Below are 115,343 nucleotides of genomic sequence, written 5' to 3'. Positions count from 1 at the left end.
CCGGCTGCTGTCGGCGCTCCGGTCATGGATGGCGGAGGACTGGGCGCTCGCACGGACCGTGTTCGTGACCAACGAGCAGTTCGAGCGGCAGGTCCGCCTGCTCGATGCCGCCGGGCTTCGCGTGCGGTTCGAACTGCGCGAGCCGGCCAAGGCCGGCACCTACCTCGTGTACGGATAGCGCGGCCCCGTCGGACGCTGGTGACCGAATCCCCCGGCTCTCAGACAGGCTGGGCAGCGCGGACCCGGAGGTCCCGTGCCAGGTGGTCGCGCTGCTCGATGACGATGCGACGGAGCGCCGCCGGCGCGTCCTCGTTCCGCGCAAGCCACGCATCGACCAGGTCGAGCGCGTCGCCCTCCGGGAAGAGTCCTCGGACGAGCCGCGCCGCGATCTCGATGCTGCGCTCGCTCCACACACCGCGGATGCGCTGGAAGTACTCCCCGTCGAACGCTGCGATCAGGTCGCGCCGACCGCCCGCGCGCACACCGGCGATGGTCGCACTGAGATGGTCGTTGGTGAGCGTCGTGTCGTCCCAGGATCGATGCCACGCCGCCGCGCGCACGTCTGCGTCCGGCCGGGCCGCGAGCACCGTCAGATGCGCGGTCCGCCCCTTCGCAGTCGGGTCGCGGCGCAGCTCGTCATCAGCGTCGGCGACGGTCGCGTGCCCGGTGGCCGCCAGCGCCGTCAGCCACGCCCAGCGGAGTTCGGGGTCGAGCTGCAGACCGTCCGGCGCCGCCACCGTGCCCGCGAGCATCCCGCGAAGCTCCTCCGCCCTGGTGCCGTCGTACAGCGCCGCGGCACCCAGCGCGCGAGCCCACGCGAGCTGCGCGTCGCTGCCCGCGGACGCCGCCGTGAGCTGCTGCCAGGTCGTCTCCAGCCACGCCGCCCGCTCCTGCGGTCGGCGCTCCGCCGTGACGTAGTGGCCGATCGCGAACGATGCATTCGCGAGCGCATCCGCGCGCAGCGCGGAGTTCGTCTCCGCGCCGGCATGGCGACGGACGATGCCGAGATAGCGTGCGGCGGGAAGTTCTCCGTCGCGCGTGGCGTTCCACAGCGCCGACCACACGAGACCGCGCGCGAGGGTGTCGTCGATCGTCGAGAGCGCCGCCTCGACGGCGTCGAGCGACGCGGCATCGAGTCGCACCTTCGCATAGGTGAGGTCGCCGTCGTTGGGCAGCACGAGGTCGGCCGCTCCGATCTCGCCCAATGGGGTGCGCTCGGCCAGGACGTCCGCGTCCACGGTGCGCGTGCGCACCAGCCGTCCGTCGCGCACCTCGAACAGCCCGACCCGCAGCCGGTGCGGGCGCGCATCGGACTGGACGAGCACCGCGCTCTCGCCGTCGCGCTCGACCTCGATCGTCGACATGCCGGTGGTCTCCAGCCACGCGCGCGACCACGCGTGGACGTCGCGCCCTGAGGCGGCCCCGAGGTGGCGGAGCAGGTCGTCGAGCGTGGTGTTGCCGAATGCGTGGGCGGCGAAGTACTGCCGCGCACCCTCGAAGAACTCCTTTTCGCCGACGAACGCCACCAGCTGCTTGAGCACCGAGGCACCCTTGGCGTAGGTGATGCCGTCGAAGTTCAGCTTCGCCGCCTCGAGGTCGGCGATATCGGCGACGATGGGATGCGTCGTGGGCAGCTGGTCCTGCGAATACGCCCACGCCTTCCGTCGCGCGGCGAAGGTCACCCACGCGTCCGGGAACCGCGTGACCGCGGCCGTGGCGTGCGCGCCCATGTAGTCGGCGAACGACTCTTTCAGCCACAGGTCGTTCCACCAGCGCATCGTGACGAGGTCGCCGAACCACATGTGCGCCATCTCGTGCAGGATCGTGTTGGCGCGCCCCTCGTGCTGTGCGACCGTCGCCGCGCCGCGGAAGACGTACGCCTCGGTGAAGGTCACGAGACCCGGGTTCTCCATCGCGCCGATGTTGTACTCGGGCACGAAGATCTGGTCGTACTTGCCCCACGGGTACGGGTAGCGGAAGGCGTCGGCGAAAAAGTCGAGACCCTGCCCGGTGATCTCGAGGATCTCGTCGGCGTCGAGGTGCTCGGCGAGCGACGCCCGGCAGTGGACGCCCAGCGGCAGGACCTGCTGGCCACGGCGCCACTCCCCCTCGACCCGGTGGTACGGGCCTGCAGCCACCGAGGTGATGTAGGTCGAGATGGGCAGCGTCTCGGCGAACACGACGCGCTGCGCGCCGCCCTCGGTGGTTCGCTCGGCGACCGCCTGGTTCGACAGCACCGCCCAGCCTGCCGGCGCCGTGACGACGAAGGTGTAGCGGGCCTTCATGTCGGGCTGCTCGAAGCACGCCATCACCCGGCGCGCGTCGGCGGGTTCGTAGTGCGTGTAGAGGTACGTCTGACCGTCGACCGGGTCGACGAAGCGGTGCATCCCCTCACCGGAGCGGCTGTACGCGGCACGCGCCGCAATGCGCACGCTGTGCCGCCCGCGCAGTCCCCCGATCCGGATGCGGGCGCCGTCCCATTCGACGGGATGCGGGATGCCGTCGACGTCGACTGCCTCGACGGCTTCGCCGATGAAGTCGACCCACGTCTCGACGCCGGTGTCCGCGGAGCCCGGAGCAGCGGCATCCGTCTCGATCTGGAGCGTGCTGACCGTGGTGAATCCGGTCTCGCCCTCGTGCGGCGCCGTCGTGAGGTCGAGCTCGACGCGTGCGGTGTGGACGGTGAGGGAGACGGACCGCGCGGCGGTCTCCTCCCTGCTCAGGTTGGCGCTGCTCATCCGTCCATGCTTCCACGACCGGCACGGACCGGCGGACGAGCCGAGGGGTCAGCGGCGCTGCTGGTCGCGGGCGAGCGTCGGGATCGTCGGGATCTCGGTGGTCTGCGCGCCCCGGGCGACCGGGATGCGGGTGCCCAGCACCTGTGCCACGACATCGTGCGCGATCTTCGACGGCGTGATCCCGGCATCCTCGAGGATCTGCTCACGGCTCGCGTGGTCGATGAATGCGTCGGGCAGGCCGAGCTCGTCTACGGCCGTGTCGACGCCGGCCTCGCGGAGCACCTGGCGCACGCGCGTCCCGATGCCGCCGACGCGGATGCCGTCCTCGATCGTGATGACGAGACGGTGGGATGCCGCGAGCTTCACGATCGACGGCTGTACGGGCACCACCCACCGTGGGTCGACGACCGTCGCACCGATGCCCTGGTCGCGGAGGCGTCCGGCCACGTCGACGGCGATGTGCGCCATGGGGCCGATGCCGACGATGAGCACATCCTCGGCATCCGAGCGCACCAGCACGTCGACGCCGTCGTCCAGCCGCTCGATCGCGGGAAGCTCGGGGCTGACACCGCCCTTGGGGAACCGGATGACCGTCGGCGCGTCGTCCACGGCGACGGCCTCCTGCAGTTCCTCGCGCAAGCGCTCGGCGTCGCGGGGCACGGCGATGCGGATGTGGGGCACGAGCTGGAGCATCGCGAGGTCCCAGATGCCGTGGTGACTGGGTCCGTCCGGTCCGGTGACGCCGGCGCGATCGAGCACGAACGTGACGCCCGCGCGATGAAGCGCGACATCCATCAGCACCTGGTCGAACGCGCGGTTCATGAACGTCGCGTAGATGGCCACCACGGGGTGAAGTCCGCCGAACGCGAGTCCCGCGGCGGACGCGACGGCGTGCTGCTCGGCGATGCCGACGTCGTAGACCCGATCGGGGAACCGCTGCGCGAACGGCAGCAGGCCCGTGGGACGCAGCATCGCCGCCGTCATCGCGATGATGTCGTCGCGCCGCTCCCCGACGGAGACGAGCTCCTCGGCGAAGACGTCGGTCCACGCCGGCGCGCCGCCGGAGCTGGCCACGGTCTTGCCGGTGAGCGGGTCGATCTTGCCCACGGCATGGAACGCATCCGCCTGGTCGTCGAGAGCCGGCTGATAGCCCCGGCCCTTCTCGGTGATGGCGTGCACGATGACCGGCGCGCCGTAGCTCTTGGCGAGCTCCAGCGTCTCGATGAGCGACGGCAGGTCGTGGCCGTCCACCGGCCCGAGGTACTTGATGTCGAGGTTCGAGTAGAGCGCGGCGTTGTTGGTGAAGCGCGAGAGGAAGCCGTGCGTGCCGCCTCGCACGCCCCGGTACACCGCCCGCCCAGCGGGACCGAGCTTGCGGAACAGCGTGTCGGAGCCACGGTGGAGGTTGCGGTACGCCTCGGCTGTGCGCACGCGGTTGAGGTAGCGCGCCATGCCGCCGATGGTCGGGGCGTACGACCGCCCGTTGTCGTTCACCACGATCACGAGGTTCCGGTCGTTGTCGTCGGAGATGTTGTTGAGCGCCTCCCACGTCATGCCGCCCGTGAGCGAGCCGTCGCCTACCACGGCGACGACGTGCCGGTCCTTGCGGCCGGTGCGGGTCAGAGCGCGCGAGACGCCGTCGGCCCAGCTCAGCGAGCTCGAGGCGTGCGACGACTCGACGACGTCGTGGGGGCTCTCGGACCGCTGCGGGTATCCGGCGAGGCCGCCCCGCGACCGCAGGTTGGTGAAGTCCTGCCGCCCCGTGAGCAGCTTGTGGACGTACGCCTGATGCCCCGTGTCGAAGATGAACGGGTCGGCGGGCGAGTCGAAGACCCGGTGCAGGGCGATCGTGAGCTCGACGACACCGAGATTCGGCCCGAGGTGACCGCCCGTGCGGGAGACGTTCTCGATGAGGAACCCACGCACCTCGTCGGCGAGCTCCTGCAGCTGGGCGGTGCTCAGCGCGTCGAGATCGCGGGGTCCGGCAATGGACGACAGCAGCGACATCCCGGCTCCTTTCCGGCCCCAGGAGGGCCCTGCAAGTCTACCTGGGACATGAAGAGGGACCGGATGCCGCGGCATCCGGTCCCCCGTGAATCACCTGTCAGACCAGCGAGCGCAGCACGTACTGCAGGATGCCGCCGTTGCGGTAGTAGTCGGCCTCGCCGGGTGTGTCGATGCGCACGACCGCGTCGAACTCGACCGTCTGCTTGCCGGCCGGCGAGAACTCGCTCGGCTCGGCGGTGACGTGCACCGTCTTCGGGGTGACGCCCTCATTGAGCTGCTCGAGACCCGAGATCGAGACGATCTCGGTGCCGTCGAGGCCGAGCGACTTCCAGCTCTCGCCCGCCGGAAACTGCAGCGGGACGACACCCATGCCGATGAGGTTCGAGCGGTGGATGCGCTCGAAGCTCTCGGTGATGACGGCCTTGACGCCCAGCAGGCTGGTGCCCTTGGCCGCCCAGTCGCGCGACGAGCCCGAGCCGTACTCCTTGCCGCCGAAGATGACGAGCGGCGTGCTCGCGGCCTGGTAGTTCTGGCTGGCGTCGTAGATGAACGCCTGCGGTCCGTCCGGCTGCGTGAAGTCGCGGGTGAAGCCGCCCTCGACCTCGGCGCCGCCGTTGACCTCGCGCACCAGCTGGTTCTTCAGGCGGATGTTCGCGAACGTGCCGCGGATCATCACCTCGTGGTTGCCACGGCGCGAGCCGTACGAGTTGAAGTCCTTGCGGTCGATGCCGTGCTCCGCCAGGTAACGGCCGGCAGGGCTGTCGACCTTGATGTTGCCGGCGGGGCTGATGTGGTCGGTCGTGACCGAGTCCAGCAGCGTCGCGAGCACCCGCGCGCCCGAGATGTCGGTGACCGGGGTCAGCTCCATCGTCATGCCGTCGAAGTACGGGGGCCGGCGCACGTACGTGGAGGCCTCGTTCCACTCGAACACGTCGCCCGTGGGGGTGGGGAGGGTCTTCCAGCGCTCGTCGCCCTCGAAGACGCTCGCGTACTGGTGGGTGAACATCTCCTTGTTGATCGACGAGTCGATCGTCGCCTGGACCTCCGCGGCATCCGGCCAGATGTCCTTGAGGAAGACGTCGTTCCCCTCGGTGTCCTTGCCCAGCGGGTCGGTCTCGAAGTCGAAGTTCATCGACCCCGCGAGCGAGTACGCGATGACGAGCGGCGGGCTCGCCAGGTAGTTCATCTTCACGTCGGGGTTGATGCGCCCCTCGAAGTTGCGGTTGCCGGAGAGCACGGCCGTGACGGCGAGGTCGTGCTCGTTGACGGCGGCGGACACGTCTTCGATGAGCGGACCGGAGTTGCCGATGCAGGTGGTGCAGCCGTAGCCGACGGTGTAGAACCCGAGATCCTCGAGATCCTGCGTGAGTCCGGCCTTCTCGTAGTAGTCGGTGACGACCTTCGAGCCGGGTGCCAGCGTGGTCTTCACCCAGGGCTTCGCCTTGAGGCCCTTGCGCACGGCGTTGCGTGCGAGGAGTCCGGCGGCGAGCATCACCGAGGGGTTCGACGTGTTGGTGCACGACGTGATGGCCGCGATCGTCACCGCGCCGTTGTCGATCACGTACGGGTCGCCGTCAGCGGGCGTGATCGTGACGGGCTTGGATGCCGCGGCCGGACCGCCGCTGGCGATGTGCACGGTGCGCGTCAGCTGCTCCTCCTCGCCGGGGACGGCGCCGGGGTCGGAAGCGGGGAACGAGTGCTTCGACTCGAGGTCCACGATGGACGTGGACTCGGTTGCGTCGGCGTAGTTGACGATGTCCTTCTCGAACTGCGCCTTCGCGCCGGACAGCGGAATGCGGTCCTGGGGCCGCTTCGGACCGGCGATGGACGGCACCACGGTCGACAGGTCCAGCTCCATGTACTCGCTGAAGACCGGCTCGACGGCCGGGTCGTGCCAGAGGTGCTGCTCCTTGGCGTACGCCTCGACGAGCGCGAGCGTCTCCTCGCTGCGACCCGTCAGGCGCAGGTAGTCGACGGTGACGTCGTCGATGGGGAAGATGGCAGCGGTCGAGCCGAACTCCGGGCTCATGTTGCCGATGGTGGCGCGGTTGGCCAGCGGCACCGACGCGACGCCCTCACCGTAGAACTCGACGAACTTTCCGACCACGCCGTGCTGGCGGAGCATGTCGGTGATCGTGAGCACGACGTCGGTCGCCGTCACGCCGGTGGGAATGGAGCCGGTCAGCCTGAAGCCGACCACGCGGGGAATCAGCATGGAGACCGGCTGCCCGAGCATCGCGGCCTCCGCCTCGATGCCGCCGACGCCCCAGCCGAGGACGCCGAGGCCGTTGACCATGGTGGTGTGCGAGTCGGTTCCGACGCAGGTGTCGGGATACGCGCGCAGCACGCCGTCGACCGTGCGGTCGTAGATCACCTTGGCGAGGTGCTCGATGTTCACCTGGTGGACGATGCCGGTGCCGGGGGGCACGACCTTGAAGTCGTCAAAGGCCGTCTGGCCCCAGCGAAGGAACTGATACCGCTCGCCGTTGCGCTCGTACTCGATCTCGACGTTGCGCTCGAGGGCGTTCTCGGTGCCGAAGAGATCGGCGATGACGGAGTGGTCGATGACCATCTCGGCGGGCGAGAGCGGGTTGATCTTGGTCGGGTCGCCGCCCAGCGCCTCCATTGCCTCGCGCATGGTCGCGAGGTCGACGATGCAGGGCACACCCGTGAAGTCCTGCATCACGACGCGGGCCGGCGTGAACTGGATCTCGGTGTCGGGCTCGGCCGCGGCATCCCACGATCCGAGCGCCTCGATCTGAGCCTTCGTCACGTTCGCGCCGTCTTCGGTGCGCAGGAGGTTCTCGAGCAGCACCTTGAGGCTGAACGGGAGCTTGTCGTAGCCCGCGACCTTGTCGATGCGGTAGATCTCGTAGTCGGTGCTGCCGACCGTCAGGGTGCTCTTGGCACCGAAGCTGTCAACCGTGGACACGTCTGTCTCCTTCGTCGGCGGCGGGAGCGGGCCGGAGCCCGGCACTCCCCATCTTCCCCCGCCCCGGGGCCCTCGGCTAGTGAGGATGGCCTAATCCGCGGCGGCGTCGATTTATCTTGATGTCAAGATAAATGTATCACTTCGCGGCGACGTCTCCACGCGACTCACCGCGCGGGTAGAGCGCGCGCACGGCGAGCCAGGTGACCGCGACGAGCGGCGCGAAGAGCGGCAGTCCCATGACCAGCTTCAGCGTTCCCAGTGCCGTGACGTTGTCGGCGAAGTACAGCGGCAGCTGCACGAGCAGGCGCGCGGCGAAGAGCGAGGCCCACGCGATCGCGAGCCAGAAGAACACGCGGCGCTTGCGCTTGTCGGCGCGCCAGGCGGTCCCCTCCCCCATCAGGAATCCGACGGCGAGCCCGATGAGCGACCAACCCACCAGGGCCGAGATGAGGAAGGCGCTGCCGTACAGCGCGTTCGTGATGAAACCCGGGATGAAGTTGTTGGATGCCTCGCCCGTGAACGCGGCGAACGCCGCCGCGACACCTGCCGCGACGAGGCCGCCGATCGCCGCCGTCACCGGCTGACGGGCGATGAGTCGCACCGCCGTGAAGATCGCCGCGATGCCCACGGACAGCCCGAGCGACAGCCACAGGTCTCCGTCGCCCGTCGCGGGGTCGATCGTGAGCGTGTACACGACGATGAAGACGAGGCCCGGCAGGACGGACTCGAGCACACCGCGCCAGCCGCCCATCGCGGACCATACGACGTGCCCGGTCGAGGCCCGCTCGGTCGGGTCGAGACCGGCACGGCGCGCGGCACCGCCGAGGGCCGCTCCGAGAAGCTCTGAAGCGGATGCCTCGGCCGGCGGCGGCGTCAGGTCGGGGCCGCGCTGCTCGTCGCCGGGCGAGGCCTGTGGCGAGTCGGTCACGCGGTTCCCGGGGTGGCAGGCATGCGCAGCGGGATGAGGTCGCGGGGCGGCATGGGTGAGCCGCCGCGCACGACGACGATCGAGCGGAAGAGATCCTCGACGGCGGCCGCGGCCTCGACGTCGGACGTCGCCGCCCCGCCGATCACGCCGCGGAGGAACCAGCGGGGTCCGTCCACGCCGACGAATCGTGCGAGCCGCTTCCCCGACGCGCCCTCGGGACCGGCGGCGACGGGCACTTCGGCCAGGAGCTCGGGGCCCAGAGGTCCTTCGCGCTCCTCGACCCGCCCACCCTGCTGGCGGATCTGGGCGCGGATCTGCTCGCGGGTCTCGGCCCAGAGGCCCACGGTCCGCGGCGCGGCGAAGGGCTGGACCTGAAGAGTGGAGCCCGCATAGTCGAGTCCGACGGCGACGATGCGCTTGGTCTGCTCCTCGACCTCGAGGCGCAGGTTGAGACCCTCACGCGGGAGGATCTTGATGCCGCCGAGGTCGATGTACGGGCGGACCGGGTTCGCCTCGGACTCGTCGAACGGCCCCGCCGAGGCCCGGTCGTCGGGCGCGTCCTTGCGCGGCGCGTCTGCGGGAGTGGGGTCGGTCATGCGAGGACTCCGTCCTTCTTGTCTTGATCGCGGGGAGCCCCCCGCGTGGACTCGCCTGCGCTCGCCGGCGGCACGGCCGCCCCCCCGCCGTAACCCGTAGAGCCGAAGCCGCCTTCGCCTCGGACGCTCTCGGGTAGAGCCTCCACGGGGATGAAACGGGCACGGGGCACCGGCATCACGATGAGCTGGGCGATGCGGTCGCCGACCGAGATGTCGTGAGCGTGCTCTGAATCGGTGTTCAGCAGGATGACCTTGATCTCGCCCCGATAGCCGGCGTCGACGGTGCCGGGGGCGTTGACGACGGTGATCCCGTGCTTGGCGGCGAGGCCGCTGCGCGGGACGACGAACGCGACGTGCCCCTCGGGCAGCGCGATCCGCACCCCGGTGCCCACCATCGCACGGCGGCCGGGCTCGAGCCGCACGGCCTCGGCGGCGATGAGATCGGCGCCCGCGTCGCCCGGGTGCGAGTACACCGGGACGTCGGAGGCGATAATGGGGACATCCACCGTTTCAGTCACCCAATGAGGGTAATGCAGAAGACAGCGCACGACGTCGGGGCCGCCGACTATCGCGAACGGCTCGGTCCGTCCTTGTGGGTGCTGGTCAGCGCCGCAGTCGCCGGGCCGATGGCAGCCCTGGTGTTCGCCCCGATCGACACCACCGTCGCCCTCGTGATCGGCGCGATCGTCGGGGTCGCCGTCGTCGCCCTGCTCATCGCTGGTGCGCCGGTCGTGCGCATCCATGACGGGGTCCTGCGCGCGGGGCGCGCGCACATCCCGGTCGATCTGCTCGGCGATCCGGTGGTGTATCTCGACGAGGAGGCGCGTCACCAGCGGGGCGCGGGCCTCGACCCGCGCTCCTGGCATGTCATCCGCGGAGGGATCGACGGGCTCGTGGTGGTGCCGGTGTCGGATCCTCAGGACCCGACACCGGTCTGGGTCGTCTCGTCGCGGACGCCCGATCGGCTTGCAGCCGCCGTGCGCCGCGCTCAGCTCAAGCGGAGCACTCCGAGCAGATAGCGCCGGCCGCGGTGTCGTGATCGAGCTGCGAGCGGTGCTTGACGAGGAAGCAGTTCACGCAGGTGAACTCGTCCTCCTGCGGCGGAAGCACGACGACATCCAGCTCGAGGTCCGACAGGTCGGCGCCGGGAAGCTCGAAGCCGGACGGGTTGTCGGCATCCTCCACATCGACCGCGCCGGAGAGCTTGTCGGGAACGCGCTCCTTGAGAGCCTCGATCGACTCGCTGTCGTCCTCGGTCTTGCGGGGGGCGTCGTAATCGGTGGCCATTCGTGAACGTCTCAACTTCCGGAATATCGCGGGTGCGCTGCCCTTTCAGGCGGCGATAGTTTGCATGACCGAATCCGTTTACGCAAATGCGCGACGCGGGGTTGTCAACCATGCGTTCCCCTGAAACTCGCGCCACGCGCGAGATATTCCCGGGACCCGACATCCGCTGTGTCAGCATGGGCGGGACACGAGGATCGGAGGGGCGTTCGCATGGAACAGCTCAAGGTCATCGGAACCGAGGACGACACGCTCGTCCTGGCGACCGAGTCTGGCGAGAGGTTCGCCCTCGCCGTCGACGACGTGCTGCGGATCGAGCTGCGTAAGGCACGCCGCGACCGCGACGGCGACACACAGGCCGCGCGGCCGAGTCCGCGAGAGATCCAGTCGCACATCCGCGCGGGCCTGTCGGCCGACGAGGTCGCCAGCCTTCTCGGCGCGCGCGTCGAGGACGTGGTCCGGTTCGAGGGCCCCGTGCTCGCCGAGCGCGAGCACATCGTGGGCCAGGCGCTCGCGGTCGCTGTGCTCCTGGGCGGCGACTTCGAGGCCGACGGCAACCCGACGTTCGGCTCGGCCGTCCGCGCCAAGCTGCACGAGGCGGGCGCCTCGGGCGAGCGGTGGACGAGCTGGAAAGAGCCGACGGGCTGGATCGTCAAGCTCGAGTTCACCGCGAACGAGGTCGACCACGACGCCCGGTGGGGCTTCGATCCCCGCCGCAGCACACTGTCTCCGCTCAACGCGGACGCGATCCAGCTCTCGCGGCAGGGTTCGCTTCCCGATGGCCTCATCCCCCGCCTCCGAGCCCTCGAGACGGCGACGCCGAAGGACGACACGCGCTTCGACAGCGGCGCCTTCGGCCCGCGCAAGCTGCCCGACGCCGACTTCGAATCACCGGATCTTCCCGCGCCTTCCACCCCCGCGGTGCAGCAGGCTGCGATCAAGCGCGCCGACGAGCCGGCGGTCACGTCCGCCGAGACGGCCGACCTCCTCGAGGCGCTGCGGCGCCGTCGCGGTCAGCGTGAACCGCTCCCCGGCGCCGAGGACATCAACCCGTCGCGATCGCAGTCACCGGTCGCCCTCTTCGACGCCCTCGAGCCCGGGTACGACGAGTCCCCGAGCGAGGACGAGCCCGAGGCCGCAGACTTCGACGTCGCGCCGTCCGCGGTGGCGGAGGCGGGTCGACGCAAGGGGCGCACCTCCATGCCGTCGTGGGACGAGATCGTCTTCGGCGCACGCAGCGACGACTGAAGCTACGCGAAAGCGCCCAGCCGCAGCAGCGGCACGACGCGCTCCTCCGGGGTAAACGAGCCGTGCTGCCCGATCATCCGCTGCGGCGCCTTGTCGGCGAGCCGATCGTCGTAGTACACGACGCCTGAGCGGGCGGCGATCACGACGTCGCCGATCCGCTCGAGCACCTCGGGACTCACCGGCCCCATCACACCCGACGCGATCAGCTCGTCGCGTGAGAGCACCCACGAACGCGCCGCCTCGGCCGCCCTCCAGGCATTGAGCACGTCGTCGGCACGACCGGGCTCGGCGTACAGATGCAGCATCCGCGGTTCGCCGCCGATGAGCCGCACCCCGTCGAGCAGTGCGTCGCCCTCCCGGAGGAGGATCTGGCGGTGTCGCGGAATGTCGACCATGCCGTGGTCGGCCGTCACCACGGCACCGGTGCGCGGGGCCAGCGCGCTCGCGAAGGCGCGGGCCGCAGCATCCACTTTCTCGAGCATCACCGTCCACTCGTCGGACTCCCACCCGCGTCGGTGGCCCACCCCGTCGAGCTCGGGGGCATACACGTAGACAAGGGATCCGGGATGCTGCGCCGCCAGCTGTGCGGCCGTCAGCACCCGCTCGGTGAGGTCGTCGACGCCGACGAACTCGGAGCCGGCCTGCGTCGCGGCCGTGAACCCGGTGCCGCGGTACTCGCTCTTGGTCACGACGAAGAACGGCCGGGCCAGCGACGCGGTCAGCGGCATCGCACGCTGCCATTCGAGCGGGAGTCCGTCGGTGTCCCACCCGCGCAGCTGGTTCAGGACGTCGTCGGTGCCGGGGATGCGCGCGCGGTAGCCGACGATGCCGTGCTCGCCCGGGAGCGTCCCGGTCAGCAGGCTGGTGAGCGCGGACGCCGTCGTGGACGGGAAGACCGTGCGCGCGACGTCGCGCTTCGTCCCCGCCTGGGAGAGGAAGCGGGCATGACCGGCGCGAGCCGCGAGGTTGTGGGCGCCCAGGCCGTCCAGGACGAAGACGACCGCACTCTCGGCGGGCGCGAACCAGTCGGAACGCCCGTCCAGCGCCGCGGACATCTGCGTTACGACACCGGTGAGGCTCCGGGCTCGCGGCGGGTCCGCGGGTAGGCTGATCGACATCGGGGTCAGTCTCGCACACCGGCGGACGACCCCCGCCGCTCCGCCGTCACCCGAGGCCACATCGTCATGCCTGCATCTCCCACCGACTCCGCTCCCATCGACCACGGCCGCATCGAGGACGTCGACGTCTCGACCGAGATGCAGGGCTCCTTCCTCGAGTACGCGTACTCGGTCATCTACTCCCGCGCCCTCCCCGACGCGCGCGACGGGCTCAAGCCCGTGCAGCGGCGCATCTTGTACCAAATGGCCGACATGGGGCTGCGCCCCGACCGCGGCCACGTCAAGAGCGCCCGCGTCGTAGGCGAGGTCATGGGAAAGCTGCACCCGCACGGCGACGCGCCGATCTACGACGCCCTCGTGCGGCTCGCGCAGCCGTTCTCACTGCGCGTGCCCCTCGTCGACGGCCATGGAAACTTCGGCTCGCTCGACGACGGTCCCGCAGCCCCGCGCTACACCGAGGCGCGCCTCGCTGCGCCCGCCCTGGCGCTCACCGAGAACCTCGACGAGGACGTCGTCGACTTCATCCCGAACTACGACGGCCAGTTCCAGCAGCCCGAGGTGCTCCCGGCCGCGTACCCGAACCTCCTGGTCAACGGCGCGACCGGCATCGCGGTCGGCATGGCCACGAACATGGCGCCGCACAACCTGATCGAGGTCGTCGGGGCGGCCGTCCACCTCCTCGACAACCCCGAGGCGACGGTCGAAGAGCTCATGGAGTTCGTCCCCGGACCCGACCTGCCCTCCGGCGGCATCATCGTGGGCCTCGACGGCATCAAGGACGCCTACGCAAAGGGTCGTGGGAGCTTCCGCACGCGCGCGAAGGTGTCGATCGAGTCGCTCGGCCCGCGCCGCACCGGCATCGTCGTGACCGAGCTGCCGTATCTCGTGGGTCCCGAGCGCATCATCGAGAAGATCAAGGACGCCGTCACCGCCAAGAAGCTCCAGGGCATCGCGGACGTGACCGATCTGACCGACCGTCACAACGGGCTGCGCCTCGTGATCGGCATCAAGACGGGGTTCGACCCGCAGGCCGTGCTCGAGCACCTCTACCGGCTGACGCCTCTCGAGGACTCCTTCAGCATCAACAACGTCGCGCTGGTCGACGGTCAGCCGCAGACCCTCGGGCTGCGCGACCTCCTGCGCGTCTACCTCGACCACCGCATGAGCGTGGTCACCCGGCGCAGCCGCTACCGCCTGGCGCGGCGCAAGGAGCGCCTGCACCTCGTCGAGGGCCTGCTGATCGCGATCCTGGACATCGACGAGGTCATCCAGGTCATCCGCACCTCCGACGACGGCGAGCAGGCGCGCACGCGCCTGATGGACGTGTTCGACCTCTCCGAGCCGCAGGCCGAGTACATCCTCGAGCTGCGGCTGCGCCGGCTGACCCGCTTCTCCCGCATCGAGCTCGAAGCCGAGCGAGACAAGCTCAAGACGGAAATCGCCGAGCTCGAGGAGCTCCTCGCGAGCGAGATCCTGCTGCGCGCGCAGGTGGCGCGGGAACTGGATGCCGCAGCCGAGACCTACGGCACGCCGCGCCGTACCCTCCTCCTCAACGGCGGCCCCGTGACGCCCCGCTCGCGAGCGGCAGCAGCCGCGGCCGACCTGCAGATCGCCGACGCACCCTGCCGCGTGTTCCTCTCCGCGACGGGCCGCATGGTGCGCGCCGAGGTCGCGAGCGACGCGCCCAACGGCGGGATCGTCCCCCCGTCACGCCGCGCCAAGCACGACGCCATCCGCTCGTGGGTGGACGCGACCACCCGTGGCGACGTCGGCGCCGTCACCAGCGCGGGCCGGCTCGTCCGGTTCTCGCCGGTCGACCTGCCCTCGGTGCCCGGCAACTCAGTGCAGCTGGCCGCGGGGACGCGCGCCGACCAGTACCTCGGACTCTCGACCGGCGAGCACGTCGTCGCGATCGTTCCGCTCGACGACGGGCCGCCCATCGCCCTCGGCACCCGCCACGGCATCGTGAAGCGCGTCGCGGCGACCGAGCTCGGGAACAAGCACGACATCGAGATCGTCGCGCTGCGCGACGGCGACCGGGTCGTCGGCGCCGCACCGGCGACCGACGGCGCCGAGCTCGTCTTCGTCGCCGACGACGCGCAGCTGCTGCGGTTCGACGCCTCGTCGGTGCGTCCGCAAGGGCGCGCGGCCGGCGGCATGGCGGGCATCCGGCTGAGCGACGGCGCCGAGGTCATCGCGTTCAGCGTCGTGGGTGCCTCGGCGTTCGATGCCGTCGTGGTCACCGTCGCCGGGTCGAGAGCGGCGCTGGCCGGCACGGACGCGGGCAGCGCCAAGGTCTCGGTCTTCAGCGAGTTCCCCGCGAAGGGGCGCGCGACCGGTGGAGTGCGCGCTCAGCGCCTGCTCAAGGGCGAGGACGCGCTCACGCTCGCGTGGGTCGGCTCCGAGCCGCGCGCGGTGGGGCCGGACGGCGCGACCCGCACACTGCCGGAGACGGGCGCGAAGCGGGATGCCTCGGGCACGCCGCTCGACGCCGTCATCGGCGCCGTCGGCACCGGCATCCGCTGATCTCGCCGACCTCCGCGGTCGGCGGCGTCAGCGGTTTCGGCTCGCTCCGCTCGCTCGACCTTGACCCGACTCGCATCAACGCTCGCTGCGCTCGCATTGATCCGAGTCGCGTCAAGCGTCGATGCGCTCCCGTGCGAGGCGGTCGCTCGAGTCGATGATGAACTCCTTGCGGGGTGCCACATCGTTGCCCATGAGGAGTTCGAAGACGGATGCCGCGACCTCGGCATCCTCCATGCGCACGCGCCGCAGGGTTCGGCCGGCTCGATCCATGGTGGTCGTCGCGAGCTGGTCGGCATCCATCTCGCCGAGACCCTTGTAGCGCTGCACGGGCTCCTGCCAGCGCTTGCCCGCCTTGGTCAGCTTGGTCAGCAGGGCGTGCAGCTCCTGCTCGGAGTACGTGTAGATCGTGTCGTTCGGCTTCGTGCCGGGGTTCATCACGACGACGCGGTGCAGCGGAGGGACCGCGGCGTAGACGCGTCCGTCGTCGATCAGTGGACGCATGTAGCGGAAGAACAGCGTGAGCAGCAGGGTGCGGATATGCGCGCCGTCGACATCGGCGTCGCTCATCAGGATGATCTTGCCGTAGCGAGCGGTATCGAGGTCGAACGAGCGGCCCGAGCCCGCGCCGATCACCTGGATGATCGCCGCGCACTCGGCGTTGGACAGCATGTCGCTGATCGACGCCTTCTGCACGTTGAGGATCTTGCCCCGGATCGGGAGCAGCGCCTGGTACTCGCTGTTGCGCGCGAGCTTGGCCGTGCCGAGGGCCGAGTCGCCCTCGACGATGAACAGCTCCGACGCCGCCACGTCGTTCGTGCGGCAGTCGGCGAGCTTCGCCGGCAGCGAGGAGGACTCGAGCGCGTTCTTTCGCCGCTGGGTCTCTTTGTGTGCGCGCGCCGACACGCGGGCCTTCATCTCGGCCACGACCTTATCGAGCAGCAGGGAGGTCTGCGCCTTGTCGTCGCGCTTGGACGACGCGAAGCGCGCGGTGAGCTCGCGCGAGACGACGTTCGCCACGATCTGACGCACCGCCGGCGTGCCGAGGATCTCCTTCGTCTGGCCCTCGAACTGCGGCTCGGGGATGCGCACCGTGAGGACTGCAGACAGCCCGGCGAGGATGTCGTCCTTCTCGAGCTTGTCGTTGGCGCCGAACTTCAGGCGACGGGCGTTCTGCTCGACCTGGGTGCGCAGCACCTTCATCAGGCCCTGCTCGAACCCCTGCTGGTGGGTTCCGCCCTTCGGGGTGGCGATGATGTTGACGAAGGACCGCGAGGTCGTCTCGTAGCCGGTGCCCCAGCGCACCGCGATGTCGACCTCGCACTCGCGCTGCACCTCGGTGGGCACCATCGCGCCCGTCTGCTGCAGCACGGGCACGGTCTCGGTGAACGTGCCGGTGCCGGTCAGCCGCCACGTGTCGGTGATCGGGGCGTCGGGTGCGAGGAAGTCCGCGAACTCGGAGATGCCGCCGTCGAAGCGATAGCTGGTCTCGATCGCCTCGTCGGCGCGCTCGTCGCGGATGACGATCTCGAGCCCGGGCACCAGGAACGCCGTCTGGCGCGCCCGCTGCTCGAGCTCGGTCAGGTTGAACGCGGCGTCCTTGGTGAAGATCTGCTGGTCGGCCCAGTAGCGGATGCGGGTGCCCGTGACGCCCTTCGGAGCCCGGCCGACGACGCGCAGCTCGGAGCTCTTCTCGAAGGGCGTGAAGGCCGACGACGGCGAGCCGTTGGCGAAGACTCCCGGCTCGCCGCGATGGAACGACATCGCCCAGGTCTTGCCGCCGCGGTCGACCTCGACGTCGAGCCGCTCGGACAGCGCGTTGACGACGGAGGCTCCGACACCGTGCAGACCACCGGATGCGGCGTACGACCCGCCGCCGAACTTGCCGCCGGCGTGAAGCTTGGTGAAGACGACCTCGACGCCGGAGAGGCCCGTGCGCGGCTCGATGTCGACCGGGATGCCGCGCGCACGGTCGCGCACTTCGACACTTCCGTCGGCGTGGAGGATGATCTCGATGCGCGAGCCGTGGCCGCCCAGCGCCTCGTCGACCGAGTTGTCGATGATTTCCCAGAGGCAGTGCATGAGGCCGCGCGAGTCGGTCGAGCCGATGTACATGCCCGGGCGCTTGCGGACCGCTTCGAGTCCTTCGAGCACCTGCAGATGATGGGCGGAATACTCAGCGGTCACAATCTCCAAGGGTATCCGCGGCCGCTGACGCCGGTCGCTCGACACGCTCCCGGCCGGCTGCCCGTACGCGCTCAGCGAAATGTGACCCCTTCGCGGCATCATCCGAACAAAGGCGTGGTTGTATTTCATGACCCGCACCGGAGTTCTATCACTACGAGGAGGCAATGAGATGACTACTTCCACCCCCACCGAGATGGGCGCCGTCCTCGAGTACCGCCTCACGGCGGCCGATCGCTGCGACTCCTGCGGCGCGCAGGCCTACATCGCCGCCGAGGTGAACGGCAGCGAGCTGCTGTTCTGCGCCCACCACGGCCGCAAGTACGAGGAGAAGCTCCGCTCCGTCGCCACCTCGTGGCACGACGAGACGGCGCGCCTGGCCGAGAGCAACTGACGCTCGGGCCTCACTCCCCCGTGTAGACCCTCGGCACGAGGGGCGACACGCGCACGGCGATCTCTTCGCCGATCGTCCCGATCGCCTCCGCGAGGTCGGTCGCCGAAGACTCGCCGCTGTCGCCGGGACCGTAGACGCGGACGAGGTCGCCGGGCGAGGCATCCGGCCATCCCTCCACTCGGAAGCCGGCGCCCGCCGCGAGCAGCATGCGCGGCCCATGCGGCGTGCCGACGGTGACCCGACCGCCGAGCGTCGACGGAACGCCGTCGAGGGCGCTCACGTCGATCGACACCCCGTCCGGTCGAACGTCGGTCACCCGGGCTTCGAGCGTGGCTATCGGTCGGACGCCGAGCTCGTCCTCACCGGGGCCGCCGGCCGACCGGATCCCGTAGCAGAACGCCCCCACCCGTACGAGGTCGTAGCGGAACTCCGGCCGAGCGAACGACGCGGCGCTGGCCGACAGATGCTGCAGCGACGGTGCGAGTCCCGCGTCGCGGGCGACCGTGACAGCCGCGTCGAACAGCGCGCGCGCGGCGTCGTCGTCGTCGTCGGATGCCTCGGCGATGTGGCTCCAGATGCCGACGACGTCGAGGCATCCCTCCCCCACGAGTTCGGCCGCGCGTGCGGTGAAGGCCGCCCAGTCCTCGGGCCGCACGCCGTTGCGGTGCAGTCCGGTATCGACCTTCAGGTGCACGCGCGCCGTCGCGTGAGCCGTCCGGGCCGCGGCCGCGACGTCTTCGAGCAGCTGGGCGTCGCCCACTCCGAGGTCGAGTCGCGCGGCCACCGCTGCAGCCGCCTCGTCGCGCGAGGCGGCGATCCACGAGAAGATGCGGACCTCATCGCCCAGCAGCTCTCGCACACGGCAGCCGGTGGCGACGTCGAACGCGCCGATCCAGCGCACGCCCTCCCGGCGGGCGCGCCGCACGACTGCGTCGAGACCGTGCCCGTACGCGTCGTCCTTCACGACGAGCATGAGCTCGGCCGGGCCGACCGCCTCCCGCACGCGCGCGATGTTCGCAGCGAGCCGGTCGAGGTCGACGCGCAGGACGCCGCTCATGCGACGTGCTCCCGCGTCGCACGGAGACCGACCGCGGTGACGAGCTCATCCGCCCGCAGGCCGGTCAGGGCGACCCACTCGGCGATCGAGGGCTCGCCGGCGCCGGGGTCGCCGAAGAAGACGGCCTCGTCGCCGCGGCGAACCGGAGCATCGCCGACATCCACCACGCACACGTCCATCGCGACGCGTCCGACCACGGGGTGCGACCGGCCGCCGATCGTGACCCGCGCCCGGCTGCCCAGTTCGCGCACCACGCCCTGCGCATAGCCGCCCGTCACCAGCGCCACGCGCGTGTCGGCGACCGCGCGGAAGACGTAGCCGTAGGACACCCCCTCACCGGCTCGCAGCGGCTTGACCCCGAGGACGGTGCCGCTCAGGCGCATCGCGGGCACGGCCCCGGGCGCTCCGTTCGGAAGCCCGTACAGCGTCGCGGTGTCGAGGCCGCCGCCGGCGCCGGCGGTCGCGCTCGCCGCTCCCGCGACGCCAGGGACGGGAGCAGCAGGCGCGTCGTCGACGACCAGTCGATCGACGCCGACAGCGAGCAGCTCGGCCGCGACGGCCGATGCGCCGTGGCCCCAGGCATCCGCCCGCAGATCCGCGACAGCGGAGGTGCGCTCCGCCGCCCGAGCGAGGGCCAGCGAGGCGTTGTGCGCGATGGCGGATGCCGAGACCCGGGCGACCGGGGCGCTGGACGGCTGATGGATCCACGCAGCGGCGCCATGCCCAGGGTTCGCCGAACTCACGCCTCTAGACTATCCGGGACCCCCCGCACCCCACCCCGGAGTACGCATGCCTTCTCAGGGCCTCGGCCTCGCGCCCCGCCTTCGCTATCTCGCCGCCCGCGCCCGCCGCATCGACGTCGGATCCGTGGTCGACCGCGCGAAGGAGACGGCGCAGCAGCACGGCAAGTGGACACCGGCCGTGCTCGTCGACATGCTCTGGTCGGCAGGATTCCGCCAGGTCGGATTCCAGGACTACGTCGACTACGACTTCGCGATCCTCACCCGCGCCGAGCGCGCCACGTACATGACGCACCCCGTGTCGAACGAGCTGTCGCAGAAGTACGACCACCCCGACTACCGCCACATGTTCCATGACAAGGTCGAGTTCGACCGTGTCTTCAGCGAGCACCTCCACCGCGACTGGATGGTCGTCGAGGAGGGCAACGCCGACGCCGTCCGCGCGTTCACCGAGCGCCACGGAACCATCGTCACGAAGGAGCCGGTCGGCCAGGCCGGGACGGGTGTCCACCGCTACCGCGCCGACGAGGTGAATGACTGGGATGCTTTCCACCGCGGTCTGCTCGAACGCGGTGAGGTCCTCCTGGAGGAGGTCATCCGCCAGCATCCCGATCTCGCAGCGGTCTGCCCCGGAACGGTCAACACGACGCGCGTCACCGCGTTCTTCGACGGCGAGACGACGCACATCCTCGCGATGGCGCAGAAGTTCGGGCGCGGCGCGGTGAGCGACCAGATGACGTTCGGCGGGTTCTACACGATGCTCGATGAGAACGGCCACGCGGTCGGACCCGGCTACGACTCGCACGCCCACGTGCACGAGCGGCACCCCGACAGCGGATTCGTCATCGCAGACTTCCAGCTGCCGATGATCGACGAGGTCAAGGCGTTCGTCGACCGCGTCGCCCGCGTCGTGCCGCAGGTGCAGTACGTCGGCTGGGACATCGTCGTGACGCCGGACGGTCCCGTCCTCGTGGAGGGCAACTGGGGCGCCGGTGTGTACGAGAACAAGCCCAGCGTGACCGGCATCCGCACCGGCCACAAGCCCCGCTATCGCGCCGCGATCGGGTTCTGAGTCGACTGAGCACCACGCGTGCGCAGAAGGCGCGGAACCCCGAGGGGTGCCGCGCCTTCTGCGTGGATCGGCCGGCTCAGACCGCGCGGATGATGCCGAGCGGCGTGGACTGGTGTCCTTGGCCGAGCGGGTTGTCCTGCAGGATCGCGATGAGCCGCTTCTCCTGCGCCTTGTCGACGGTCGAGCCGAGGATGTTGCCGCCGAGGTCGTTGATGTCGACGACCGCCACCTCGGGGACGCCGCCGAGCAGCGACTTCAGGTGGGCGGCGACCTCGCGCGGACGCTCGGGCCCGAGCACGACGGCCTTGTTGTACGGGGGGATCGTGCCGCTCGTGGGCCCGTCGATCGCCCGTGCCTTGTCGCCCGCGATGCGGTAGAAGTCGCCCTTGCGCCCGAACAGCTTGGTCACCGCCGAGACGGTGGCGGCGAAGAGGATCCGCAGCGTGCCGCACTCGCGGAGGGCCATCTCCATCGTCTCGGGCATGCCCAGGCCGATGCCGTAGGGCGTCCGGGTGACGTACTTCGAGAGGAAGTGGGCCAGCTTGCGGGGCTTGATGTCCTCGACGAGGTACGACCGGCCCTGCGTGATCGCGACGATCTTCTCGGTCACGAACAGCAGGTCGCCGTCACGGACGAGACCATCGGCGTACTCGCGCACGAATCCGTCGAGGTCGTCGCCCGGCATCACGACCCGCGTGCGGATCGGGATGCGGGCATACGACGAGCCCTCGACGGAGACGGTGAGCGCCTTGCCGTCGTTCGCCTCGCTCACTCGAGGTAGTCCCGCAGCGACTGCGAACGGCTCGGGTGACGGAGCTTCGCCATCGTCTTGGATTCGATCTGACGAATCCGCTCACGCGTCACGCCGAACGTGTCGCCGATCTGGTCGAGCGTCTTGGGCTGCCCGTCGCCGAGGCCGAAGCGCATGCGGATCACACCCGCCTCGCGCTCGGAGAGCGAGTCGAGAAGCGACTCGAGCTGCCGCTGCAGCATCGTGAAGCCCACTGCGTCGGCCGGCACGACCGCCTCGGTGTCCTCGATCAGGTCGCCGAACTCGCTGTCGCCGTCCTCGCCGAGCGGAGTGTGCAGCGAGATCGGCTCGCGGCCGTACTTCTGCACTTCGATGACCTTCTCAGGGGTCATGTCGAGTTCGCGGCTCAGCTCTTCCGGCGTGGGCTCACGACCGAGATCCTGCAGCATCTGGCGCTGGACGCGCGCGAGCTTGTTGATGACCTCGACCATGTGGACGGGGATGCGGATCGTGCGCGCCTGGTCGGCCATCGCACGAGTGATCGCCTGGCGGATCCACCACGTCGCGTAGGTCGAGAACTTGAAGCCCTTGGTGTAGTCGAACTTCTCGACGGCGCGGATGAGACCGAGGTCGCCCTCCTGGATCAGGTCCAGGAACTGCATGCCGCGGCCGGTGTAGCGCTTGGCCAGGGAGACGACCAGACGGAGGTTGGCGCCGAGGAGGTGCGACTTCGCACGCTGACCATCACGGGCCACCCACTGCAGGTCGAGACCGAGCTGCGAGGACTTCTCCGCCGGCGACATGTGCGACAGCTTCTCCTCGGCGAACAGGCCCGCCTCGATGCGCATCGCCAGCTCGACCTCTTCGGCAGCGTTGAGGAGCGGCACCTTGCCGATCTGCTTGAGGTAGTCCTTGACGGGGTCAGCCGTCGCGCCGGTGATCTGGGTCGAGTAGACGGGGACGTCGTCCTCGTCGCTCGAGGTGATGACGATCGCACCGGTCGGGAGGGGCTCGGTGAACGCCGGCTTGGTGCTCTCCTCGTCCTCCTCCTCTTCCTCGGTCGCAGCAGCCGTCTCGGGCTCGTCCGCGGCAGCCTTCGCGCCGCGGCGCGCCGCTGCAGGAGCCGGCGTCTCGGCGTCGACCGCCTCGTCCAGTTCGACGTCGGCCACGATCTCGACGTCGTCCAGCTCTTCGACGTCGTCTGCGAGGTCCTCGTCGGACGCGGCACCCTTCTTGGCAGCCTTCTTGGGCGCAGCCTTGGTGCTCTTCGGCGCGGCCTTGGCGCTCTTGGGCGCCGCCTTGGTCGCCGTCTTCGGCTTGGCAGCGGGCTTCTTCGACGCGGCCTTCGCGGGCGCCTTCGTCGCGGCCGCCGCCGCCGTGGTCTCGTCCGTCTCGGTGTCCTTCGCGGCCGAGCGGGCCTTGGTGTTCGTGCCTGAGGTCACGTTTCGCCTTTCACCGGGAATGTGTGCCGACGCCCCCGGTAGATTTCGGACACTAGTAAGACCCTTGTCAAGTCCTCGCTCCGCCGAGAACACCTCGGGGAACCAGTTGACAACGGGTCAGAGCATCCAGTATCGCACACTTGGGATGAGCCGCCAGCATTCGTGCCGACGCGTCGGATCGCTCTCCGTTACAACAACCGGGAGCGCGCCGACATTCCGCTTCAGACGCCGCGCTTGTCCTCATCCCCGGTGGGACGGCTGGCCAGGAATCGCTCGAGTTCGGCGGCGAGCTCATCGGCGCTGGGCAGGTCTCCGGTGTGGATCATCGGCGTGGCGAGCGTCGATCCGGCCATGTAGGCGTCGTACCGCTCCTCCAGGCCCTTGACCATCCGGGAGAGCTCGTCGCTGCCGGAGACCTGATCTTCGACCTTCGCCAGATAGTCGCGGTTCTCGTCGCGCAGCTCCTCGCCGGTGAAGACGAGGCCGGTGGCGACGGTCAAGCTGTCGAGCGCGGCCAGCGCCGCGGCCGGGTACTCGGTGTCGCCGAGGTAATGAGGGATGAGCAGCACGAACCCGGCGACCCGCACGCCGGCTTCGGCCAGGCGGTACTCCAGGAGGTGGCCGGCCGTCGCGGGCACCTGCGTGTGCGGCTGCCACACCGAGTGCGCCTCGGTGAGCTCGCCGCGGGTGCCGCTCACGGTCGTGCCGATCGGCCGGGTGTGCGGCACGGGCATGGGGATAGCGTGCACCCACGTGACCGTGGACACCGCGTAATCGTCGACGAAGGCGAGCACCGCCGCCGCGAAGGCATCCCATCCGAAGTCGGGCTCGTAGCCGGCGAGCAGCAGGAACGGCTGGCCGAGGGCGTCGTGCGCGAACGAGAGCTCCAGCCGCGGAGGCCGGTAGTCGGTGAGGTGGTCCTGATCGAAGGAGATGACCGGGCGCCGGGCCCGGTAGTCCAGCAGGACGTCGTTCGAGAAGACGGCGAGCGGCGCGGGGACCAGATCGTCGCGGAAATAGTCGACGACGCGGCTGACCGCGCTCCCCGCGTCGGTGAATCCGGTCAACGCGATCACGAGGGGCAGGCCGCGCGGCACGGGCGGCGCGGAAGCCGAACGATCGAACAGCGGACCGGACAGGGGCATGCCTCCATGCTACGAGGCGCCGTCGACGCCCGGGGTCGGGCGCTCACCCGCTCAGAGCGAACAACGCACCGGGGTTCAATGGTTCGACGTGACGGCCGTATCGAAAACCGCCGGGTTGAGTAGCGCGACGTAGGAGCACGTATCGAAACCTAGGATGGAGACCATGTCGTTTCCCGACCTCGCGTACAGCGAAGCCCCCCTCCGAGAGTCCGACGCAGACGTCCTCCTTCTCGCCCTTCCCCCACTCGACACCGAAGACTCCCCCGATCTCGGCGACTGGCCCGGCCTGCGCGACGCGCTGGCCGCGACCGGCTTCACCGGCTCGGCGGGCTCGTTCCAGCGTGTCTACGCACCCGACTCGACCGCGAAGCCGCTGGCCGTGGTGGGCACGGGCGCGAATCCGGATGCCGCGGCCCTCCGCGATGCGGTCGGCGCCGCCATCCGCACCCTGACCGGATTCGCCACGGTCGCCGTCGCGGCACCGTTCGCCGACGAGGCGCTCTGGACGGCCTCGGCCGAAGGAGCCGTCCTGGGCGGCTACCGCTTCGACGGGTACAAGTCGGAGGCCCCGAAGGCGCGGGCGTCGCGCGTGGTCGTCCACGGTTCCAGCGCGGCCGACGACGAGAGGCTCGCGGCGATCAGTGCGACGGCCGACGCCGTCGCGCTCGTCAAGGACCTCGTCTCGATCCCCGCCGAGTGGCTGGGCCCGGCCGACTTCGCCGAGCGCGCGATCGAGGCCGTCGACGGACTCGACGTCACGGTCGAGGTGCTCGACGAGGACGCCCTGCGCGAGGGCGGCTACGGCGGCATCCTGGGCGTCGGGCAGGGCTCAGATCGGCCGCCACGTCTCATCCGTCTCGAATACGCACCCGAGGGTGCGACCCGCCATGTCGCCTTGGTGGGCAAGGGCATCACGTTCGACACGGGCGGCCTCTCCCTCAAGCCGGCCGCCTCGATGGTCGGGATGAAGTACGACATGTGCGGCGCCGCGACGGCGCTCGCCGTGCTCCGCGCCGTCGCGACGATCGGCGCTCCGGTGAAGGCCACCGCCTGGCTGTGCGTCGCCGACAACATGCCGTCCGGCCGCGCGACCCGCCCGGGTGACGTGCTGCGCATGCTCGACGGCACGACGGTCGAGGTGCTGAACACCGACGCCGAAGGGCGCCTCGTCCTCGCGGACGGACTGGTCGCGGCCAGTCGCGAGCATCCCGATGTCATCGTCGACGTCGCCACCCTCACCGGCGCGATCACCATCGCCCTCGGCACGCGCCACGTCGGAGTCATGGGAGACGACGAGGCCGTTGCCGCCTATCTCGCCGCGGCCGCCGCCGAGTCCGAGCCGGCGTGGCAGCTGCCCCTGCCCGCGTACATGGTGGACGAGCTGGACTCCCCCATCGCCGACCTCCAGAACGCCAAGATCGGCGATCCCGCCGGCGGTTCGCTGTTCGCCGGGCTCTTCCTGCGCCACTTCGTCGGCCGCACCGGTGAGGAGGCCGACGCGCCGCGCATCCCGTGGGTGCACCTCGACATCGCCGGCGTCGGCATGAACAAGGGCGGCGGCTACGGCTACACCGACAAGGGGCCGACGGCAGCCACCGTCCGCAGCCTGATCCGCTTCGTCACGACAGAGGAGTCCTGATGACCGAGCACACCTTCGACCTCGTCGTCCTCGGTGGCGGCAGCGGCGGCTACGCAGCCGCCCTTCGCGCCGCCGAGCTCGGCAAGTCCGTCGCCCTCGTCGAGAAGGACAAGGTGGGCGGCACATGTCTGCACCGGGGCTGCATCCCCACGAAGGCGCTGCTCCACGCGGCGGAAGTGGCGGACACAGCACGGGATGCCTCGGCCATCGGCATCCGCGCCACCTTCGACGGGGTCGACCCGGCCGGGGTCCGCGCCTACCGCGAGGGCATCGTCGCGAAGAAGTACAAGGGACTCGAGGGGCTCGTGAAGGCCCGCGGCATCACCGTCGTCCCGGGCGAGGGCCGCCTTGAGGCGGGTCCTGCCGTCCGTGTGGGCGACGACCTGTACCGCGGCACGGACGTCGTGCTGGCGACGGGCTCGTACAGCCGCAGCCTGCCCGGTCTCGAGATCGGCGGCCGGGTGCTCACCAGCGAGCACGCGCTCGAGCTCGACGAGATCCCGGCGCGCGTCGTCATCCTCGGCGGCGGCGTGATCGGCGTCGAGTTCGCGAGCGTCTGGCGCTCCTTCGGTGTGGACGTGACGATCGTCGAGGCGCTCGACCACCTCGTGCCGAATGAGGACGTCGCACTCAGCAAGGCCCTCGAGCGCGCCTTCCGGCGCCGCGGGATCGCCTCGTCGCTCGGCGTGCGCTTCCAGGGAGTCACGCAGAAGGCCGACGGCGTCACCGTGACGCTCGAGGACGGCAAGGCGTTCGAGGCCGAGTACCTCCTGGTCGCGGTTGGGCGCGGTCCGGCCACTTCCGGACTCGGATACGAAGAGGCCGGCATCACCCTGGACCGCGGCTTCGTCGTCACCGACGAGCGGCTCCGCACCGGCGTCTCCCACGTGTGGGCCGTCGGCGACATCGTTCCCGGCCTGCAGCTCGCCCATCGCGGCTTCCAGCAGGGCATCTTCGTGGCCGAGGAGATCGCGGGGCTGTCCCCCGTCGTGATCCCCGACACGCAGATCCCCAAGGTCACCTACAGCCACCCCGAGGTCGCGTCGGTCGGACTGACGGAGGCGCAGGCCGTCGACGCCCACGGCGCAGACGGCGTCGTCGCTTACGAGTACAACCTCGCCGGCAACGGCAAGAGCGAGATCCTCGGCACCGGGGGCATCGTCAAGGTCGTCCGTGTCAAGGACGGTCCCGTGATCGGCGTGCACCTCGCCGGTGACCGCGTGGGCGAACTCATCACCGAGGGGCAGCTCGCCGTCGGCTGGGAGGCGCACCCCGAGGACATCGCTCCGTTCGTGCACGCGCATCCCACTCAGAGCGAAGCGCTCGGCGAGGCGTTCCTCGCTCTCGCGGGCAAACCGCTGCACGCGCTCTGACGCTGGGGCCCCGGCGCATCACTAAGCTAGATCCGATATCCATTCCGAAGGAGACATCGTCATGAGCACTTCCGTGGTCCTCCCCGCTCTCGGTGAGAGCGTCACAGAGGGTACGGTCACCCGCTGGCTGAAGCAGGTCGGCGACACGGTCCAGGCGGATGAGGGCCTGCTCGAGATCTCCACGGACAAGGTCGACACGGAGATCCCGTCGCCCGTCAGCGGTGTGATCGAGGAGATCCTCGTCCAGGAGGACGAGACCGTCGAGGTCGGCGCCATCCTCGCGAAGATCGGCGATGGATCCGGTGCAGCCGAGGCCGCCCCGCAGCCCGAGGCCGCCGCACCCGCCGCGGAAGAGGCGCCCGCGCAGGAGGCCGCCCCCGCGGCCGCACCGGCCGAGGCGCCCGCCGCGCCCGCCGAGGCCGCCCCTGCCGCAGAGGCCGCGCCGGCCGCAGAGCCCGCCGCCACCCCGGCGTCCGGCGGTGGCAAGGAGATCGTCCTTCCCGAGCTCGGCGAAAGCGTGACCGAGGGCACCGTCACCCGGTGGCTCAAGCAGGTCGGCGACGACGTCGCCGTCGACGAGCCCCTCCTCGAGATCTCGACCGACAAGGTGGACACCGAGATTCCCTCGCCGTTCGCCGGCAAGCTCCAGGAGATCCTCGTCCAGGAGGACGAGACGGTCGCCGTCGGATCACCTCTCGCGCGCATCGGCGACTCGGCCGGAGCCGCTCCGGCTCCCGCGGCCGAAGCGCCGGCTCCCGCATCAGAGGCGCCGGCCCCGGCGGCGGAGGCACCTGCCCCTGCCGCGCAGGCCGAGGCACCCGCCCAGGCCGAGGCTCCGGCTCAGCCGGCGGCACCCGCCGAAGCGGCGGCTCCGGCTCCCGCAGCCGCACCCGCGCCCGCCGCAGCACCGGCTCCCGCCCCTGCACCGGCCGCTGCGCCCGCTGCGGCGGCACCAGCCGCAGAGGACGACTCGGACGTGGTCTCGTATGTCACACCCCTCGTGCGTCGCCTCGCACAGCAGCAGGGTGTCGACCTCGCGAGCGTCAAGGGCACCGGAGTCGGTGGACGCATCCGCAAGGAGGACGTGCTGAAGGCCGCTGAGGCCGCTTCGGCTCCCGCGCCCGCCGCCGCCTCCGCAGCAGCTCCTGCCCCCGCGCCGCTCGAGGTCTCGCCGCTGCGCGGCACGACCCAGCCCATGTCGCGCCTGCGTAAGGTCCTCGCCGAGCGTGCGGTGGCCTCCATGCAGTCGACGGCCCAGCTGACGACCGTGGTCGAGGTCGACGTGACCAAGCTCGCGAACTTCCGCGACCAGGTGAAGGGCGACTTCCAGTCCAAGACCGGCGACAAGCTGTCGTTCCTGCCGTTCTTCGCGCTGGCCGCCGCCGAAGCGCTGCAGGCGTACCCCGTCGTCAACTCGACGGTCGACGGCACCGACATCGTGTACCCGCCGAGCGAGAACCTCTCGATCGCGGTCGACACCGAGCGCGGCCTGCTGACGCCCGTGCTGCGGGATGCCGCCTCGAAGAACCTCGCTCAGATCGCGCACGAGATCGCCGATCTCGCGGCCCGCACGCGTGACAACAAGCTCAAGCCCGACGAACTCGCCGGCGGCACGTTCACGCTCACCAACACCGGTTCGCGCGGCGCGCTCTTCGACACCCCCGTCGTCTTCCTGCCGCAGACCGCGATCCTCGGCACCGGTGTGGTCGTCAAGCGCCCAGGCGTGGTGACGGTCGACGGCAAGGATGCGATCTCGGTCCGCTCGTACGTGTACCTCGCGCTCTCGTACGACCACCGCGTGATCGACGGCGCCGACGCGGCGCGCTTCCTCGCTGCGGTGAAGACCCGCCTCGAGTCGGCGAACTTCGAGAGCCAGCTCGGCATCTGATCCACCTCGGCTATGGCTGCTGCGCGGCGTCGTGTACGTCGCGCAGCAGCCATTCGCCGTCTCTGCGCTCGATGACCACCAGCTGGGATGCCGCGCCGGCCGGCTCGGCATCCACCCGCAGCACCGCGACTCCGCCGAAGTCGTCGAGCAGCACGATGGACCGCTGATCTCCCGGTGCATCGATCGGCCCGGCGGGCCACGATGACTCCGGGTCGAGCACGACCGGCCGCAGGCACTCGAGGTCGCCCTCGCAGGCCCGTCGCCGGTCGAGCAGGTCTGCCGCGACGGCGATCAGATCGGGTGCGGCCCCGCTCGGAGTCGGCGCCGGCTTCGGTTCCGCCGACGGCGTCGCCGTCGCCTCGATCGCCGAGGCCGAAGGCGTCGCGACGGGCACCTCGGCGGTCGCTGCGTCGTCGCCGTCGGACGGCCAGAGCAGCCCGGCCCCGAGCACGACGGTCGCGGCGGCGCCCGCGATCAGCCAGGGCGCGCGCCGAGACGGCGCACGGGTGGCGGTCGCGCGACGCCACAGCCGGGTCGTCGCGCGCGAGACGAGGTCGGCGAGATCGGCGTCGACATGGCGCAGCACGCCATCCCAGGGCCGTGGCCGCTCCTCGGCGACCGCCCGGTCGACGTCGGTCAGCTCGGCGCGGGAGAGTTCGCGGGCCGAGCGCGGACCCGACGACGCCGTCGTGATCGGAAGCGGCTCGGCGATCTCGAACAGCAGCGCCTCGGCGCGTTCGAACTCCGCGGCCGAGGGGCGCTCGGCGAGGATCGCCGCCTCGGCATCGCTCCACCCGTCGGCGCGGGCCGTGGTCGCCAGGCCGGCCAGCAGCGCCGCCGAAGTCTCGCGCGCCGTCCGGGACGAGGCATCCGTCGCGAATACCGGGCGTCCTGTCTCGGTCAGCCACCAGTCGCCTGCGACCCCCGCACGATCGCGCAGCTCTGCGCAGCCGCGCAGCAGGCTCACGCCCAGCGTGACCGCCTCGCCGGGCGTCAGCCGTGGGCCGTGCGCGGCACGGCGCGCGAGAAGGTCGGCGATCCGCTCTGTGCAGACCGGCAACGCGACGTCGTGCCCGTCGCTGCGCCGGACGATGTCGAGCGGTGCCAGCACATGGTCGTGGGGCGAGGCATCCCACCCCCGCCAGTCGTCGCCGAGCACCGTCGCGTCGACGAGCACCCGGCGCTCGCCCGACGCGAGACTCACGAGCAGTCCGGGCCACGGGCCGTCGTCCGGAGCGCCGACAGGACGCACCGGCCGATACGGCGTGCGCAGGGCATCGGCGTCGCGGGTCACTTCCCCAGCGTGTCGGCGCGCGCAGGACGGCTCGCGACGGTCTACGGCCATGTGCACGATCGCCGCTCGCGAACACCTGGGGAGGAGCCGAAGTTCGCCCGGCCGGAAAGGTAGGCTGGACCCCATGGCCGCCCGCAGTACCGCTCCCGAGAAGCGCCCCGGTTTCTTCTCCCAGCTCCGCTCCCTCTACACGTTCACGCAGCAGGCGTTCCCCTGGCTCCCGTGGCTCCTCGTGGGCATCCTGCTGCTCGGCATCGCCGTCGGCGTCGGCGTCGGCTTCCTGATCCCGCCCGTCGCCATCTGGAGCGTCATCCTGTGGGGCGTCACCGGCGTCATGCTGGGCATCCTCGGTGCGCTGATGCTGATGACGCGTCTGTCGACCCACGCGATGTACAAGAAGATCGACGGGATGCCGGGAGCCGCCGGCCACGTGCTGTCGACGTCGCTCGGCCGCAAGTGGCAGGCCGCCGACATGCCGGTGGGCGTCAACCCCAAGACCCAGGAGGCCGTCTACCGCGCCGTGGGCCGCGGCGGCGTCGTCATCGTCGGCGAAGGCTCGCGCGGCCGTCTCACGCGCCTCGTGAACGACGAGCGCTCGAAGGTGCAGCGTGTGGCGTCGGGGGTGCCGGTCACGGTGCTGTACATCGGCCACGGCGAGGGCGACGTGCCGATCTCCAAGCTCGCCGCGACCATCAAGGCGCTGCCTAAGAAGGTCGACCGCGCGACGATGGCTGCGGTCATCAAGCGCATCGAGTCGGTGTCGCAGACGCTGTCGTCGTTGCCGATCCCCAAGGGCATCGACCCCACGAAGGTGCGCGCTCCGCGTCCTCGCTGATCGGGCACTAGGCCCGCAGGAGGATCGTCCCCGCGGCCTTGTCGTGGAGTCCCCGCTGATCGGCGTCCCAGATCACGGCCGGGACGACGACGACGAGCAGCAGCGTGCGCACGACCGGCCGCCAGAGCCCCGTCCAGGCGCCGTCGAGCCGGACGAGTCGCAGACCGAGGATGCGGTGGCCCGGGCTGCCCTGCAGCGTCGGGATGAAGACGATCTGGATCCCGGCGAAGATCGCGAGGATGGCGAGCGGATCCCAGCCGAAGAAGCCTGAGATCAGATAGGCGGCGCCGTAGTCGATGAAGAGCGCCCCCGCTCGGCGGCCGATCCGGGCGATCGACCCGCTTCCTTCGCGGGGCAGCCCCAGTCGTTCACCGGGATAGTCCTGGGCGCTCTGTGTCACCGGTCAAGCGTATCCAGGCCGTCGTAACATGCCGGAAACAATGGTGTCACTGCCGGGCAATGCCCCCCGGGTACCGTGCCTGACAAGCGCGCACGCGTGTGGCAGTTCCCGATGCCCTATCACTGGAGCCTTCATGTTCAAAGATTCATCCGAGGTGCTCAAGTTCATCAAGGACGAGGACGTCAAGTTCCTCGACATCCGATTCACGGATCTTCCTGGTGTGCAGCAGCACTTCAACATCCCGGCGTCGACCGTTGACGAGGAGTTCTTCACGGTCGGCCAGCTCTTCGACGGCTCGTCGATCCGCGGCTTCGCGAACATCCACGAGTCCGACATGCAGCTGATCCCGGATGTGTCGACGGCGTACCTCGACCCGTTCCGCGAGGCGAAGACGCTGATCATGATCTTCGACATCTACAACCCGCGCAACGGCGAGATCTACGGCAAGGACCCGCGCCAGGTGGCGAAGAAGGCCGAGAAGTACCTCGCCTCGACCGGCATCGCCGACACCGCCTTCTTCGCACCGGAGGCCGAGTTCTACATCTTCGACGACGTGCGGTACGAGGTGAAGCAGAATTCGAGCTTCTACTCGGTCGACTCCGAGGAGGGCGCGTGGAACACCGGTCGCGTCGAAGAGGGCGGCAACCTCGCCAACAAGACCCCCTTCAAGGGGGGCTACTTCCCCGTCTCCCCCGTCGACAAGCAGGCCGACCTGCGTGACGACATCAGCCTCAAGCTGATCGACGCCGGCCTCATCCTCGAGCGCGCGCACCACGAGGTGGGCACGGGCGGACAGGCCGAGATCAACTACCGCTTCGACACCATGGTCCACTCGGCGGACGACATCCTGAAGTTCAAGTACATCGTCAAGAACACCGCCCTCGAATGGGGCAAGGTGGCGACGTTCATGCCGAAGCCCCTCTTCGGCGACAACGGCTCGGGAATGCACACGCACCAGTCGCTGTGGAGCAACGGCGAGCCCCTGTTCTACGACGAGAAGGGCTACGGCGGCCTGTCGGACATCGCCCGCTGGTACATCGGCGGCCTCCTAGCGCACGCCGCGTCGGTGCTCGCGTTCACGAACCCGACGCTCAACAGCTACCACCGCCTTGTCAAGGGCTACGAGGCTCCGGTCAACCTGGTCTACTCGGCGGGCAACCGCTCGGCGGCGATCCGCATCCCGATCACCGGCTCCAACCCCAAGGCGAAGCGCATCGAATTCCGCGCACCCGACGCCTCGGGCAACCCGTACCTGGCCTTCGCCGCGCAGCTCATGGCCGGTCTCGACGGCATCAAGAACCGCATCGAGCCCCACGAGCCGGTCGACAAGGACCTCTACGAGCTGCCGCCCGAGGAGGCCAAGAACATCCCGCAGGTGCCGAACTCGCTGCAGGACTCGCTCGACGCCCTCGCGGCCGACCACGAGTTCCTCCTCGCGGGCGGCGTGTTCACGCCCGAGCTCATCGAGACGTGGATCGAGTACAAGCTCGAGAACGAGATCAAGCCGCTCGCGGCCCGTCCTCACCCGTTCGAGTACGAGCTGTACTTCGGCGTCTGACGCCCGGATCAGGTTCAGAGCCCTCCGAGTCCGACGCGAATGCGTGGGACTCGGAGGGCTCTTCTGTTCGCTAGGAGAGCGCGACGTAGCCGACGAGCACCGCGAGGAGCACATCCAGCACGGCGCAGAACGTCGCCAGCGCGCGGCCGACGACGCGACCGGACCGGAGGTGGATGTCGTCCCAGACGGCGTGGCCGGCAAGCGCTGCGGCGACCAGGAGACCGCCGGCGGTGGGGGCGAACCGGAGCGCGAGCAGCGCGACCACCCTGGACTTCTCATCGGCCACGCACGTCCCGCGGATCACCGCGCTCCAAACCCTCGGGCGCGTCCTGCACAGCGCGCTGGCGTGACCACCGGCCCGGCAAGTGCACCGAGCGGCTGCCCGCTCTGCGCCGGTGGCACTCCGCCGACGCTCCGCCTACGCTGAACAGGCCGCCCTCTCCACGCTCCTCGAAAGCGAACGACCGATGTCCTCCCGAACCGCCCCGACGAAGCGGCGCCCCGCCGCGCGATCGCCGAGGCGCGCGCCACGGAGCCGGCCAGGGCATCGACGGGTCGTCCGTCGCAAGGGGCGGCTGGCAAGCGTCCTGCGTGTGATCGCGATCTCGCTGGCTGTGGCGGCCGTCACCTCGATCGCCGGCATCGCGCTGGCGGGGGCCCTGGTCGCTCACGCTCTGACCGCCCCGATCGACGAACCCGAGGTCGCTCGGCCTGCGCCATTCGTCATTCCGCCCGCTCCGCTGCCGCCGGGCGTGGCCGGCTATGGGGTCGAACAGCTCGCTCACGCGTGCACGATCCTCGCCGCGGGCCGCGACCTCGCGATGGACGAGCGAGACCAGACGATCGCGGTCATGACGGCGATGGGCGAATCCTCGCTGCGCAACATCGACTACGGCGACTGGGAGACGAACCGGGAGACCAACCCGGACGGGTCGCGCACCACCTCCATCGGACTCTTCCAGCAGCAGGACGGCTGGGGCTCGCGGGAGGCGCGACTGGATCCCTACAGCGCCGCAGCGATCTTCTACCGAGCGATGGTCGCGCGCGTGCCCGACCGCGCGACGCTCGAGCCGACTCTCGTCGCCCACCGCACCCAGATCAACGCCGACCCCCGCCACTACGCCCGCTATTGGGATCGCGCGGTGCGCGTGGTGGCTGCGCTCAACGGCGCGCCGCTCGCGGACGACAGCATCGAGGGCGTCACCGTGTGCCCGGCTCAGCCGTAGAAGAGCTTCTCGAACACGCGGCGGGCGCGGCGGGTCGCGGCGAGGTAGTCCTCTTCGACCTGGGTGGCCGACCGCGGCGGGTACTCGAGGAGTCGTCCGATGCCGTCGAGCCGCTTGCGGTCGACGGGCAGGATGTCGCTCGTCTGGCCCGACAGCAATGTGTTGGCCGACCGCAGGCGGCTCGCCAGCCGCCAGGCCTCGGTGAGACGCGCCGCCGCGACGGCGGGGATGAGCCCGGCCTCGCGGGCCGCCCGGAGGGCATCCAGCGTGGAAGTGGTCCGCATACCGGAGATCTCGTGAGCGTGCTCGAGCTGCAGCAGCTGCACCAGCCATTCGACGTCGCTCAGCGAGCCCGGCCCGAGCTTGAGGTGACGGGCCGGATCGGCGCCCTGCGGCAGGCGCTCGCTCTCCACCCGGGCCTTGATCCGCTTGATCTCGCGCAGCCCCTGCGGGTCGACCTCCTGGGGGTAGCGCACCTGGTCGGCCAGCTCCATGAAGGAGCGGATGAGCTTGACGCTGCCCGCCACGCCGCGCGCCCGGAGGAGCGCCTGAGCCTCCCACGACAGCGACCAGCGCCGGTAGTACTCGGCATAAGCATCGAGCGACCGCGCGATGGGCCCGTTGCGACCTTCCGGGCGGAGGTCGGCATCCAGGTCGAGCGGCACGCGATGGTCCTCGGAGTGCCCGCGCAGCGCGGCGACGAGCTTGACCGCGAGCTCGTGGGCACGCTGGGGCTCGACGCTGTTCGCGCGGTAGACGTACATGACGTCGGCGTCGGAGCCGAAGCCCAGCTCGCGGCCGCCGAAGCGGCCCATTCCGATGACCGAGAAATCCAGGTCGTCGTCCTCGGGAGGAACGATCGTCGGCCGCACTGCGCGCAGCGTCGCCTGGATGGTGACGTCGGTGATCGTGGTGAGGGCGTCCGCGACCTCCTCGATCGTGATCGTGCCGACCACGGCGGCCATCGCCGTGCGCAGCAGCTCCCGGCGCCGCAGGGCGCGCACCGACCGCATGGCGTCCTCGACGGAGCCGTGCCGCGCCTGGATGGCGCGCGCCTCCTGCTGCAGCGCGACCCCCGACCGGGGCCGCAGCAGCTCGTCGTCGTCGAGCCAGGCCGCCGACTCGGGGATCCACTCCATGAGCTCACCGATGTAGCGCGAGCCCGACAGCACCCGCGTGAGGCTCTCGGCCGCGGCCGACGAGTCGCGCAGCATCCGCAGGAACCAGGGGGTGTCGCCCAGCCGCTCGCTCAGCCGGCGGAAGGCGAGGAGGCCGTAGTCCGGATCGACCCCGTCCGCGAACCAGCGGATCATGACGGGCATCAGGTGCCGCTGGATCGCGGCCTTGCGTCTCAGTCCGCTCGTGAGCGCGGCGATGTGGCGCAGCGCCCCGGCCGGATCGGCGAACCCGATCGCGGCCAGGCGGTCGTGCGCCTGAGCAGTGGACAGCACCCGCTCCTCGGCAGGGAGTGCGGCGACAGCCGAGAGCAGGGGCCGGTAGAAGAGACGGACATGGATGTCGCGCACCTCGCGCTTCACCGACTCCCACTGCTGCCACACCCCGTCGCCCGTGTCGGCGAGTCCCGTGGCCCGCGCGAGCACCCGCAGCTCCTCCGGCCGCGACGGCATCAGGTGGGTGCGGCGCAGGTGGCGCAGCTGCACGCGGTGCTCGAGCAGGCGGAGCACGCGGTAGTCGCGGGAGAAAGCGGATGCCTCGTTCCGGCCGATGTAGCCCTCGGCGACCAGGGCGTCCAGCGCCTCGAGCGTCCCGCGCTGGCGGATGCGATCGTCGGAGAGCCCGTGGACGAGCTGCAGCAGCTGGACGGTGAACTCGATGTCGCGGATGCCGCCGGGGCCGAGCTTGATCTGGAACGGCACCTCGGCGGCCGGGATGTGCTCGGTCACGCGCTCGCGCATCCGCTGAACGCTGTCGACGAAGTTCTCACGCGCGGCGCTCGTCCACACCTTCGGCTGCACGGCCGCGACGTACGCGTCGCCGAGCGCCACATCACCCGCGATGGGCCGCGCCTTGAGCAGCGCCTGGAACTCCCAGCTCTTCGCCCACCGCTCGTAGTACGCCAGGTGCGAGTCGAGCGTGCGGACGAGCGCACCCTGCTTGCCCTCGGGTCGCAGGTTCGCGTCCACCTCCCACAGCGGAGGCTCGACCTCGATCCCCGAGATGCCGCGCATCGTCTGCACAGCGAGGCGCGTGGCGATGTCGACGACGCGGCTCTCGCCCAGCTGCTCCCCGGCGCCGGCCTCGGCTCCGGCGACGAAGATGACATCGACGTCGCTGACGTAGTTCAGTTCACGCGCGCCCGTCTTGCCCATCCCGATGATCGCGAGCTTGGATTGCGCCACCTGGTCGCGGGGGAACAGTCCGGCGCCGGCGACCCCGCCCGAGACCCGCGTGCGGGCGACCGCGAGCGAAGCCTCCAGCGCCGCGGCCGCGGCATCCGCGAGTCGTGCCGCCACCGCGGGGACGTGGTCGACCGGGGAGTCGCTCAGCAGATCGAAGGCGGCGATGCGGGCGAGCATGCGGCGATAGCGGACGCGCAGCGCGACCCACGCGGATTCGCCGCTGTCGTGGGCGAACCCGTCCTCGGCGCCGACCGCGTCGAGGAGCGTCTCGCGCAGCTCGACCGACGACGGCAGCGTGACGCCCGCGCCCGTGAGGTGCGCCAGCTCACCGGGGTTCCGGTGGAAGAAGTCGGCGAAGCCGGTGGAGGCGCCCAGGAGCGCCCACAGCGATCGCCAGCCCTGTTCGTCTTGGTGCAGCAGCCGCACGGCGTCGGCGTCGCGGCGCGCGATGCGCGCCAGCGCGCCCAGCGCCTCGTCGGCATCCGCGGCGAGCTGCGCGCCCGCCATCATCGCGTCGCGGGGCACGCCGGTGGCGTCCTCCACCTCGCGGAGGAGTGCGTCGGCGTCGCTCAGACTCGTGAAGCCGAGGCGCGCGAGATGGGTGAGGGAGCTGGACCGTTCGCTCGCGGACATGCGCCGGGACGGGTCAGAGCATCTCGAGGTTGCTCTTGAGCTCGAACTGCGTGACCTGCGAGCGGTACTCCTGCCACTCGCGCCGCTTGTTGAGGAGCACGTAGTTGAAGACCTGCTCGCCGAGGGTCTCGGCGACGAGCTCGGACTCCTCCATGTACTCGAGCGCGTGGTCGAGGCTCGCGGGCAGCGGCGCGTACCCGAGCGCGCGCCGCTCGGCGTCGGTCAGGGACCAGACGTTGTCCTCCGCCTCGGGCGGAAGCTCGTAGCCCTCTTCGATGCCCTTGAGCCCGGCCGCCAGCATGAGCGCGTAGGCCAGGTACGGGTTGGCGGCCGAATCGAGCGCACGGTACTCGACCCGCGACGACTGTCCCTTGTTGGGCTTGTAGAGGGGCACGCGCACGAGGGCGGACCGGTTGTTGTGGCCCCAGCAGATGAAGCTCGGTGCCTCGTCGCCGCCCCACAGCCGCTTGTACGAGTTGACGAACTGGTTGGTCACCGCGGCGATCTCGTTCGCGTGGCGGAGCAGGCCGGCGATGAACTGACGCCCGACCTTCGACAGCTGGTACTGCGCGCCCTCTTCGTAGAACGCGTTGACGTCGCCCTCGAAGAGCGACATGTGGGTGTGCATCCCGCTGCCGGGCTTTCCGCCGAGCGGCTTCGGCATGAACGTCGCATAGACGCCCTGCTCGATCGCCACCTCCTTCACCACGGTGCGGAAGGTCATGATGTTGTCGGCCGTGGCGAGGGCGTCGGCGTAGCGCAGGTCGATCTCGTTCTGGCCGGGGCCGCCTTCGTGGTGGCTGAACTCGACCGAGATGCCCAGGTCTTCGAGCATGCGCACGGACCGGCGGCGGAAGTCGTGCGCCGTGCCGCCGGGCACGTTGTCGAAGTAGCCGGCGGAGTCGACCGGCACGGGCCCGTCGGCGCCGAAGGACGACGACTTCAGCAGGTAGAACTCGATCTCGGGGTGGGTGTAGAAGGTGAACCCGGCGTCGGCCGCCTTCGCGAGCGTGCGCTTGAGCACATGGCGCGGGTCGGCGACCGCGGGCTGGCCATCGGGCGTCGTGATGTCGCAGAACATGCGAGCCGTCGGGTCGATCTCGCCCCGCCACGGCAGGATCTGGAACGTCGTCGGGTCGGGGTGCGCCAGAAGATCGGACTCGTAGGACCGCGTGAGGCCTTCGATGGCGGAGCCATCGAATCCGAGGCCCTCGGTGAAGGCTCCTTCGACCTCGGCCGGGGCGATCGCCACCGACTTGAGGGTGCCGATGACGTCGGTGAACCAGAGCCGGACGAACTTCACGCCCCGCTCCTCGATCGTCCTCAGAACGAAGTCACGCTGCTTGTCCATCGCATCCTCTCCGGGTGCCCGATGCGGCCGTAGCCAGACTACTGGTCGCCGCGGGTGTCACCCGACGCCGGAGAGCCGCCCCACGCGTCGTCGCGGGCCTCCTCCTCGGCCCACGCGCGCGAGCGCCGGCGCATGACCTCTGGAGCCTGAGCGGCCTCCTCGGGGGTGTCGAAGGGGCCGGCCCGATCGACGGCCGGGGACTCGTAGCCCTTCTCGACCTCGCCCGTCTTGAGGTTGTACCAGTACTTCTCGCTGTCGCTCGTCATGGTGCGCTCCCCTCGGAGTCCGATCGGCCGCGATGGGCCTCGGCACGATCCTACTGACCGCTCACGCACACCCGCGCGCCCGGGCTGGATAGGGTGAGGGCATGGCTTCTCAGGCGACTCGCGCCGTCGGCGTGGACATCGGCGGCACCGGGATCAAGGCGGGACTGGTCGACCTCGAGGGCGGTCGGCTCATCAGCGATCGCATCAAGGTGGCGACCCCCGAGGGGGCCGAGCCGCAGGACGTGCTCGACGCGGTCACCGAGGTCCTGTCTACGCTCGGCGTCACCGGCGAGTCCATCCCCCTCGGCGTCGCGTTCCCCGCGATCGTCAAGAACGGCCGCACGCTCTCGGCGGCGAACGTCTCCGAGAAGTGGATCGGGTTCGAGGCCGAGAAGTTCTTCGAGGACGGTCTCGGGCGTGACATCCACTTCGCCAACGACGCCGACGTCGCCGGCGTCGCGGAGCTGCGCTACGGCGCGGCCAAGGACAAGCCCGGGCTGACCATCCTCACCACCCTCGGAACCGGCATCGGATCGGCGCTGCTCTACAACGGCGTGCTCGTGCCGAATTCCGAGCTCGGGCACGTGCAGCGAGCGAAGCACGGGAAGGATGCCGAGGCCTACGCCGCGTACTCCGCCATGGAGCGCGAGAGCCTGAGCTGGGAGAAGTGGGCCAAGCGGCTGCAGTGGTACTACAGCTACATCGAGTTCCTGTTCAGCCCCGACCTCTTCGTGGTGGGCGGCGGCGTCTCGAAGCACGCCGACCAGTTCCTGCACCTGCTCGACCTGAACACCCCGATCGTCCCGGCCGTTCATCGCAACAATGCGGGCATTATCGGAGCGGCTGCGCTGGCGCTCGCCTGAGCGGCTGAGCGCCTGACGAGAGGGCGAATGGGCCGGCCTGTACGCCGGGTTCTGTCCGGGGGCCGAAGCCCCGTGGACGGTCATCTCTCTCGGCGACACGTTGCCGTGCCGCTCCAGCGGCCTACCCGGGGACTCGGCGGGCCGCGTCGTCATCCCCTGTCTGGCCTTGCTCCGGGCGAGGTTTACCGTGCGGGTCGCGTCACCGCGACCCCGGTGGTCTCTTACACCACCCTTTCACCCTTACCGGGACTCGCGTCCCGGCGGTCTGCTCTCTGTGGCACTGTCTCGCGGATCACTCCGGGTGGGTGTTACCCACCGCCCTGCCCTGCGGAGCCCGGACGTTCCTCGGCGCGAAGCGGTGAACCGCTCGCGACGCGACCGTCCAGCCGACCCATTCGCGTCCTCGATTGTCGCACGTCTGCCTGGGGCGGACTCCCGACTCAGTCCTTGAGCGCCGACTCCGCGACGTGCACGTCGAGCCGGAAGTCCACGGGGAAGTCGCCGAAGAGCAGCCGTCCCGCGGCGGCTGCGGCATCCGTCACCGCCTCGGCGGCGGCATCGGCGAGCTCCGCCGGTGCATGCACGATGACCTCGTCGTGCAGGAAGAAGGCGAGATGCGGGCGGTTCGCGAACACGGGGCCCGACCGCGGTGCGGCCGCGTCATCGGCGACCGGGGGCATCGCGTGCAGGCGGGTGCGCAGATCGGCCATCCACGCGAGCGCCCACTCGGCGGCCGTGCCCTGCACCACGAAGTTGCGGGTGAAGCGTCCACGGTCGCGGGCCCAGCGCCTCGCGCGTGTCTCGTCGGCTCCGGATGCCTCGGCCTCGGTCGCCTGGGACTGCGCTGCCGCCCATGCCTCTGACGGAGGCGGCGACGTGCGTCCGAGCCAGGTGGACACGACCCCGCCGTCCTCCCCAGTGCGGGCGGCGTCGTCGACGAGTCCCATGGCGCGCGGGTAGGCACGGCGAAGGCGCGGCATGAGCCGCCCCGACTCCCCCGTCGTCGCTCCGTACATCGCCCCGAGGAGCGCGATCTTGGCCTCCTGGCGAGAGGGCACCGCGCCGCTCTCCACGATGCCGGCGTAGAGGTCGCGTCCTCGCGCCGCGGCTGCAAGGGCCGTGTCGCTCGACATCGCGGCGAGCACGCGCGGCTCGAGCTGGGCCACGTCCGCGACGACGAGCTTCCATCCCGGGTCGGCGCGCACCGCCTCGCGCAGCTGCCGGGGCAGCTGCAGCGCTCCCCCGCCCGACGACGCCCAGCGCCCGGTCACGACACCGCCCGGCACGAACACCGGCCGGAAGCGTCCGTCGGCGACCCACTCATCCAGCCACGCCCAGCCGTTGGCGGACAGCAGTCGCGAGAGCTTCTTGTACTCGAGGAGCGGAGGGATGACCGGATGCTTCTGCTCGGCCAGCTCCCACCGACTGGTCGACTCGACCAGCACACCGGCGCGGTGCAGCGACCGCAGGAGCTTCGGCTGGGAGTCGAGACTGGCGGCCGGGTCGCCGAGCGCCTCCCGGACGCGCGCCGCCGCGGCCGCGAGCTTCGCCGGCAGCCCGCCGCCGGCCGGCCGTTCGCCGAGGAGCTCCGCGAGCACGCGGTCGTGGGCCGCGGCATCCCACGGCAGCCCGGCGGCGCGCAGCTCCTCGGCGATGAGCGCCCCCGCCGACTCGGCGGCGACGAGAAGCCGGAGCCGCGACGGGTCTGCCGATCGTGCGATCGCGTCGCGCTGACGCCCGAACTCGGCGAGGACCTCGTCCAGATCGTCCGGCGGTCCCGCGCTCCGGGACGGACCCTCGAGCTCGAACAGCGCCGGCGCCGATGCGACGGCGCCGACGAAGGGCGCGGCATCCCACTCGTCCGCCTCCTGGATCGCGCCGGCCGCCGCCAGCGCCGACGTGCGCAGGATCGCGTGACACAGGCGGAGGTCGTGGCAGCGTCCGACGCGCACGCCGGAGGCGAGCAGTGCCGCGTACCACTGCGGCGCGTCGTTCCAGACCCAGCGCGGGGCGTCGGCCGCTTCGCGTTCGGCGACCCAGACGGCCAGGCCGGCCCGCGTCAGCGTGCGACGCTCGGTCTCGACGCCGTCAGCGTCCAGGAGAGCGGCCGCCACGGCGCCATCGGTCCGCCCGAGGACGATCCAGCTCGGCGGGTCAGGCTGCGGCATCCGCTCCGCCATACGAGCCCCCGTCGGAATCGACGACGACGAGAGGCGTCACAGTCCGGATTCGCCGGTGCGGACGAGGATGCACCCGCACTCGGGGCAGGTCACGACGGTGTCTTCTGGGGTCTGTCGCAGAACGTTGAGGTCGGTGCCCGACAGCACCATGTGGCAGCCCTCGCACGTTCGCGCGCGGAGGAATGCAGCGCCGGGGCTGCGCAGGGCGAGCTTCTCGTACAGGGCGATCAGATCGGCGGCAACCTCACCGGCCACAGCCGCGCGGTCGCGCGTCGCGGCGTCGAACGCCGCCGTCGCCTCGGCGACGACGCGCTTGCCCTCGGCGCTGAGCTCGGCACCCTTCGCGTTCGTCTCGGCGATCAGAGCCTCCTGCTCGGAGACAGCGGCCTCCGCCTGCTCGAGCCGCTCCATCACCTCGAGCTCGGCGTCCTCGAGGTCGCTCTTGCGCCGGGCGAGCGATGCCAGCTCGCTCTCGAGCCCCTGCGCTTCCTTCGAGTTCGAGGAGTGGGCGAGCCGCTCGGCGTCGCGCGCGCTGCGTGCGTCGACGACGGCGACATCGGACTCGATGCGCGCCAGCTCCGTGCGCAGATCGTCGCGCGCGCCGAGCCGGACCGTCAGCTCCTGCGAGAGGGTCTGGCGGTGGGCGAGCAGCTCTTGCACCTTCCCCGCCTGCGGCGGGTTCTTGCGGGCATGGTCGGCCTGACGGATGCGGGCATCGAGCTCGGCGACCTCGACGAGGCGGAGTTGGTCGGCGGGGCTGGCGTTCACGCCTCCAACCTACCCCGGGGCTCGACGTCACGATCGTGATGGTGGGCCCTGCCGGGATCGAACCGACGACATCCACGGTGTAAACGTGGCGCTCTACCAGCTGAGCTAAAGGCCCTCGCCGACCAGTTTACGGTCGTCACGCCGGATGCCTCGTGACGGAGCGCTCAGCAGACCGCTGCTGCGGGCATCCGCCACCCCCACGACTCGCTAGGCTGGAAGACGGTGCGTTGTACAGGGCCGACAAAGCCTGTCCGCTCCGGTACCGATTACCTGGCACGATCTGCCAGACGACGAAAGGTCATCTGTGACTGTCAACGATCAGGATCCGTACTCGCAGGAGCCCCTGGACAGCGATCCCGATGAGACCTCCGAGTGGCAGGAATCCCTCCAGCAGCTCGTTCAGGCCAAGGGCCACGGTCGTGGCCGCGAGATCATGCTCAGCCTGCTGCAGACCTCCCACGAGCTGCAGCTGAACGTGCCGCAGGTCCCGACCACGGACTACATCAACACCATCGCGCCCGACAACGAGCCCGAGTTCCCCGGTGACGAGGAGCTCGAGCGCCGATACCGTCGCTGGCTGCGCTGGAATGCGGCCATCACCGTGCACCGCGCGCAGCGCCCGGGCATCGGCGTCGGCGGGCACATCTCGACCTACGCGTCGTCGGCGTCGCTGTACGAAGTCGGCTTCAACCACTTCTTCCGCGGGCTCGACGACCCGACCGGCGGCGATCAGATCTTCATCCAGGGCCACGCCTCCCCCGGCATCTACGCGCGCTCCTTCCTCGAGGGCCGGCTCAGCGAGGCGCAGCTCGACGGCTTCCGCCAGGAGAAGTCGAAGGCGCCGGAGGGCATCCCGTCCTATCCGCACCCGCGGCTCATGCCGGAGTACTGGCAGTTCCCCACCGTCTCGATGGGTCTCGGACCGATCAACGCCATCTACCAGGCGATGTCGAACAAGTACCTCACCAACCGCGGCATCAAGGATCTGACGAACTCGCGCGTGTGGGCGTTCCTCGGCGACGGCGAGATGGACGAGGTCGAGAGCCGCGGCCAGCTGCAGGTCGCCGCGAACGAGGGCCTCGACAACCTCACCTTCGTCGTGAACTGCAACCTGCAGCGCCTCGACGGCCCGGTCCGCGGAAACGGCAAGATCATCCAGGAGCTCGAGAGCTTCTTCCGCGGCGCGGGCTGGAACGTCATCAAGGTCGTCTGGGGCAGCGGCTGGGACGAGCTCCTGTCGAAGGACACGGACGGCGCGCTCGTCCACCTCATGAACACCACCCCGGACGGCGACTTCCAGACGTACCGCGCCGAGGACGGCGCGTTCATCCGCGAGCACTTCTTCGGACGCGACGAGCGGACCGCGGCGCTGGTGAAGGACTGGTCCGACGAGGACATCTGGGGCAAGCTGCGCCGCGGCGGACTGGACTACCGCAAGGTCTACGCGGCCTACAAGGCGGCGACGGAGCACAAGGGCCAGCCGACCGTCATCCTCGCGAAGACGATCAAGGGCTATGGCCTGGGTCACCACTTCGAGGGCCGCAACGCGACCCACCAGATGAAGAAGATGACGCTGCAGGACCTCAAGTACTTCCGCGACTCGATGCGCATCCCGATCACCGACGAGCAGCTCGACGAGAACCCGTACCTGCCGCCGTACTACAACCCGGGCGCACAGGACGAGACCATCCAGTACATGCTGGAGCGCCGACGCGAGCTCGGCGGGTTCCTCCCCGAGCGTCGCACGCACCACGTGGGCCTGCAGCTTCCGGGCGACGAGGCGTACGCGCTTCCGAAGAAGGGCTCCGGAACGCAGGAGATCGCCACGACGATGGCGTTCGTCCGCCTGCTGAAGGATCTCCTGCGGGCGAAGGACTTCGGTCACCGCATCGTCCCGATCATCCCGGACGAGGCGCGCACCTTCGGCATGGACGCGTACTTCCCGACCGCGAAGATCTACAACCCGCACGGCCAGAACTACACGTCGGTCGACCGCGAGCTCCTCCTCGCGTACAAGGAGAGCCCGCAGGGTCAGATCGTCCACGTGGGCATCAACGAGGCGGGTGCGGTGGCTGCGTTCACCGCGGCGGGCACGTCCTACTCGACGCACGGCGAGCCGCTGATCCCGGTGTACGTCTTCTACTCGATGTTCGGGTTCCAGCGCACCGGAGACGCCCAGTGGGCCGCCGGCGACCAGATGGCCCGCGGGTTCATCATCGGCGCGACCGCGGGCCGCACCACGCTCACCGGCGAGGGCCTGCAGCACGCCGACGGCCACTCGCAGCTGCTGGCTTCGACGAACCCCGCGACCGTCTCGTACGACCCGGCCTACGGCTACGAGATCGCGCACATCGTGCGCTCGGGCATCGAGCGCATGTACGGCGGGAACCACCCCGACCCGAACGTCATGTACTACCTCACGGTCTACAACGAGCCGCTGGTCCAGCCGGCCGAGCCCGCGGACGTGGACGTCGACGGCATCGTGCGAGGCATCCACCGCATCTCCTCGCCCGAGGGAGACGGGCCTCGTGCCCAGCTCCTCGCATCGGGCGTCGGCGTGCCGTGGGCGCTCGAGGCCCAGCAGCTCCTCCGCGACGACTGGGGCGTGCAGGCCGACGTGTGGTCGGTGACCTCGTGGACGGAGCTGCGCCGCGACGGCCTGGCCGCCGACGAGCATAACTTCCTGCACCCCGACGAGGAGCCGCGCACCGCGTACATCACCGAGAAGCTGCGCGACACTCCCGGCCCGGTCGTGGCCGTGAGCGACTTCATGCACGCGGTCCAGGACCAGATCCGCCCGTGGGTGCAGCACCGCTTCGTCACGCTCGGCGCCGATGGGTTCGGCTTCTCCGACACCCGTGCCGCGGCACGTCGCTACTTCAAGATCGACGGCCCGTCGATCGTGGTGCGCACGCTCCAGGCCCTCGCGGCCGATGGTGTGGTCGACCGCGGTCTCGCCGCCCAGGCGATCGAGAAGTACCGCCTGCACGACGTGACCGCAGGCACGAGCGGGAACGCCGGCGGCGAGAGCTGACCGGCGCGATGCCCGCCCCCTCGTCGATGGACAAGACCGAGACGCTCGCCTGGCTGCGGCGCATCTCGGGCGACCTCGCGACGGCGACGATCAAGCGACTGGAGGACACGCTCCCCTGGTACGCCGACATGCCGCCGGCGCGGCGGTCGGCCGTCGGTCTCGTCGCGCAGGCGGGCATCACCTCGTTCATCTCCTGGTACGAGGATCCGACGTCCACGCCGTGGATCGCCGCGGACATCTTCGCAGCCGCGCCGCGCGAGCTGCTGCGGAGCGTGAGCCTGCAGCAGACGCTGCAGCTCATCCGCGTGACGGTCGAGATCACCGAGGAGCGGGTCGCCGGCAAGGGCAACCATCTCCGCGAAGCGATCCTGCTGTACTCGCGTGACGTGGCGTTCGCGGCGGCCGACGTCTACGCCCGCGCCGCCGAGGCGCGCGGGCTGTGGGATGCCCGTCTCGAGGCTCTGGTCGTCGACTCGATCCTCACCGGGGAAGCCGACGAGGAGCTGCCCAGCCGGATCGCCGCGCTCGGGTGGCACGGCCACGGCGAGGTGGCAGTGCTCGTCGGCACGACGCCCCCGCAGTTCGACATCGATCAGCTGCGGCGCACCGCCCGGAAGCTCGGCGTCGACGTGCTGATCGGGGTGCAGGGGTCGCGGCTGGTGCTCGTCATCGGCCGGTCCGAGTCGCCGGCACGCCAGGACGACGTGCCATCCGACCTGCCGTTCACCGAGATCGCGCGGCGGCTGGAGCCCGGGTTCGGCCCCGGATACCTCGTGCTCGGTCCGACCGTGCCCGCCCTCGTCGATGCCGGCCAGAGCGCCCGCGCGGCCCTGGCGGGGTTCGCGGTGGCCCGTGCGTGGCGGCACGCCCCACGGCCCGTCGAGGCGGACGACCTGCTTCCCGAGCGCGCGCTCGCCGGCGATCCGCTCGCCAAGCTCACGCTCGTCGACCGCATCTACCGTCCTCTCCAGTCGCACAGCGCCGACCTCGTCGCGACGCTGTGGAGCTATCTCGACAACGGCCGCTCGCTCGAGGCGACGGCCCGCGAGCTGTTCGTGCACCCGAACACCGTCCGGTACCGTCTCAAACGCGTCTCCGAGGTCATCGGATGGGATGCCACCGGTCCACGCGAGGCGCTGATCCTTCAGACGGCCCTCATCCTGGGCTCGATCGGCACCGACGCCACCCGTCGGCGCGCTCCCGCTGCACGTCGCGGCTCCGCCTGATCTGTACAGGTCTCACAAAGCCCCTCGGCTTTTTCGTGTGGAGATCGCCAGAAGGACCCGCATGATCCTTGACAGGATGGACAAGTGAGAATCGCCGTCTTCCCCGGACAGGGCTCCCAGTCCCCGGGCTTCCTGTCTCCCTGGCTCTCCGTGGACGGCACCGCCGAGCGTCTGGCCGCCTACTCGGAGTGGTCGGGCGTCGACCTCGTCGCCGCCGGCACCGAATGGGACGCCGACCGCATCCGCGACACGCAGGTCGCGCAGCCACTCATCGTCGCCGCCAGCCTCCTCTCGTGGAACGCTCTCGCGAATCGCGAGGGCGTCGCCGGTGTCGCCGGACACTCGGTCGGCGAGTTCGCCGCAGCCGCGGCCGCCGGCATCCTCTCCGAGGAGGACGCGCTGCGACTCGTCGGCATCCGCGGTCGCGCGATGGCCGAGGCGGCCGCGGCCGAGCAGACGGGCATGAGCGCGGTCATCGGAGGGGACGAGGCATCCGTCGTCAACCGGCTCGACGAGCTGGGCCTCACGCCCGCCAACTACAACGGCGGCGGCCAGCTCGTCGCGGCAGGCGCGCTCGACGCCCTCGCAGCCCTCTCGGCGAAACCGCCCGCCGGCGCGCGGGTCATCGCGCTGCAGGTGGCCGGCGCCTTCCACACGCGCTACATGGGCCCCGCCGTCGAGGCGCTGCGCACCGCAGCGGCCGAGGTCGCGGCATCCGATCCCCGCATCACGATCTGGAGCAACCGCGACGGTTCCGCCGTGGCGTCGGGCGCCGCCTTCGTCGACCTCCTCGTCGACCAGGTCGCGTCGGCGGTGCGCTGGGATCTGTGCATGACGTCTTTCGCTGCCGAGGGTGTGTCGGGCATCGTGGAGCTGTCGCCCGCGGGTACGCTCACGGGGCTCGCCAAGCGAGCCCTGCGCGGCACTCCCGCCGTCGCCGTCAAGACACCCGACGACCTCCAGGCTGCGGCCGCTCTGCTGAGCGACTCCGCCGACGCATGACCGGAGAAATTCGCATGACCCCCACACTCGTCCAGCCCACCGGGCCCGCTCACACGCGCATCTACTCGTACGGCGCCGCGCGTGGCGAGATCTCCGTCCCCAACGACGACCTCGTCGGGCCCATCGACTCGAGCGACGAGTGGATCCGCCAGCGCACCGGCATCGTGACGCGAACACGCGCGATCCCCGAGACCGACGCGATCGACCTGGCCACCGATGCCGCCCGCGAGGCGATCGAGCGCTCCGGCGTGGATGCCGCGAAGATCGACGCCGTGATCGTGGCGACGGTCAGCAACCCGAAGCAGACGCCCTCGGTGTCGGCGATCGTGGCCGACCGCGTCGGATCGAACCCCGCGGCCGCGTACGACGTGAACGCGGCCTGTGCGGGATTCGCCTACGGCGTCGCGCAGGCGGACGCCCTGATCCGCGCCGGCGCCGCCTCGTACGCGCTCGTGATCGGAACTGAGAAGCTCAGCGACGTCGTCGACCCCACCGACCGCAGCATCTCCTTCCTGCTGGGCGACGGAGCCGGCGCCGTCGTCATCGGCCCGAGCGACACTCCGGGCATCGGCCCGACGGTCTGGGGCTCCGACGGCTCGAAGGCCGACGCCGTGGGCATGAACCACACGCTGACCGAGTTCCGCGACGGCCTCGCGCCGTGGCCGACCCTCCGCCAGGAGGGCCCGACCGTCTTCCGCTGGGCCGTGTGGGAGATGGTGAAGGTCGCGCGCCAGGCTCTCGAGGCAGCCGGGATCGAGGCATCCGATCTCGCCGCCTTCGTTCCCCACCAGGCCAACATGCGCATCATCGACGAGTTCGCCAAGCAGCTCGGCCTGCCCGAGAGCGTCGTCGTGGGCCGCGACATCGAGACGACGGGCAACACCTCCGCCGCGTCGATCCCGCTGGCCACGCACCGCCTGCTCGAGGAGCACCCCGAGCTGAGCGGCGGCCTGGCCCTGCAGATCGGCTTCGGCGCCGGGCTCGTGTTCGGCGCGCAGGTCGTCGTCCTCCCCTGAGCGTCCGGCGCCCCGACCCTAGACTTGATCCGGGCCACCCGGTCCGCGACCCCGAAGAAAACAGGAGAAACCCATGGCATTCAGCAGCGACGAGGTCCTCGCCGGACTCGCCGAGCTCATCACCGACGAGACGGGCATCTCGGCCGACGAGGTCGCGCTCGAGAAGTCGTTCACCGATGACCTCGACATCGACTCCATCTCGATGATGACGATCGTCGTCAACGCCGAGGAGAAGTTCGGCGTCACGATCCCCGATGACGAGGTCAAGAACCTCAAGACCGTGGGCGACGCCGTCAGCTACATCACGTCCAACCAGGCGTAGGACCACCCCGGTGGGGGCGCGACGCCCCCACCGGCCCGACCCGCGAGGATCTTCCATCTCATGAGCACACCCCGAATCGTCGTCACCGGCATCGGCGCCTCCACCCCGCTGGGCGGAACCGCGCCCGAGAGCTGGTCGGCCCTCCTGGGCGGGGTTTCCGGCACCCACACCCTCGAGTACGACTGGGTGCAGGAATACCAGATCCCGGTGACCTTCGCCGCCGAGGCGAAGGTCCGCCCCAACACGGTTCTGGAGCGTCCGGTCGCCAACCGCCTCGATCCGTCGGCGCAGTTCGCCCTGGTCGCCGCGCAGGAGGCATGGGAGGACGCGGGCAAGCCCGAGGTCGACCCGGAGCGCTTCGGCGTCGACTTCGCCACGGGGATCGGCGGGCTGCAGACCACGCTCGCCGCGTGGGACACCCTGAAGGAGAAGGGCCCGCGTCGGGTGATGCCGATGAGCGTCCCGATGCTCATGCCCAACGCCCCCGCTGCCGCGGTCTCGATGCACCTCGGCGCCCGCGCCTATGCGCGCACCGTCGCATCCGCGTGCGCGTCGAGCACGGAGTCGCTCGTGAATGCCGTCGACGCCCTCAAGGCCGGGCACGCCGACGTCATCATCGCCGGCGGCTCGGAGGCCGTGATCCACGGGCTGACGCTCGCGGCGTTCGCGGCGATGCAGGCGCTGTCCAAGCGCAACGACTCCCCCGAGACCGCCTCGCGCCCGTACAGCGTCGACCGTGACGGATTCGTCATGGGCGAGGGCGCGGCGTGCCTGGTGCTCGAGACCGAGGAGCACGCCAAGGCACGCGGCGCCAAGATCTACGCCGAGGTCGTCGGCGGCGGCGTCACAGCCGACTCGTACCACATCACCGCTCCCGAGCCGGAGGGTCTCGGCGCCTCCCGCGCGGTGCGCCTCGCGCTCGAAGCGGCGGGCGCGAGCCCCGACGAGGTCACCCACATCAACGCACATGCGACCTCGACGCCCACGGGCGACATCGCCGAGTACAAGGCGCTGCTGAGCGTCTTCGGCGATCGCGTGCACGACATCCCGGTGTCGGCCACGAAGGCGTCGACGGGCCATCTGCTGGGCGGGACCGGCGCGCTCGAGGCGATCTTCACGATCCTCGCGCTGCGCGACCGCGTCGCTCCCCCGACCATCAACATCTCGACGCAGGATCCCGAGATCCCGCTGAAGGTGTCGGGCGAGGCGCAGCCTCTCGGTGACGGGCCGCAGCTCGCCATCAGCAACTCCTTCGGCTTCGGCGGTCACAACGCGGTGGTCGCGTTCCGCTCCGTCTGACGCCTCACGCGAAGACGCCCCCGGCTGATCGCCGGGGGCGTCTGTCGTGTCAGGCGGTGATTCGTCCTCCCGCTGCCCGGGTGTCTCCTCACCGAGCGTCGGTGGCGACGCCTCGACCGCCCGAGTCTGTCAGCCCACCTTGTGCAGCCAGACGACGGACGCGTCGTCGCTCGCGTGGCGGAAGGGCTCGAGTTCGTCGTCCCACGCGGCCCCGAGGGCCACCTGGAGCTCGCGGTGCAGCTCGACGGCGCTGCCGCCTGCCACCTCCATCGCATAGCGCACCCGGTCCTCGCCGATCACGACGTTGCCGGCACTGTCGGTCTGCGCATAGTGGATGCCGAGTCCCGGCGTGTGCAGCCAGCGGCCGCCGTCGCTGCGCGGGGTGGGGTCCTCCGTCACCTCGAAGCGCAGGTGCTCCCAGCCGCGGATCGCGGTGGCGAGTGCCGCGCCGGTTCCGGCGGCGCCCTCCCAGTAGAACTCGGCGCGACGCGCGCCGTTCAGGACGGGCTGATCGGACCAGTCGAGGCTCACGGCCCTGCCGAGAGCGCGACCGATCGCCCACTCCAGGTGGGGGCACAACGCTCGTGGCGCAGAGTGAATGTAGATCACTCCACGCGCCTGTGGTGTCGCCATGATCTCTCCGTTTCATCAGGTGCGTCTTCCCCAACGACCTGAGCACGGATGTCCGGCGGTACGTGTTCGATTGTGCTGTCGCCATTATCGCCGCCCCCGGGCGGAATCACAAGGATGTGATTCGGCCGTGTCGCGGCATCCGCTCGACGACGAAGGCCCCGGCTCGGGAGCCGGGGCCTTCGCGAGGAGGATCAGCGGGTCACGCCTCGCTCATGACGTTGACCGCGGTCTGCCCCTTGGCGGCGTAGTACGCGGCGCGCGCGGCATCCCTGCGGGCCTGCTCGGCGTAGCCGGCCTCAAGGACGTCCTGAGGCACCTCGACGCTCTCGGCCTTGTTCACGCCGTTGTACTTCTCGATGTACGCGTCGAGCTCCGGGCCCGAGGTCCACGACGTGATGAGACAGTAGCGCGGCTCGTCGCCCACGTGGGTGGCGGCGTGCCACAGGCGCTGCGTGTCGATGATCAGCTGCGCTCCGGCGGGAAGCGCGATGCGCACTTCGCCCTCGGGGTCGGTGCGGTTCTCACGCAGGACGAAGAAGCTGTCCTTGTCGTCGGTCAGGTTGAAGAATCCGCGCACGACCCAGCCGGTGCCGTCGGGGTTCAGGCGGTTGTTGTCGTCCTGGTGGAGGTTGTAGAGGCACTCGCCGTACGGGGTGGGCTGCAGCTCGATGACGCGGCAGCGGCCGACGTTCGCACCCGGCTCCTGCGCGCGACGCGCGAGGTTGGGCGCCTTCTCGACCTGCGACTCGATCCACACGCCGTCCTTGTCGGTGCGCGGCGGCTTGTGGTTCCAGAAGCCGTTGCACTCGATCTCGCCGAATGCACTGGCGAGCGGCGCGAAGCGGGTGTCGCCCGACGACTTCCAGTCGTTGTACTCGATGTCGAGCCACTCCTTGGGGTCGAGCTCCTGGTTGTAGCGGTCGAGGACGACATAGCCGGTCTCTTCGAGAGCGGCGGACTTGATGTAACCCATGACGGATCTTGCCTTTCGGTCAGCGGGCCAGCACGTTTTAACAGGCCCAACTTAGGCAAGCCTACCTTGGAGCGATCGGACGCCCGCTGGGCAGGACCGTGAATAACCGGATGCCTCCTCCCGGCCCGCGGCGACCGGTCGATTAGACTCGAGAACGGCGTGTCCAGCGGCTCGCGGCCGGCGCCGACGACAGCTTCGAAGGAGCGTACCCGGGCGATGGTCAGTGCCACGAATGTCGATGCCACCGCGGTCAACACCATCCGCTGGCTCTCGGCAGGCGATTGGACCGTCGTCGTCCCCGTCTACCAGCGGCAGTACCGCTGGGACATCGGCGCCTGCGAGCAGCTGCTGTCCGATATCCGCGCCGTCGCCGACCTCGACGACCGCCAGATGCACTTCATCGGGTCGATCCTGTCGTCCACGACGGCCGGCGAGCACCCCGAGCTCGTCCTCATCGACGGTCAGCAGCGGATCACGACGCTCATGCTGCTCGTCGCCGCCCTCCAGCACACCGTCCGCGACACCGACCCCGGCATGGCTGCCGAGCTCGCCCGGGTGCTGGTGCATCCCCACGACGACGGTGCGACCAAGCTCCGCCCCCACCGCGCGTGGGCGGACGTGTTCGAACGTGTCGTCCTCGACCGCCGCGACGCGGACGACGGGACGCGCGACTCGCGCTTCGACGACAACTACGCCTTCTTCCGCAGTCAGATCAGCGCCGACGAGGCACCGCACATCTGGCGCGGACTGCAGAAGCTGGAGCACGTCGCGATCACGCTCCGCACCGGCGCGAACGCGCAGCAGATCTTCGAGAGCCTGAACTCCACGGGCGAGCCCCTGCGCGACCACGAGCTCATCCACAACTACGTCCTGATGGGGCTCTCGCACGACGAGCAGCGCGAGATCGAGTCCGAGTACTGGCTCCCCATCGAGCTCAGCACCAGCGACGCGATCGGCGAGTTCTGGCGCCAGTACCTCATCATGACGACCGGCCGTGAAGTCGTCGTCGCCCGCGGTCGCGGCGTCTACGACACCTTCCGCCAGGTCTTCCCGCGGCTCGAGATCGGCGATCTGCGCCGCCACGCGGCCCAGTGGCGCGAGTACGCCGAGATCTATCGAGTCCTGCTCGATCCGTCGACGGAGCCGGATGCCGCGATCTCGCGTCACCTCGGCTACATCGGCACCTTCGGGTCGGCCGTCTACCCGCTCGTCCTGCGCGCGTACCGGGACTGGAGGCACGGCGCGATCGAGAAGACGGACCTCGTCCGCACACTGGAGCACCTTCAGACGCTGCTCCTGCGTCGCACGGTCGTGGGGCTGAGCAACGACCGGCTCGTCGCCCGCCTCTGCCGCGCCCGCGAGGACGGCGAGAACGCCCTCGTCACTGCGATCTCGCGCATCACGCCCTCCGACGAGCGGATCCGCGCCGCCCTCAAGTACTCCGAGCTCCCCCATCCGGGATACGTGCTCGGCCGCCTCGCGGGCGTCGACGGCCTTACCGGGCTCGATGTCGAGCATGTCTTCCCGCCGGCGCCCTCCGACGCCTGGTCAGGCGACGGGGTCCGGCCCTGGTCCGAATACAGCGAGGACGAGCAGAACAGCCACCGCGCGCTGGCCGCGACCCTCGGCAACCTGACGCTCCTCGAGGAGGAGCTCTCGGTCCGGGCGTTCGACGCCTCGTTCCCGGAGAAGCGGGCGCTGTACGGGCGCAGCGACGTCGCGCTCAACCTCGAGCTCGCGCAGCACGAGGCATGGGGGACGGCGGCGATCGCCGCGCGCTCGGCCAGCCTCGGTCAGCGCTTCGTCGAGATCTGGGCCCGGCCGGGAGCGACCCTCATCGACGACGACGGGCTCACTCCCATCCTCGACGCCGTCCACCGGCGCGGCTGGCCTCGCGGCTGGGAGCGCGAGTGGGACTACGTCGAATACCGCGGCGAGCACTGGGAGGTGCCCGACGTGAAGTACCTCTTCAACCGCATCTTCAAGCGCCTGTGGGCGGACGCGCGTCCGGCCGTCGTCGCCTACAGCGGGCGGCATGGCGGGCCCGTGTACACCGCGCAGTCGTGGAACGGGCAGTGGGACCGTCTGGACGACGACACCTGGCTCTACATGGGCTGGGACTCGAGCTACATGCTCACCGCGGTCCAGGGTCTGCTGGAAGAGGCCGGGATCGCGTCGGAGGTCTTCGTGAAGTACTCCTACATCGGCGTCGCGATGAACAAGGTGTCCGGGCGTTAGGCTCGGTGCGCAGGGGGCGGTGGCCAAGCTGGTCAAGGCAGCGGGCTCATAACCCGACGATCGTGGGTTCAAGTCCCACCCGCCCTACGTCGCGGAAGGGGCCCCGCAGGGTGGCCCCTTCCGTCGTCTGCGCGGAGTGATCGTGGGAGAATCGCTGCGTGGATCCGATCGGGTGGATGGTGGTCGTTGCGGTCGTCGTCGCCACCGTCGCGCTCGTCGCCCTCGCACCCCGCCTCAAGCGCGACCATCTGCGCAAGCAGCTCGACGGCTCCGCCGGCGGATCCCTCGCCGGCGTGGGCTCCGGGTTCGACGCCGTCTGGCGGCCCTCGGCTGAAGACGCTCACGCCGACTGGGAGGCCGCGGTCGAGCTGCCGGCACCGGCGCCGACCCCGGGCGACAAGGGCCGCATCGAAGACGGCCGCCTCATCATCCGCGTCGACGACCCCGAGTGATCAGCTCCGCCGGTCGTCCTTGTCCTTGACGGGCGGATCGGGCCAGACCTTGGCGACCGCCTCGGTCACGCGGATGGATCCGGTCATCGGCTGCGTCGCGTCGGCACCGGGCTCGCTCCCCCGCCGGATCGGCAGCTCCTGGCTGTCGCTCAGGATCTGCGGGTGATACCGCGCGAGCTGGAACACTCCCCACACCGCGATCGCGCCGACCACCGTGAAGGCGAGGTACACCCATACCGGAGCGCCGCTCGCCTCGCCGAGGATCGTGAGGCCGATGAGGATCGCGACGATGGGGTCGATCACGGTCAGGCCTGCGATGACGAGGTCGGGCGGGCCGGAGGAGTACGCCGTCTGCACGAAGTACGCCCCGATGACCGCGCCGAGGATGAGGGCCACGAGGCAGGTGAGGGTGAGCCACTCGAAGTCGCCGGTCTTGATCCGCTCGATGATGACCTTCGCCAGCGTCGCCACGAACCCGTACATAACTCCGGCGGCGGAGATGTAGAACAGGGCGCCCATCTTGAGACGCCGCCACATCCACAGCGCACCCAGCAGGAGCGTCACGACGGCGAAGATCACGAGGATCGTGATGATCTGACCGTTCGTGACCGGCTTCTCGGTGGCGAAGAGCGCGGCGATCGTCACGAACACGAAGATGCCGCCGACGCACGAGCCGATCGCGATGAGAGACCGCTTCGTCGGCCGGTGACCGCTGATCTGGGCGTTCAGGAGGGTCGTGATCACCAGCGCGATCGCTCCGAGCGGCTGGACGACGATGAGCGGCGCCACCGCGAGCGCGGACAGCTGGCACACGATGGCCAGGCCCAGCATGAGCGTTCCGAGCACCCACGAGGGCCGCGACAGCAGTTTCAGCAGGTGCTGGAAGTTCAGTCCGCCGCTGCCGGTGGAGCCGGTGAGCTTCTCGACCTTCGTCACGCCCCGGTGCTGGTACTGGGCGCCGAACGACATGAAAACGGCGCCGAGGAGGGCCAGGGGGATGCCGACGAGGAGGGCTGGATTCTGGAACGCGCCGACCAGCTGGTCGCCCACGTCCTGCAGCTCGTCCGCCATCCACACCACACGTCGACACTAGCCGCCACCGCCTCTCGGTAGGCTCAAGGCGTGGCCGTTCTGCCGATTCGCATCATGGGTGATCCCGTCCTTCACGCGCCCGCCGTGACGATCGACGAGATCACGGACGAGATCCGCACGCTGGTGGCGGACATGTTCGAGACGATGGATGCCGCGCCCGGCGTCGGCCTCGCGGGACCGCAGGTCGGCGTGGCCCTGCGCCTCTACACGTACTCGTACACCGACGACGACGGCGCCCCGTGGCGTGGAGTCGTCATCAACCCAGAGCTGTGGATGCGCCCGCTCGAGCCCGGCGACCCCGATCCCGATGAGGAGTCCGAGGGGTGCCTGTCCTTCCCGGGCGAGCGGTTCCCGCTGCGACGCTCCGACGAGGTGCTCGTGACCGGAACGGATCTCGAGGGGCAGCCCGTGAGCATCCGGGTCGACGGCTGGCGGGCACGCATCATGCAGCACGAGTTCGATCACCTCGACGGCATCCTCTATGTCGACCGGCTCGGCGACAACGACTGGAAGACGGCGCAGAAGATCGCGCGCAAGCGGGGTTGGGGCCGGCCGGGGCACGCCTGGACGCCCGGCGTCGACGACATCGACGCCTGACCGCAGGGTCGCCGCACATACTCCGCACGTACAAGAACGGCCCCGGGGTGGAGCCCGGAGCCGTTCGCTCCCCCACTTGGACTCGAACCAAGAACCTATCGGTTAACAGCCGATTGCTCTGCCAATTGAGCTATGGAGGAAGAGTCGCACGCTCGCGCGGGCAACCACACCATATTAGCAAACGCCGAGGGGTGCTCGTGACGTCAGGAGGCGACCAGGCGGTGGTCGGCCTCGCCGCTCGGCGTCCAGAGCAGGCGGTCGGTGCCGTGTCCGTACGCGATCGTGTGACCTCCCCGGAGCACCAGGACGTCGGCGTCGAGCTCACGGACGACGTCGGCCTGATTCGTGACCACGAGCGCCGACATCGCGTAGTCGCCGCGACGCCGCAGGATGGCGTCGCGCGCCGCCTTGCGAACCTCGAGGTCCATGTTCGAGAACGGCTCGTCGGCGATCAGCACCTTGGGCTGGAGCACCAGCGCGCGGGCGAGCGCGACCCGCTGCCGCATGCCCGCGCTCAGTTCGTACGGATACTTGGCAGCCGTGCCGAGGGGCAGCATCATCTCGTCGAGGAGCGTCGCGACCCGCACCTGCAGAGCGCGCTGGTTCACCCGCCGGTCGCGACTCGTGATGGGCTCGGAGATCACCTCGCCGACGGTGAGCCGGGCGGGAAGCGCGGCTCCGGCCGCCTGCGGCAGATAGCCGGTCAGGAAGGTGTGCAGCCGGTGGGCACGGCCCGGCCGGCGCACTCCGATGCCCTCGACCTCGGCGTCGCCCCCGATGACGGCGAGGCTCGAGTCGTCGGATCCGGCGAGCACCGCCGCGAGACTCGACTTGCCCGCGCCCGTCGGTCCCATGACGGCGAGCGTCCCGCCGTGCGCGACGGTGAAGGTGGCGCCGTCGATGACCCGCTGCGACGGACCGCCGCGTCCGACTCGCGCGATGGACAGGTCGACCGACCGGATCGCGACGTCGGCGGCTCTTCGTCGAGGCATGTCCTCATCCTGCCCTGCGCGTCCGCTCCGCGCCAGCCGCGAAACGCGTCAGGACTCGTTCGCGAGCCGCTGCCGCTCGGCGTCGAGCTCACGCAGCCTCAGCCGGATGGTGCGCCCCTCCTCCGAAGCGGCGGGCACCCGCTGGATGGCTCCGAGCAGCTCGTTCTTCTGCGCGTCCAGCGAGCGGATCACCAGGCGACGGGCGAGGTCGGACGCCGACGACACCGCCGCCGCATCGCCGAGGGCCGGGAAGTCCGACGCGAGCAGCTCGGCACCGAGCGAGCGGTAGGGCTCGCGGACGGTGCCGATCGCCTCGACGGCCCAGCCGGGCCGCTGCATGCTCGCCGCGTGCTGCTGCACCGCCTGCCGTACGGCATCGAGGGCAGGATGCCGGAACTCCAGGTCGACCGCACGCACGACGAGCGCGGCATCCATGCGGTGCCCGAACTGGAGGAATCCCATCAGCGCGTCGCGCTCGAGCGTCACGTCGGCCGTGCGCGGCAGCGAGGCGACCGTCACGCGCGCGAGCGGCTCTGCGGAGGCGGCCTCGGCCGGCGCGGCTGTCTGAGCGCTGTCGCGGCGCTGGCCGCTGCGTCCGGCTCGCTCCACCTCGCGACGGACGTCCTCCGTGTCCATGCCGAGCCGACGCGCGAGCACGCGGATGTACTCGGGCTGCACCAGCGGGTCGCGCAGCTCGGCGACGGCGGGCGCCGACGCGCGGAGCGCACCGACCCGGCCCTCGACGCTGGTGAGGTCGAAGCCGCGGATGCGCTGGTCGAGCACGAACTCCACCATCGGCACCTTGGTGTCGATCAGGCCGCGGACGGCGCCGTCGCCGCGCTGCAGCCGCAGATCGCAGGGGTCCAGACCCTCAGGGCCGGTAGCGACGTAGGTCTGGGCGTTGAACCGCTTCGCATCGGCGAAGGCGCGCAGCGCCGCCTTCTGGCCCGCGGCATCCGGGTCGAACGTGAAGACGACCTCGCCCGCCGTCGAGTCGTCGCCCATCACGCGACGGAGGACCGTGATGTGGTCGGAGCCGAAGGCCGTGCCGCACGTCGCGATGGCCGTGGTGATCCCGGCGAGATGGCACGCCATGACATCGGTGTAGCCCTCGACCACGACGACCCGGTGCTCGCGCGAGATGTCGCGCTTGGCCAGGTCGAGGCCGTAGAGCACCTGCGCCTTCTTGTAGATCGTCGTCTCCGGCGTATTGAGGTACTTCGGCCCCTTGTCATCGTCGTAGAGGCGCCGGGCGCCGAACCCGATGACCTGGCCGGTGACGTCGCGGATCGGCCAGACGACGCGGCCGCGGAAGCGGTCGTACACGCCGCGCTGCCCCTGGGAGACCAGGCCGGCGGTCGTGAGCTCCTCGTCGCTGAAGCCCTGGGCCTTCAGCGCGGAGTGCATGCCCGACCAGCCCTTCGGGGCGTAGCCCACGCCGAAGTGCGCGGCCGCACCCGCGTCGAAGCCGCGTTCGCCGAGGAAGCGCCGCGCGGTGTCGGCCTCGCCGCCCGCGAGCTGGCCGCGGAAGAACTCCGCGGCCGCGGCGTTGGCGGCGTAGAGGCGGGTGCGACCCGTGTGCTCCGGCGCTGCTCCGCCGTCCTCGTAGTGCAGCGTGTAGCCGATCTTGCCCGCGAGCCGCTCGACGGCCTCGGTGAACGACACGTGGTCCATCTTCGTCAGGAAGGAGTACACGTCGCCGGACTCGCCGCACCCGAAGCAGTGGTAGAAACCCGCTTGCGGACGCACATTGAAGCTCGGGCTGCGCTCGTCGTGGAACGGGCACAGGCCCTTCATCGCCCCGACGCCGGCGTTCTTGAGCGCCACGCGCTCGCCGATGATGTCGGCGATGTTGGTGCGGGACTTGACCTCTTCGACGTCGCTCTGCCGGATGCGCCCGGCCATCAGCGCGTCCCGGAGACGCGCGCGGCCGGCGCCCAGACGCCGATGGTGGCGGCATCCAGTTCGCCGATGAGGCGGCCGTGCCACGCGATCGCAAGCTGATCGGTCAGGCTCGCGACCTGGTCGACCACCACACGGCGGCGGGCCGCATCGGAGCCGGCGGCGGCGAAGTCCTCGGCGTGAAGGGCGTCGAGCTCCTCCGGTCGCTCCCACAGCGCGCTCGCGAGCCGCTTGAGGACGCGCCGCTGCTCCTTGTAGAGGTCTTTGCGACCCTCGATGGAGACGACGACGGCGCCGATGATGCCCTTGAGGACAGCCATCTCTGCCTCGACGACCCGGGGAACGACCACGTGGGCACGATAGCGGGTGAGCGCCGACATGCCGTAGGCCTCGCGGGTGGCCGTGGTGGCGGCGCGCGCGAACCGCCCGATGAGATCGGACGTGAGGTTCTTCAGTCCGGCGAGCGAGGCGCGCGTGCCGTCGAACGACGTGATCCATTCCGGCATCCGCATGAGCCGGTACAGGGCGTCTTCCAGCTCGTCGCGGGCGAAGTCGAAGCCCACCCAGGTCTGGATGGCCGAGAGCAGCGCAGCGTGCTCCGAGGTGTCCGCCAGCCGTGCGGGATCGAGGTAGCCGTTGACGACCGCGTCCTCGAAGTCGTGCACAGAGTAGGCGATGTCGTCGGAGAGGTCCATGACCTCGGCCTCGATGCACCGGACGCGCCCGGGGGCGCCGTCGCGCATCCACCGGAAGACCGCTTCGTCGTCGGGGTACACCCCGAACTTCAGGCGCCCGCCTGCGTCGGGCAGCGGGTGCTCGGCCGTCCACGGGTACTTGCAGCTGGCGTCGAGGCTCGCGCGCGTGAGGTTCAGGCCGAAGGTGCGCCCGTCGTCGTCGACGACCTTCGGCTCGAGGCGGCTGATGATGCGCAGGGTCTGGGCATTGCCCTCGAACCCGCCGATGTCCTCGGCCCACTCGTTCATCGCGCGCTCGCCGTTGTGGCCGAACGGCGGGTGCCCGAGGTCGTGGCTGAGGCACGCGGTGTCGACCACGTCGGCGGCGAGGTGCAGCGCGGTCGCCAGCTCGCGGCCGACCTGCGCCACCTCGAGCGAGTGCGTGAGCCGGTTGCGGGCGAAGTCGGCCGGGCTCGCCGGGCTCAGCACCTGCGTCTTGGCGGCGAGCCGGCGCAGCGCGGCGGAGTGCAGCACGCGCGCCCGGTCGCGCGCGAAGTCGTCCCGCAGCGAGCGGTGGCGCTCCGTGTGGAAGCGCGCGGCATCCGCGTCGTCATAGCCCGACGGCCGCTCCGACGCGATTGCCGCCCCGCCGGCGCCGTCAGCCGCCACTGTGGTCGAGTTCCGCTTCGGCGAGGGCGCAGGATGCCTCAGCACCCAGGTCGCGGGACTCGAGCCAGTGCTCGGGCAGCGCAGGTCGCTTCGGGGTGCCGGCGCGTCCGCGCTGCCCCTCGGCCGCCGCTCCCGGGTACGGTGCATCCAGCTCGAGGGTCGCGAGGAGCTCGTCGATCTCGGCCAGCGTCGACACGGTAGCGAGCCGGGCGCGCGTCTCGCCGCCGACCGGGTAGCCCTTGAAGTACCACGCAACGTGCTTGCGGATGTCGCGGCAGCCGCGACCCTCGTCCTCGAAGAAGTCGACGAGCAGCTCCGCGTGGCGGCGGAACGCCTGGGCGACGAACGCCAGAGTCGCGTCGACGGGAGCACCGGATGCCGCGTCCGGCCCGCCCAGCGCACGCGCGAGGTCGCCGAACAGCCACGGCCGGCCGAGGCATCCGCGCCCCACCACCACGCCGTCGCAGCCCGTCTCGTCCATCATGCGCACGGCGTCGTCCGCCGACCAGATGTCGCCGTTGCCCAGCACCGGGACGCTCGTCACCGCCTCCTTGAGCCGAGCGATCGCCGACCAGTCCGCCTCTCCGGAGTAGAACTCGGCGGCGGTGCGGGCATGGAGGGCGACGGCGGCCACCCCGGCGTCCTCGGCGATGCGTCCGGCGTCGAGGTAGGTCAGGTGGTCGGAGTCGATGCCCTTGCGCATCTTGACGGTCAGCGGGACGTCGCCTGCGGCACGCGCGGCGCGGGTGACGATGTCGCGGAAGAGTCCGAGCTTCCACGGGAGCGCCGCGCCTCCGCCCTTGCGCGTCACCTTCGGCACGGGACAGCCGAAGTTCAGGTCGATGTGGTCGGCGCGGTCCTCTTCGACGAGCAGGCGCACCGCCGCCTCGGTCGTTGCGGGGTCGACGCCGTACAGCTGGATCGACCGGGGCTTCTCGGACTCGTGGTGCGTGATCAGGCGCATCGTCGTGGCGTTGCGCTCGACCAGCGCGCGCGTCGTGATCATCTCGCTCACGTAGAGGCCGGCGCCGTATTCACGGCACAGGCGTCGGAACGCCGTGTTGGTGATCCCCGCCATCGGCGCGAGCACGACGGGCGCATCGAGTTCGATGGGCCCGATGCGCAGCGTGCGCGCGGGAGCGTAGGCAGTCGTCACGTCGTCCATTCTCCCAGACTCGCGCTGAGCGAGCGTTGCGAGCCGTGGTGTCAACCCGGGCCGGCGCTGGATGACAGCGCTTAGTCTGGGAGCATGACCGAGGCTACCGCGACCGATCTCCGCAGCATCCCGTTCCAGACCGCCGATGGCGGAACGGCCACGCTGGCGGATTTCGGCGACCAGGTGCTCCTCGTCGTCAACGTCGCGTCGAAGTGCGGCCTCACCCCGCAGTACGCACAGCTGGAGGAGCTGCAGCGCGCGTATGCCGACCGGGGATTCACCGTGCTCGGCTTCCCCTGCAACCAGTTCATGGGCCAGGAGCCCGGCTCGATGGACGAGATCCTCGAGTACTGCTCGACGACGTGGGGCGTCTCCTTCCCCGTGTTCGACAAGGTGAAGGTCAACGGCGGCAAGGCCGCCCCGCTCTACAAGGCCCTCAAGGACGCCGACGACGTGGAGGGCAACCGCGGCCGCATCCAGTGGAACTTCGAGAAGTTCGTGCTCACGCCGAGCGGCGAGGTGCACCGGTTCCGTCCGAACGTCACGCCCGACGACCCCGCGGTCGTCGGCGTGATCGAGTCGAACCTGCCCCGCTGACCCCGGGCATGCGAAGACCCGCCGCGTGATCGCGCGGCGGGTCTCGTCGTCTGAGCCGTCAGGCGCCGACCGGAGCATCCTCGCGGTGCTCGGCCCAGACCTGACGCACGATGTCGGCGAACGCGTCGGCCGGCTGCGCGCCCGAGACGCCGTACTTCCCGTCGATCACGAAGAACGGCACGCCGTTGATCCCGTAGGCGCTCGCCTGCGCCTGGTCGGCGCGCACGGCGTCGAGGAAGCGCCCGGACTGCAGCGCAGCGCGCGCCGCGTCGGCGTCGAGGCCCACGTCGGCCGCGAGCGCAACGAGCTCGTCCTCCTGACCCAGGTGACGCCCCTCGGTGAAGTAGGCCGACATCAGCCGCTCGGCCAGCTCGAGCTGCCGGCCCTGCTCCTTCGCGAAGTGCAGCAGCTCGTGGGCCTTGACGGTGTTGGTGTGCTTGAGGAGGTCGAAGCGGTACTGGAGGCCCGCCTCGGCGGCGACCCCGGTCACGCGGTCGAGCATCTGCTGGGCCTGCGCGGACGAGACGCCCTTGTGCCGGGCCAGGTAGTCCGCCTCGCCGCCGTCGAAGTCGACGGGGGTGTCGGGCGACAGCTCGAACGAGTGGTAGACGACCTCCACCTCCGGCGAGTCGTCATCAGCGGATGCCGCGGCGAGACCCCTCTCGAGATTCCGCTTGCCGATGTAGCACCAGGGGCAGGCGATGTCGCTCCACACGTCGATCTTTATGGCGTCCGTCATGCTGAGGACAACCTCGGCCTCCCGCGGATCTATTCCGGCGGATGCATCATCCGTCGGTCGGCGCGTCCTGGTCGGGCAGGAAACGGAACCTCACACGGACGTCGTCGTACGGCACGACCAGCGTCGAGGCATCCGCCGACCATGCGTCCGGCACAAGGTAGAGCCGCCCGCTCCCCTGCGCGAGCAGCCGCAGCCCGAAATAGCGATACGCGTAGGTCGGCGCCGGCGGCGGGTCGCCGTCGGTGGGAGCGGATGCTTCGGCCCCGAGCTCCTGGAACGTGATGTCGTCGTTCCCGGGGTACAGCCGATCCTTCGAGTCGAGCACGACGGCGGGAAGCGCCCGCAGATCCGAGGCGAGGGCGCGTGCCTGGCCCAGGCCCCACCATTGCGCGATCGTCGCCGTGGACCAGAAGGTCCCGGCTACCAGCACGAGCACGAGGATCACCACGACGCTGCGGCCGATCGTCCTGCCGCCGAGCGCTCTCACCGTCGAAGCGGCGTAGGCGGACAGCCCCGCTCCTACGGCGAGGAGCAGCGGTGCGAGCAGCTGGGCGACCGGCCAGTCGATCACCGGAATCAGGAACGCCATCGCCAGGCCCGCGAGGAGCAGGGCGATGCCGCTCCAGGCGAACGCCGCGATCACGCGCCGCTGCCGCGGCACCGGCTGACGCTCGAGCCACCGACGCAGCAGGCGATGACCCACCATGAGACCGGCAGCCAGCAGAAGGAGGACCATCACCGGGACGAAGAGCGCGCCGGGGCTGCGCATGACGAACTCCTGCGAGCTCAGCCCGATGAGGTCGACGTCGACCCCGAAGTAGCGGAAGAACTCGCGCGTCGAGACGTAGCCGAAGTAGAACAGCAGCGCGGTCACGAGGGTGAGCGGAGCGACGAAGGAGGAGAGGAACCCCATCCACTTCTCGAAGCCCAGGCCGGGTTCGCGCGCCGGGGCGCCGGTCGTCGGCGCCTCGGGGTGGTCCGCCATCACGCCCCCTCGGGCGTGTTCACGACGAGCGGCGGACCGGGATCGACCTCGCGCGCGGCCACGGCGTCGCACACCTCGGTCGTCGGGCACTCGAGGGTGCCCGAGAAGGTGATGGTCGTGCCGTCGGCGAAGTCCTCTCCGGGCCTCAGGACGACGCTGCAGAAGATGCCGGACTCGTTCGCCTCCACCGTGAGCCCGAGGCACGATCGATCGGCACCGCCCGTGCCGCATACCCCGCTCTCCACCTGCAGGCCGGCCTGGTCGACGATCGCCTCTTCGAACGTGAAGCGCACGCCCTCGGGCACCGGCTCATTGCCGCCCCAGAACACCGCGATGGTCTTGCACCACACGCCCGCCTCGACGACCTCGGCCTCGCCCTGATCGCCGTAGGCGGGTCCGCCGTAGTCTGCGACGGGGCCGGTGCGCACCGGCTCCTGCGCCGGGTCCTCGCCGCCGTCCGCCTCGCCCTCTTCGCCCTCTTGACCGCCGCCGTGGGCGGAGCCATCGTCTTGCGTCGACGCGGTCTCACCGGAGCCGTCACCGTCCGCATTGCCGGGCGCGCACCCGGCGAGGAGCAGCACGAGCGCGGTCAGCGCTGCGGCGACCGCCGTACTCACGTGCAGCTTCTTCGGCATGGCACAGACACCTCCCGAACGACCGCGTGGCGCGGCGCTCATCAGAGAAGAGCCCGCGGACGCTCGCAGGATACGCCCGGCGACGCATCCGCGGCAGCGCCTACGTCGTGGCCGGACCGGGCGCGTCCACGGCTCCGCCGAAGCGGCGATCGCGATCGAGGTACAGCCCGATGGCACGCCACAGGTCGGTGCGCGAGAAGTCGGGCCAGAGGGTGTCGAGGAAGACGAACTCCGCGTACGCCGACTCCCAGAGCAGGAAGTTCGACGTGCGCTGCTCGCCGCTCGACCGGACGAACAGGTCGACGTCGGGCATGTCGGGCAGGTAGAGGCGCTTCTGGATGAGCTTCTCCGTCACCGCCGACGGGCGCAGGCGTCCGGCCGCGATGTCGTCGCCGATCGAGCGCATCGCATCGACGAGCTCGACGCGCCCACCGTAGTTGACGCACATCGTGAGGGTCAGTGTGTCGTTTCCGGCGGTCAGACGCTCCGCGAACTGCAGCTCCTTGATGACGCTCGACCACAGGCGCGGCTTGCGCCCTGCCCATCGCACGCGCACCCCCCACTCGTTGAGCTGATCGCGTCGCCGGTGCAGCACGTCGCGATTGAACCCCATGAGGAAGCGCACTTCGTCGGGTGAGCGCGACCAGTTCTCGGTCGAGAAGGCGTAGACCGAGAGGTGCTTCACGCCGGCCTGGATCGCTCCGGCCACGACGTCGAGCAGCGCGGCCTCCCCGGCCTTGTGACCCTCGACGCGGGTCAGCCCGCGACGGTTGGCCCAGCGTCCGTTGCCGTCCATCACGATCGCGACATGCGCCGGCACCGAGCCCGCGGGAAACGCCGGCGGGTACAGGCCGGTCCAGTCCACCGGGCGGTACGCGACGGCGTCTCGGTGCGTGAACGGCTTCGGCGTCATCGATCCCCTCCGGGGTCTGCGGCCACATGCGAGAGCGAGCGGATGCCTCGCTCGAGGTGCCACTGGGCGTATGCCGCGATCAGCCCCGACGCGGCGGCACCGGAGCCGGCGGACGCGGCATCCACTCGGTCCCACTCCCCGGCCATGAGCGAGTCGAGCAGCGCGGCGGTCTCGGGGTGCACCCGCGCCGCGCCGGTCGGCGCGCAGTCGCGGCACACCATGCCCCCGAGCTGGGCGACGAAGGTGTCGTGGGGTCCGGCGCGCCCGCAGCGCGCGCACTCGGTGAGACCGGGAGCCCAGCCCGACAGCGCCATCGCGCGCAGCAGATAGGAGTCCAGCACGCTGCGCGAGGCGTGCTCGCCGCGGGCGAGCGCTCGCAGCCCGCCCACCAGGAGCAGGTACTGCTGCGGGGTCGCCTCGGCCTCGTTGAGACGGTCGGCTGCCTCGACCATGGCGTGCGCGGAGGTGTAGCGGTCGTAGTGCGCGGCGATGTCGGCGCCGTAGGAGCCAAGTGTCTCGGCCTGCTGCACGATGTCGAGCGAGCGGCCCTGGTACAGCTGCACGTCGGCGACCATGAACGGCTCGAGCCGCGCCCCGAACCGGGACGACGTGCGCCGCACCCCCTTGGCCACCGCGCGCAGCTTGCCGTGACGGCGGCTGAGCATCGTCAGGATCCTGTCGGCCTCACCCAGCTTGTGGGTGCGCAGGACCACGACTTCATCGCGGTAGGTGGGCACCCGTCAATTATGGACGCCGCCCTCGTCGCGCGGGCCTCGACGGGCCGCGCACTCAGCGTGCGGTGGGGCCGAGCGCGGCGGCGACGTCGGTGAGGTGCGGGATCGCGCGATCGATCGTCTCCATCGTCGCGGTGAGCGACATGCGGAAGTGGTGCGGCTGGTCGAACAGCGCACCGGGCATCACGTGGACGCCGCGCTCGTCGAGCGCCGCGCAGAACGCGGCTCCGTCGCCGCCGGGCGCCTCGCCCCACAGGTAGAACGTCCCCTCGGGACGGGTGACCCGCACCCCGGCGCCGTCGAGCGCACCGAACAGCCGGTCGCGCTTGCGGGCGAGCTCGGCCATGTCGAGCGAGACCGCCTCGAGCGCGGGCACCGCGTACTGCATCACGGCGTCGGGAAACCCCCAGCCGATCGCGAGGCCGATGGGCATGAGGGCGGCGCGCAGCTCGTCGCGCTCGTCGCCCGGGATGAGGGGCGACAGGGCGAGGTATCCGAGCCGCTGGCCCGGAGCCAGCAGCACCTTGCCGTAGCTGTAGTCGATGACCGTCCACGGATAGGCCATCGCCGGGCTCGCGAAGTCGATGCCGTCGAAGCGGATCCGCCGATACGGCTCGTCGGACACCAGCCAGATGCGCCGCCCGTGCGTGCGCGAACCGTTCTCAAGCACTTCCGCCAGCGCACGCCAGGTCGCCTCGGAGTACACGCGGCCCGTCGGGTTGGCCGGGGAGTTCACCACCACGATGCGCGTCTGCGGCGTGATCGCCCGCGCGATGGCGTCCACGTCGAGGTCGAAGGTCTCCGGGTCCAGCGCCGCGCGCACCGGCACGAGATTCGCCGCGTGCAGCATCGGCTCGTAGCAGAACCAGCCCGGCACGGGGATGACGACTTCGTCCCCCGCATCGGCCAGGAGCGCGAACGCCAGGGACAGCGCACCGAACGCCCCCTGCGTCATCGCGATGTCCTCGGGCTCGAAGTCGAGCCCCAGCTCGGTCCGCAGGCCCGCGGCCACCGTCTCCTGCGCGAGGCGCTCGCTCGTCTTGTAGGCGAACCAGTCGACCGTTCGCGGCTCGATCTGCGCCTGCATCGCGCTCGTCAGCCCGGGAAGGGCCAGTTCGTGCGGATTGCCGAACGTGAAGTCGAGTGCGTCGGGATCGTCGGCCGTGGCCTGGATTCGCGCGAAGAACGCGGTGACGACGTCGACCGCCGCCTTCGCGCGCGCTGCACGATCGGACATCGTCATCGCCATCACCTTCCCCAGTGCGGGTGAGCCCCCGGCAAGGATCCCAGCCGGGCGCGAGTCGGTCAATGGTGCCACCGATCGTGTATTCTGTTCACTATGTCTGGCACTCACGTCCTCGATTCGCTGCTGGCGCTCACGCAGATCCTGCAGGCCGACCAGGAGCGCGAGCTCGACCGCCGCGGGCTCACCGGGCCCCGCACCCACCTGCTGTGGGTGCTCCATCACGGCGGGCCGGCGACGCAGGTGCAGCTCTCCGAAGCGCTCGCCGTCACGCCGCGGCACATCACCACGCTGGTCGACGCCCTCGATGCGACGGGGCTCGCACGGCGAAAGCCGCACCCCACCGACCGGAGAGCGGTCCTCGTGCATCTCACCGATCGCGGCACGTCGCTCATGGAGGCGATGGATGCCGAGCACGACGAACTCGGAGCGGCACTCGTCGACGGGCTCGACCACGACACCGTGCGGGCGTTGATCCGCGGGCTCGATCACGTGCGCGCCCAGCTGGAGGGCCTGATCGCCGAGCACGAACGCGCTCAGCGCGAGCGCGAGGAGAACCCATGACCGACATCGCGCCCGCCACCGAGCCACGACTCCGCCCTCTCGCCCGCACCGCGGCACTCGCCCGAGCCGCCTGGCGCGCCGAGGTCGGGGTCTGGCAGAGCCTCTACCGCTGGCTCTTCCGCCGCCCGCGCGTGCCCCGGGGAGCGAGCGGTTTCACGTACCACTCCCCCGTGCTGACCATCCTCGTCGTCTTCATCGTCCTGTCGGCCGTGGAGATCCCGATCGTCGACCTCATCGTGCACGACTGGCCCTGGGTGCGCATCCCGCTGCTGGCACTGGGCATCTGGGGCGTCACGTGGATGATCGGCCTGCTGCTGGGGTTCCTCACCCGTCCGCACGCGGTCGGGCCCGACGGCATCCGCGCCCGGTACGGCGCCGAGGTCGACGTCGATCTGCCGTGGGACGTCGTGGCGAGCGTCGAGAAGTCGCGCGACGTCCTCGAGAAGGCGCCCAAGATCCGCGACGAGCCGCACGGCCCGACTCTCGCGCTGCGGATGCAGCACGAGACGAACGTGCTCGTCGTCCTGGAACGCCCCGTCACGGTTCGGCTCGGCGACCGTGAGTCCGAGGTCGAGGCCGTGCGCCTGTGGGTGGACGACCTGGACGGATTCATGACGGCGGTGCGCACGCACATCCCCTGACGAGCCCCGACAATAGAGGGGTGAACGAGCCGATCTTCGTGATCCCGCTGTGGGCGGATCTCCTCGCCGTCGGGCTCGGCGGCATCCAGGGCGCTCTGTTCGCGTCCGGCTTCCGCGGCCAGCGTCGGCTCGACCTCCTCGGCGTCGCGATCATCGGGATCGTCGTCGGCATGGGCGGCGGACTCATCCGCGACCTGCTGCTGAACGTCACCCCGGTGACCCTGCAGAGCAACTGGTACCTGCTGACGGCCACGGGCGCCGCCCTGCTCGGAATGCTGCTCGCGGGCGTATTCCAGCGCCTCAACGCCGTCATCGTCGGCCTCGACGCGCTCGTGATCGGGCTCTTCGGCGCGTTCGGCACGAGCAAGGCGCTCGCGCTCGGCCTCCCCCTCGTCCCCGCCGTCTTCGTCGGAGTCTGCGCGGCCGTCGGCGGTGGCATCCTGCGCGACATGATCATGGGGCTGCCGGTCGCGATCATGCACGTCGGCTCGCTCTACGCGGTGGCCGCGGGGGCCGGATGCCTCGTCCTCGCCGTCGCGAACACGCTCGGCCTCGACCTCTTCATCGCCGCGATCGTCGGCGTCGCCGTCACCACCGTCATCCGCCTGCTCGCGGTGATCTTCGACATCTCACTGCCGGAGCAGCGCGCGCTCTACCGCCAGAAGGTCGCGGTCGAGACGTCGACGATCCCGATCGTGAAGTGACGCCGCGGCACCCCGCCGCGGGCTGGATCAGACCCCGGCAAGGGCTCCCGAGCGCTCGCGCGTGCGGATGGCCCGGTTGACGCCCGACACGATCGCCTTCAGCGATGCCGTCGAGATGTCGCCGTCGATGCCGACGCCCCACAAACGCTCGCCGTCGACCTGCAGCTCGACGTAGGCCGCGGCCTGCGCGTCGCCGCCCGCGCTGAGCGCGTGCTCGACGTAGTCGTACAGCGTCACGTCGAAGCCCTGGGCGCGGATCACCTCGAGGAACGCGGCGACGGGCCCGTTGCCCTGCCCTGCCGCCTCATGCGTCTGTTCGCCGTCGCGCAGCGTGACGTCCAGCGACACGTCGCCCGACATGTCGCTGCGCGTGCTGGTGGCGAGGAGCTCGAATCGGCCCCAGCGGTCGTCGGCCACCTGCGACGGCAGGTACTCGTCGGTGAAGATCGACCAGATCTGGTCGCTCGTCACCTCGCCACCCTCGGCCTCGGTCTTCGCCTGGACGACGCCGGAGAACTCGATCTGCAGGCGGCGCGGCAGGTCGATCGCGTGATCGGTCTTCAGCAGGTACGCGACGCCGCCCTTGCCGGACTGCGAGTTCACTCGGATGACGGCCTCGTACGAGCGGCCCAGATCCTTCGGGTCGATCGGGAGGTACGGCACGGCCCACTCGATGTCGTCGACGCTGACGCCCGCCTCCGCGGCGCGCGCCTCCATCGCCTCGAAGCCCTTCTTGATGGCGTCCTGGTGCGAGCCGCTGAACGCGGTGAAGACGAGGTCGCCGGCCCACGGACTGCGCTCGTGGACGGGCAGCTGGTTGCAGTACTCGACGGTGCGCTTGACCTGATCGACGTCGCTGAAGTCGATCTGCGGGTCGATGCCCTGCGTGAGCATGTTGATGCCCAGCGCGACCAGGTCGACGTTTCCCGTGCGCTCGCCGTTGCCGAACAGGCATCCCTCGATGCGGTCCGCGCCTGCCATGTAGCCGAGCTCCGCGGCCGCGATCGCGGTGCCGCGGTCGTTGTGCGGGTGCAGCGAGAGGATCACGTTCTCGCGATGGGCCAGGTGACGGCTCATCCACTCGATCGAGTCGGCGTAGACGTTGGGCGTGGCCATCTCGACCGTCGCGGGCAGGTTGATGATGACCTTGCGGTCGGGCGTCGGCTCGAAGACCTCGAGCACCTGGTTGCACACGTCGACCGCGAACTCCAGCTCGGTGCCGGTGTAGCTCTCGGGCGAGTACTCGTAGTAGACCTTCGTCTCGGGGACGGTCTTCTCGAACTCGCGGCACAGCCGGGCGCCCTCGAGGGCGATGTCGATGACCCCCTGGCGATCGGTGCGGAAGACGACCTCGCGCTGCAGCACGCTCGTCGAGTTGTACAGGTGCACGATGGCCTGCTTGGCGCCGGCGATCGACTCGTACGTGCGCTCGATGAGGTGCGCGCGGGCCTGGGTCAGCACCTGGATCGTCACGTCATCGGGGATGAGGTCCTCTTCGATCAGCTGGCGCACGAAGTCGAAGTCGGTCTGGCTCGCGCTCGGGAACCCGACCTCGATCTCCTTGTAGCCCATGCGCACCAGGAGATCGAACATGATCCGCTTGCGCTCCGGACTCATCGGGTCGATGAGCGCCTGGTTGCCGTCGCGCAGGTCGACCGCACACCATCGCGGTGCGGTCGTGATGCGCTGCGCGGGCCAGGTGCGGTCGGGCAGATCGACCGCGATCTGCTCGTGGTACGGCCGGTACTTGTGGACCGGCATGCCGGAGGGCTTCTGAGTGTTCTGCATGATCGTCGCTTTCGTTCTCTCGTCGTATGGCGGGCCGACGACAAGCTCCGCGACGAGGAGGGCCCTAGATCGAGGCCTCGTCGCGGCAGCTAAGGAGAAGCGAGCCTGCACGCATGAGGCCAGGTTACACCCGTCCCCGCGGCACGCGCGAAACTCACGTCACAATCGGATGAGACGATCCCGCAGTCGCCGACACTCGACGGATATGACACGTCATCGTCGACACCTCCTCGTCGCGCTGGGCGCGGCATCCGTCCTCGCTCTCTCCGGCTGCGCGACATCGGCCGGCTCCGCCGCCCCTCCGCCGGCGGGCGACGCGCCCGTGGGCGCCTCGCTGGGGTCGCTCTGGCCCGCCCCTCCGGAGGGCGACGTCCTCGCCCAGGGCACCGTCATGGACGTCGGCGGCGACGCCGAGCTGTGCCTCGGCCCGATCGCGGAGTCCTATCCCCCGCAGTGCAGCGGCATCCCGATCGCCAACTGGACGTGGGACGGCGTGGACGGCTCGGAGTCGTCGGGCGACACCACGTGGGGCGCGTACGCCGTGCAGGGCATGTACGACGGCGAGGAGTTCACGGTCACGCAGCCGCCGGTCATGCTCGCCCTCTTCGACCCGATGATGCAGGACGACCCCACGGGCGGCGAGCCCGGGCAGGGCGACGAGGCCACGCTGCTGGAGATCCAGGAGAGCCTCCCGGACATCCTGCACGAGGCCTACCTCTCGTCGTACCCCGAGAGCGGCTGGCTGTTCGTCGACGTCGTGTGGGACGACGGCACGTGGCAGAAAGCCGCGGACGAGGACTACGGCGACGACACCGTGATCATCCGGTCGGCGCTGCGGCCGGTGGACGGCTGAGCCGTCAGAATCCCAGCCGGCCCAGCTGCTTCGGGTCGCGCTGCCACTCCTTGGCCACCCGCACGCGTAGTGAGAGGAAGACGCGCGTCCCGACGAGGGGCTCGATGCCGGCGCGTGCGCGCTTGCCCACGTCGGCCAGACGCGACCCCTTGCGGCCGATGATGATCGCCTTCTGGCTGTCGCGCTCGACGACGATGTTCGCGTAGATGTCGGTGAGGTCGGAGTCCTCCCGCGGTGCCATGTCCTCGATCGTCACGGCGATCGAGTGCGGCAGTTCGTCGCGCACGCCCTCGAGCGCGGCCTCGCGGATGATCTCGGCGACGCGGTCCTCGATGGACTCATCTGTCACGACGTCGGCTCCGTACAGCGCCGGCCCCTCGGGCATGAGCCCGAGCAGCTCGTCGGTGAGCACGTCGAGCTGCTCCCGCGTGAGCGCGGACAGCGGGATGACCGCTGCCCAGTCCTCGCGGAGGGCGTCGACCTCCATGAGGCGCTCGGTGATCTGGTCGCGCGCCGCCGCGTCGGTCTTGGTCACGATCGCGACCTTCTTCGCCCGGGGATACCCGTCGAGAGACGCCGCGATGCGGCGGTCGCCGGGTCCGACCTTCTCGTTCGCGGGCACGCAGAACCCGATGACGTCGACGTCGCCGAGCACCTGCTCGACGAGGCTGTTCAGCCGCTCGCCCAGCAGGGTGCGCGGCTTGTGGATGCCGGGAGTGTCGACGATCACGAGCTGACCGCCGGGCCGGTTGACGATCCCCCGGATCGCGCGGCGCGTGGTCTGCGGCTTCTCACTGGTGATGGCGACCTTCTCGCCGACGAGGGCGTTGGTCAGGGTCGACTTGCCCACGTTGGGTCGTCCGACGAAGGTGATGAAGCCGGAGCGGCTGGTCTCGGTCATGATCGATCGCCTTTCCTGGGGACGCGCACCTCGCCGGTGCGGGTCGGCACGGTGCGGATCTCGCCCGTGCGCGGTGCCCGGCCGGACGGCGTCTCCGCCGCATCCAGCCCTTCCCCGCGTTCGACGAAGACCGTCGAGATCCCGCGGCCGCGTCCGCGTGACGCCCCGCCGGTCATGACGAGCCCGCCGTACTCCGCCGTGGCCCCGGGCTGCGGCACGCGGCCGAGCGCCTTGCCGAGCAGGCCGCCGATCGAGTCGACGTCCTCGTCCTCGAGCTCGATGCCGAACAGGTCGCCGACCTCGTCGAGACCGAGGCGGGCGCTCACTCGGAAGTGGCCGGGCTCGAGCTCGGTCACCTCGTCGGACCGCGGGTCGTATTCGTCGGCGATCTCGCCCACGAGCTCCTCGATGAGGTCCTCGAGGGTCACCAGGCCCGACACTCCCCCGTACTCGTCGATCACGAGGCACACGTGCACGGCGTCGCGCTTCATCTGCTGGAGCAGGGTCTCGGCCTTCATCGACTCCGGCACGAACACGGCGGGTCGCGCGATGCGCGTGACCGGCGCATCGCGCCACCCCGACTCGTCGCGGAAGCCGAACTGGACGAGATCCTTGAGGTAGAGCACGCCCACCACGTCGTCGGCCTCGTCGTCGACGATCGGGATGCGAGAGATCCCCTTGTCGAGGAAGATCGACATCGCATCGCGGGTGGAGGCCGAGGCATCCACCGTCACCATGTCGGTACGGGGCACCATGACGGCGCGCACGAACGTGTCGGTGAAGTCGAACACCGAATGGATGAGCTCGCGGTCGTCCTGCTCGATGAGCTCGTTCTCGGCCGCCTCGTCGATGATGCTGAGCAGCTGCTCTTCGGATGCGAACGACGACCCCCGCGAGGCTCCGGGCGTGATGCGCGTGCCGAGGGCGACGAGGCCGTGCGCCAGCGGGCCGAGGAGGATGCGCACTCCGCGGATCACCGGCGCGGCACCGCGCAGCAGGCCCTTCGCATGCTGGCGGCCGACGTTGCGCGGGCTCGCGCCGACCACGACGTACGACACGCCCGTCATCAGCACGGCGGCGGCGAGCATCGCCCACCAGATGTTGTCGAACAGGTCGGTGAACGCCACCGTGACGAGCACTGCGGCCGTCGTCTCGGAGAGCACACGGATGAAGATGACGGCGTTGGTATGCGCCTCGGGGTCGGCGGCGATCCGGCGCAGCGCCGAGGCGTTGCGGCCGGACGAGCCGAGTTCGGCGAGATCGGCGCGCGAGGTGACGCTGAGGGCGGCGTCGATGGCGACCATCAGTGCGCCGAACGCCAGCAGCAGAACGGCGGCGACGAGGAGAAGCGCAGCGGTCATGCGCGATTTCGGCGACGCTCCACGGCCTGGAAGGCCGTGATGAGCTCGCGCTGGAGCCCGAACATCTCGCGCTCCTCCTCCGGCTCGGCGTGGTCGAACCCGAGCAGGTGCAGCAGTCCGTGGGTGGTCAGCATGACGAGCTCGTCCATGGTCGAGTGCTTCGCGGCGACCGCCTGGGTCTCGGCGACCTGCGGGCAGAGGACGATGTCGCCGAGCAGTCCGGCCGGTGTGGGCATGTCCTCCGTGCCCGGACGCAGCTCGTCCATGGGGAAGCTCAGCACATCGGTGGGACCGGGCTCGTCCATCCACTGCACGTGCAGCGCCTCCATGGCGCCCTCGTCGACCAGGAGGATCGCCACATCGGCCTCCGCGCTGACGTGCAGCTCCGAGAAGTTGTTCTCCATCAGGCGGAGCAGCACGGTCTCGTCGACGGCGATGCCCGACTCGTTGCTGATCTCGATCGTCATGAGCGTCCTCGCTTGGGGAGATGGTCGCGCGGGTTCTGCGGACGCATGCCCGCGCGGCGCTCGGCACGGTTGGCGAGCTCGGATGCCTCGTCCCGCTCCCGACGCGCCGCGAGACGGCGCTCGTCGTACTCGCTGTACGCGTCGACGATGCGTCCCACCAGGGTGTGCCGGACGACGTCCTCGCTCGTGAGGTAGGAGAAGTGGATGTCGTCGATCTCGTCGAGGACGCGGGTGACGAGCCGGAGTCCGGACGCTCCCTGCGGAAGGTCGATCTGCGTGATGTCGCCCGTCACGACCATGCGCGTGCCGAACCCCAGGCGCGTGAGGAACATCTTCATCTGCTCGGGCGTCGTGTTCTGCGCCTCGTCGAGCACGACGAACGAGTCGTTGAGCGTGCGGCCGCGCATGTACGCCAGCGGGGCGACCTCGATGGTCCCGGTGGCCATGAGCTTGGGGACGAGCTCGGGGTCCATCATCTCGTTCAGCGCGTCGTACAGCGGGCGGAGGTACGGGTCGATCTTGTCGGTGAGGGTGCCGGGGAGGAACCCGAGGCGCTCACCTGCCTCCACGGCCGGGCGGGTCAGGATGATGCGGCTGACCTCCTTGCGCTGGAGTGCCTGCACCGCCTTCGCCATCGCGAGATACGTCTTGCCGGTTCCGGCCGGACCGATGCCGAACACGATCGTGTTCTCCTCGATCGCGTCGACGTAGGCCTTCTGGCCGAGCGTCTTCGGGCGGATGACCTTCCCGCGAGACGACAGGATCGCCTCGCCGAGCACCTCGGACGGACGGGGTCCGCCCTCGGTGCGCAGGATGCGGCTCGATGACGACACGTCGGCGGGGTCGAGGCCCTGCCCGGCCTGCGTCATGGCGAGCAGCTCGTCGACGAGCGAGCGGGCGGCGGCCACGGCATCCGCTCCGCCGGTCAGGGTGATCTCGTTGCCGCGCACGTGCACGTCGACCCCGGGGTGCTCCTTCTCGACGACGCGGAGCAGGCGGTCCTGGGGGCCGAGCAGCTGCACCATGGCGACGCCGTCGGCGTAGACCCGGTCGACCACCGGGTCATCGGAATGTTCGTCAGGCACCAAGGCTCTCTTCCTCGAGTCCTCCGGCGAGCACGTGGGCGTGCACGTGGAAGACGGTCTGGCCCGCGTTCGGGCCGGTGTTGAACACCAGGCGGAAATCACCGTCGGCGTGCTCGGCCGCCAGGGTGTTGGCCAGGCCGACCATCTCGGCCATCAACTCAGGAGCGCCCGCGGCGAGCTCGACGACGTTGCGGTACTCCGGCGACTTCGGGATCACCAGCAGGTGCACCGGCGCCTTCGGCGCGATGTCTCGGATGGCGAACACGTTCTCGGTCTCGGCGATGATCTCGGACGGGATCTCCCCCGTGTGGATGCGCGTGAAGATCGATGGCTCGCTCATCCCGCAAGTCTACCGACGGGGGTGCTCGCAGGGCGGGCTTCCTCGGCGCGGAAGGCGCTCACCACCGGCCGAGCGACGCGCTCACGACCGCCAGCGCGGCGGGGCCGGCCGTGGAGGTGCGCAGCACACTGTCCCCGAGGCGGACGAGGGTGGCGCCGGCGGCCTCGAGCTCGGCCAGCTCGTCGGACGCGATCCCGCCCTCGGGCCCGACCACGAGCAGCACGTCGCGCTCGTCGCCGGCGAGCTCGACGTTCGTGAGCCGTGCGACGCCCGTCGGCTCGAGCACGAGGGTGCGGGATGCCTCGGCCAGTCGCAGCAGGTCGCGCGTGGTCGCCAGCGGCGAGACGTCGGGAATCCACGCGCGGTGCGCCTGCTTCGCCGCCTCGCGGACGATCGTCGCCCAGCGCGCACGCCCCTTCTCGGCCTTCGCGGCATCCCAGCGCGACACGCTCCGCGCCGCCTGCCACGGCACGATCTCGTCGATGCCGAGCTCGGTCGCCGCCTGTACGGCGAGCTCGTCGCGGTCGCCCTTCGCCAGGGCCTGCACGAGCACGACGCGCGGCCGCGGGGGCGCGGCATCCGTGCGCGAATCGATCCGCACCACGACCTCGCGGGGCGCCACCGACTCGCACCGGCCCGTCAGCCAGGCGCCGCGGCCGTCGCCGACCGTGACCTCCTCGCCCACGCGCACGCGCCGGACCGCCGCCGCGTGATGCGCCTCGGCGCCGGTGAGCGCGACCGCATCGCCGGGCCCGGCGTCGGTCGGCTCATCGAGCACGAAGTGCAGCGCCACGACTCAGCCCCGGAAGCGATCGCGCAGCTTGGCGAACAGGCCCTGGTGGAACTCGGCGAGGTGCGGCGCGGGCGCCTTCGTGCGCTTCGCGAAGTCCTCGATCAGCGCGCGCTCCTTGCCGTCGAGGCGCGTCGGGGTGACCACGTGCACGCCGACGCGGAGGTCGCCGCGCTGCGAGCCGCGCAGCGGCGTGATGCCGCGGCCCTTGATCGTCAGCACGTCACCGCCCTGGATGCCCGGGCGGATCTCGAGGTCGACCGGGCCGTCGAGGGACTGGATGGTCGTGGTCGTGCCGAGGATCGCGTCGGGCATCGACACCTCGAGCGTCGCGAGGATGTCGTCGCCGTCGCGGCTGAAGACCTCGTGCGGGGTGACGTTCACCTCGATGTAGAGGTCGCCGTTCGGGCCGCCTGCCGGCCCGGCCTCGCCCGAGCCGGGAAGCTGGAGCCGGAGGCCGGTCTCGACGCCCGCGGGGATGTCGAGCGACACGGTGCGGCGGGCGCGCACGCGACCCTGCCCCTGGCACGTGGCGCACGGGTACGGGATGGTCGTGCCGTAGCCCTGGCAGACGTTGCACGGCTGGTTGGTGAGCACGTTGCCGAGAAGGCTGCGCACCTGACGCTGCACGTGGCCGGTGCCGTGGCAGATGTCGCACGTGACCGGGGTCGTCCCCGGCTGGCAGCACGACCCCTGGCAGGTCTCGCACAGCACGGCCGTGTCGACCTCGATGTCACGGTGGACGCCGAAGACGACGTCACCGAGTTCGAGCGTCACGCGCACCAGGGCGTCCTGGCCGCGCTCGCGCCGGGACCGCGGGCGTCCACCGCGTCCGCCGCCGCCTCCGGCCGCGCCGAAGAACGTCTCGAAGATGTCGTTGAAGCCGCCGAATCCGCCGGCGCCGCCGAACGGGCTGTCGCTGCCGCCCATGTCGTAGCGGGCGCGCTGGTCGGGATCGCTCAGCACGTCGTACGCGTGCGTGACGAGCTTGAATCGCTCGGATGCCTCTTCCCCGGGATTGACGTCGGGGTGCAGCTCCCGCGCCAGGCGCCGGTACGCCTTCTTGATGTCGTCGAGGGATGCGTCCTTCGAGACGCCGAGGACCTCGTAGTGGTCAGCCACATTCGCCTTCCTGCCCGCGGGAGTCCGCGGTGATCGTTCGTGTGTGCGCGTCCGCGTCAGCGGCTGCTCTCGTCTTCCTCGAGCATCCGCGTGAGGTAACGGGCGACGGCCCGGACCGCCGCGAGGTTGGTGGGGTAGTCCATGCGCGTCGGGCCCATGATGCCGACGCGGGCACGCGAGCCGGTCGCGTCGTAGTCGCTGGCGAGGACGGATGCCTCGGCCAGACCGAACGGCTCGTTCTCGCGCCCGATGCTGGCGGCGAGGCCCTGATCGTCGGCGACCATCTCGCCCATGAGGCGGAGGATCGTCACCTGCTCCTCGATCGCCTCGAGAAGCGGATAGATGCTCCCGCGGAAATCTGCTTCGCGGCGGGCGAGCGTGGCGCTGCCCGCCATCACGAGGCGGTCCTGCCGGAACTCGTCGAGCTCCTCTGCGACGACGCGCACGATCTCGGCCGTCGCGGCCTCATGCGGGGCGGTCATGTTCGACGCGTTTTCGAGGCGCCCCTGGATGCGCGAGAGTCCGTCGCGCACCGAACGGCCGACCAGGAGCGTCCCGAGCTCGGCGCGGATGCGCGCGAGGTCGGCGTCGTCGAAGTCGTCGCGCACGAAGGCCATGCGCTGCGAGACGCGGCCCGTGTCGGTGACGACGATCACCAGCATCCGCCCGCCGCCCAGCTGCACCAGCTCGACGTGCGTCACGTTGGCGCGTGAGAACGAGGGGTACTGCACGATCGCGACCTGGCCGGTGAGCTGCGTCAGCGCGCGGACGGTGCGTGCGAGGACGTCGTCGAGGTCGCCCGGGCCCTCGAGGAACGAGGAGATCGCGGTGCGCTGCGCCGTGCTGAGCGGGCGGACGTCGGCGAGGTGGTCGACGAAGACGCGGTAGCCCTTGTCGGTCGGCACGCGGCCCGACGACGTGTGCGGCGCCGCGATGAGGTCCTCGTCTTCGAGCAGCGCCATGTCGTTGCGGATGGTCGCCGCGGACACGCCGAAGGCGTGGCGTTCGACGATCGCCTTGCTTCCGACCGGCTCGCGCGTGTCGACGTAGTCCTCGACGATCGCGCGCAGCACCTGGAGCCCTCGCTCGCTGACCATCCCGCTCCTCACGTCGCTGCTGGCACTCGCATGACTGGAGTGCCAATTCTACCGGATGCCCCGGCCCGGAGCCTGGAGCGCGGCGGCGAACCGGCTACTCGGTGAGTGCTCGCACGACGGCGTCGGCGAGCAGACGGCCGCGCAGCGTCAGCACGATCCGGCCGTGCAGCGCCGACGGCCCGTCGACGAGCCCGTCGGCGATGAGCGCGGCGACGGCGCGGCGGCCCTCGCCGAGGATCTCCGACACCGGCAGTCCCTCGCGGATGCGCGTGCGCAGCAGCACGTTCTCGAGGGTTCGCGCCTCTGCGTCGGGCACTTCGCGCCCCGCGCCCGGCGACTCCCCCGCCGACAGGCGCTGCGCGTACGCCGCGGGGTGCTTGACGTTCCAGAAGCGCACGCCCGCGATGTGGCTGTGCGCACCCGGGCCGAACCCCCACCAGTCCGTGCCCTGCCAGTAGGCCAGGTTGTGACGCGACCGCTGATCGGTGCCGCGCGACCAGTTCGAGACCTCGTACCAGTCGAAGCCGGCCGCCGCGAGCAGCTCGTCGGCGAGCTCGTACATGTCGGCCTGCAGGTCGTCGTCGGGCGCGGGCACCTCGCCGCGGCGGATCTGCCGCGCCAGCTTCGTACCGTCCTCGACGATCAGCGCGTACGCCGACACGTGGTCGGGGGCGAGGCTGATCGCGGTCTCCAGCGATGCGCGCCAGTCATCGAGGGACTCGCCCGGCGCGCCATAGATCAGGTCGATGCTCACGTCGAGCCCGGCCGCCCGCGCCGCCCCCACCGCGGTGCGCACGTTCGCCGGATCGTGGGTGCGGTCGAGCGCCGCCAGCACGTGCGGGACGGCCGACTGCATGCCGACGGACATGCGCGTGACCCCGGATGCCGCGAGCTCGGCGGCGACCGCGTCGGTGACCGTGTCGGGGTTCGCCTCGACGGTGACCTCGGCGCCCTCCGCGATGCCGAAGGCGTCGCGGACACCCTCGAGCATGCGCCCGAGGTCGCCGGGCGGCAGAAGGGTCGGGGTGCCGCCGCCGAAGAACACCGTCGATGCGGGCCGCAGCGGACCGGACCGCTCGAGGACGCCGCGCGCCAGCTCGACCTCGCGCAGCAGGGTGTCGGCGTACTGGTCCTGGCGAGCGCCGCGCAGCTCGTCGGAGGTGTAGGTGTTGAAGTCGCAATATCCGCAGCGCACCCGGCAGAACGGCACGTGCAGGTACACCCCGAACGGCGTGGCCGGGTCGATCGCCGTCGCCGGCGGGAACGAGCCGTCGGACGGAACCGGCTCGCCCAGGGGAAGCGCGGCGCCCATCAGCGGCTCATGCGGGCGTCGTGTACAGCGGCGAGATCGCGCGCAGGTACCGGGTGAACAGCTCCCGCCGGCGGCGCCGGATGAGGCCGGGCAGGAGGCGGTAGAAGAAGGACGACGGCGCATCGAAGGCGCGCACGGTGAACCACACCTCGTCGGTCTCGTGCCACTCGAGCATGAAGGACTCCTCGCCGCTCACGACGGAGTCGCCGACCGTGCCCAGGGCGAAGCCGACGCGGCGCGGCTCCTCGATCGCGAAGATCACCCGCAGCTCGGCGTCCGCCCGCAGGCCCCGCACGCGGCCCTCGACGCGGATGGTCGTTCCCGCGCCCACGTACGGCGTGCCGTCGGCGTCGTAGCGCAGGTCGGACTCGGAGCGGCTCGGCGCGACGGGATTGCCCTCGGCGTCGAAGCTCACGCCGGAGTACATCGGCCCGGACGCCGGACGGACGTCCTTCACGGTGAGACCGGCGCCTCGCTGTGCCGTCCACGACAGCAGCGCCTCGCTCGCGGCCTGGAAACGCGCTTCCCCGCTGCCGATGCGCCACGACTCCTCGGCCGGAATGCTGCGCTCCGGCGGGAAGTGCATGAGGTCGGCGGCCTGCGTCGCCCCGACGGCGGCGTAGTCGACCGTGTCGTCCCGGAAGTTCCCTCGACGCATGACGACCAGCCTACTTCGCGGTCTTTCCCTCAACGTCTCCCGAGAGCGCGGCGATGAACGCCTCCTGGGGGACCTCGACGCGACCGACCATCTTCATGCGCTTCTTGCCCTCCTTCTGCTTCTCGAGCAGCTTGCGCTTGCGGCTGATGTCGCCGCCGTAGCACTTCGCCAGGACGTCCTTGCGCATCGCACGGATCGACTCGCGCGCGATGATGCGCGCGCCGATGGCGGCCTGGATCGGCACTTCGAACTGCTGGCGAGGGATGAGCTTCTTCAAGCGCTCGGTCATCAGCACTCCGTAGGCGTACGCCTTGTCGCGGTGGACGATCGCGCTGAAGGCGTCGACGGGCTCGCCCTGCAGGAGGATGTCGACCTTCACGAGGTCGGCCTCCTGGTCTCCGCTGGGCTCGTAGTCGAGGGACGCGTAGCCGGCGGTCTTGGACTTCAGGTGGTCGAAGAAGTCGAAGACGATCTCGCCCAGCGGCATGCTGTAGCGGATCTCGACGCGGTCCTCGCCGAGGTACTCCATGCCGAGCAGGGTGCCGCGGCGCGACTGGCAGAGCTCCATGATCGTCCCGACGTAATCCTTCGGGGCGAGGATCGCGGCCTTCACCATCGGCTCGGTCACGCTGGCGATCTTCGTGCCGGACGGGAACTCGCTCGGGTTGGTGACGGTGAAGCTCTTCTTGTCGTCGGTCAGCACCTCGTAGGTGACCGATGGCGCCGTGGAGATGAGGTCGAGCCCGAACTCCCGCTCCAGGCGCTCGGTCACGATCTCGAGGTGGAGCAGGCCGAGGAACCCGCAGCGGAAGCCGAAGCCCAGAGCCACCGAGGTCTCGGGCTCGTAGTTGAGCGAGGCATCCGACAGCTTGAGCTTGTCGAGGGCCTCGCGCAGCACCGGATAGTCGCTGCCGTCGATCGGATAGAGGCCGGAGAAGACCATCGGCTTCGGGTCGGTGTAGCCCGGGAGCGCGTCCTTCGACGGCTTGGCCGCATTCGTGACGGTGTCGCCCACCTTCGACTGGCGGACGTCCTTCACACCGGTGATCAGGTAGCCGACCTCGCCGACGCCGAGTCCGCGGGTGGGAGTGGGCTCCGGCGACGACACGCCGATCTCGAGGAGCTCGTGGATCGCGCGGGTCGACATCATCTGGATGCGCTCGCGCGGGTTGAGCGTGCCGTCGACCATGCGGACGTAGGTGATCACGCCGCGGTAGGAGTCGTAGACGGAGTCGAAGATCATGGCTCGGGAGGGAGCATCCGGATCGCCCTTCGGGGCCGGAATCTGCGCGACGACGTGGTCGAGCAGATCCTCGACGCCCATTCCGGTCTTGCCGCTCACCCGCAGCACGTCCTCCGGGCGGCCGCCGATCAGACCCGCCAGCTCCTTGGCGTACTTCTCAGGGTCGGCCGCCGGCAGGTCGATCTTGTTGAGCACCGGGATGATCTGGAGGTCGTTCTCGAGCGCCAGATAGAGGTTCGCGAGCGTCTGGGCCTCGATGCCCTGCGCTGCGTCGACGAGCAGGATGGCGCCCTCGCAGGCCGCGAGCGAGCGGCTCACCTCGTACGTGAAGTCGACGTGGCCGGGCGTGTCGATCATGTTGAGGGCGAACGTGCCCTCGGGTGTCTGCCACGGCATCCGCACCGCCTGCGACTTGATCGTGATGCCGCGCTCGCGCTCGATGTCCATGCGGTCGAGGTACTGCGCGCGCATGTCGCGGTCGGAGACCACTCCGGTGATCTGCAGCATCCGATCGGCCAGCGTCGACTTGCCGTGGTCGATGTGGGCGATGATGCAGAAGTTGCGGATCAGCTCAGGAGGGGTCGCAGACGGCTCGAGAGGCTTCAGGGCGCGCGGTGACATATCCCGTCGATTGTACGGGTGAGGGATGCCTCCACCCTGCGCGGTCGCTGGATCAGGCCGGTGCGGGCAGTCGGCGCAGCCCCTCGAGGAGCGATGCGCGGTCGCTCGCGACGCAGACGCGGATCCACCCCTCGCCGGACGCGCCGAACGCGGAGCCGGGCGCGACGGCCACGCCGGCTTCGTCGAGGAACCGCTCGCACCAGGTCACGACGTCGCCGCCGGACGCGTGCGACACGTCCACCCAGAGGTAGAACGCACCGGTCGGCGCGAGGTAGCGGATGCCTCGGGCGTCGAGTGCGGCGGTCGCCGCGGCGAGGTTGTCGCGGTAGTGCGCGGCCGCCCGGTCGACGTCGGACCCGTCACCGGCGAGGGCGGCGGCCGCGGCCCGCTGGGAGGGGGCGTCGACGCAGCTCACGAGCGACTCCTGCACGCGCAGCATGGTGGGCCGCCAGCCCGGCGGCGTCACGAGCCACCCGACGCGTGCGCCGGTCATCGCGTACGTCTTCGACATCGAGAACACCGACAGCACGCGCCCGTCGGCGTCGAGCGACGCGATGCTGACGTGCGGCCGGCCCCACGTGAAGCGCTCGTACACCTCGTCGCTGATCACCCACAGGTCGTGCCGGCGGGCCAGCGCGAGGAGCGCCTCGAGCGTCGGCCGGTCGAACGTCGACCCGAGCGGGTTGGACGGCGTGTTCACGATGATGGCCCGCGTGCGCGGTGACACCAGCGCCTCGAGCTCGTCGAGGTCGGGCTGGAACTCGCGCTCAGGATGCAGCGGGTACGGCACGGGCGTCGCCTGCAACAGGTGCGCGTTCATGGTGAACGTCGTGTATCCCGGGTCGGGGACGAGCACCTCGTCGCCGCGGGAGAGTGCGAGCGCCATCGCCATGTGCAGCGCCTGCGTGGCGCCGACGGTCACCCACACCTGCTCCACGTCGACCCGCAGCCCGTTCTCGCGAGCGAGCTTGTCGACGATCGCCTCGCGAAGCAGCGGGAGGCCGCCGTTCGGCGTGTAGCGAAGGTCGCCCTCGCGCCAGGCGCCGGCCGCGACGTCGCGCACCTGCCGCCCGACGATCTCGCCCGGCTCTCCGACGGCGAGGATGATCGTGTCGGGACGACGCAGCGCCCGCTCCAGGATGTGCCGCACTCCCGACCCCGGCATCGCGGCGATGTGGGCGGCGATCTCGGGCATGCTGGCCATGCTACGACCGCTCGCAGGCGACGGTGGCTACCCTGGGGCGATGGTCGTCCAGGTCGTGCTCGTGCACGGCATCCGCACGTCCGCGACGATGTGGCGGTCGCAGGTCGACTACCTTACCGAGCGCGGGAATCCCGTCGTCCCGCTCGATCTGCCCGGGCACGGGTCGCGCATGGCCGAGGAGTTCACGCTCGACGGGGCCTTCGCGACGATCGATGATGCGGTGAGGGATGCCGCGACCCGCGGCCCTGTGCTGGTCGCGGGGCACTCGATGGGCGGCCTCATCTCGATCGAGTACGTCGGCCGTGAGGATCGGCCGCCGGTCGCCGGGTTCATCGCCGCGTCGTGCACGTCGATCCCCCGCGGGGTCGGGCTCGCGACATACCGGATGCTCGCGCGCGGGTTCGACTCGCTGCCCGACCGCGGCATGTGGCTGACCGATCAGCTGCTCGATCGCATCCTGCCCGACGAGACGCGTGCCGACTTCGGGGCGGGCGGCTATGCGCTCGACGCGCAGGACATCGCGCTGCGCAGCCTCTCGGTGCTCGATCTCCTCGCGGCGCTGCATCGCATCGAGGTGCCGCTGTGGTTCGTCAACGGGCAGTACGACCAGCTGCGGGTGAACGAGCGGCTGTTCACGCGGATCGCGCCCCACGCCGAGCTCATCGTCGTGCCGCGCACGACCCATCACGTCACCGTCATGCGCCCGCGCGTCTTCAACGCCGTGCTCAACCTCGCGATCACGACCCTCGAGCAGACCTGATAAACTCGGTGATTGGCTTGCGTGCGGGGTCCCACCTCCGTACGACGCCGCGAGCGGCCCCTCTACCCGTAACGCGGCAAATCCCATCCATCAGACACGAAAGAAACTTTCACCGTGGCGAACATCAAGTCGCAGATCAAGCGCAACAAGACCAACGAGAAGGCGCGCGAGCGCAACAAGGCCGTCAAGAGCGAGCTGAAGACCGAGGTGCGTCGCACCCGTGAGGCCGTCGCCGCCGGCGACAAGGCCGCCGCCGAGAAGGCTCTGCAGAAGGCGACCAAGAAGCTCGACAAGGCCGTGAGCAAGGGCGTCATCCACCAGAACCAGGCCGCGAACCGCAAGTCGGCCATCGCGAAGCAGGTCGCCGCGCTCTGATCCATCCGGATTCCGTTCGAAGGCCCGTCCCTCCGGGGGCGGGCCTTCGGCGTTGACGGGGCGGGACCCGTTGTCACACGCCGTAAGGCGCGCGTGTCGCGATGACCGTGATGAGCCGCTCCAGGGCGAAGACCGCGTCGCGGGAGCCGCCCTTCACCTCGGCATCCGCGCGCGCCGCGGCCTGGATGGCGCCCCCGAGGGATGCCTCATTCCAGCCCGACAGGTCGCGGCGGGCCCGGTCGACCTGCCAGTCCTTGAGTCCGAGCCGGCCCGCGAGAGCCGCAGCCGGCTCGCGGCTGCCGGCGACGCGGGCCATGGTGCGCAGCTTCATCGCGATCGCCGCGACGAGCGGCACGGGATCGGCGCCCGAGGCGAGGGCGTGCCGGAGCGCGATCAGCGCGTCGCCGTAGCGGCCCGCGATCGCCGTGTCGGCGACCGTGAACGCGGAGGTCTCGACGCGGCCGCCGTAGTACCGCTCGACGACCTGCTCGCTGATGTCGCCCGGCACGTCGGCGATGAGCTGCTGGCACGCGGCGGCGAGCTCGGTGACATCGTCGGCGAACGCCGACACCAGCGCGCGCAGCGCGGGCGCCGCGATGCGCTTCTTCGCTGCCTGGAACTCGCCTGCGGCGAAGTCGTACCGATCGGAGTCGCGCTTGATCGCGGGGCACGCGACTTCCACTCCTCCGCCCTGGCCGGCGCGAATGGCGTCGAGCAGCTTCTTGCCGCGGACGCTCGCCCCGGTGTGCCGCAGCACGACCGTGGCGCCGTCCTGCGGCGCGGCGAGGTACGAGATGGCCTCCGCCAAGAACGCGTCGGAGCACTTCTCGACGCCGGTCACGCGTACCAGGCGCGGCTCGCCGAACAGCGACGGCGACGTGACGGCGAGCAGCGAGCCGGCGGCGTAGTCGTCGGCCCGGAGGTCGGAGACCTCGAGGCTCGGGTCTTCGGCCCGGAGGTAGTCGCGGACGCCGGCGATCGCCCGCTCGGCGCACACGTCTTCGGCACCGGATACGAGCACGATGGGCGCGGGCTGCGGTGACCGCCACGACAGCTGCGGGATCGCACTGCGCGCTGCCTTCGAGGGGGCGCGTCGCGCGGTCGATGCCATGCGTCCAGCCTACCGAGCGCTCCCGACTCACCCGCCGCGCTCCCGCCATACCGAGACCGCGCCTCCGCTGCTCCCCCACAGCGCGACGAGTCCGTCGACGTCGGTGCGCGCCACCGTCGCGCCCAGGTCTGTCAGCACCTCGAGGATCTCGGCGCGCGGATGCCCGTAGTCGTTCTCGGCGCCGACGGTGACCAGCGCGACGCCCGGTTCGGCGGAGGCGTAGAGCGCGGCATCCTGATCCGCGCTGCCGTGATGGGCGACTTTGACGATGGCGTAGGGAGGAGAGAGCAGAGCGGATGCCTCGAGCGCGCGCTGCGGCGACGCGGAGAGGTCTCCGAGCAGGAGCGTCGGCGGGATCCCTCCCCCGCGGATGTCGATCACCACGCTGGCGTCATTGCCCGCCGGGAACGCGCGTCCTGCCGGCGGCGGCCACACGACGCGCCAGCTCGCGTCGGCCAGGGCGCCGCTGAGCCCCGCGCGGGCATCGGCCAGCCGGGCTCCGCCGCGCGCGAGGATGTCGAGGGTGCGCCGGTCGTCGCTCGAGCCCGCCGGGCCGTGGAGTACCGTGCCCACGCGCCCGAGCACCGCGTCGATGCCGCCGGCGTGATCGAGGTCGAAGTGCGAGAGCACGAGCAGGTCGATGCGTCCCACCCCCGCGCGGTCGAGGCACGCGGCGAGGGGTTCGGGCGCCGGTCCGGTGTCGACCAGCGCGATCGCCTCGCCCGACCGCAGCAGGATCGCATCGCCCTGACCGACGTCGCACGCCAGGACCGCCCAGTCCTGCGGCAGCGTCCATCGTCCGGCGACCGACGTCAGCAGGCTCGACCCGGCGACGACACCGGCCACGGTCGACAGCACCACGGCCGACAGGACGACAGCGGCACGCGCCGGGCGCGACGACCTTCGCACGGCGATCACGATCCCGGCCGCCAGTCCGACGACGCCCAGGGCGGCCGTCCCCGGCCAGCCCTCGATCCACGGCAGCAGGTCGCCCGGCAGCCCGCTGACAGTGCTCGCGGTGCCGGCGATCCACGCCGCAGGCACCCACGCCACCGCGGCGAGCCCGTCCTGGAGCCACGGCAGCGGAGCGGACAGGCACGCCGCGAGACCGACGACGGTGGCCACGGGCGCCGCGGGGGCTGCGAGCAGGTTCGCCAGGACGCCGTAGAGCGGCACCTGCGGTGTGATCAGCACGAGCAGCGGGCCGCACGCGAGCTGCGCCGCGAGCGGCACCGCCAGCGCGAGGGCGAGCTCGCGCGGGAGAGCTCGTTCCAGACCGCGGGCCAGCGGCCGCGCGAACAGGAGCAGCGATGCGGTCGCCGCGGCAGACAGCGCGAATCCCAGCGAACCCGCGAGCCACGGATCGGCGACCAGCAGCGCCGCCACCGCGAGCGACAGGATGGACAGGCCCGCTCCGGGGCGCCCGAGCAGCACGGCGAGCATTGCGATCGCCGCCATGACGCCCGCACGCACGACGCTCGGCTCGGGGGTCACGAGCAGCACGAAGCCGCCGAGCGCCGCGACGCCCGCGCACACGCGCAGAGCACGGGGCCAGCCGGCGGCGGCCGCGCCCAGGAAGGCGAGTCCGACCACCAGCGCGCAGTTCGCCCCGGATACGGCCGTGAGGTGCGACAGCGACGACTCCTTCATGGCGGTGTCGAGCTCGGCGGACACGGCGGAGGTGTCGCCGACGGCGAGACCCGGCACAAGGCCGGCGCCGTCGCCGGGCAGCCCGGCGACCGCGCCCACCAGCCCCTGACGCAGGGCCGCCGCCACGGCCGCGGACGCCTGCGGGCCGCGCACCACATCGAGCCCGCGCGACGCGGTCACCTCGAGCACCGCGCGCTCCGCGGGCCGTGCGGACCGGGCGGTGCCGCGCACCTCGACCTCGGCACCCACGTCGAGCAGCCTGCGCGGGTGCACGTCGGCCGGATCGACGCGCACCACGACGTCTACGCGCACCTCGTGGGCCGTCTCGCCCGCGGAGATCCGAGTGGCGATGGCGTCGAACGCGAGGCTGCCGTCGGCCCCGCGCTCCACCTTGCCGATGACCGTCGCCTCGACGACGATCGCGCGTCCGCCGTCGATGGCGAGCCGCGCGGCCGCGTCGCGCGCGGGCTGCGCCAGTGCGACGTGCGATGCCGCCGCCGCGGCGAGGGCGAGCGCGCAGGCCGCGACCGCCGTCGCACGCCGGAGCCGGCCGTCGGCCGGACGCCGCACCGCGATCGACGCGAGCGCACCGACCGCGCCCGCCCAGCAGGCCGCTGCGAGCCCCGCGGCCGCATGCGGCTGTGCCACGCACGTGTAGGCCACGACCCACGCTGCCGCGGCGACGGGGACGAGGCGGAGCGTCAACCGCAGCGGCACGGGTCAGACCGCCACGAGCTCGCGCAGGGCTTCGAGCATCTTGTCGCCGATCCCCGGCACAGCCAGCAGGTCCTCGACGGAGGTGAAGGGGCCGTTCTCCTCGCGCCAGTCGATGATACGCTGCGCCAGGGCCGGACCGATGCGCGGAAGGGTGTCGAGCGCCGCGACGTCGGCGGTGTTGAGATTGACGCGGCCGTCGCCGCCGGTCGGACCGGCCCCGCTCGACGCCGCGCCCCCGCCGGCCTCCGCCGCCTCACCCTGCGCCGGAACGTGGAGCTGCTCGCCGTCGGTGACCGGGCGGGCGAGGTTCACCGCACCGTCGTCCGCGGTGGGACCGAATCCGCCCGCCGCGGCCACTGCGTCCACGACGCGCGCTCCCGAGGCGAGCACGTAGATGCCGGGCGCCGCTACGGCCCCGGACACGTGCACGTACAGCGCGGCCGGGGTGGCGGCATCCGCTCGCCCCCCATCGATGACGACCTGCTCGACGGGCGCCGAGGCGCCGCGGAGGATGCCGATGGCCACGGTGATCGCGAGGGCGGCGATGACGAGCACGACGGCCGCGCCGAGCCCCACCGGCCGGCGCGGCGACACCGGCGGGGTCTCGGCGGCGACGGTCACCCGCCCACGCTAGAAGCGGGCCGAGCGCCGTCCGCCGTCTGCTCGCCCCGCTGTGCAACGCCGACGGCCCCGCGGAACCGTGGAGGAACCGCGGGGCCGTGACGGCTGCGTCAGTGGGTGCTGAAGCTGACGACCTTCGGCGGACGCACGACGGCGCGCGTGATCTCGCGCCCTGCCAGCGAGCGCACGACCCGCTCGTCCGCTCGGGCCAGACGTTCGAGCTCGGCCGCGTCGATCCGTGCGGGCACCTGGAGCGTCGCGCGCACCTTGCCGTCGATCTGCACGACGGAGGTCACGGACTCCTCGACGAGAAGCGTCGGGTCGGCCGACCGCCAGGTGGCGAGTCCCACGAACCCGTCGTATCCGAGGATCTCCCACATCTCCTCCGCCGTGTGCGGCGCGAAGAGATCGAGGACCATCGCGGTGACCTCCGCGGCCTCGCGGACGGCGGGATCGGCCGGTCCGGCGCCGGTGTCGATCGCCTTGCGGCTCGCGTTGACCAGCTCCATCAGGCGTGCGACCACGACATTGAACTTGTTCTGCTCGATCAGGCCCGGCGCGTCGGCGAGCAGGCGGTGCGTGACGCGGCGGAGCGCCGGGTCGCCCTCGGCCCAGATGACATCGGGGTCGCTCGTGACGTCCTGGGCGACGCGCCACGCGCGGGCGAGGAACTTCTGGGCGCCCGTCGTCGAGACGTCCTCCCAGTTGATGTCGTCCTCGACCGGGCCGGCGAACGCGATCGCCGTGCGCACCGCATCAGCGCCCGGGTCGACCATGCTCGACTCGAACTCGACGAGATTGCCCTTGCTCTTGGACATCTTCGAGCCGCCGAGCAGCACCATGCCCTGGTTGATGAGGCTCGTGAAGGGCTCGGTGAAGTCGATCAGGCCCATGTCGTAGAGGACCTTGGTGATGAAGCGGGCGTAGAGCAGGTGCAGGATCGCGTGCTCGACCCCGCCGATGTACGAGTCGACGGGCGCCCACCTGTCGGCTTCGCGCGTCGGGAACGCCTGGGTCGGGTCGTTCGAGGCGAGGAAGCGCAGGAAGTACCACGAGCTGTCCACGAACGTGTCCATCGTGTCGGCGTCGCGCAGGGCGGGCTCGCCGGTCTCAGGGTCGACCGTCGCCATCCACTCGGAGGCTCCGCCGAGCGGCGACGTCCCCTTCGGGGCGAGGTCGAGGCCGTGCGCGTCGGGCAGACGCAGCGGCAGCTGGTCCTCGGGCACCGGCACGATGCGCCCGTCGGCGGTGTGGATCATCGGGATCGGGGTGCCCCAGAAGCGCTGGCGCGAGATGAGCCAGTCGCGCAGGCGGTACGACTTCGCCGCCCGGCCCACGCCGGCCGCCTCGAGCTGCTCGATGATGCGCGCGATGGCGTTGCGCTTGGACAGCCCGTCGAGCGGACCGGAGTTGATCATCCGGCCTTCGCCGGTGAGCGCGACGCCCGTCGTGGCGGGGTCGATGTCGTCGAGGGATGCCTCGTCCGCGCCCGGATCGATCGGCACGCCGTCGTCGTCGAGCTCGATCACCGGGATCGCCCCGGTGATCGGGGCGGTGGTGTCGACGACCACCCTCACGGGCAGGTCGAACGCGCGCGCGAAGTCGAGGTCGCGCTGATCGTGGGCGGGAACGGCCATGACGGCGCCGTGCCCGTAGTCGGCCAGCACGTAGTCGGCCGCCCAGATCGGCAGACGCTCGCCGTTGATCGGATTGATCGCGTAGCGGTCGAGGAAGACGCCGGTCTTCGGGCGGTCGGTGCTCTGACGCTCGATGTCGGTCTCGCGCTGGACGCTCTCGAGGTAGTCCTGGAAGCGCGTGCGGACGTCGGCCGACGAGCCGGCCGCGAGTTCCGCCGCGAGGTCGCTGTCGGGGGCCACCACGAAGAACGTGGCGCCGTGGAGCGTGTCGGGACGCGTCGAGAACACGGTCACGCGCTCGGCGCGGCCCTCGATCTCGAACTCGATGTCGGCGCCGACCGAGCGGCCGATCCAGTTCCGCTGCATGCGGATGACCTTCTGCGGCCAGAACCCCTCGAGCTGGTTGAGGTCGTCGAGCAGGCGGTCGGCGTAGTCGGTGATCTTGAAGTACCACTGCGTGAGCTTCTTCTTGACGACCTCGGCGCCGCAGCGCTCGCAGTGGCCGTCGACGACCTGCTCGTTGGCCAGAACCGTCTGGTCGACCGGGCACCAGTTGACCGGGCTCTCCTTGCGGTACGCCAGGCCGCGCTCGTACAGACGCTGGAACAGCCACTGGTTCCAGCGGTAGTACTCCGGGTCGCTCGTGTGGAGGATGCGCGACCAGTCGTACGACGAGCCGTACGCGTGGAAGCTCTTCTTGTGCTGCTCGATGTTCGCGTACGTCCACTCGCGCGGGTCGGCGCCGCGCTTGATCGCCGCGTTCTCGGCGGGCAGGCCGAACGAGTCCCATCCGATGGGGTTCAGGACGTTGTAGCCGCGGTGGCGCCAGAAGCGCGCCACGACGTCGACGTACGCGTAGTTCTCGGCGTGGCCCATGTGCAGGTCGCCCGACGGGTACGGGAACATCCCGAGCACGTACTTGCGCGGGCGGGAGTCGTCATCGCCGCCGGCGCGGAACGGGTCGGCCTCGGCCCAGCGCGCCTGCCATTTGCGCTGGATCGCGTACGCGTCGTAGCCGCCGCCCTCTGCGGGCGCGGTGGTGTCGGGCGGGAGGGTCTGTGACACGAGGGAACCAATCGAAGGATGCCGGAGACGCGCGCAGCGCGAAAGTCCAGGTTACCGGAACGCCGCCCTCACCAGCCGGGTGGCAGCGACGCCCCGAGGGCGGCCAGGGGCCCGCGAGCCTTGATGCCCACCTCCGCCACCTCGGCCGCGGCATCCGATCTCCAGGTGATCCCGCCGCCCGCACCGACGTACGCACCGCCGGGGTGCACGACGATGGACCGGATCACCATCGCCAGATCCAGTGCGCCGTCGACTCCGACCCATCCGAAGCACCCCGCGAAGACGCCGCGCGGACCGCCCTCGAGGCGGTGCAGGATCGTCATGGCCGACAGCTTCGGCGCCCCGGTCATGCTGCCCGCGGGGAAGGCTGCCTCCAGCAGCCCGCCGACCGTCGTGCCGGGCTCCAGCGCTCCGGACACCGTGCTCACGAGCTGGTGCACGGCCGGGTAGGACTCGACCTGCAGGAGGCCGTCGACGCCGACGGAGCCGGGCACGCACACCCGGGACAGGTCGTTGCGCATGAGGTCGACGATCATGACGTTCTCGGCGCGCTCCTTCACGTCGGTGCGCAGCTCCTCCGCCAGGGCGGCGTCGGCGGCCGGATCGGCGCCGCGCGGCCGCGTGCCCTTGATGGGACGGGTGCGCACGATGCCGCCGTCGACCTCGAGGAAGCGCTCGGGGCTGGCGCTCGCGAGGGCGACCGGGCCGGAGCGCAGGAGTCCGCCGTGGTGCGCGGGGGTGGCGGAGCGCAGCCGCAGATACCCCTCGAGCGGATCGACGCGCGCGTAGACGTCGAAACGCGTCGTGAGGCACAGCTGGTAGGCGTCGCCTTCTCGGATCGCCTCGCGGCAGCGTCCGATGAGCTCGGCGTACTCGCCGGCGGTGTGCCGGGAGCGTGCGGCGACGCCCCGCTGCGCGGCGGGCGCGGCCGGGGGCTTCCGGTCCATCGCCTCGATCGCCGCGGCCAGAGCTCCGGCGTCCGCACCGGGGCCGACGGCCCACGCACGGCGGGCGGCGTGGTCGAACGCGACGAAGCGCTCGACGCGCAGCCACTGCTCGCGCGGCATCCCATCGTCGAACCGGGCGGGCGCGCCCGCGCGCTCCGCGCCGTCGTCGTAGCCGAGCCATCCGACCCATCCCCCGCGGAACCGTCCGGCCTCCCACGGCTCGCCGGCGGCCGTCGCACACGGCACGGCCCGGATCGAGCCCGGATCGCCCTCGGGAACGCCCGCTCCGACCCAGCTCCACCCATGGGGCACGTCGGGTCCGGCATCCAGCCAGAACGCGTGCGCATCCTGCGCGTGGAGACCGGCGAAGACGGCTGCCGGATCCACCCAGCCCGCCAGCTCGACGGCGACCAGGGAGTCCGACATGTTCCCAGGCTAGAGGGCAGGTGGTGGTTCTAGAGTCGTGGGGTGAACGAGTTCCTGTCGTGGCTGCTCGACGCCGTGCAGAGCGTCGATCCGATCCTCAGGACGCTGCTGGCGGGCCTCGCGATCATGCTCGAGACGAGTGTGCTCATCGGGCTGGTGGTGCCGGGCGACACGGTCGTGATCGTCGCCGCCACCGCGGTCGCCTCGCCGCTGGAAGCAGTGCTGCTCGGACTCGCCGTCGTGGTCGGCGCCCTCATCGGCGAGAGCATCGGATTCGCGCTCGGGCGCTTCCTCGGACCGAAGATCCAGCACTCGTGGCTGGGACGCAGGATCGGCGAGGAGAACTGGGCGCGGTCCGAGCGCTACCTGCTGCGACGCGGCGGCCCCGCCATCTTCATCTCCCGGTTCCTGCCCGTGCTGCACTCGCTCGTGCCCCTCACCGTGGGGATGAGCGGCTACCCTTATCGGCGGTTCCTCGCCTGGACGCTGCCGGCGTGCGTGATCTGGGCCGCCCTCTACATCTCCGTGGCCTCTGTCGCCGCCGGCACCTACCGCCAGCTGGCCGACCAGCTGCACTACGCGGGCTACATCTTCGTCGGCATCATCCTCGTGTTCCTGCTGCTGGTGTTCCTGAGCAAGAAGATCATCGAGCGCGCCGAGCGCAAGCACCTCGACCACGGCCACGAGACCGCCCGTGCAGGCCTCGTCGAGGAGGACGTGGAAGACTGAGAGGATGCCCGAGAAAGCGACGACCCCCCGCGCCAAGGTGCTGTGGTTCGCCCGGCTCGAGTACCGCTTCCACTCCTGGCGCGAGCGGCGCGCCCGGCGCCGCGGTCAGACGCCGACAGTGACGCCCTTCCCCGGATACGCCGGTCCCGACTGGGTCCGCGTGCTCGGGAGGGTCATGATCGTCCCGCCCGTCAAGCAGACGGAATCCGGTGAATACGCCAGCGTGCGCGGCTGGCGCAGCTTCGTCGCCGTGCCGATCGGCTACGCCCAGGTCGCCGTCACGATCGCCGGCGTGCGCCACGACGTCGTAGCCGACCGCGGCGGGGTCATCGACGTCCGGATCCCCGCGACGCTCGAGCCCGGATGGCAGACCTTCACGATGTCGGTCGAAGACGGCGAGCCCGTCGAGACCCGCGCGTTCGTCGTCGCTCCCGAGGTCGATTTCGGGGTGGTGTCGGACGTCGACGACACGGTCATGGTCACCGCGCTCCCCCGTCCGCTCCTCGCCGCGTGGAACTCCTTCGTCGTCGACGAGCACGCCCGCCAGCCCGTGCCCGGCATGGCGGTGCTGATGGAGCGCGTCGTCCGCGAGCACCCCGGCGCCCCGGTGATCTACCTCTCCACCGGCGCCTGGAACATCGCGCCGACCCTCATGCGCTTCCTGACCCGCCACCTCTTCCCGCCGGGTGCACTGCTGCTCACCGACTGGGGCCCCACGCATGACCGCTGGTTCCGCAGCGGCAAGGCCCACAAGCTCTCCAACCTCCGCCGGCTCGCCGAGGAGTTCCCGCATGTGCGATGGCTGCTCGTCGGCGACGACGGTCAGCACGACGACGAGCTGTACACCACCTTCACCGCCGAGCACCCCCAGAACGTGGTCGGCGTGGCGATCCGCCGCCTGTCGCCCGCCGAGGCCGTTCTCGCGGGTGGTCGCACGGCCGTGAACGACCACACCGCGGCGTCCGTCCCGTGGGTGACCGACTCCGACGGAGCCGGCCTGCTGGAACGTCTCGAAGCGGTCGGCGTCGTCGAACCCTGACGCCGCGTCCGGCGTCGGAGCCCGCGCGTAGGCTGACGGCATGTGCGGACGCTTCGTGGTGGCAAGTGCCGGTTCCGACCTCGTCGGCGTGCTGCGCGTCGACGTCGAGGGCGACGATCTCCCCGAGCCGTCGTACAACGTCGCGCCGACGTCCCAGGTGGCGATCGTGCTCGACTCGCTCAAGGAGGAGCTGCCCACCCGGCGGCTCGAGAGCGCGCGATGGGGTCTCGTCCCGGGCTGGGCGAAAGACCCCAAGATCGGCGCGCGCGCGTTCAACGCCCGCTCCGAGGAGCTCGAAGACAAGCCCATGTTCCGCACCGCTCTCGAGAAACGGCGCGCGGTGGTGCCCACGTCGGGCTACTACGAATGGAAGACGGAAGACGGCGTCAAGACCCCGCACTACATCCATCCCGTCGACGGGTCGCCGCTGCTCATGGCGGGCCTCTACGAGTGGTGGCGCGACAAGTCGAAGGCCGACGACGATCCCGACCGGTGGCTGCTGAGCTTCACCATCCTCACGCGCGACTCGATCGGCCGGCTGGGCTCGATCCACGACCGCATGCCCCTGTTCCTCGACGCCGACCACGCCGACGCCTGGCTCGACCCGACCACCGACAACGTGCGCGACGTGCTCGACGCGGCGATCGACGCCGCACCGGCCCTGGCTGACACGCTCGACGATCACGTCGTGTCGAAGGCCGTCGGCAACGTGCGCAACAACTCCCCCGAGCTCATCGAGCCGGTCGACGACTGACGGGCTCCCGGCGGTCGCCCGGGCGGCCGTGCGTATCCTCGTACGGTGACGATCGCCCCGCCCCAGCGTCCCGTGCTCCGCGCGGCCGGCTGGCACGCGCGCGAGCAGGCGCACCGCGAGCGGGCCGACGTGCTGACCGCGGCGCACCGCGAACGCGCCTCCCGGGGCGAGAAGCATCCCGTCGAGGACTTCCTGTTCACGTACTACTCCTACAAGCCGACGCTGCTGCGGCGATGGCATCCGGGGGCGGGCGTCGACCTGGCTGATGCCGCCGGCACCGATCGCGCGACCTGGCGCTGGTACACGGTCGGAGGCGCGCCCGGCTCCCTGGCTCTCGACGTCACGGCGCTGCGATCCGAGCGCGGCGCCCTCATCGACAACATCGGCCGCGTCCTCCGCGCGACGGCAGGGCGGGCGGGGAGCTTCGGATGCTTCGGCCTGCACGAGTGGGCGATGGTCTACCGTGAGCGCGGCCACCGCCACGAGGTTCCGCTTCGCCTCGGCCAGGAAGGCACCGACGACGTCGTCGAGGCGCACGACCTGCGCTGCACGCACTTCGACGCGTTCCGGTTCTTCACCCCCGCCGCGGTTCCGCGCAATCGAGATGCGCCGTCGCGCGAGCGCCAGGCCGACCTCGAGCAGCCCGGCTGCCTGCACGCCGGCATGGACCTGTACAAGTGGGCGGTCAAGCTCGGTCCCCTCGTGCCCGGCGAGCTCCTCCTCGACGCGTTCGAACTCGCGCGCGACATCCGCACGCTCGACATGCAGGCGTCGCCGTACGACCTGTCCGACTGGGGCTACGTCGCCGTCGCCGTCGAGACGCCGGAGGGCAAGGCCGAGTACGTGCGCGCCCAGCGCGGCTTCGCCGAGCGCGGCCAGATCCTCCGCGCGCGACTCATCGACGTCATCGACGCACTCTGACTCAGCCCGCCGGCGCGCAGTCGCCGCAGGGCATCAGACCGCGGCCGTCCGCGGCGAGTCCGAGACGCAGCTGCGCCACACGGGTCGCCGCGTCGCGCAGGCGCTCGGGCGGGATCGTCCCGGCCTCGACGGCTGCGACGACGCCGTCGACGATGCGTGCGGCACTGTCGGGCGTCGTGAACATCACGGCGAGCACGAGATCGTTCCCGGCCGCCAGCGCCGCCACGGCGTTCGCGACGGGGTCGGCGTAGGAGTCGATTCCGGATGCCTCGAGCATGCCCAGATCGTCGGTGACCGACACGCCGTCGAAACCGAGTTCTTCGCGGGCGATGCGATGCCACTCGGCGGAGAGGCTCGCCGGTCGCTGGTCGACCGCGGTGTACGCGAGGTGGCCGAACATGAGCAGCGGTGCCCCGGCGTCGATGCCGGTCTGGAAAGGCAGCGCCGGCCCGCCGAGCCACTCCTCCTTGCTCATGCCGGTCGACGGGATGCCGCTATGGGAGTCGCCCGGTGCGGCGCCGTGCCCGGGGAAATGCTTGAGCGTCGACAGCGCCCCGCCGCGCTCGCCGGTGACCGCGGCGGCCACTCGCTCGGCGGAGGCGGCCGGCGTGGTGCCGAGCGCCCTGCGGAAGATGAACGACGACGGGTCGTCGGTCTCATCCGCGACGATCCCGAAGTTGACGCCGATGCCGGCGCGTCCGACGAGCGCCCCCCGGCCCGCGAACGCACGTTCGGCGGCGGCCGGCTCGTCGCTCTTGAGGTCGACGGAGGAGCGGAAGCCGTCCCACGGCAGACGCGACACGTCGCCGCCCTCCTGGTCGATCGACACCACAGGCGGAAATGCCGGATCGATCGACAGCGCGGCCGTCACGTCACGGAGGGCGGCCTCGTCGCCCGGCACGTTCGCGCCCATGAGGATGAAACCGCCGATCCCCGTGGACTCCATGTACGTCCGAAGGGCTGCGGGGTCGGTCGTCGGGATGTGCCCCATCACCACGGAGGCGGCCTGCTCGCGCGTCGACATCGCCTCTACCCGCCGCTCTGCGGCGGCGGCGAGGTCGCCCTCTGCGGCAGGCTCGACGGTGACCGAGCCCGTCGAGGACGGCGGGGCCGCGGCATCCGCCCACGCTCCGCTCGTGCCGCCGAGCGAGAGCACCGCGACGAACGCGATGCCCGCGACGGCGGTGCGCTGCGCAGCTCTCACGGAGTCAGCCTAGGCGCGGCGCGGATGTCCGTGCCCGCCGGGGTGGTCGCCGGCTCAGAACGGGAGGAGCGGGTCGACGGCGATCGCGACGAAGATCAGCGTGAGATAGGTGATCGACGCGTGGAACACGCGCATCGGCCGCGGCTCGGTGCCGCGGACGGCACGGTTGTAGAGGCGGTGCGACTCGTAGATGAACCATCCGCCGAACACCAGCGACGACGCGATGTAGACCAGCCCCATGCCGGCGACCGGGATCAGCAGCAGCGAGCACGCGACGGTGGCCCACGCGTACAGGATCACCTGAAGCCCGACCTGCGATCCGTTGCGGGTCGCGCCGAGCATCGGCACGCGGACCTCTTCGTACTGCTCCTTGTACTTCATCGACAGCGGCCAGTAGTGCGGCGGCGTCCAGAGGAACACGAGCACGAAGAGGATCACGGGCGGCCACGCGAGCGACCCGGTGACGGCCGTCCAGCCGATCAGCACCGGGAAGCACCCGGCGATGCCGCCCCAGACGATGTTCTGCTCGGTGCGGCGCTTGAGGATCATCGTGTAGATCACGACGTAGAAGAAGATCGCGGCGGCCGACAGCGTGGCGGCCAGCCAGTTGGTGGTGAGCAGCAGCCAGACGGTCGAGAAGACCGCGAGCGTCCACGCGAAGATCAGCGCACCACGCGGCGAGACCTCGCCCGTGACGAGGGGGCGGTTCACCGTGCGCTGCATGTGTGCGTCGATGTCGCGGTCGAGGTACATGTTGAAGGCCGCCGCCGAACCGGCGCTGGCGGTGCCGCCGATCACCGTGGCGATGACGAGCCACAGGCTCGGGAGCCCGCCCTGCGCGAGGATCATCACCGGCACGGTGGTGACGAGCAGAAGCTCGAGCACACGCGGCTTCATCAGAGCGATGTAGGCGCGGACGGTCCGGCCGAGCGTCGGACGGGACTCGCGAGGAGCGTGAGCGGATGCCTCGGCCCCCGCCGTCGTCGTGATGTCCATCGCCCCCGCAATCGCCGCCCGCAGAATTCCTTCGAGTCTATGGCATCGTGCCGCCTCGCCCGGGCGGGGGCCCGCCGCTCACAATCCGGCATCACCGGGCGTGAGCGAAACGTGACCCTCGCGACACGGTCCCGACACGGAGGGCGCGGACCGGTTCGCAAGACTCTGTCACACAGCGGCCCACATGGCCGGGGCCGTGCGCCCCTTCGCTATGCTGGGACCACACGCGCGCCCCGCGCCGATCCCCCTTGCCCAATCCGGACAAGGCTGCGGCACGGCCCTCGTCGGGCGCACCTTCATTAGAGAGGCGGTCCCGTGTCGGAACTGCGTTGGGATGAGATCGATCGGCGCGCGGTGGACACCGCTCGTGTGCTGGCCGCGGATGCCGTGGAGAAGGTCGGAAACGGCCACCCCGGCACCGCCATGAGCCTGGCACCGGCCGCCTACCTGCTGTACCAGCGGGTGCTGCGCCACGACCCGGCCGACACGCACTGGGTGGGTCGAGACAGGTTCATCCTGTCGGCGGGCCACTCGTCGCTGACACAGTACGTCCAGCTGTACCTGGGCGGCTTCGGGCTGGAGCTCGACGACCTGAAGGCGCTGCGCACGTGGGGCTCGCAGACTCCGGGGCACCCCGAGTACGGCCACACCGCAGGCGTGGAGATCACCACCGGCCCGCTGGGCCAGGGACTGGCCTCGTCGGTCGGCTTCGCATACGCGGCCCGCTACGAGCGCGGCCTGTTCGATCCGGAGACCCCCGCGGGCGAGTCGCCGTTCGACCACCACGTGTACGTGATCGCCGGCGACGGCGACCTGCAGGAGGGCGTCACCTCCGAGGCGTCGAGCCTTGCCGGTCACCAGCAGCTCGGCAACCTGATCGCGATCTACGACTCGAACCAGATCTCGATCGAGGACGACACCAACGTCGCCTTCACCGAGGACGTCGCGAAGCGGTACGAGGCCTACGGCTGGCACGTCCAGGTCGTGGACTGGAAGAAGTCCGGCGAGTACGTCGAGGACGTCGCCGAGCTGTACGGCGCGCTCGAGGCCGCGAAGGGCGAGACGGCCAAGCCGTCGCTCATCATTCTGCGCACGATCATCGGCTGGCCCTCGCCGGGCAAGCAGAACACCGGCAAGATCCACGGCTCCGCCCTCGGCGCCGATGAGCTCGCCGCCACCAAGAAGGTGCTCGGGTTCGACCCGGAGCAGTCCTTCGTCGTCGCCGACGACGTGCTCGCGCACACCCGCTCGCTCGCCGAGCGAGCCGCCGAGGACCGCGCCGCGTGGCAGCAGACGTTCGACGCGTGGGCCGCCGCCAACCCCGAGCGCAAGGCGCTGTTCGACCGCGTGCAGGCCCGCGAGCTGCCCGAGGGCATCGAGAGCGCCCTGCCGTCGTTCGAAGCCGGCAAGGACGTCTCCACGCGCGCCGCCTCGGGTGTGGTCATCAACGCGCTCGCAGCGGAGCTGCCGGAGCTGTGGGGCGGATCCGCCGACCTGGCCGAGTCCAACCTCACGACCATCAAGGACGGCAAGAGCTTCATCCCCTCCGAGTGGTCCACCCACGAGTGGTCGGGTGAGCCGTACGGCCGGGTGCTGCACTTCGGCATCCGCGAGCACGCTATGGGCGCGATCGTGAACGGCATCGTGCTGCACGGCCCGACCCGCGCGTTCGGCGGCACGTTCCTCATCTTCAGCGACTACATGCGCCCCTCGGTGCGTCTGGCCGCCCTGATGGACATCCCGTCGATCTTCGTGTGGACCCACGACTCCGTCGCCCTGGGCGAGGACGGTCCCACGCACCAGCCGGTCGAGCAGCTCGCGACGCTCCGCGCGATCCCGAACTTCACCGTGGTCCGCCCGGCCGACGCCAACGAGACGGCCGTCGCGTGGCTCGAGCTGCTGCGCCGCAACGCGGGTCCTGCGGGCATCGCGCTGACCCGCCAGAACATCCCGGTGTTCCCGCGCGGCGAGGGCGAGGCATCCGGCGACACCTTCGCGTCGGCCGAATCGGCCGCGAAGGGCGCCTACGTGCTGGCCGAGGCACCCGGCGGCACGCCTGACGTGATCCTGATCGCCACCGGCTCCGAGGTCCAGCTCGCCGTCTCGGCGCGCGAGACCCTCGCCGCCGAGGGCGTGAACGCCCGTGTGGTGTCCGCTCCCTCGCTCGAGTGGTTCGCCGAGCAGGACGCCGCCTACCGCGAGTCGGTGCTTCCGGCGTCCGTCACCGCTCGCGTGTCGGTCGAGGCCGGCTCCGCGCTCACGTGGCGGGGCATCGTCGGCGACCGCGGCCGGTCGGTCGCGATCGACCACTTCGGCGCGTCGGCCGACTACAAGACCCTCTTCCAGAAATTCGGCATCACCGCCGACGCCGTCGTCGAGGCGGCACGCGAATCCCTTAAGGAGAACGCAGCATGAGCACCCCCACCGAACAGCTCTCCGCCGCCGGCGTGAGCATCTGGCTGGACGACCTGTCGCGCGAGCGCATCACGTCGGGCAGCCTCACCGAGCTCATCTCGACGCGGAACGTCAGCGGCGTCACCACGAACCCGACGATCTTCCAGGGCGCCATCGGCGGCGGCGGCCACGCCTACGCCGAGCAGATCGGACAGCTGGCAGCCAAGGGCGCGTCGGTCGATGAGGCGATCTTCGCCGCGACCACCGACGACGTCCGCGACGCGGCCGACATCTTCCGCCCCGTGTACGACGCCACCAAGGGCGTCGACGGCCGCGTGTCGATCGAGGTCTCCCCCGATCTCGCGCACGACACCGACGCCACGATCGCGCAGGCGAAGGAGCTCTGGGCGGCCGTCGGCCGTCCGAACGTCCACATCAAGATCCCCGCCACCAAGGCCGGCCTCCCCGCGATCACAGCGGTCCTCGCCGAGGGCATCTCCGTGAACGTGACGCTCATCTTCAGCCTCGAGCGCTACGCGGATGTCATCGAGGCGTACCTCGCGGGCATCGAGAAGGCGAAGGATGCCGGTCACGACGTGTCCGAGATCCACTCGGTCGCATCGTTCTTCGTGTCGCGCGTCGACACCGAGGTCGACAAGCGCCTGACCGCCGTCGGCACCGACGAGGCGCTCGGCCTGAAGTCGCTCGCCGGCGTCGCCAACGCGCGGCTCGCCTATGAGCTGTACGAGCAGGAGTTCTCGTCCGAACGCGCCACGGCGCTCCTCGAGGCCGGCGCCAACCCGCAGCGGCCGCTGTGGGCGTCGACCGGGGTCAAGGACCCCTCGCTGCCCGACACCCTCTACGTCACCGAGCTGGTCGCGCCCGGCACCGTCAACACGATGCCGGAGAAGACCCTCGAGGCGACGTTCGACCACGGTCAGATCGCCGGCGACACCGTGACCGGCACCTACGAGGCCGCACACAAGGTGTTCGCCGACCTCGCCGCCGTGGGCGTCGACTTCGCCGACGTCACCCAGGTGCTCGAGGACGAGGGCGTCTCGAAGTTCATCGACTCGTGGCACGATCTCCAGGGCACCGTCAAGGCCGCACTGGAGAACGCACCCGAGGTCGCGCGATGAGCTTCGACATCCACGTCAGCGGGCACGTCAAATCGGTCGTCGACGAGACCCTCCCGGGCCTCGTCGCCGGCCTCGTCGCCTCGGGCATCACCGCCGGCGACGGCTCGCTGTGGGGTCCGGAGGCCGAGGAAGAGGCATCCCAGCGCCTCGGCTGGGTGCAGGCGGTCACCGTCTCGCGTCCGCTCGTCCCCCAGATCGAGGCGCTGCGCCAGGAGCTCGCCGCCAAGGGCGTCACGCGCGTCGTGCTGGCCGGGATGGGCGGCTCGTCCCTCGCTCCCGAGGTGATCGCCCAGACCGCGGGCGTGCCGCTGGTGATCCTCGACTCGACCGCCCCCGGCCAGGTGCTGGCGGCCATCGACGGCGACGCGCAGCAGGGCGACCTCACCCGGACCGTGCTCGTGGTGTCGTCGAAGTCGGGCTCGACGGTCGAGACCGATTCGGCCAAGCGCGCGTTCGAGGCCGCCTTCCGCGACCTCGGCATCGATCCCGTCGAGCGCATCGTGGTCGTCACCGACCCCGGGTCGCCGCTCGATCAGGCGGCGCGCGCGGACGGCTACACCGTCTTCAACGCCGACCCCACCGTGGGCGGCCGCTACTCGGCGCTCACCGCTTTCGGCCTCGTGCCCTCCGGCCTCGCCGGCGTCGACATCGCCGAGCTCCTCGACGAGGCGGAGGCGACGCTCCTCGAGGTCGCCATCGACAGCCCGGAGAACCCCGCGCTCGTGCTCGCCGCGGCCATCGCCGGCGGCGAGCCGCGCCGAGACAAGCTCGGCCTCGTCACCGACGGAACGCACATCGTCGGACTCCCCGACTGGATCGAGCAGCTCGTCGCCGAATCGACGGGCAAGCAGGGCACCGGCATCCTTCCCGTCGTCCTGCTCCCGGTCTCGCCCGAGGTCGAGAACGTCCCCGCAGACCTGCAGATCGTCCGCCTGGTCGACGAGGCCAAGCGGTTCCACCTCTTCGAGCACCACAACGGCGAGGTCCTGGTCAGCGGCTCGCTCGGCGCCCAGTTCGTAGTGTGGGAGTACGCCACGGCGATCGCGGGCAAGATGCTCGGCATCAACCCGTTCGACCAGCCCGACGTCGAGTCGGCGAAGATCGCCACTCGGGGCCTCCTCGACGCGCGACCGGAGCCCACCGAGCCGGCGTTCACCGTCGAGGGCGTCGAGGTGCGGGTGTCCGATCCCGCGCTCGCCGCCTCGGCGACCGTCGCGGGCGTCCTCGACGCCCTGTGGGCACGCCTCCCCGCAGACGGGTATGTCTCGATCCAGGCGTATGTGAACCGGCTCGAGCTCGACCAGCTCCCGGGTCTGCGCGAGCTCGTCGCCGCCGACTCCGGCCGTCCGGCGACGTTCGGCTGGGGTCCGCGATTCCTGCACTCGACCGGCCAGTTCCACAAGGGCGGTCCTGCGAACGGCGTGTTCCTGCAGATCCTCGAGCGCACCGACACCGACCTGGAGATCCCGGGCCGTCCGTTCACGTTCGGCCAGCTCATCCAGGCGCAGGCCGCCGGCGACGCGAGTGTGCTCGCCGATGGCCACGGCCGGCCGGTCGTCACGCTCACGCTCACCGACCCCCGGATCGAAGTGCTCTCGCTCTTCGAGGCGGCCCAGTAGGAGACCCGCTCCCACATGACAGTCGAGATCTCACGCGGCGCCAACCCGCTGCGCGACCCCGAGGACCGTCGCCTCAACCGGATCGCCGGTCCGAGCGCGCTCGTGATCTTCGGAGTGACGGGAGACCTCTCCCGCAAGAAGCTCATGCCCGCGGTGTACGACCTCGCCAATCGGGGTCTGCTGCCCCCCGGGTTCGCCCTCGTGGGCTTCGCGCGCCGCGACTGGGAGGACCAGGACTTCGCGGAGGTCGTGTACGACGCGGTGCGTCAGCACGCGCGCACCGAGTTCCGCGACGAGACATGGCAGCAGTTGCTGCAGGGCATCCGCTTCGTGTCGGGCGAGTTCGGCGACGCGGACGCGTTCCGTCGGCTGCGCGAGACCGTCGACGGGCTCGACACCGAGCGCGGCACGATGGGCAACCACGCGTTCTACCTGTCCATCCCGCCGAAGGACTTCCCGGTCGTCGCGGAGCAGCTGAAGTCATCGGGCCTGGTAGACGACACCGCCGACCAGCCCGACCGCTGGCGCCGCGTGGTGATCGAGAAGCCGTTCGGGCACGACCAGGAGTCGGCACGCGCCCTGAACGACGTGCTGCGCTCGGCGTTCCCGACCGACTCGATCTTCCGCATCGACCACTACCTCGGCAAGGAGACGGTCCAGAACATCCTGGCGCTGCGCTTCGCGAATGAGCTGTACGAGCCGATCTGGAACCGCAACTACGTCGACCACGTGCAGATCACGATGGCCGAGGACATCGGCGTCGGAGGGCGCGCGGGCTACTACGACGGCGTCGGCGCCGCACGCGATGTCATCCAGAATCACCTCCTCCAGCTCATGGCGCTCACCGCCATGGAGGAGCCGATCTCGTTCGACGCGAAAGACCTGCGTGCCGAGAAGGAGAAGGTCCTCGCGGCGGTCACGCTGCCCGACGATCTCGCTCGTTCCACCGCGCGCGGACAGTACGCGGGCGGGTGGCAGGGCGGCGAGAAGGTGCTCGGCTTCCTCGAGGAGGACGGGATGAACCCGAAGTCCACGACCGAGACCTACGCCGCGGTGACCCTCGAGGTCAACACCCGCCGGTGGGCAGGCGTCCCGTTCTACCTCCGCACCGGCAAACGCCTCGGCCGCCGCGTGACCGAGATCGCCGTCGTCTTCAAGCGCGCGCCGGAGCTGCTGTTCTCGCGCAGCCAGACGTCGGGTCAGGGCCAGAACGCCCTGGTGATCCGCGTGCAGCCCGACGAGGGCGTCACCATCCGCTTCGGCTCGAAGGTTCCCGGCGCCGGCGCCCAGGTGCGCGACGTGACCATGGACTTCGGCTACGGCCACGCCTTCACGGAAGCCAGCCCCGAGGCGTACGAGCGTCTCATCCTCGACGTCCTCCTGGGCGACCCGCCGCTCTTCCCGCGCCATGAGGAGGTCGAGCTCTCCTGGAAGATCCTCGACCCGATCGAGAGGTTCTGGACCGAGCAGCGCGGGCCGCTCGAGCAGTATTCACCCGGGTCGTGGGGCCCGGCATCCGCGCACGAGATGCTCGCGCGCGACGGCCGTACCTGGAGGCGCCCGTGATCGTCGATCTGCCCGACACCACCGTCAGCAAGATCTCGCGCGCACTCGTGAGCGTGCGCGAGGAGGGCGGCGCGGTCGCGCTCGGCCGCGTGCTGACCCTCCTCATCCTGACGCGCGAAGGCGCGATGGAAGAGGTCATCGAAGCGGCCAACGACGCGTCCCGCGAGCACCCGATGCGCGTCATCGTGCTGCTCATCGGCAATGCCGACGACTCCGACTCGCGCCTCGACGCTCAGATCCGCGTGGGCGGCGACGCGGGTGCGAGCGAGGTGGTCACGCTCCGCGTGGCAGGTGAGGCCGGTCGGTCGAACCTCGAGTCGCTCGTCACGGGTCTGCTCCTTCCCGACGCCCCGGTGGTCGTGTGGTGGCCGAACCGCACCCCCGAGAACATCTCGGAGACGTCGATCGGCCGTATCGCGCAGCGCCGGATCACGGATGCCGCGACCAAGTCGGATCCGTCCGCCTGGGTCGCCGGGCTCGGCGAGCAGTACGCCCCGGGCGACACCGACCTCGCATGGACGCGGCTGACGCGCTGGCGCGAGCAGCTGGCAGCGATCCTCGACCAGCCGCCGTACGAGCCCGTCACCGCGGTCAGGGTGCGCGGGGCGAGCGACTCTCCGTCGACGGCGCTCCTGGCGGCGTGGCTTCGCCTCTCCCTCGACGTCCGCGTCGACTGGGAGTACCTTCAGCCCGACGAGTGGCCGCACGGCATCAAGTCGGTCGCGCTCGTCCGGCCCAGCGGAGAGATCCTGCTCGAGCGGCCGAACGCGCACTCGGCGATCCTCACGCAGCCCGGCCAGCCCAGCCACGAGCTGGCCTTTCCGCGCCGCACGCTGCGTGAATGCCTGGCCGAGGAGCTCCGTCGCCTCGATCCCGACGTCCTGTATGGTCGAGTGATCACCGAGGGCTGGGATCTGCTCGACCCTCCGGCGACGAAGGAGACGCAGGGCGTATGAGCAGTCGTGTGGCGAGTGACATCCATGGTTGAAGCCTGGGCCGAGAAGCGGGTGGTCATCTCCCCCGATCCTTCGACACTCGCCGACGCCGTCGCCGCACGCTTCCTGAACCGTGTCGCCAAGCGCGTCGACGAGGGCAAGCTCGCGCATGTCTCGCTCACGGGCGGATCGATGGGCTCGGCCGTCCTGGCGGCCGCAGCGCGCAGCCGGCGCATCGAGAAGATCGACTGGTCGCGCGTGCACTTCTGGTGGAGCGACGAGCGGTTCGTGGCGAAGACCGATGACGACCGCAACGAGAAGCAGGCGCGCGCCGCGCTCCTCGATGCGCTCGACGTCCCCGCCGAGAACATCCATGCCGCCCCGGCGAGCGACGAGGGCCTCGACCTCGATGCCGCAGCCGCCGCCCACGCCGACGAGCTCGCACGATTCGCCGGCTCGGAAGGGCCGTGGCCGTCGTTCGACGTCTGCTTCCTCGGCGTCGGGCCCGACGGCCACATCGCCTCGCTCTTCCCCGACCGGCCCGAGATCCTCGTCACCGACCGCTCGGTTCTGGGCGTGCGCGACTCCCCGAAGCCCCCACCCGAGCGCCTCACGATGACCCGCCCGGTCATCAACAGCTCCAAGCGGGTCTGGATGGTCATCGCCGGCGCCGACAAGGCCTCAGCGCTCGGCCTGGCACTCGCGGGCGCCAGCTACGCGAGCGTGCCCGCAGCGGGCGCCAAGGGCCGCAAGCGCACGATCTTCTTCGTTGATGAGGCGGCCGCGGCGAACGTGCCCCCCGAGCTCATCGACCGCGAGTACTGACTCCGGCTCACGAAGCCTGAAGACGAGAGAAGCGGATGCCTCGGCATCCGCTTCTCTCGTAGGTGTCTGTCGTCGTCAGTCCTGGCCGCGACGCTCGCGCAGCTGCTTGAGCGCGTCGTCAAGGAGGGCGTCGGCCTCTTCCTCGGTGCGGCGCTCCTTCACGTACGCGAGGTGCGTCTTGTAGGGCTCGGTCTTGGCCACCGCAGGCGGGTTGGCCTTGTCACGGCCCGCCGGCAGGCCGGAGTGCGGCGAGTCGATCGTGTCGGGGATCTCCTCTTCGGGGATCCCGGCCGCGAAGTACCGGACGGTCTCGTTGCCGAGCGCGTCCCAGTACGACACCGCCACGCGGTCGGCGTGGAATCCGTGGTCCTGCTCGCCCATCGGCCCGGCACCGACGCGGGTGCCGCGGATCGCGTTGCCTCCGGTCGCCATCAGAGCGCCTGGAACTTCGTGATGAGTCCGAGCGCCACAATGGCCACGAACCACACCAGGGCGAGGATCACCGTGAAGCGGTTGAGGTTGCGCTCAGCGAGGCCGGACGAGCCGAGCGACGACGTCATGCCGCCGCCGAACATGTCGGACAGGCCGCCGCCGCGCCCCTTGTGGAGCAGGATGAGGAGGGTCAGCAGGAGGCTCGTGATTCCGAGGAGCACCTGCAGGACGAACTCGAGGATCTGCACAGTCGTTGAAGCCTTTCGCCGCGATCAGTCGCCGATCGCACAAGGGTCGAGTATACCGGTCAGACGCCGACGTGCTTCTGATACCGGATGATCGCCGCGAACTCGTCCACGACGAGGCTCGCTCCGCCGACCAGCGCACCGTCCACATCCGGCTCGCGCATGAAGCTCGCGATGTTCGCGGCCTTGACGGATCCGCCGTAGAGCACGCGCGTGCGGGCTGCGGCATCCGCCCCCAGCTTGTCCGCGATGACGTCGCGCAGTTTGGCGCACACGTCCTGCGCCTGCTCGGGAGTGGCCGCCTGGCCGGAGCCGATCGCCCACACGGGCTCGTAGGCGACGACGATGTCTGCGTCGGCCTTCACGCCCTCGAGCGCCGCCTGCAGCTGGCCCACCGGAACGGCGCTGGCGCCGAACTTCTCGAGGTCCTCCGCCGTCTCGCCGACGCAGATCACCGGCACCAGCGCGTGCCGGAGCGCGGCCTGCACCTTCGCGGCGACGATGTCGTCGCCCTCGTGGTGGTATTCACGACGCTCGGAGTGGCCGATGATGACGTACCGGTTGTCGAGCTTCGCGAGGAACGCGCCCGACACCTCACCGGTGTAGGCGCCGGAGTCGTGCGAGGAGATGTCCTGCGCGCCCAGAGCGAACGGGATCTTGTCGGCGTCGAGGAGCGTCTGCACGGTGCGCAGATCGGTGAAGGGCGGGAAGACCGCCACCTCGACCGACGTGTCGTCGTGCTTGGCGTCCTTGAGCGTCCAGTGCAGCTTCTGGACGAACGCGACCGCCTGCAGGTGGTCGAGGTTCATCTTCCAGTTGCCGGCGATGAGCGGGGTGCGGGTTGTCACTGCCATCCGAGGACCTCCAGTCCGGGGAGCTTCTTGCCCTCGAGGAACTCGAGGCTGGCGCCTCCGCCCGTCGAGATGTGACCGAAGCGGTCGTCTGCGAAGCCGAGCTGACGCACCGCGGCGGCGGAGTCGCCGCCTCCGACGACCGACAGCCCGTCGACCTCGGTCAGGGCCTGCGCGACCGCCTTCGTGCCGGCGGCGAACGGCGCGAGCTCGAACACGCCCATCGGACCGTTCCAGAACACCGTCTTCGAACCGCGCACGAGCTCCGCGAACCGCGCAGCCGTGTCGGGCCCGATGTCGAGGCCGAGTCCGGATGCCCCGAAGGGGGTGCCCTCGATGGCGTCGGCGCGCGTGACCACGTGATCCGCGTCGGCGCCGAAGGCGGACGCGACGACGACGTCGGTGGGCAGGACGAGCTCGACGCCCGATTCCTCCGCACGGCGCATGTAGTCGCGGACCGTGTCGAGCTGATCGGCCTCCAGCAGGCTCGAGCCCACCTTGTGGCCCTGCGCGGCGAGGAACGTGAACAGCATCCCGCCGCCGATCAGGAGACGGTCGACGCGCGGCAGCAGGTGCGAGATGACGCCGAGCTTGTCGCTGACCTTCGAACCGCCGAGGACGACGGTGTAGGGCCGCTCGGGGTTCTCGGTGAGGCGGTCGAGCACGTCGAGCTCGGCGGCGATCAGCAGACCGGCCGCCGAGGGCAGGAGCTCGGCGAGCTCGTACACCGACGCCTGCTTGCGGTGCACGACGCCGAAGCCGTCCGAAACCAGCGCGTCACCGAGCTCGGCCAGCTGACCGGCGAACGCACGACGCTCGGCCTCGTCCTTGGCGGTCTCGCCCGGGTTGAAGCGGAGGTTCTCGATCACCGCGACATCGCCGTCTTCGAGCGCCGCGACGGCCTCGTGGGCGGACTCGCCGACGGTGTCGCGGGCGAACGCCACCGGCTTGCCCAGGAGCTCGGACAGCCGCTGGGCCACCGGGGCGAGGCTGTACTTCGCGTCGGGAGCACCGTCGGGACGACCGAGGTGCGAGCAGACGACGACGCGCGCGCCGTCGTTGATGAGGGCGTTGAGCGTGGGGAGCGTGGCCCGCACACGGCCATCGTCCGTGATGACGGCGTCCTTCAGGGGGACGTTGAGGTCAGCACGGACGATGACGCGTTTGCCGGCCAGCGAACCCAGGGTGTCGAGGGTGCGCAGAGCCATGATCGCGGGTCAGAGGCTCTCGGCGACGTATTCGGTCAGGTCGACGAGGCGGTTCGAGTAGCCCCACTCGTTGTCGTACCAGGCGGAGACCTTGACCAGGTTGCCGCTGACGTTGGTGAGCTCCGCGTCGAAGATCGACGAGTGCGGGTTGCCCTGGATGTCGCTCGAGACGATCGGGTCGTCGGTGTACTGCAGGTACCCGGCGAGTCGGCCGTCGGCGGCAGCGGCCTGGTAGGCGGCGTTGACCTGCTCGACCGTGAGGCCCTCGGTGGGGGTGACGATCGTGAGGTCGACGATCGACCCGGTCGGAACCGGCACGCGGTACGAGGAGCCGCTCAGCTTGCCGTTGAGCTCGGGCAGGACATGGCCGATGGCCTTGGCTGCACCGGTCGACGCGGGCACGATGTTGATCGCCGCACCGCGTGCACGGCGGAGGTCGCTGTGCGGGCCGTCCTGGAGGTTCTGGTCGGCCGTGTAGGCGTGGGCGGTCATCATGAAGCCGCGCTCGATGCCGAAGGCGTCGTTGAAGACCTTCGCGAGCGGCGCGAGGCAGTTCGTGGTGCACGAGGCGTTCGAGATGATGACGTGGTTCGCCGGGTCGTAGTCGCCCTCGTTGACGCCCATCACGACGGTGACGTCGTCGCCCGTGGCGGGGGCGGAGATGAGGACCTTCTTCGCGCCGCCGGCGATGTGCTTCTTGGCGTCGTCGGCCTTGGTGAAGCGGCCGGTCGACTCGATGACGATGTCGACGCCCAGGTCGCCCCAGGGAAGGTTGGCGGGATCGCGCTCTTCGAAGACCTTGATGGTCTTGTCGCCCACGGTGATGGAATCCTCCGTGTACGAGACGTCCTCGGACAGCACGCCGCCGACCGAGTCGTACTTGAGCAGGTGAGCGAGGGTCTTGTTGTCGGTGAGGTCGTTCACCGCCACGATTTCGAGGTCCGCGCCCTGCGCGAGAGCCGCGCGGAGGTAGTTGCGTCCGATGCGGCCGAAGCCGTTGATGCCGATCTTGACAGTCACGGAGGTGCTCCTGAGATGTGTCGTGCGCGAGTGCGCGGTTGGTGCGATGCAGACAGTGGACAACGGCGTCCCGGCGGGCTGTCCCACCGGGACGCCGCGCCTGCTATGACAGTACCAGCAGGCCCGAGGTCTTCTGACGGGCGGCGTCGAGGCGCTGCGCGACGTTCTGCCAGTTGACGATGTTCCACGCCGCCTTGACGTAGTCGGCCTTGACGTTGAGGTAGTCGAGGTAGAAGGCGTGCTCCCACATGTCGAGCTGGAAGACGGGGATCGTGCCCTGCGCGGTGTTGCTCTGCTGGTCGAACAGCTGCTGGATGATGAGCTGCTCGCCGAGCGGGTCCCAGCTCAGCACGGCCCAGCCGGAGCCCTGGATGGTGGTCGCTGCGGCCGTGAAGTGGGCCTGGAACTTGTCGAACCCGCCGAAGAACTCGTCGATGGCCGCGCGCAGCTCGCCTTCGGGCTCGCCGCCGCCCTCGGGCGAGAGGTTGGTCCAGAAGATCGAGTGGTTGACGTGTCCGCCGAGGTTGAACGCCAGGTCCTTCTCGAGCTTGCTGACGTTGGCCAGGTTGCCGGAGTCGCGGGCCTCGGCGAGCTGCTCGAGGGCGGTGTTCGCTCCGGTCACGTACGCCTGGTGGTGCTTGCTGTGGTGCAGCTCCATGATCTTGCCGCTGATGTGCGGTTCCAGCGCGGCGTAGTCGTAGGGGAGGTCGGGCAAGGTGTACTTCGCCATGTTCTCTTCTTCCTGTCGGCGCGCGCCGAGGCTCCTCGGCGCAGCGAGGGTGACGGGTCTCATCCTACTGAGGGCCAACGCCGCGCAGAGGGGGTTGCTTCCCTTCGTGACGAGATCTATGGCCGGCGGCGTCCGGATACGATCGCGGGATGACGCGACCGACGGTGCAGCGATGGGCCGCCTTCTCCGACGACCCCGATGGGGGGAACCCCGCGGGCGTCGTGATCGGCGCCGACGACCTCGACGACGCCGCGATGCAGCGCATCGCGGCCGATGTCGGCTATGCCGAGACGGCGTTCGTCACCGGCTCCGGGCGGGAGCGCGGCATCCGCTACTTCTCCCCCGTCGCCGAGGTGCCCTTCTGCGGGCACGCGACCGTCGCGTCGGCCATCGCGCTGGCGTCGGACCTGGGTGACGGCGCCTTCGCGTTCGACACCCCGGTCGGACGCGTCGACATCGTGACACGCGACGATGCTGGCCGCACCGCCTCCTTCACGAGCGTCGAGCCGTGGATCGAGCCGCTGCCCGACGCCACCCTCGACGCCCTGCTCAACCTCGTCGGCTTCGGCCGTGCCGACCTCGACCCGCGGCATCCGCCCGCCCTTGCTTTCGCCGGCAACCGGCATCCGCTCCTCATCCTCGCCGACCGGCGCGTCTTCGACGGCATGACCTTCGATCCGGCCGCGGCGCGGAGGCTGATGGATGCCGAGGCCTGGCCCGCGACGATCATCGTCCTGCACGAGCTCGGCGGCGGGCGCTGGGAGGCGCGGAACATCTTCCCCGTCGGCGCGATCACCGAGGATCCGGCCACCGGCGCCGCGGCGGCGGCGACCGGCGGCTACCTCCGCGCGACCGGGGCCGTCGCGGCGCCCGCGCGTGTGCTCATCGAGCAGGGCCGCCACGTCGGGCGCCCCGGTCTGCTGACCGTGGACATCCCCGCGAGGGGTGGCATCACCGTGTCGGGCGCGGCGGTGCCGATCGTCTGAGGGCTCAGTCCTCCATGCCCGCGGGCACGGCGGACTCGGTGCCGGGGAGTCCTTCGGCGTCGGCCTTCTTGTCGGCCATCGCGAGCAGGCGGCGGATGCGGCCGGCGACCGCGTCCTTCGTGAGCGGCGGATCGGCGTGGTGACCCAGTTCGTCGAGGCTGGCGTCGCGGTGGGCCAGGCGCAGGGCGCCTGCCTCGCGCAGGTGCTCGGGCACTCCGTCGCCGAGGATCTCGAGAGCGCGCTCCACGCGGGCGCACGCCGCGACGGCTGCCTGGGCGGAGCGGCGCAGGTTGGCGTCGTCGAAGTTCACGAGCCGGTTCACGCCGGCGCGCACCTCGCGGCGCTGGCGGAGCTGGTCCCACTCGGCGGCGGCACGCTCGGCGCCCATCGCCGCCAGGGCGGCGCGGATGGCCTCGCCCTCGCGCACGACGACGCGCGGAACCCCGCGCACCTCGCGCGCCTTGCCGGCGATGCCGAGCCGGTGGGCCGCGCCGACGAGCGCCATGGCGGCTTCGGGAGACGGGCATGTGATCTCGAGGGCGGCCGAGCGACCGGGCTCGGACAGGGACCCTGCGGCCAGGAACGCGCCGCGCCAGATGGCGGCCAGATCCCCGCGCGATCCGGTGGTGAGCTTGTTGGGCAGGCCGCGGACCGGCCGACGGCGCTGATCCAGCAGCCCGGTCTGGCGCGCGAGCGTCTCGCCGCCCTCGATGACCCGGACCGCGTAGTGGCTGCCGCCGCGCGCACCCGATCCCTGCACGTGGACGAGCTCGGGGCGCACGCCGTAGAGCTCCACGAGGTCGCGGGCCGTGCGGCGGGCGAGGACGTCGGAGTCGAGCTCGGCCTCGACGGCCACACGGTTGGCGATCGAGTGCAGCCCGCCCGAGAACCGCAGCAGAGAGGTGAGCTCGGCCACCCGGGCCGTGGGGCGCGGGTCGCGCACGGTGATCAGCTCGGCCTTCACGTCAGCGGTCAGCGACACGGGACTCCTCTGTGGTGGGTGGGGAGGGAACGACGGTCCAGCCTACCCGCGCGCCGGACCGTTGGTGGGGCGTCTCACTCACGTCCGAGGTCGCGATGCTTGACGCGCACCGCGACTCCCGGCGCCTGGGCGAGGCGCTCGGCGAGCTCGCGGGCCATCACGACCGAGCGATGCTTCCCGCCGGTGCATCCGACGGCGACCACGGAGTGCCGCTTGTTCTCGCGCTGATAGCCGGCGAGGACAGGCTGGAGCGCCGTCGCGTAGGCGTCGACGAAATCCTGGGCGCCCGTCTGCGCCAGCACGAACTCGCGCACCTCGGGGTCTTCGCCCGTCAGCGGGCGCAGCGTCTCGTTCCAGAACGGGTTCGGCAGGAAGCGCATGTCGGCGACCAGATCTGCGTCGGGCGGGAGCCCGTACTTGAACCCGAAGCTCAGGATGGTGAGGATGTGCCGGGCCGCGTCGGCGTCGGTGAAGAGGTCGCTCACCTGCGTCGCGAGCTGGTGGATGTTGTACGACGACGTGTCGAGGATGACGTCGGCGCTCTCGCGCACCGCCGTCAGCCGCTCCCGCTCGTGCCGGATGCCGTCGAGGATCGTGCCGTCGCCCTGCAGCGGATGCGGTCGCCGGACCGCCTCGAACCGTCGCACGAGCACGTCGTCGGAAGCATCCAGGAACATCAGCCGGATCTGCCGCCGGTCGCGCAGCGCGCGCATGGCGTCGGGCAGGTCGGAGAAGAGGTCCCGCCCCCGGACGTCGACGACGACCGCCACCCGCGGAAGGAGACCGGCGGCG

General features: G+C 70.6%; 103 protein-coding genes, 3 tRNA genes and 1 other RNA gene (2 of these 107 cut by a window edge). 41 read left to right on the top strand and 66 right to left on the bottom strand.

Annotated features, from left to right (window positions below):
• On the top strand, positions 1-178 hold the final stretch of the coding sequence (locus JX005_RS08245; RefSeq protein ID WP_214467005.1) for an N-acetyltransferase. The gene continues 437 nt to the left of window position 1, outside the view; only the last 178 of its 615 coding nucleotides appear in the window; its start codon lies off the left edge, out of view; it ends in the stop codon at positions 176-178.
• A gap of 40 nt (positions 179-218) precedes the next feature.
• Here the strand turns inward: JX005_RS08245 and pepN are convergent, their stop codons facing one another.
• From pepN to dut, 6 genes are all read right to left on the bottom strand, one after another.
• The gene (gene pepN / locus JX005_RS08240) at positions 219-2,738 is read right to left on the bottom strand and encodes an aminopeptidase N (RefSeq protein ID WP_214467004.1); all 2,520 of its coding nucleotides are present in this window, start codon (positions 2,736-2,738) and stop codon (positions 219-221) included.
• A 48-nt stretch (positions 2,739-2,786) separates the two neighbouring features.
• Positions 2,787-4,745, bottom strand: coding sequence for a 1-deoxy-D-xylulose-5-phosphate synthase (dxs, locus tag JX005_RS08235; RefSeq protein ID WP_214467003.1), 1,959 nt, complete (start codon positions 4,743-4,745; stop codon positions 2,787-2,789).
• A gap of 97 nt (positions 4,746-4,842) precedes the next feature.
• Entirely contained in the window at positions 4,843-7,677 is a 2,835-nt protein-coding gene (gene acnA, locus JX005_RS08230; RefSeq protein WP_214467002.1) for an aconitate hydratase AcnA, read from the bottom strand.
• Positions 7,678-7,813: 136 nt separating this feature from the next.
• Positions 7,814-8,605, bottom strand: a complete 792-nt coding sequence (locus JX005_RS08225; RefSeq protein ID WP_372447329.1) for a DUF3159 domain-containing protein — start codon at positions 8,603-8,605, stop codon at positions 7,814-7,816.
• Positions 8,602-9,201, bottom strand: coding sequence for a DUF3710 domain-containing protein (locus JX005_RS08220; RefSeq protein WP_214467001.1), 600 nt, complete (start codon positions 9,199-9,201; stop codon positions 8,602-8,604). The genes JX005_RS08225 and JX005_RS08220 overlap by 4 nt, the downstream gene beginning before the upstream one ends.
• Positions 9,198-9,719, bottom strand: a complete 522-nt coding sequence (gene dut / locus JX005_RS08215) for a dUTP diphosphatase (RefSeq protein WP_214467000.1) — start codon at positions 9,717-9,719, stop codon at positions 9,198-9,200. The genes JX005_RS08220 and dut overlap by 4 nt, the downstream gene beginning before the upstream one ends.
• Positions 9,720-9,731: 12 nt before the next feature.
• Here dut and JX005_RS08210 point away from each other — a divergent pair, with 12 nt between their 5' ends.
• Positions 9,732-10,220: a DUF3093 domain-containing protein gene (locus tag JX005_RS08210; RefSeq protein ID WP_214466999.1), complete on the top strand. Its 489-nt coding sequence runs from the start codon at positions 9,732-9,734 to the stop codon at positions 10,218-10,220.
• Here JX005_RS08210 and JX005_RS08205 read toward each other — a convergent pair.
• Positions 10,195-10,488 (bottom strand): DUF4193 domain-containing protein, encoded by a 294-nt coding sequence (locus JX005_RS08205; RefSeq protein ID WP_214466998.1) that lies wholly within the window; start codon positions 10,486-10,488, stop codon positions 10,195-10,197. The genes JX005_RS08210 and JX005_RS08205 overlap by 26 nt on opposite strands.
• A 210-nt stretch (positions 10,489-10,698) precedes the next feature.
• Here JX005_RS08205 and sepH point away from each other — a divergent pair, with 210 nt between their 5' ends.
• Positions 10,699-11,733 carry a septation protein SepH gene (gene sepH, locus JX005_RS08200; protein WP_214466995.1) on the top strand — a complete coding sequence of 345 codons (1,035 nt, stop codon included), beginning with the start codon at positions 10,699-10,701 and terminating at the stop codon, positions 11,731-11,733.
• Positions 11,734-11,735: 2 nt separating this feature from the next.
• Here the strand turns inward: sepH and JX005_RS08195 are convergent, their stop codons facing one another.
• Positions 11,736-12,851 carry an alkaline phosphatase family protein gene (locus JX005_RS08195; protein WP_214466993.1) on the bottom strand — a complete coding sequence of 372 codons (1,116 nt, stop codon included), beginning with the start codon at positions 12,849-12,851 and terminating at the stop codon, positions 11,736-11,738.
• A gap of 66 nt (positions 12,852-12,917) precedes the next feature.
• On the opposite strand from JX005_RS08195, the gene JX005_RS08190 reads away from it, so the two are divergent.
• On the top strand, positions 12,918-15,377 hold the full coding sequence (locus JX005_RS08190) for a DNA gyrase/topoisomerase IV subunit A (protein WP_214466991.1): 2,460 nt from the start codon (positions 12,918-12,920) through the stop codon (positions 15,375-15,377).
• Between the two features lie 111 nt (positions 15,378-15,488).
• Here the strand turns inward: JX005_RS08190 and JX005_RS08185 are convergent, their stop codons facing one another.
• A complete protein-coding gene (locus JX005_RS08185) occupies positions 15,489-17,561 on the bottom strand; it encodes a DNA gyrase/topoisomerase IV subunit B (RefSeq protein WP_372447328.1) in 2,073 nt (690 codons plus the stop codon).
• 169 nt (positions 17,562-17,730) lie between these two features.
• Here JX005_RS08185 and JX005_RS08180 point away from each other — a divergent pair, with 169 nt between their 5' ends.
• A complete protein-coding gene (locus JX005_RS08180; RefSeq protein WP_214466989.1) occupies positions 17,731-17,952 on the top strand; it encodes a DUF7455 domain-containing protein in 222 nt (73 codons plus the stop codon).
• 10 nt (positions 17,953-17,962) lie between these two features.
• Here the strand turns inward: JX005_RS08180 and JX005_RS08175 are convergent, their stop codons facing one another.
• Together JX005_RS08175 and JX005_RS08170 are read right to left on the bottom strand one after the other, a co-directional pair.
• Entirely contained in the window at positions 17,963-19,009 is a 1,047-nt protein-coding gene (locus JX005_RS08175) for an alanine racemase (protein WP_214466987.1), read from the bottom strand.
• On the bottom strand, positions 19,006-19,752 hold the full coding sequence (locus JX005_RS08170; RefSeq protein WP_307858531.1) for an alanine racemase C-terminal domain-containing protein: 747 nt from the start codon (positions 19,750-19,752) through the stop codon (positions 19,006-19,008). The genes JX005_RS08175 and JX005_RS08170 overlap by 4 nt, the downstream gene beginning before the upstream one ends.
• Before the next feature lie 46 nt (positions 19,753-19,798).
• Between JX005_RS08170 and JX005_RS08165 the strand changes: the two genes are divergently transcribed.
• A complete protein-coding gene (locus JX005_RS08165) occupies positions 19,799-20,821 on the top strand; it encodes a sugar-transfer associated ATP-grasp domain-containing protein (RefSeq protein ID WP_214466986.1) in 1,023 nt (340 codons plus the stop codon).
• A 76-nt stretch (positions 20,822-20,897) separates the two neighbouring features.
• On the opposite strand, the gene JX005_RS08160 is transcribed toward JX005_RS08165, so the two are convergent.
• From JX005_RS08160 to JX005_RS08150, 3 genes are all read right to left on the bottom strand, one after another.
• Positions 20,898-21,593: a coenzyme F420-0:L-glutamate ligase gene (locus tag JX005_RS08160; RefSeq protein WP_214466984.1), complete on the bottom strand. Its 696-nt coding sequence runs from the start codon at positions 21,591-21,593 to the stop codon at positions 20,898-20,900.
• Entirely contained in the window at positions 21,590-23,014 is a 1,425-nt protein-coding gene (locus tag JX005_RS08155; RefSeq protein ID WP_214466982.1) for an RNA polymerase sigma factor, read from the bottom strand. The genes JX005_RS08160 and JX005_RS08155 overlap by 4 nt, the downstream gene beginning before the upstream one ends.
• A gap of 221 nt (positions 23,015-23,235) precedes the next feature.
• Complete coding sequence (locus tag JX005_RS08150) at positions 23,236-24,159, bottom strand: PAC2 family protein (RefSeq protein WP_214466980.1); 924 nt, start codon at positions 24,157-24,159, stop codon at positions 23,236-23,238.
• 163 nt (positions 24,160-24,322) lie between these two features.
• Here JX005_RS08150 and JX005_RS08145 point away from each other — a divergent pair, with 163 nt between their 5' ends.
• From JX005_RS08145 to sucB, 3 genes are all read left to right on the top strand, one after another.
• Positions 24,323-25,798, top strand: a complete 1,476-nt coding sequence (locus tag JX005_RS08145) for a leucyl aminopeptidase (protein WP_214466979.1) — start codon at positions 24,323-24,325, stop codon at positions 25,796-25,798.
• The gene (lpdA, locus tag JX005_RS08140; protein WP_214466972.1) at positions 25,798-27,171 is read left to right on the top strand and encodes a dihydrolipoyl dehydrogenase; all 1,374 of its coding nucleotides are present in this window, start codon (positions 25,798-25,800) and stop codon (positions 27,169-27,171) included. Before JX005_RS08145 ends, lpdA begins: the two co-directional genes overlap by 1 nt.
• A gap of 61 nt (positions 27,172-27,232) precedes the next feature.
• Positions 27,233-29,059, top strand: a complete 1,827-nt coding sequence (gene sucB, locus JX005_RS08135) for a 2-oxoglutarate dehydrogenase, E2 component, dihydrolipoamide succinyltransferase (RefSeq protein WP_214466971.1) — start codon at positions 27,233-27,235, stop codon at positions 29,057-29,059.
• A 10-nt stretch (positions 29,060-29,069) separates the two neighbouring features.
• Here sucB and JX005_RS08130 read toward each other — a convergent pair whose 3' ends face one another.
• Positions 29,070-30,353 (bottom strand): serine/threonine-protein kinase, encoded by a 1,284-nt coding sequence (locus tag JX005_RS08130; RefSeq protein ID WP_214466962.1) that lies wholly within the window; start codon positions 30,351-30,353, stop codon positions 29,070-29,072.
• Positions 30,354-30,477: 124 nt separating this feature from the next.
• On the opposite strand from JX005_RS08130, the gene JX005_RS08125 reads away from it, so the two are divergent.
• Positions 30,478-31,188: a DUF4191 family protein gene (locus JX005_RS08125; protein ID WP_214466960.1), complete on the top strand. Its 711-nt coding sequence runs from the start codon at positions 30,478-30,480 to the stop codon at positions 31,186-31,188.
• Between the two features lie 7 nt (positions 31,189-31,195).
• On the opposite strand, the gene JX005_RS08120 is transcribed toward JX005_RS08125, so the two are convergent.
• Positions 31,196-31,588, bottom strand: a complete 393-nt coding sequence (locus JX005_RS08120) for an RDD family protein (RefSeq protein WP_214466959.1) — start codon at positions 31,586-31,588, stop codon at positions 31,196-31,198.
• A 133-nt stretch (positions 31,589-31,721) separates the two neighbouring features.
• Here JX005_RS08120 and glnA point away from each other — a divergent pair, with 133 nt between their 5' ends.
• On the top strand, positions 31,722-33,146 hold the full coding sequence (glnA, locus tag JX005_RS08115; protein WP_214466957.1) for a type I glutamate--ammonia ligase: 1,425 nt from the start codon (positions 31,722-31,724) through the stop codon (positions 33,144-33,146).
• A gap of 70 nt (positions 33,147-33,216) precedes the next feature.
• On the opposite strand, the gene JX005_RS08110 is transcribed toward glnA, so the two are convergent.
• A complete protein-coding gene (locus JX005_RS08110) occupies positions 33,217-33,411 on the bottom strand; it encodes a hypothetical protein (protein WP_214466956.1) in 195 nt (64 codons plus the stop codon).
• 328 nt (positions 33,412-33,739) lie between these two features.
• Here JX005_RS08110 and JX005_RS08105 point away from each other — a divergent pair, with 328 nt between their 5' ends.
• Positions 33,740-34,372, top strand: coding sequence for a peptidase M23 (locus JX005_RS08105; protein ID WP_214466954.1), 633 nt, complete (start codon positions 33,740-33,742; stop codon positions 34,370-34,372).
• Here JX005_RS08105 and JX005_RS08100 read toward each other — a convergent pair.
• The 3 genes from JX005_RS08100 to JX005_RS08090 are packed head-to-tail and all read right to left on the bottom strand — an operon-like array spanning position 34,363 to position 38,982.
• Positions 34,363-37,365 carry a bifunctional [glutamine synthetase] adenylyltransferase/[glutamine synthetase]-adenylyl-L-tyrosine phosphorylase gene (locus JX005_RS08100; protein ID WP_214466950.1) on the bottom strand — a complete coding sequence of 1,001 codons (3,003 nt, stop codon included), beginning with the start codon at positions 37,363-37,365 and terminating at the stop codon, positions 34,363-34,365. The two genes, JX005_RS08105 and JX005_RS08100, sit on opposite strands and share 10 nt — an antisense overlap.
• Positions 37,366-37,378: 13 nt before the next feature.
• Complete coding sequence (locus tag JX005_RS08095) at positions 37,379-38,716, bottom strand: glutamine synthetase family protein (protein ID WP_214466949.1); 1,338 nt, start codon at positions 38,714-38,716, stop codon at positions 37,379-37,381.
• A gap of 38 nt (positions 38,717-38,754) precedes the next feature.
• Positions 38,755-38,982, bottom strand: coding sequence for an SPOR domain-containing protein (locus JX005_RS08090; protein WP_214466947.1), 228 nt, complete (start codon positions 38,980-38,982; stop codon positions 38,755-38,757).
• A gap of 101 nt (positions 38,983-39,083) precedes the next feature.
• Here JX005_RS08090 and ppgK point away from each other — a divergent pair, with 101 nt between their 5' ends.
• Positions 39,084-39,845 carry a polyphosphate--glucose phosphotransferase gene (ppgK, locus tag JX005_RS08085; protein ID WP_214466945.1) on the top strand — a complete coding sequence of 254 codons (762 nt, stop codon included), beginning with the start codon at positions 39,084-39,086 and terminating at the stop codon, positions 39,843-39,845.
• A 24-nt stretch (positions 39,846-39,869) separates the two neighbouring features.
• Here ppgK and rnpB read toward each other — a convergent pair.
• From rnpB to JX005_RS08065, 4 genes are all read right to left on the bottom strand, one after another.
• Positions 39,870-40,239: RNase P RNA component class A (gene rnpB / locus JX005_RS08080), an RNA gene on the bottom strand.
• Between the two features lie 46 nt (positions 40,240-40,285).
• On the bottom strand, positions 40,286-42,013 hold the full coding sequence (locus JX005_RS08075) for a bifunctional 3'-5' exonuclease/DNA polymerase (RefSeq protein ID WP_214466943.1): 1,728 nt from the start codon (positions 42,011-42,013) through the stop codon (positions 40,286-40,288).
• A gap of 48 nt (positions 42,014-42,061) precedes the next feature.
• Entirely contained in the window at positions 42,062-42,793 is a 732-nt protein-coding gene (locus tag JX005_RS08070; RefSeq protein WP_214466942.1) for a zinc ribbon domain-containing protein, read from the bottom strand.
• Positions 42,794-42,832: 39 nt separating this feature from the next.
• Positions 42,833-42,908 (bottom strand) — tRNA-Val (locus JX005_RS08065).
• Positions 42,909-43,097: 189 nt separating this feature from the next.
• On the opposite strand from JX005_RS08065, the gene aceE reads away from it, so the two are divergent.
• The 6 genes from aceE (at position 43,098) to JX005_RS08035 (ending at position 50,692) form a co-directional block, all read left to right on the top strand.
• On the top strand, positions 43,098-45,827 hold the full coding sequence (aceE, locus tag JX005_RS08060) for a pyruvate dehydrogenase (acetyl-transferring), homodimeric type (protein ID WP_214466939.1): 2,730 nt from the start codon (positions 43,098-43,100) through the stop codon (positions 45,825-45,827).
• A gap of 8 nt (positions 45,828-45,835) precedes the next feature.
• Positions 45,836-47,053 (top strand): PucR family transcriptional regulator, encoded by a 1,218-nt coding sequence (locus JX005_RS08055; protein ID WP_214466937.1) that lies wholly within the window; start codon positions 45,836-45,838, stop codon positions 47,051-47,053.
• An 84-nt stretch (positions 47,054-47,137) separates the two neighbouring features.
• On the top strand, positions 47,138-48,055 hold the full coding sequence (locus JX005_RS08050; RefSeq protein WP_214466936.1) for an ACP S-malonyltransferase: 918 nt from the start codon (positions 47,138-47,140) through the stop codon (positions 48,053-48,055).
• A 14-nt stretch (positions 48,056-48,069) separates the two neighbouring features.
• Positions 48,070-49,071, top strand: a complete 1,002-nt coding sequence (locus tag JX005_RS08045) for a beta-ketoacyl-ACP synthase III (protein ID WP_214466934.1) — start codon at positions 48,070-48,072, stop codon at positions 49,069-49,071.
• Positions 49,072-49,144: 73 nt separating this feature from the next.
• Complete coding sequence (locus tag JX005_RS08040) at positions 49,145-49,393, top strand: acyl carrier protein (RefSeq protein ID WP_214466933.1); 249 nt, start codon at positions 49,145-49,147, stop codon at positions 49,391-49,393.
• Between the two features lie 60 nt (positions 49,394-49,453).
• Positions 49,454-50,692: a beta-ketoacyl-[acyl-carrier-protein] synthase family protein gene (locus JX005_RS08035; protein WP_214466931.1), complete on the top strand. Its 1,239-nt coding sequence runs from the start codon at positions 49,454-49,456 to the stop codon at positions 50,690-50,692.
• A 129-nt stretch (positions 50,693-50,821) separates the two neighbouring features.
• Here JX005_RS08035 and JX005_RS08030 read toward each other — a convergent pair whose 3' ends face one another.
• Together JX005_RS08030 and JX005_RS08025 are read right to left on the bottom strand one after the other, a co-directional pair.
• Positions 50,822-51,325 carry a DUF3145 domain-containing protein gene (locus tag JX005_RS08030; RefSeq protein WP_214466930.1) on the bottom strand — a complete coding sequence of 168 codons (504 nt, stop codon included), beginning with the start codon at positions 51,323-51,325 and terminating at the stop codon, positions 50,822-50,824.
• Between the two features lie 199 nt (positions 51,326-51,524).
• The gene (locus JX005_RS08025) at positions 51,525-52,298 is read right to left on the bottom strand and encodes a hypothetical protein (RefSeq protein ID WP_214466928.1); all 774 of its coding nucleotides are present in this window, start codon (positions 52,296-52,298) and stop codon (positions 51,525-51,527) included.
• A 216-nt stretch (positions 52,299-52,514) separates the two neighbouring features.
• Here JX005_RS08025 and JX005_RS08020 point away from each other — a divergent pair, with 216 nt between their 5' ends.
• The 3 genes from JX005_RS08020 to JX005_RS08010 all read left to right on the top strand — a co-directional run bounded on the left by JX005_RS08020 (position 52,515) and on the right by JX005_RS08010 (position 54,988).
• A complete protein-coding gene (locus JX005_RS08020) occupies positions 52,515-54,536 on the top strand; it encodes a DUF262 domain-containing protein (protein WP_214466927.1) in 2,022 nt (673 codons plus the stop codon).
• A 13-nt stretch (positions 54,537-54,549) separates the two neighbouring features.
• Positions 54,550-54,623: transfer RNA gene (locus tag JX005_RS08015), tRNA-Ile, on the top strand.
• A 71-nt stretch (positions 54,624-54,694) separates the two neighbouring features.
• A complete protein-coding gene (locus tag JX005_RS08010; protein WP_214466924.1) occupies positions 54,695-54,988 on the top strand; it encodes a hypothetical protein in 294 nt (97 codons plus the stop codon).
• Here the strand turns inward: JX005_RS08010 and JX005_RS08005 are convergent, their stop codons facing one another.
• Positions 54,989-56,059 carry a DMT family transporter gene (locus JX005_RS08005; RefSeq protein WP_214467160.1) on the bottom strand — a complete coding sequence of 357 codons (1,071 nt, stop codon included), beginning with the start codon at positions 56,057-56,059 and terminating at the stop codon, positions 54,989-54,991.
• A 51-nt stretch (positions 56,060-56,110) separates the two neighbouring features.
• Here JX005_RS08005 and def point away from each other — a divergent pair, with 51 nt between their 5' ends.
• Positions 56,111-56,677 carry a peptide deformylase gene (gene def, locus JX005_RS08000; protein ID WP_214466922.1) on the top strand — a complete coding sequence of 189 codons (567 nt, stop codon included), beginning with the start codon at positions 56,111-56,113 and terminating at the stop codon, positions 56,675-56,677.
• Between the two features lie 67 nt (positions 56,678-56,744).
• Here def and JX005_RS07995 read toward each other — a convergent pair.
• From JX005_RS07995 to dusB, 5 genes are all read right to left on the bottom strand, one after another.
• A tRNA-Asn gene (locus JX005_RS07995) sits at positions 56,745-56,817 on the bottom strand.
• Positions 56,818-56,880: 63 nt separating this feature from the next.
• On the bottom strand, positions 56,881-57,669 hold the full coding sequence (locus tag JX005_RS07990; RefSeq protein WP_214466920.1) for an ATP-binding cassette domain-containing protein: 789 nt from the start codon (positions 57,667-57,669) through the stop codon (positions 56,881-56,883).
• Between the two features lie 48 nt (positions 57,670-57,717).
• Complete coding sequence (gene dnaG / locus JX005_RS07985; RefSeq protein WP_214466918.1) at positions 57,718-59,574, bottom strand: DNA primase; 1,857 nt, start codon at positions 59,572-59,574, stop codon at positions 57,718-57,720.
• Positions 59,574-60,914 carry a deoxyguanosinetriphosphate triphosphohydrolase gene (locus JX005_RS07980; protein WP_214466916.1) on the bottom strand — a complete coding sequence of 447 codons (1,341 nt, stop codon included), beginning with the start codon at positions 60,912-60,914 and terminating at the stop codon, positions 59,574-59,576. Before JX005_RS07980 ends, dnaG begins: the two co-directional genes overlap by 1 nt.
• Complete coding sequence (gene dusB, locus JX005_RS07975) at positions 60,904-62,079, bottom strand: tRNA dihydrouridine synthase DusB (protein WP_246533695.1); 1,176 nt, start codon at positions 62,077-62,079, stop codon at positions 60,904-60,906. Before dusB ends, JX005_RS07980 begins: the two co-directional genes overlap by 11 nt.
• A gap of 84 nt (positions 62,080-62,163) precedes the next feature.
• Between dusB and JX005_RS07970 the strand changes: the two genes are divergently transcribed.
• Positions 62,164-62,667, top strand: coding sequence for a glutathione peroxidase (locus tag JX005_RS07970; protein WP_214466912.1), 504 nt, complete (start codon positions 62,164-62,166; stop codon positions 62,665-62,667).
• Positions 62,668-62,725: 58 nt separating this feature from the next.
• Here JX005_RS07970 and JX005_RS07965 read toward each other — a convergent pair whose 3' ends face one another.
• The 6 genes from JX005_RS07965 to JX005_RS07940 all read right to left on the bottom strand — a co-directional run bounded on the left by JX005_RS07965 (position 62,726) and on the right by JX005_RS07940 (position 67,916).
• Positions 62,726-63,406, bottom strand: coding sequence for a DsbA family oxidoreductase (locus JX005_RS07965; protein ID WP_214466910.1), 681 nt, complete (start codon positions 63,404-63,406; stop codon positions 62,726-62,728).
• Positions 63,407-63,452: 46 nt separating this feature from the next.
• Complete coding sequence (locus JX005_RS07960) at positions 63,453-64,391, bottom strand: hypothetical protein (RefSeq protein WP_214466909.1); 939 nt, start codon at positions 64,389-64,391, stop codon at positions 63,453-63,455.
• The gene (locus tag JX005_RS07955; protein WP_214466907.1) at positions 64,391-65,008 is read right to left on the bottom strand and encodes a hypothetical protein; all 618 of its coding nucleotides are present in this window, start codon (positions 65,006-65,008) and stop codon (positions 64,391-64,393) included. Before JX005_RS07955 ends, JX005_RS07960 begins: the two co-directional genes overlap by 1 nt.
• A gap of 118 nt (positions 65,009-65,126) precedes the next feature.
• Entirely contained in the window at positions 65,127-65,939 is an 813-nt protein-coding gene (locus tag JX005_RS07950; protein ID WP_214466906.1) for an isoprenyl transferase, read from the bottom strand.
• A complete protein-coding gene (gene recO, locus JX005_RS07945; RefSeq protein ID WP_214466905.1) occupies positions 65,936-66,676 on the bottom strand; it encodes a DNA repair protein RecO in 741 nt (246 codons plus the stop codon). Before recO ends, JX005_RS07950 begins: the two co-directional genes overlap by 4 nt.
• Positions 66,677-66,728: 52 nt before the next feature.
• Entirely contained in the window at positions 66,729-67,916 is a 1,188-nt protein-coding gene (locus JX005_RS07940) for an aminotransferase class I/II-fold pyridoxal phosphate-dependent enzyme (RefSeq protein WP_214466903.1), read from the bottom strand.
• A 96-nt stretch (positions 67,917-68,012) separates the two neighbouring features.
• Between JX005_RS07940 and JX005_RS07935 the strand changes: the two genes are divergently transcribed.
• Genes JX005_RS07935 through JX005_RS07925 form a run of 3 tightly spaced genes read left to right on the top strand, consistent with a single transcriptional unit; the run spans position 68,013 to position 69,825 of the window.
• Positions 68,013-68,480 (top strand): MarR family winged helix-turn-helix transcriptional regulator, encoded by a 468-nt coding sequence (locus JX005_RS07935; RefSeq protein ID WP_214466898.1) that lies wholly within the window; start codon positions 68,013-68,015, stop codon positions 68,478-68,480.
• Complete coding sequence (locus JX005_RS07930) at positions 68,477-69,121, top strand: hypothetical protein (protein WP_214466897.1); 645 nt, start codon at positions 68,477-68,479, stop codon at positions 69,119-69,121. Before JX005_RS07935 ends, JX005_RS07930 begins: the two co-directional genes overlap by 4 nt.
• A gap of 20 nt (positions 69,122-69,141) precedes the next feature.
• On the top strand, positions 69,142-69,825 hold the full coding sequence (locus tag JX005_RS07925) for a trimeric intracellular cation channel family protein (RefSeq protein WP_214466896.1): 684 nt from the start codon (positions 69,142-69,144) through the stop codon (positions 69,823-69,825).
• A 27-nt stretch (positions 69,826-69,852) separates the two neighbouring features.
• On the opposite strand, the gene leuA is transcribed toward JX005_RS07925, so the two are convergent.
• Complete coding sequence (gene leuA, locus JX005_RS07920) at positions 69,853-71,613, bottom strand: 2-isopropylmalate synthase (protein ID WP_214466895.1); 1,761 nt, start codon at positions 71,611-71,613, stop codon at positions 69,853-69,855.
• Positions 71,614-71,818: 205 nt separating this feature from the next.
• Between leuA and JX005_RS07915 the strand changes: the two genes are divergently transcribed.
• Positions 71,819-72,466, top strand: a complete 648-nt coding sequence (locus JX005_RS07915) for a hypothetical protein (protein WP_214466892.1) — start codon at positions 71,819-71,821, stop codon at positions 72,464-72,466.
• A 4-nt stretch (positions 72,467-72,470) separates the two neighbouring features.
• Here the strand turns inward: JX005_RS07915 and era are convergent, their stop codons facing one another.
• The 12 genes from era to JX005_RS07855 form a co-directional block, all read right to left on the bottom strand.
• Positions 72,471-73,367, bottom strand: a complete 897-nt coding sequence (gene era / locus JX005_RS07910) for a GTPase Era (RefSeq protein ID WP_214466891.1) — start codon at positions 73,365-73,367, stop codon at positions 72,471-72,473.
• The gene (locus JX005_RS07905) at positions 73,364-74,728 is read right to left on the bottom strand and encodes a hemolysin family protein (RefSeq protein ID WP_214466889.1); all 1,365 of its coding nucleotides are present in this window, start codon (positions 74,726-74,728) and stop codon (positions 73,364-73,366) included. Before JX005_RS07905 ends, era begins: the two co-directional genes overlap by 4 nt.
• Positions 74,725-75,195 carry an rRNA maturation RNase YbeY gene (gene ybeY, locus JX005_RS07900; protein WP_214466888.1) on the bottom strand — a complete coding sequence of 157 codons (471 nt, stop codon included), beginning with the start codon at positions 75,193-75,195 and terminating at the stop codon, positions 74,725-74,727. The genes JX005_RS07905 and ybeY overlap by 4 nt, the downstream gene beginning before the upstream one ends.
• Complete coding sequence (locus JX005_RS07895) at positions 75,192-76,220, bottom strand: PhoH family protein (protein WP_246533746.1); 1,029 nt, start codon at positions 76,218-76,220, stop codon at positions 75,192-75,194. The genes ybeY and JX005_RS07895 overlap by 4 nt, the downstream gene beginning before the upstream one ends.
• 52 nt (positions 76,221-76,272) lie before the next feature.
• Positions 76,273-76,620, bottom strand: a complete 348-nt coding sequence (locus JX005_RS07890; protein ID WP_214466886.1) for an HIT domain-containing protein — start codon at positions 76,618-76,620, stop codon at positions 76,273-76,275.
• A 58-nt stretch (positions 76,621-76,678) separates the two neighbouring features.
• Positions 76,679-77,413, bottom strand: a complete 735-nt coding sequence (locus tag JX005_RS07885) for a 16S rRNA (uracil(1498)-N(3))-methyltransferase (protein WP_214466885.1) — start codon at positions 77,411-77,413, stop codon at positions 76,679-76,681.
• Between the two features lie 3 nt (positions 77,414-77,416).
• A complete protein-coding gene (gene dnaJ, locus JX005_RS07880; protein WP_214466884.1) occupies positions 77,417-78,532 on the bottom strand; it encodes a molecular chaperone DnaJ in 1,116 nt (371 codons plus the stop codon).
• Between the two features lie 56 nt (positions 78,533-78,588).
• On the bottom strand, positions 78,589-79,629 hold the full coding sequence (gene hrcA / locus JX005_RS07875; RefSeq protein ID WP_214466883.1) for a heat-inducible transcriptional repressor HrcA: 1,041 nt from the start codon (positions 79,627-79,629) through the stop codon (positions 78,589-78,591).
• A gap of 94 nt (positions 79,630-79,723) precedes the next feature.
• Positions 79,724-80,941, bottom strand: coding sequence for a radical SAM family heme chaperone HemW (gene hemW, locus JX005_RS07870; protein ID WP_214466882.1), 1,218 nt, complete (start codon positions 80,939-80,941; stop codon positions 79,724-79,726).
• A 7-nt stretch (positions 80,942-80,948) separates the two neighbouring features.
• A complete protein-coding gene (locus tag JX005_RS07865; protein ID WP_214466881.1) occupies positions 80,949-81,599 on the bottom strand; it encodes a DUF1990 domain-containing protein in 651 nt (216 codons plus the stop codon).
• Positions 81,600-81,609: 10 nt separating this feature from the next.
• Positions 81,610-83,463, bottom strand: coding sequence for a translation elongation factor 4 (gene lepA / locus JX005_RS07860; protein ID WP_214466880.1), 1,854 nt, complete (start codon positions 83,461-83,463; stop codon positions 81,610-81,612).
• 52 nt (positions 83,464-83,515) lie between these two features.
• Positions 83,516-84,658 (bottom strand): pyridoxal phosphate-dependent aminotransferase, encoded by a 1,143-nt coding sequence (locus tag JX005_RS07855; RefSeq protein WP_214466879.1) that lies wholly within the window; start codon positions 84,656-84,658, stop codon positions 83,516-83,518.
• Between the two features lie 49 nt (positions 84,659-84,707).
• Here JX005_RS07855 and JX005_RS07850 point away from each other — a divergent pair, with 49 nt between their 5' ends.
• A complete protein-coding gene (locus JX005_RS07850) occupies positions 84,708-85,427 on the top strand; it encodes an alpha/beta fold hydrolase (protein ID WP_214466878.1) in 720 nt (239 codons plus the stop codon).
• Positions 85,428-85,541: 114 nt separating this feature from the next.
• Positions 85,542-85,802: a 30S ribosomal protein S20 gene (rpsT, locus tag JX005_RS07845; RefSeq protein ID WP_214466877.1), complete on the top strand. Its 261-nt coding sequence runs from the start codon at positions 85,542-85,544 to the stop codon at positions 85,800-85,802.
• A 73-nt stretch (positions 85,803-85,875) separates the two neighbouring features.
• Here rpsT and holA read toward each other — a convergent pair whose 3' ends face one another.
• From holA to pabB, 5 genes are all read right to left on the bottom strand, one after another.
• Positions 85,876-86,913: a DNA polymerase III subunit delta gene (gene holA, locus JX005_RS07840; RefSeq protein ID WP_214466876.1), complete on the bottom strand. Its 1,038-nt coding sequence runs from the start codon at positions 86,911-86,913 to the stop codon at positions 85,876-85,878.
• 27 nt (positions 86,914-86,940) lie between these two features.
• Complete coding sequence (locus JX005_RS07835; protein ID WP_307858530.1) at positions 86,941-89,280, bottom strand: ComEC/Rec2 family competence protein; 2,340 nt, start codon at positions 89,278-89,280, stop codon at positions 86,941-86,943.
• A 3-nt stretch (positions 89,281-89,283) separates the two neighbouring features.
• Positions 89,284-89,901 (bottom strand): ComEA family DNA-binding protein, encoded by a 618-nt coding sequence (locus tag JX005_RS07830; protein ID WP_214466875.1) that lies wholly within the window; start codon positions 89,899-89,901, stop codon positions 89,284-89,286.
• A gap of 110 nt (positions 89,902-90,011) precedes the next feature.
• Positions 90,012-92,603, bottom strand: a complete 2,592-nt coding sequence (gene leuS, locus JX005_RS07825; RefSeq protein WP_214466874.1) for a leucine--tRNA ligase — start codon at positions 92,601-92,603, stop codon at positions 90,012-90,014.
• A 68-nt stretch (positions 92,604-92,671) separates the two neighbouring features.
• Complete coding sequence (pabB, locus tag JX005_RS07820) at positions 92,672-93,976, bottom strand: aminodeoxychorismate synthase component I (protein WP_214466873.1); 1,305 nt, start codon at positions 93,974-93,976, stop codon at positions 92,672-92,674.
• A gap of 42 nt (positions 93,977-94,018) precedes the next feature.
• Here pabB and JX005_RS07815 point away from each other — a divergent pair, with 42 nt between their 5' ends.
• From JX005_RS07815 to JX005_RS07800, 4 genes are read left to right on the top strand one after another with little or no spacing between them, the layout of a single operon-like run.
• Positions 94,019-94,705 (top strand): DedA family protein, encoded by a 687-nt coding sequence (locus tag JX005_RS07815; RefSeq protein WP_214466872.1) that lies wholly within the window; start codon positions 94,019-94,021, stop codon positions 94,703-94,705.
• 4 nt (positions 94,706-94,709) lie between these two features.
• A complete protein-coding gene (locus JX005_RS07810; protein WP_214466871.1) occupies positions 94,710-95,744 on the top strand; it encodes an App1 family protein phosphatidate phosphatase in 1,035 nt (344 codons plus the stop codon).
• Between the two features lie 40 nt (positions 95,745-95,784).
• The gene (locus JX005_RS07805) at positions 95,785-96,498 is read left to right on the top strand and encodes an SOS response-associated peptidase (RefSeq protein WP_214466870.1); all 714 of its coding nucleotides are present in this window, start codon (positions 95,785-95,787) and stop codon (positions 96,496-96,498) included.
• 45 nt (positions 96,499-96,543) lie between these two features.
• Positions 96,544-97,419 (top strand): 3-methyladenine DNA glycosylase, encoded by an 876-nt coding sequence (locus JX005_RS07800; RefSeq protein ID WP_214466869.1) that lies wholly within the window; start codon positions 96,544-96,546, stop codon positions 97,417-97,419.
• A 1-nt stretch (position 97,420) separates the two neighbouring features.
• Here JX005_RS07800 and JX005_RS07795 read toward each other — a convergent pair whose 3' ends face one another.
• Both JX005_RS07795 and JX005_RS07790 read right to left on the bottom strand, forming a co-directional pair.
• Positions 97,421-98,623: a glycoside hydrolase family 3 N-terminal domain-containing protein gene (locus JX005_RS07795; protein ID WP_214466868.1), complete on the bottom strand. Its 1,203-nt coding sequence runs from the start codon at positions 98,621-98,623 to the stop codon at positions 97,421-97,423.
• 54 nt (positions 98,624-98,677) lie between these two features.
• Positions 98,678-99,619, bottom strand: coding sequence for a heme o synthase (locus JX005_RS07790; RefSeq protein WP_214466867.1), 942 nt, complete (start codon positions 99,617-99,619; stop codon positions 98,678-98,680).
• A 315-nt stretch (positions 99,620-99,934) separates the two neighbouring features.
• On the opposite strand from JX005_RS07790, the gene tkt reads away from it, so the two are divergent.
• Genes tkt through pgl form a run of 6 tightly spaced genes read left to right on the top strand, consistent with a single transcriptional unit; the run spans position 99,935 to position 108,097 of the window.
• A complete protein-coding gene (tkt, locus tag JX005_RS07785) occupies positions 99,935-102,034 on the top strand; it encodes a transketolase (protein ID WP_214466866.1) in 2,100 nt (699 codons plus the stop codon).
• Complete coding sequence (gene tal / locus JX005_RS07780; protein ID WP_214466865.1) at positions 102,031-103,152, top strand: transaldolase; 1,122 nt, start codon at positions 102,031-102,033, stop codon at positions 103,150-103,152. The genes tkt and tal overlap by 4 nt, the downstream gene beginning before the upstream one ends.
• On the top strand, positions 103,149-104,771 hold the full coding sequence (locus JX005_RS07775) for a phosphoglucose isomerase-related protein (RefSeq protein WP_214466864.1): 1,623 nt from the start codon (positions 103,149-103,151) through the stop codon (positions 104,769-104,771). The genes tal and JX005_RS07775 overlap by 4 nt, the downstream gene beginning before the upstream one ends.
• 15 nt (positions 104,772-104,786) lie before the next feature.
• Complete coding sequence (gene zwf, locus JX005_RS07770) at positions 104,787-106,337, top strand: glucose-6-phosphate dehydrogenase (RefSeq protein ID WP_214466863.1); 1,551 nt, start codon at positions 104,787-104,789, stop codon at positions 106,335-106,337.
• The gene (locus JX005_RS07765; RefSeq protein WP_214466862.1) at positions 106,334-107,293 is read left to right on the top strand and encodes a glucose-6-phosphate dehydrogenase assembly protein OpcA; all 960 of its coding nucleotides are present in this window, start codon (positions 106,334-106,336) and stop codon (positions 107,291-107,293) included. The genes zwf and JX005_RS07765 overlap by 4 nt, the downstream gene beginning before the upstream one ends.
• A gap of 24 nt (positions 107,294-107,317) precedes the next feature.
• On the top strand, positions 107,318-108,097 hold the full coding sequence (gene pgl, locus JX005_RS07760; protein ID WP_214466861.1) for a 6-phosphogluconolactonase: 780 nt from the start codon (positions 107,318-107,320) through the stop codon (positions 108,095-108,097).
• 75 nt (positions 108,098-108,172) lie between these two features.
• Here pgl and JX005_RS07755 read toward each other — a convergent pair whose 3' ends face one another.
• From JX005_RS07755 to JX005_RS07730, 6 genes are all read right to left on the bottom strand, one after another.
• Entirely contained in the window at positions 108,173-108,529 is a 357-nt protein-coding gene (locus JX005_RS07755) for an RNA polymerase-binding protein RbpA (RefSeq protein WP_214466860.1), read from the bottom strand.
• Positions 108,529-108,777 carry a preprotein translocase subunit SecG gene (gene secG, locus JX005_RS07750; RefSeq protein ID WP_214466859.1) on the bottom strand — a complete coding sequence of 83 codons (249 nt, stop codon included), beginning with the start codon at positions 108,775-108,777 and terminating at the stop codon, positions 108,529-108,531. Before secG ends, JX005_RS07755 begins: the two co-directional genes overlap by 1 nt.
• A gap of 59 nt (positions 108,778-108,836) precedes the next feature.
• On the bottom strand, positions 108,837-109,628 hold the full coding sequence (tpiA, locus tag JX005_RS07745) for a triose-phosphate isomerase (protein WP_214466858.1): 792 nt from the start codon (positions 109,626-109,628) through the stop codon (positions 108,837-108,839).
• A complete protein-coding gene (locus JX005_RS07740; RefSeq protein WP_214466857.1) occupies positions 109,619-110,833 on the bottom strand; it encodes a phosphoglycerate kinase in 1,215 nt (404 codons plus the stop codon). The genes tpiA and JX005_RS07740 overlap by 10 nt, the downstream gene beginning before the upstream one ends.
• Positions 110,834-110,842: 9 nt before the next feature.
• Positions 110,843-111,853: a type I glyceraldehyde-3-phosphate dehydrogenase gene (gene gap, locus JX005_RS07735; protein ID WP_214466856.1), complete on the bottom strand. Its 1,011-nt coding sequence runs from the start codon at positions 111,851-111,853 to the stop codon at positions 110,843-110,845.
• A 103-nt stretch (positions 111,854-111,956) separates the two neighbouring features.
• Positions 111,957-112,583 (bottom strand): superoxide dismutase, encoded by a 627-nt coding sequence (locus tag JX005_RS07730; RefSeq protein WP_214466855.1) that lies wholly within the window; start codon positions 112,581-112,583, stop codon positions 111,957-111,959.
• A 149-nt stretch (positions 112,584-112,732) separates the two neighbouring features.
• Here JX005_RS07730 and JX005_RS07725 point away from each other — a divergent pair, with 149 nt between their 5' ends.
• A complete protein-coding gene (locus JX005_RS07725) occupies positions 112,733-113,569 on the top strand; it encodes a PhzF family phenazine biosynthesis protein (RefSeq protein ID WP_214466854.1) in 837 nt (278 codons plus the stop codon).
• A gap of 4 nt (positions 113,570-113,573) precedes the next feature.
• Here JX005_RS07725 and whiA read toward each other — a convergent pair whose 3' ends face one another.
• Both whiA and rapZ read right to left on the bottom strand, forming a co-directional pair.
• Complete coding sequence (gene whiA, locus JX005_RS07720) at positions 113,574-114,551, bottom strand: DNA-binding protein WhiA (protein ID WP_214466853.1); 978 nt, start codon at positions 114,549-114,551, stop codon at positions 113,574-113,576.
• 74 nt (positions 114,552-114,625) lie between these two features.
• Positions 114,626-115,343, bottom strand: partial view of an RNase adapter RapZ gene (gene rapZ, locus JX005_RS07715; protein ID WP_214466852.1) — the 3' portion only. It continues 161 nt past the right edge of the window; 718 of the gene's 879 nt are visible here — the last part of the coding sequence; the start codon falls outside the window, past its right edge; it ends in the stop codon at positions 114,626-114,628.

This window comes from Microbacterium flavescens (assembly GCF_018588945.1).
GTDB lineage: Bacteria > Actinomycetota > Actinomycetes > Actinomycetales > Microbacteriaceae > Microbacterium > Microbacterium flavescens.
This window is presented reverse-complemented; position numbering and strand designations above follow the sequence as displayed.

Coding starts and splice junctions, on each gene's coding strand:
- pepN (WP_214467004.1), bottom strand. CDS start 2,738: ATGAGCAGCGCCAACCTGAGCAGGGAGGAGACCGCCGCGCGGTCCGTC.
- dxs (WP_214467003.1), bottom strand. CDS start 4,745: ATGTCGCTGCTGTCGTCCATTGCCGGACCCCGCGATCTCGACGCGCTG.
- JX005_RS08220 (WP_214467001.1), bottom strand. CDS start 9,201: ATGACCGACCCCACTCCCGCAGACGCGCCGCGCAAGGACGCGCCCGAC.
- JX005_RS08210 (WP_214466999.1), top strand. CDS start 9,732: ATGCAGAAGACAGCGCACGACGTCGGGGCCGCCGACTATCGCGAACGG.
- JX005_RS08205 (WP_214466998.1), bottom strand. CDS start 10,488: ATGGCCACCGATTACGACGCCCCCCGCAAGACCGAGGACGACAGCGAG.
- sepH (WP_214466995.1), top strand. CDS start 10,699: ATGGAACAGCTCAAGGTCATCGGAACCGAGGACGACACGCTCGTCCTG.
- JX005_RS08195 (WP_214466993.1), bottom strand. CDS start 12,851: ATGTCGATCAGCCTACCCGCGGACCCGCCGCGAGCCCGGAGCCTCACC.
- JX005_RS08190 (WP_214466991.1), top strand. CDS start 12,918: ATGCCTGCATCTCCCACCGACTCCGCTCCCATCGACCACGGCCGCATC.
- JX005_RS08180 (WP_214466989.1), top strand. CDS start 17,731: ATGACTACTTCCACCCCCACCGAGATGGGCGCCGTCCTCGAGTACCGC.
- JX005_RS08175 (WP_214466987.1), bottom strand. CDS start 19,009: ATGAGCGGCGTCCTGCGCGTCGACCTCGACCGGCTCGCTGCGAACATC.
- JX005_RS08165 (WP_214466986.1), top strand. CDS start 19,799: ATGCCTTCTCAGGGCCTCGGCCTCGCGCCCCGCCTTCGCTATCTCGCC.
- JX005_RS08150 (WP_214466980.1), bottom strand. CDS start 24,159: ATGCCCCTGTCCGGTCCGCTGTTCGATCGTTCGGCTTCCGCGCCGCCC.
- JX005_RS08145 (WP_214466979.1), top strand. CDS start 24,323: ATGTCGTTTCCCGACCTCGCGTACAGCGAAGCCCCCCTCCGAGAGTCC.
- lpdA (WP_214466972.1), top strand. CDS start 25,798: ATGACCGAGCACACCTTCGACCTCGTCGTCCTCGGTGGCGGCAGCGGC.
- sucB (WP_214466971.1), top strand. CDS start 27,233: ATGAGCACTTCCGTGGTCCTCCCCGCTCTCGGTGAGAGCGTCACAGAG.
- JX005_RS08125 (WP_214466960.1), top strand. CDS start 30,478: ATGGCCGCCCGCAGTACCGCTCCCGAGAAGCGCCCCGGTTTCTTCTCC.
- glnA (WP_214466957.1), top strand. CDS start 31,722: ATGTTCAAAGATTCATCCGAGGTGCTCAAGTTCATCAAGGACGAGGAC.
- JX005_RS08100 (WP_214466950.1), bottom strand. CDS start 37,365: ATGTCCGCGAGCGAACGGTCCAGCTCCCTCACCCATCTCGCGCGCCTC.
- JX005_RS08095 (WP_214466949.1), bottom strand. CDS start 38,716: ATGGACAAGCAGCGTGACTTCGTTCTGAGGACGATCGAGGAGCGGGGC.
- JX005_RS08090 (WP_214466947.1), bottom strand. CDS start 38,982: ATGACGAGCGACAGCGAGAAGTACTGGTACAACCTCAAGACGGGCGAG.
- ppgK (WP_214466945.1), top strand. CDS start 39,084: ATGGCTTCTCAGGCGACTCGCGCCGTCGGCGTGGACATCGGCGGCACC.
- JX005_RS08075 (WP_214466943.1), bottom strand. CDS start 42,013: ATGCCGCAGCCTGACCCGCCGAGCTGGATCGTCCTCGGGCGGACCGAT.
- JX005_RS08055 (WP_214466937.1), top strand. CDS start 45,836: ATGCCCGCCCCCTCGTCGATGGACAAGACCGAGACGCTCGCCTGGCTG.
- JX005_RS08045 (WP_214466934.1), top strand. CDS start 48,070: ATGACCCCCACACTCGTCCAGCCCACCGGGCCCGCTCACACGCGCATC.
- JX005_RS08040 (WP_214466933.1), top strand. CDS start 49,145: ATGGCATTCAGCAGCGACGAGGTCCTCGCCGGACTCGCCGAGCTCATC.
- JX005_RS08035 (WP_214466931.1), top strand. CDS start 49,454: ATGAGCACACCCCGAATCGTCGTCACCGGCATCGGCGCCTCCACCCCG.
- JX005_RS08030 (WP_214466930.1), bottom strand. CDS start 51,325: ATGGCGACACCACAGGCGCGTGGAGTGATCTACATTCACTCTGCGCCA.
- JX005_RS08025 (WP_214466928.1), bottom strand. CDS start 52,298: ATGGGTTACATCAAGTCCGCCGCTCTCGAAGAGACCGGCTATGTCGTC.
- JX005_RS08020 (WP_214466927.1), top strand. CDS start 52,515: ATGGTCAGTGCCACGAATGTCGATGCCACCGCGGTCAACACCATCCGC.
- JX005_RS08005 (WP_214467160.1), bottom strand. CDS start 56,059: ATGGCGGACGAGCTGCAGGACGTGGGCGACCAGCTGGTCGGCGCGTTC.
- JX005_RS07990 (WP_214466920.1), bottom strand. CDS start 57,669: ATGCCTCGACGAAGAGCCGCCGACGTCGCGATCCGGTCGGTCGACCTG.
- dnaG (WP_214466918.1), bottom strand. CDS start 59,574: ATGGCCGGGCGCATCCGGCAGAGCGACGTCGAAGAGGTCAAGTCCCGC.
- dusB (WP_246533695.1), bottom strand. CDS start 62,079: ATGGACGACGTGACGACTGCCTACGCTCCCGCGCGCACGCTGCGCATC.
- JX005_RS07970 (WP_214466912.1), top strand. CDS start 62,164: ATGACCGAGGCTACCGCGACCGATCTCCGCAGCATCCCGTTCCAGACC.
- JX005_RS07965 (WP_214466910.1), bottom strand. CDS start 63,406: ATGACGGACGCCATAAAGATCGACGTGTGGAGCGACATCGCCTGCCCC.
- JX005_RS07960 (WP_214466909.1), bottom strand. CDS start 64,391: ATGGCGGACCACCCCGAGGCGCCGACGACCGGCGCCCCGGCGCGCGAA.
- JX005_RS07950 (WP_214466906.1), bottom strand. CDS start 65,939: ATGACGCCGAAGCCGTTCACGCACCGAGACGCCGTCGCGTACCGCCCG.
- JX005_RS07940 (WP_214466903.1), bottom strand. CDS start 67,916: ATGACGATGTCCGATCGTGCAGCGCGCGCGAAGGCGGCGGTCGACGTC.
- JX005_RS07935 (WP_214466898.1), top strand. CDS start 68,013: ATGTCTGGCACTCACGTCCTCGATTCGCTGCTGGCGCTCACGCAGATC.
- JX005_RS07930 (WP_214466897.1), top strand. CDS start 68,477: ATGACCGACATCGCGCCCGCCACCGAGCCACGACTCCGCCCTCTCGCC.
- leuA (WP_214466895.1), bottom strand. CDS start 71,613: ATGCAGAACACTCAGAAGCCCTCCGGCATGCCGGTCCACAAGTACCGG.
- JX005_RS07915 (WP_214466892.1), top strand. CDS start 71,819: ATGACACGTCATCGTCGACACCTCCTCGTCGCGCTGGGCGCGGCATCC.
- era (WP_214466891.1), bottom strand. CDS start 73,367: ATGACCGAGACCAGCCGCTCCGGCTTCATCACCTTCGTCGGACGACCC.
- JX005_RS07905 (WP_214466889.1), bottom strand. CDS start 74,728: ATGACCGCTGCGCTTCTCCTCGTCGCCGCCGTTCTGCTGCTGGCGTTC.
- ybeY (WP_214466888.1), bottom strand. CDS start 75,195: ATGACGATCGAGATCAGCAACGAGTCGGGCATCGCCGTCGACGAGACC.
- JX005_RS07895 (WP_246533746.1), bottom strand. CDS start 76,220: ATGGTGCAGCTGCTCGGCCCCCAGGACCGCCTGCTCCGCGTCGTCGAG.
- JX005_RS07890 (WP_214466886.1), bottom strand. CDS start 76,620: ATGAGCGAGCCATCGATCTTCACGCGCATCCACACGGGGGAGATCCCG.
- hrcA (WP_214466883.1), bottom strand. CDS start 79,629: ATGGTCAGCGAGCGAGGGCTCCAGGTGCTGCGCGCGATCGTCGAGGAC.
- hemW (WP_214466882.1), bottom strand. CDS start 80,941: ATGGGCGCCGCGCTTCCCCTGGGCGAGCCGGTTCCGTCCGACGGCTCG.
- JX005_RS07865 (WP_214466881.1), bottom strand. CDS start 81,599: ATGCGTCGAGGGAACTTCCGGGACGACACGGTCGACTACGCCGCCGTC.
- lepA (WP_214466880.1), bottom strand. CDS start 83,463: ATGTCACCGCGCGCCCTGAAGCCTCTCGAGCCGTCTGCGACCCCTCCT.
- JX005_RS07855 (WP_214466879.1), bottom strand. CDS start 84,658: ATGCCCGAGATCGCCGCCCACATCGCCGCGATGCCGGGGTCGGGAGTG.
- JX005_RS07850 (WP_214466878.1), top strand. CDS start 84,708: ATGGTCGTCCAGGTCGTGCTCGTGCACGGCATCCGCACGTCCGCGACG.
- holA (WP_214466876.1), bottom strand. CDS start 86,913: ATGGCATCGACCGCGCGACGCGCCCCCTCGAAGGCAGCGCGCAGTGCG.
- pabB (WP_214466873.1), bottom strand. CDS start 93,976: ATGTCGGACTCCCTGGTCGCCGTCGAGCTGGCGGGCTGGGTGGATCCG.
- JX005_RS07810 (WP_214466871.1), top strand. CDS start 94,710: ATGCCCGAGAAAGCGACGACCCCCCGCGCCAAGGTGCTGTGGTTCGCC.
- JX005_RS07805 (WP_214466870.1), top strand. CDS start 95,785: ATGTGCGGACGCTTCGTGGTGGCAAGTGCCGGTTCCGACCTCGTCGGC.
- JX005_RS07790 (WP_214466867.1), bottom strand. CDS start 99,619: ATGGACATCACGACGACGGCGGGGGCCGAGGCATCCGCTCACGCTCCT.
- tal (WP_214466865.1), top strand. CDS start 102,031: ATGAGCACCCCCACCGAACAGCTCTCCGCCGCCGGCGTGAGCATCTGG.
- JX005_RS07775 (WP_214466864.1), top strand. CDS start 103,149: ATGAGCTTCGACATCCACGTCAGCGGGCACGTCAAATCGGTCGTCGAC.
- zwf (WP_214466863.1), top strand. CDS start 104,787: ATGACAGTCGAGATCTCACGCGGCGCCAACCCGCTGCGCGACCCCGAG.
- pgl (WP_214466861.1), top strand. CDS start 107,318: ATGGTTGAAGCCTGGGCCGAGAAGCGGGTGGTCATCTCCCCCGATCCT.
- JX005_RS07755 (WP_214466860.1), bottom strand. CDS start 108,529: ATGGCGACCGGAGGCAACGCGATCCGCGGCACCCGCGTCGGTGCCGGG.
- tpiA (WP_214466858.1), bottom strand. CDS start 109,628: ATGGCAGTGACAACCCGCACCCCGCTCATCGCCGGCAACTGGAAGATG.
- JX005_RS07740 (WP_214466857.1), bottom strand. CDS start 110,833: ATGGCTCTGCGCACCCTCGACACCCTGGGTTCGCTGGCCGGCAAACGC.
- JX005_RS07730 (WP_214466855.1), bottom strand. CDS start 112,583: ATGGCGAAGTACACCTTGCCCGACCTCCCCTACGACTACGCCGCGCTG.
- JX005_RS07725 (WP_214466854.1), top strand. CDS start 112,733: ATGACGCGACCGACGGTGCAGCGATGGGCCGCCTTCTCCGACGACCCC.